Origin of the sequence: Streptomyces sp. AC602_WCS936 (assembly GCF_019049125.1) — a bacterium.
GTDB lineage: Bacteria > Actinomycetota > Actinomycetes > Streptomycetales > Streptomycetaceae > Streptomyces.
Map to the genome: position 1 here is coordinate 390,599 of NZ_JAGMUF010000054.1, position 108,661 is coordinate 499,259.

Below are 108,661 nucleotides of genomic sequence, written 5' to 3' on the forward strand. Positions count from 1 at the left end.
ACCACCCCGGCGAGGGTCATGGCCAGGACTGTCCCGGCCACCGCGGTGCGTCTGAGCATCATGGCTCCTTGTGAGAGTGGGGAGGCCCTTGCGGGCCGGCCCGGCCATGGCCATGCCGAACGCGCCGCCTCGGGGTGGTGGTGACGCGCCCGTCGACCGAATGACGGTTGCATGTCATGTCGCGAGCTGGGCGGAACCCTCACACCACCGGGCGCCGGAAGCAACGGATCCGCGGGCGCGGTCGCGTCCTGTCAAATTCCGGCAAGTTCCGGCCCGGTCGGGGCAACGAGAACCGCCCGCTCACTCCCCCGCGTCCAGCAGCCGCTCCCGGTACTCCCTGACCTCCGGCAGGTCGCCCCACCTTCCGGTGAGCCGGCTGTGCAGTCCGCGCAGTTCGGCGGTGACCATGGACTCGCGTGAGCGCACCGCCTCCACCAGCACCGGCGAGGCGAGGGCGACGGCCGCGCCGGGGTCGCCGGCACATGCCCAGCAGTCCGCCAGGCGCAGCGTGAGCAGCAGCCGGGCGCCGCGCATCCGCTCCGGCACCTGCGCACGGGACCGCGCGGTGGCGTCGACCGCGCGCCGCGCGGCCCGCCGGTCCCCGGTCTCCACGGCGAGATCGCGCAGGGCGCCCCCGATCGCGGAGTCGACCCGCATCGCGCCCTCGGCTCCGGCCAGCCAGGGCGCCTCCAGATGGTCGCGCCGGTCGAGCCGGGCGAACCCGCGCCGGGCCAGGGCGATGTGACGGCGGCACTGGGCGGCGTCACCGGCCAGGGCGTACCCGCGGGCCTGGTAGAGGTCCGAGAGGGTGGCCGCCCACCGACGCCGCGCCTCCCCGGCGCCGATGCCCTCCGCGTATCCGAGCATCGCCCCGGCGTCCCCGTCGAGCCGGACCAGGGTGCACATGTCGCTGAGCAGCGTCGCGCGGGCCGGGGCGTCCCCGACGGCGTCCGCCCAGCGCAGGCCGTGGCCGAACCAGCCCATCGCCACGGCGTTCTGGCCGCGCTCCATCCGCAGTCGTCCGGCGACCTGGGCGTACTGCGCGGCGAGCCGCAGCTGCCCGTACGGCAGCCGGCCGGTGGAATTGACCGCGTCCGCCCAGCGCGCCAGGGCCCGCAGCAGTCCCTCGACGGCGGCCACCCGGCCCCCGTGCCGGAACGCCTCGCGGATCAGGCACGCGAGTACGGCGGTGAGCGCGTGCAGCAGTTCGGCGTCCGCCGCCCGGCCGGTCCCGCCCAACGCCCCCGGCCCGCCCCATGGCCCCGACGCGCCCGACGGTCCCGGCCCACCCGGCGATCCCGACCCGCTCCACGGCCCCGGCCCCGTCGGTAGGGCCGATCCGTTCAACACGGCCGATCCGTTCAGCAGGGCCGGCAGGTCGCCCTGGTCGGGCACCGGGCACCCCGCTGTGCCGTGCAGCGGGCACATCAGCCCCTCGGCGGGCAGCCGGGCGGGCCACAACCGGGGCTCGGCCACCCACGGCCCCGCGGCGGTGTCCGCTCCGGGCAGCGGCGTGAACAGCGCCGGGTCGGCCGGGAGCCGGCCCGGCCGGTGCGGTGCCTCGCGCGGCGCGGCGACGATCGCGGCCAGCTCCCCGCCGGTGTCCAGGACGGCGTCGAGGCGGCGCACCAGACCGGCGGGCGGCTCCCGCAGACCGGCCTCCAGTCTGCTGACGGCGGAGTGGTGGTAGCCCACCCGCAGGCCGAGTTGCAGTTGGGTGAGTCCGGCCGCCCTGCGCCGGGAACGCAACCGCCGCCCGAACTCCGCCCAAGTCCCAGCCGATTCACCGGACATGTGCTGCCCTCCCCCGGTCGCTACCGGTCAGCACAGAGCAGGGGACGCGCCACGTCAATCGGGTTGACCGAAGCGCGGCCGGACCGTTCCCGGCCGTACGTTCCCGGTCCGGCCGGCGCGGTCCGGGCTACGATCGATCACCGGACGCGGACGTCCGGCGCGGGGCCGTGCCGTGGCTGCCGTCAGTGGCCGTGCCTACCGGGAGAGTGGGAGACACACCGTGTTCTACTACGTGCTCAAGTACGTGCTGCTGGGCCCGCTGCTGAAAGTCGTCTTCCGCCCCCGGATCGAGGGCCTGGACCACGTCCCCGCGTCGGGGGCGGCGATCGTCGCGGGAAACCACCTCTCCTTCTCGGACCACTTCCTGATGCCCGCGGTACTCAGGCGCCGCATCACCTTCCTCGCCAAGGCCGAGTACTTCACCGGTCCGGGCCTCAAGGGCCGGCTGACCGCGTTCTTCTTCCGCAGCGCCGGGCAGATCCCCGTCGACCGCTCCGGCAAGGAGGCGGGACAGGCCGCGATCCGCGAGGGCCTCGGCGTCCTGGGCAGGGACGAACTGCTCGGGATCTATCCGGAGGGCACCCGCTCGCACGACGGCCGGCTCTACAAGGGCAAGGTCGGGGTGGCGGTGATGGCGCTCAGGGCCGGGGTGCCGGTCGTGCCCTGCGCGATGATCGGCACGTTCGAGGCGCAGCCCCCGGGCCGCAGGATCCCCAGGCTGCACCCCGTGGTGATCCGGTTCGGCGAGCCGCTGGACTTCTCCCGCTACGCCGGCATGGAGGGCGAGAAGGCCGTGCTGCGCGCCGTCACCGACGAGATCCTGTACGCGATCATGTCGCTGTCCGGCCAGGAGTACGTCGACCGGTACGCGGCCGACGTCAAGGCCGAGGAAGCCGAGAGGGCGGCGAAAGGACCCAGGTTCCCGCGGCGGCCGCTCCGTTAGGACCTCGCGGGAACCCGCTGTCTGCCGTCGGCAGAAGCGCGTGGCCGAGCGGCCGGGTATGCGCCTACGGTCGCCGTATGACACGTGCTGTGGTGCTCGGAGCGACGGGACAGATCGGACGGGTGGCCGTGGGGGCGCTGGCCCGGGACGGCTGGGAAGTGACGGCCGTCTCGCGGGGCGGCGGACGGGACGCGGGCTGGCCCGAGGACGTGCGCGTGGCGCGGGCCGACCGGGAGGACGACGCGGCCCTGTCGGCGGCGGTCGGCGACGGCTGTGACGTACTGGTGGACATGGTGGCCTTCGGGGAGGGCCACGCGCGGCAGCTGGTGTCGCTCGCGGGACGGGTCGGTTCGGCGGTGGTGATCTCCAGCGTGTCGGTCTACGAGGACGACAAGGGCCGGAACTTCGACACGCAGGCCGAACCGGACGGCTTCCCGGAGTACCCGGTGCCGGTGACCGAGGAGCAGCGCACGGTCCGTCCGGGCGACACCTCGTACAGCACCCGCAAGGCGGCGCTGGAGCGGGAGCTCCTCGCGGCGGGCGACCGGCTGCCGGTCACGCTGCTGCGCGCGGGCGCGATCCACGGGCCGTACTGCCGCACCCCGCGCGAGCTGTACTTCGTGAAGCGCAACCTCGACGGACGGCGGCAGCGCGTCATCTCCCACGGCGGTGCGAGCCGCTTCCACCCGGCGAGCGTGCACAACATCGCCGAGCTGATCCGGCTGGCCGCACCGCGACCCGGCACCCGCGTCCTGAACGCGGTGGACCCCGAGGCGCCGTCGGTGACCGGGATCGCGGCGGCGATCGACGCGGTGATGGGCGTGGAGACCGAGGACATCCTGCTGGACGGCCCGCCAGCGGCGGACGGTGTGGGCGACACGCCGTGGTCGGTGCCCGCGCCGGTCGTGTGCGACATGACCGAGGCGCGGCGGCAGCTGGGCTACCGCCCGGTGGTCCGGTACGCCGAGACCCTGCCGGAGACGGTCGCCTTCATCGAGGAGCAACTGGCCGGGCGGGACTGGCGCAAGGCGTTCCCGAAGATGTTCGGGAACTACGGCGACATCTTCGACTACGCGGCGGAGGACACCTGGCTGGCGGCGCGGCAGGGCTGACGAGAAGGGGAGGGGCGGCCGGATCGGACCGGCCGCCCCTCCCCCGTCCCGCCTCGCGGTCGTTACGGCTTGGGCGTGGCGTGCGGGGCGCAGGTCACGTCTTTGGCGTCCACCTTCCCGGTGAGCAGGTAGGTGTCCACCCGGTCGTTGATACACGGGTTGACGATGCCGGTGACGCCGTGCGAACCGGCGTCCCGCTCGGTGATCAGGCGCGAACCCTCGAACCGCTTGTGCAGTTCGACGGCGCCCGCGTACGGGGTGGCCGCGTCCCGCTCGGACTGGACGATCAGCACCGGCGGGAGTCCCTTGCCGGTCTTGACGTTCACCGGGGTGTGCTGCTTGACCGGCCAGGTGGCGCACGGCAGGTTCATCCAGGCGTTGGCCCAGGTCATGAACGGGTGGTCGCGGTGCAGCCGGGTGTTGTCCCGGTCCCACTTGCGCCAGTTGGTGGGCCACTTGGCGTCGGCGCACTCGACGGCGGTGTAGACGGCGTTGCCGTTCTCCGCGGAGGCGTTGCCCGCGGTGTCGGACGGGTCGGGGGCGGCGGCGTCGACGAGGGCCTGGGTGTCACCCGCGACGTACTTGCTGAAGATCGTCGCGACCGGCACCCACGCCGAGTCGTAGTACGGGGCGCTCTGGAAGAAGGAGATCAGCTCGGCCGGGCCGACGACCCCGCCGAGGGGCTCCTTCTCGGCGGTGGCGCGCAGCTTCAGCCACTGCTCCTGGACCTCGGCGCGGGTGTCGCCGAGGTGGAAGGCCGCGTCGTGCTCGGCGACCCAGTCCTGCCAGTCCTTCCAGCGCTTCTCGAAGGCGACGTCCTGGTCGAGGTTGGCCTGGTACCAGATCTTGTCGCGGGACGGGTTGACGACGCTGTCGACGACCATGCGGCGCACGTGGTCCGGGAAGAGCGTGCCGTAGACCGCGCCGAGGTAGGTGCCGTAGGAGACACCGAGGTAGTTGAGCTTCTTCTCGCCGAGCGCGGCGCGGACGACGTCGAGGTCGCGCGCGGTGTTCGGGGTGGTCATGTGCGGCAGCATCCAGCCGCTGCGCTCGTAGCAGCCCTCGGCGTACTCGCGGGCCAGCTTGCGTTGGGCACGCTTGTCGGCCTCGGAGTCGGGCACCGGGTCCATCTTGGGCGCCTTGACGAACTCCTGCGGGTCGACGCAGGAGATGGGCGTGGACTTGCCGACGCCGCGCGGGTCGAAGCCGACGAAGTCGTATGCCTCGGCCGTCTTCGCCCACACCTTGCTCTTGCCGGTCACGCGGGCCGGGAAGCGCAACCCGGAGCCGCCGGGGCCGCCGGGGTTGTAAATGAGCGCGCCCTGCCGCTCGGCCTTCGTGCCGGTGTTGCCGATGCGGTCGACGGCGATCTCGATCTGCCTGCCGAACGGCTTGGCGTAGTCGAGCGGCACCGTGACGTACCCGCACTGGATCGGCTTCGGCAGGTTCCAGTCGGCCGGGCAGTCCTGCCAGTCGACACCTGCCCGCGCGGCGCGGGCCGCGGCGACGGCGGTGCCCCAGGCCTCGCGGTCCCAGCCCTTCGCGTGCCGGCCCTTCCCGTGTCCCTGGCCGGTGGACGGGGCGGCGCTCGCGGCGGGCGCCGCGAGGGCGCCGGCTATCAGCGTGGCGGTGACGAGCGCTCCGGCCGAGCCGAGCGCCGCCGTCCTCCGCCCCAGTCTGCTCTTCCTCAAGTGGGCCTCCCCGTACGTGTTCGCGACAAGTACGGGGATCTTCGCGGCTGTGCGTTCCCTGAGAACAGGGGCAGTACTACTTCTTTGCCAATCCGATAAACGGATATGAATGTTCGGTCGCCGGGCCTCAGCCCAGCGAGGCCAGCCCTTCCTCCAGCAGCCGCCTGAGCCGCAGCCCGTCCGGCGCCACGGCCGTCACCAGCGCCGCGGGCCCGGCGAGCGGCATCACCGCCGCGCCCTCCGCGAAGGCGCGCGCCCGCGCCGGCGCGGCGGCGAACTCCGGCCGTACGACGACCAGCTGACCGACGGCACGGCGTCCCGCCAGCCCGGCCGGACCGTCCCAGCCGCCCGGGGCACCGGGCCCGCAGGCCAGCTCCTGGTCGAGGACGCACCGGCCGGCGACCCGTACGGTGAGACGGCTGCTGAGCCTTCCGGGTTCCTCGCCGGACCGCCCGAGCACCTGTTCCTCACGCAGCAGCAGCCGTCCGCCGGCGGCGAGGTCCGCCCTGGTGACGACGGCCAGCTCACTGCCGCACGCGGAGATCAACTGCTCCGGCAGCCAGCGCAGTTCGGCGTCGTCGTCGACGGTGAGCCGGACGTCGTAGCGGGCCCCGGCCTTGTCCTGGCCCGGAAGCGCGAGGGTGGCGGCGGCCGAGCCCACCCGCAGCCTGGCGCCCTGGACGGCCTCGGCGGTCACCGTGAAGTGGTCGCCGCCGAGCGGCCCGCTCATCGCGCCGACCAGCATGACGTGGGCCTCGGCACCGCTCCCCCGGGTCCGCCGCACCGCGAGCGGCCCCTCGCCCTCCAGGACGGGCAGGACGGTGCCGCCCCGCCCGTCGCCCCGGGCGAGGACGCGTGCCCGCGCCCGGACGCCGCCCGGGGTGGTCACGCGGTCCACGCGGCGATCCGCCCCCGCACCCAGTCGGCGACGTCGCGCACCCCGCCCTCGCTCCGCAGCGACTGCAGCACCACCGGCAGTTCACCGCGCTGCGCCTTGGCGTCGGCCGCCATCCGCGCGAGGTCGGAGCCGACGTACGGCGCGAGGTCGGTCTTGTTGACGATCAGCAGGTCGGCGGTGCTGACGCCGGGCCCGCCCTTGCGCGGGATGTCGTCGCCCCCGGCCACGTCGATCACGAAGATCTGGGCGTCGACCAGGCCCTTGGAGAAGGTGGCCGTGAGATTGTCGCCCCCGGACTCGACCAGGACGAGGTCCAGCGGGCCGACCTCCTCCTCCAGGTCCTCCACCGCTTCGAGGTTGGCGGAGATGTCGTCCCGGATCGCGGTGTGCGGGCAGGCGCCGGTCTCCACGGCGCTGATCCGCTCCGGCGGCAGCACCGCCTCGCGGAGCAGGAACTCGGCGTCCTCGCGGGTGTAGATGTCGTTGGTGACGACGGCGAGGGACAACTCCTCGCGCAGCGCCCGGCAGAGCGCGGCGACGGTCGCGGTCTTACCCGACCCGACGGGCCCACCGAGCCCGATCCGCAGGGCACGGCGGGTGCCGTCGGGCCGGTGGGCGTCGGCGGAGACGGCGGGGGTGGCGTGATGATCACCAAGATGCACGATACGACTCCTGTCAAAGTAGGGGGCCGGCCCTCCCAGCCCGTCCGGCGTTTGAGGACGAGGCCGTTCAGGCCGACGGGGGTCCAGGGGGCAGAGCCCCCTGGCGGGGTCGAAGGGGCAGCGCCCCTGGGGGTCGGGAAGGGAAGGGGCGGCGGGGGCGAAAACAACGCCTCTACGAGGCGAACAACCGCACAGCCCAAGCGGCATGCGCCTCCGCCCCGATCTCCAGCAACGGCGCCGACCGCGCGGGCAGCACGTCGACCCCCTCGGTCACGGCCGCCCGCCCCGCCTCCACCGCGTCCCGCGCCACCCGGTCGAGGTCGGGCGCGAGCCGCGCGAGTACGCCGGTCGCGTCGAACGGGTCGAGCGAGAGCAGCCGCACGACGGCCGTCGCCGGCCCGCTCACCCCCTCGTAGGCGGAGCAGTACGCCGCGTCCAGCGGCCCGAGCCCGGCCGCGCGGGCGGTCAGCCCGAGGACGACGGGCTGGTGGGCGCCCTTGGGGAACCCTCGCGCCAGCGCGTCGAGTTCCGGATGCGGCCAGGTGGTGCGAGCGGCCCGCATCAGCTGCCGCCCGAGTCTGCGCGCCGCCACCCGCAGGGCGGGCGACGGTGTGCGGGCGTCCGCGGCGAGGTCGAGTTCGCCGGGGTCGACACCGAGGGACGCGGCCGCCGCGAGCGATGCCGCGACGGCCCCGCTCGTGTGCAGCCGCCCCCGGCAGAACTCCTCCAGGCTCGCGGCGTCGGTGATGTGTCCCGCCCGGACGGCGGCCTCCGCCCCGCCGGAGTGGGCGTGCCCTCCGGCGGGGAAGCGGCCGTCCGCGAGGACGAGCAGTGCTGCGCGGCTCATGTCGCCGCTCAGAAGAGGAAGTACCGCTGCGCGAGCGGCAGTTCAGCGACGGGCGCGGGTTCGACGAGCTCGCCGTCGATGGTCACCGCGAAGGAGTCCGCGGCGACCTCGACACGCGGCAGGGCGTCGTTCTGCCGCATGTCCGCCTTGGTACGGCCCCGGGTCGACCGGATGGGCACCAGCTCCCGTCCGGTGCCCAGGCGCTCCGGCAGTCCGTCCTCGATGGCCGCCTCGGCCACGAAGGCCACCGAGTTGGCGGCCGGCGCCGTGCCCTGCGCCCCGAACATGGGGCGCGGCAGGACCGGCTGCGGGGTCGGGATGGAGGCGTTGGCGTCTCCCATCTGCGCGTACGCGATCTGTCCGCCCTTGAGCACCAGTTGCGGCTTCGCACCGAAGAACCTGGGCTCCCACAGCACCAGGTCGGCCAGCTTGCCGGTCTCCACGGAGCCGACCTCGTGCTCGATGCCCTGGGCCACGGCGGGGTTGATGGTGTACTTGGCCACATATCGACGCGCGCGCAGGTTGTCGGCGCGGCTGTCACCTGGCAGGAAGCCTCGCCGCCGCTTCATCACGTGCGCCGTCTGCCAGGTGCGCAGGATCACCTCGCCGATGCGGCCCATGGCCTGGGCGTCCGACGACATGATGGAGATCGCCCCCATGTCGTGCAGGACGTCCTCGGCCGCGATGGTGGTGGGCCGGATGCGGGACTCGGCGAAGGCCAGGTCCTCGGGGACCGCCGGGTTCAGGTGGTGGCAGACCATCAGCATGTCGAGGTGTTCCTCGACGGTGTTGACGGTGTGCGGCCGGGTCGGATTGGTGGACGCCGGCAGCATGTTGGGCAGCGACACCGCCGTGATCATGTCGGGTGCGTGGCCGCCGCCCGCCCCCTCGACGTGGAAGGCGTGCAGGGTGCGGCCCGCGACCGCGTCGAAGGTGTCGCCGACGAAGCCCGCCTCGTTCAGGGTGTCGGTGTGGACGGCGAGCTGGACGCCGGACTCCTCGCACACGTCCAGGCAAGCGGAGATCACCGCCGGTGTCGCACCCCAGTCCTCGTGGATCTTGAAGCCGAGGATGCCGGCGCGCAGTTGGTCGCGCATGGACTCCTTGGACATGGTGCTGCCCTTGCCCAGGAAGCCGATGTTGACGGGGCTGGACTCCAGGGCGGCGAACATCCGCGCCAGGTGCCAGGAACCGGGGGTGACGGTCGTCGCCTTGCTGCCCTCGGCGGGGCCGGTGCCGCCGCCGATGAGGGTGGTGATGCCGGACGCGAGCGCCTCGTCGACGGCGACCGGCGAGATGAAGTGGACGTGCGTGTCGATGCCTCCCGCGGTGACGATCTTGCCGTTGCCCGCAATGACCTCCGTCTCGGGGCCGATGACGAGGTCGGGGTGGACGCCGTCCATGGTCTCGGGGTTGCCGGCCTTGCCGATGCCGGTGATCCGGCCGTCGCGGATGCCGATGTCGGCCTTGACGACGCCCCAGTGGTCGATGATCACGGCGCCGGTGACAACGGTGTCGGGGGCGCCGTCGGCGCGGGTGGCACGGGACTGGCCCATGGACTCGCGCAGCACCTTGCCGCCGCCGAAGACGGCCTCGTCGCCGGAGTGGCCGGGCCCACCGGAGCGGTCCTCCTCGATCTCGACGAGGAGGTCGGTGTCGGCGAGGCGGACGCGGTCGCCGGTGGTCGGGCCGAACAGGTCGGCGTAGGCGGTACGGGAAAGCTCAGGCATCGAGGGCACCTCCGGTCTCGCCGCGCAGCCCCAGGACGACGCGGGCGCCGGCGAGCGGCACGAGCTCCACGTCGACCGGGATGCCGGGCTCGAAGCGGACGGCGGTGCCGGCGGCGATGTTCAGCCGCTTGCCGCGGGCCGCGGCGCGGTCGAAGTCGAGACCGGGGTTGGCCTCGGCGAAGTGGTAGTGGGAGCCGACCTGGACGGGCCGGTCGGCGGTGTTGAGCACGGTCAGGCGGACGCTCGGGCGTCCCTCGTTGAAGGCGACCGGCTCGTCGGCGAAGAGGATCTCTCCGGGAATCATGGCTGCCGTCCCCGTCAGATGATCGGATCGTGGACGGTGACCAGCTTGGTGCCGTCGGGGAAGGTGGCCTCGACCTGCACGTCGTGGATCATCTCGGGGATGCCCTCCATGACCTCGTCGCGCTGGATCAGTTTGCGTCCGGAGGCCATGAGTTCACCGACCGTACGGCCGTCCCGGGCACCTTCGAGGATGTGCGAGGTGATCAGGGCGACCACCTCGGGATGGTTGAGCTTCACGCCTCGTGCGCGGCGCTTCTCGGCCACGTCCGCGGCCACATGGATGAGCAGTCTCTCCTGCTCGTGCGGGGTCAGTTGCATTTACCACCTCACAGGGCATGACGCCAGGACCGGACGTCCGGCTGCCGCGTCCACCGCGACGGCTCTAGATGTAACACACATGAATGCGCCGGAAATGCACGCGCCGGTGTTCGAAAACCGCAGGTGGATCGGGGTGGAGAGTAGGGCTAGAGTGTTTCCGCCGCGTCACGCTTTCTTGACCGACTGATTACCGGTGCCGTCGGTGGCCTCTCGCATGCTCAAGAGCCCGCGCACGCCCGCCTGGAGAGCCTCCGGGGAGAAGCTGCCGAAGAGCGCGTACTGGGCCCCGAAGCCCTGTACCGTCGCCATCAGCGTCCGGGCCACGGCGTCCGGGTCGACGTCGTCGCGCATCATGCCCGCTTCCTGGTAACGGACGACGACCTTCGCCCAGGACGCGAGGACCTTGGCGAAGCCCTCGTCGAGGAGGGCGGACAGCGTCTCGTTGCGCAGCGTCTCGGTCCAGGCCTGGATCATGAGCCGCGGGAACAGCCACCGGCCGTCCTCCGTCAGCGCCGGCCGCTCCCGCGCCATGTGCGCCAGGGTGCGGGCGATGAGCTCGTCGGGCATGGCCGGCGGGTCCTCCTGCGCCGCCCGCTCGTACACGTCCCGGATGGCGCCCAGCACCTCGGCGACGATGGCCTCGATCAACTCCTCCTTGCCGCTGAAGTAGCGGTAGACGGCCCCCGCCGAGAGGTCGACCTCCTTCAGCACGTCCTGCATCGACGTGGCGTGGAAGCCGTTGCGGGCGAAGCAGAGCGCGGCGCCGTCGAGGATCTGCCGGCGGCGGGCGTCGAGGTGTTCCTGGGATACGCGGGCCATGACACCCAACTTAAAACGAACGTTCCTTCTTGACAAGGAGGCCCGACGGTCGCACGGTGGAGACACAGCTAAAACGAACGATCCTTCTTTTTGAGGAGTTCTCATGGACACGCGTCGCGTGATCGCCGTGATCGTCCTGGTCCCCGTGCTGGTCTCCCTGGCCCTGTGGGCCTTCGCGTGGCCGGCCTCCCGTACGGCGCCCCGCGATCTGCCGCTCGGCGTGGCGGGGCCGCCCACCGCGGTCACGCAGGTCGAGCAGCGACTCTCCCAGCGCGAGGGCGCCTTCGAACTCCACCGCTACGCCGACGAGGCCGCGGCCCGCGACGCCGTCGAGGACCGGACCGTGTACGGCGCCGTGGTGGCCGGTGGCGACGGCATGAAGCTGCTCACGGCGTCCGCCGCGAGCCCGGCCGTCGCGCAGTCGCTGCGGCAGGCGGTGACCGAGCAGGCGTCCGCCACGGGGACCGCCGTCCAGGTCGTCGACGTAGTGCCCGCACCCGGTGCGGATCCGCGCGGCGCGGCGCTGAGCGCGAGTGTGCTGCCGCTGGCGCTGGCCGGGATCGCGACGGGCGCGGTGGCGACCCTGCTGGGGCTGCGGGGCCTGCGCGCGGCCCTCGCACTGGTCGGCGCCGCGGCGCTGACCGGACTGGTCGCGGCGGGGATCGCGCACAGCTGGCTCGGGGCGCTCACCGGCGACTGGTGGACCGTGGCCGGGGTGTTCGCGCTGTCGACCCTGGCCGTGGGCGCGGGCGTCGCCGGGCTGGCGGCACTGCTCGGCCGCGCGGGACTCGCGCTGGGCGGAGCGGTGATGATGCTGCTGGGCAACCCCTTCTCGGCGGCTTCCTCGGCGCCGGAGATGCTGCCGGAGCCGGCCGGGGCGATCGGGCAGTGGCTGCCGCCGGGTGCGGGCGCCTCGCTGCTGCGCTCGGTGTCGTTCTTCGACGGTGCGGCGGCCACCGGCCCCGCGCTGACCCTCGCCTGGTGGGCGCTGCTGGGCCTGGGGGCGGTCCTGGTGGGCGGTACCCTGCGACGGCGCACGCGCGGTACGACCCCGTCACCGGACCGGGCACCGGAGCCGGCCACGGCCGCCTGAGGCGTCGGGGCACCCGCGAGCGCGCACGTCCCGGCCGACAGTGCCCCGGGACCACGAGCGCCACACCCTGCCCCGCCGACCACCACCCCGACGTCCAGACCGCCCCCCCCGGCCGGGACACCGCAGTCCCGCCTCGCGGAAGACCGCCGCGGACCGCGGTACCCCGTACCGGGCGATGCCCTGAGCTTCGCCTAGGACGAGTTCGGCCCCCCCCCGGTGTTCCGCCGCGATGCCGAAGCGGCGGGGCTCCGCGGGCGCGGCGGTCGTGTCGCGGACGCGGGAGACCGAGCTGGCCGCCTGCTCCCCGGTCGGCTCCTGAAGAGCCTCGAGGCGCTCGAGGTCGGCGGCGGAGACCAGGGCGACGAGAGGCTTGCCGTGGCGGGTCACGACGACCCGCTCGCCGCCGACACCTACCGCGGACTGCGCGCCGCCCAGGCGCTGGTGGGCCAGGCGAGCGCCCTCGCGGTCATGCACCGGCGGGGCGAGACGGAGCGGCACGCCACCACGCTCGCCCGGGCGCTGCGCGTGCTGGACGGTGAACGGCGTACGGCCCGGGCCAGCCTTCCGCCGGCTCCCGGCAGTTGAGGAACGCGGCCTCGAAACGGACCAAACGGCGTACCCCCTTTCGGCGTAGGAACACCTCGGATTTCCGGGCGTCCGGGGTTGCGCGGGCCGCCCGTCCCGACGCCGGGACGACTCACTCCGCCGCTGGTCCCGGCTTCGTCACCACGCTGGACGGGGACCGAACGGAGAGCCGCCCACCCGAACGGATGAGTGGTGAGTAACAACACAAAGGGCACGTTCCGTTGGGATTTTCCCACCGGGCGGGACAAGATCCGTGACTGACGACAAGCCCCCGCCGCAGCGGCGGGGCGGTCCGGGCGGACGCCGAGTCCTGCCGCCGTCCGGACGACCGGTCGACAGGAGTGGATCGGCAGGAGTGGAGGACCCGAGCACGACGGGTCGCCGGTACGGCCGTCTCCGGGAGGAGGACGCCGCGCCGAGCAGCCCTTGGGGTGAAGCCGCACCCGTGCGGCCGGGCAACTTCGCCAGCCCGAATCCGACAGGTCATCCTTCACAGGCGGCTGACGAAGGGTTGCGCATGTCTGCGCTCAATCGAGTCCCGTCGCTGATGGCCCGTGCCGGTACGGCCTCCGCTCTCACCCTCGCCGCCGTGGGCGGCTCCGTCGTGGTTCCCGGTGTCGCCTCCGAGGCGGCCGCGGCGAGCCACGCCACCAAGGCGCTCAAGATCGCGGCTTCCAAGAAGGGTTCACCGTACAAATGGGGTGCCGTCGGCCCGAGCAGGTTCGACTGCTCCGGGCTGACGCTGTACTCGTTCAAGAAGGCCGGCAAGAAGCTGCCGCGCACCGCGGCCCAGCAGTACAACAAGACCCGGCACGTCTCGGCCAAGAACCGCAAGGCCGGTGACCTGGTCTTCTTCCACTCGGGCCGCAGTGTCTACCACGTCGGCATCTACGCCGGGAAGGGCAAGATCTGGCACGCGCCGAAGACCGGGGACGTGGTGCGCCTGCAGAAGATCTGGACCGGAAGCGTCTGGTACGGCCGGGTCAAGTAGCCCGCCCGGGACGGGTGACGGTGTCCTGATCCGCCGTCACCCTTCCCGGGTGCCGGACGCGCGCGTGCCGCGCGTCCGCGTCACCGCCGGGGCTGCTCCTGGGTACCCGCGGCCTGTCCCGCGACCGCGGCCGGTTCGGGCGGGACCGCGCGGTCCGGCGGCGTCCAGGGAAGTTCGATGGAGACGGTCTTGCCCCCCTCCCGCGTGGGGCGCACTCTCAGCTTGCCGCCGCACTCCGCCGTCAGCCAGCGAATGATCACCATGCCCCGGCCGTTGTCCTGCTGGACGGCGGCCGGCAGGCGTTTGGGGAAGCGCGGATGGCTGTCGGTGACGCCGATGCGCAGCCGCTCGTCACGGTCGAGCGCCAGGTCCACCGTGAAGGTGGGCGACTGGCCGAAGGTGTGCTGGACCGCGTTGGTCGCCAGCTCCGAGACGATGAGCCGGACGGTCTCTGACACCTCCGCCTCCGCCGGCAGACCCCACTCCGCCAGTGTGCCGACCACGTAGGTCCGCGCGGCGGCCACCGAGGCCGGATCGCTCGGCAGAGTGACGGATGCTTCCAGATGGTCTGCCATGGCGACGTCGTCCCTTTCCCACGGGACCGCAGCCCGACACGGAGCGGATGGTTCGAGTACGGTCCCGGACTGGTGCTTCGCCGTCAGACTGCCATCACCGGGGCGGTGATGGGCGGCGATCCACCAAGATATGCATATATCTGTCGCTCGATGCGGTGAACTCTGCGACGGCAGAGCGTATTCGGGCGGCTCATAAGGAGTAGAGGAGTGGCCCATGCAGCACGGTCCCGTGGTGCGCCGTCGGAAGCTGGGCGCCGAACTGCGCGCCCTGCGCACGTCGGCGGGGATCACCAGCGGTGAGGCGGCCCGCCTGGTGGGCTGGCACCAGTCGAAGGTCAGCCGGATCGAGACCGGCACGAGCGGGGCGAAACCGGCCGACGTGCGGTTACTGCTGGACGCCTACGGCGTGGACGACGCCCAGTTGCGGGAACTGCTGGTGGTGCTGGCCGGCACCGACGGGCCGGGCGGCGGCCGGAGCGACTGGTGGCACGCCTATCGCGGGGTGCTCCCGCCGACCTACCGGGACTTCATCAGCCTGGAGTCCCAGGCGAGCGCGATGCGCACCCTGGAGACCACGGTGGTCCCCGGCCTCCTGCAGACACCGGAGTACGCCCGCGCGGTGACGCGCGCCGCGGCGGACGGGCTGCCGGAGGAACGGCTGGACACGTTGGTGGAGGTCCGGCTGGCCCGGCAGGACGTGCTGCGGGCCGAGCCGCCGCTCCGGCTGAGCGCGGTCCTGGACGAGGCGGTGCTGCGCCGTGAGGTCGGCGGGCCCGGTGTCATGGCCCGTCAGCTGGAGCGGCTGGTCGAGGCCGCACGCCTGCCCCATGTCGCGCTCCGGGTCCTGCCGTTCGCCGCCGGGGCGCACATCGGCGTCACCGGCCCTTTCGTAATCTTCTCTTTTTCGAGCACTTCTGATCTCGACGTGGTTGTTCTCGACCACTTGACGAGTAGCCTGCATCTCGAACGGAAAGAAGACCTAGAGGCCTACACCGAGGCCTTCAACGCCCTTCTGGTTCATGCCCTTTCGCCCGAGGACTCGTTGGACTTCATCGCCGCGACCGCGGCGGGCGCGTAAGGAGGCACCATGTCAGGCACCACGTCAGGAACCGCGACGGCACGTGTGCGGAACATCCCCGTCAGTACCGAGCTGCCCGGCGTGCGCTGGCTGCGCAGCAGCTACAGCACCGGAGCGAACAACTGTGTGGAGACGGCCCGGCCGTCGGCCGGCCCCTGGGCCGGACTGCTCGCCGTGCGCGACTCCAAGGACCCGGCCGGACCCGCGCTGCTCTTCTCCCCCGGGAGCTGGGCGTCGTTCACCGCCTCGGTCCACCGCCACTGATCCGGTCGGTCATCGGGCGGCGCACGGCCGTGTCACGCCGACTCATGGTCGCGTTTCGCCGATGACCCCTACAGCGCGTTCGATCTGTTCCCCGGAGAGGTCCGCACGAGCGGTCAGCCTGAGCCGTGAGACGCCGTCGGGCACGGAAGGAGGTCGGAAGCAGCCCACGGCCAGGCCGGCCGCACGGCAGTCGGCCGCCCACCGTACGGCCCCCTCCGGGGAGGGGGCGCGCACCGAGACGACCGCGGCGTCCGGACGTACCGCGGAAAGGCCCGCGGCGGTCAGGCGTGCGTGCAGTTCGGCCGCCACCGCCCGTGCCCGCGCCGCCCGTTCGGGCTCGCGGCGCAGCAGCGTCAGCGCCGCCAGCGCCCCGCCCGCCGCCGCGGGGGCGAGACCGGTGTCGAAGATGAACGTCCTGGCCGCGTTGACCAGATGCTCGATCACCCGGGCGGGCCCGAGCACGGCACCGCCCTGACTGCCGAGCGACTTGGACAGCGTCACCGTCACGACGACGTCGTCGGCGCCCGCGAGGCCCGCCGCCTGCGCGGCGCCCCGACCGCCCTCGCCGAGGACACCCAGACCGTGCGCGTCGTCGACGACCAGCCCCGCCCCGTGCTCCCGGCACACCCCGGCGAGCGCGGCCAGCGGCGCCGCGTCGCCGTCGACCGAGAAGACCGTGTCGGAGACGGTGACGGCGGGCCCGTCGTGCGTCGCCAGCGCCTTGCGCACGGCGTCCGGGTCGGCATGCCCCACGACCTGGGTCGTGCCGCGCGCCAGCCGGCAGCCGTCGATGAGCGAGGCGTGGTTGCCCGCGTCGGAGACGACGAGGGAGCCGTGCGGGGCCAGCGCGGTGACCGCGGCGAGGTTGGCCGCGTAGCCGGAGGAGAAGACGAGGGCGGCCTCGAAGCCGCAGAAGTCTGCCAGTTCGTGTTCGAGTTCGGCGTGCAGCTCGGTCGTGCCGGTCACCAGCCGGGAGCCGGTCGCGCCGGCGCCCCAGCTCCGCGCGGCCCGCGCCGCCCCCTCGGTGACCTCCGGGTGCCGGGCCAGTCCGAGGTAGTCGTTGCTCGCCAGGTCCAGCAGCGGCGAGTCGGCCGGACGGGGGCGCAGAATCCGGACGAGGCCCGCCCGGCGGCGCGCCCGGGCCTGCTCGTCGATCCAGCCGAACGCCATGGGTGAGTCCTCCGGGGTTTTGTAGGCAATGGACAGACGATAGCGGTACCGCCACCCCCGCGAGGTGTGGCAATACCCACACGGTGATCTGTCAGTGTTGTGCAAACTCTCCTTGGCCCCGGACGGCCCCTTAGGACAGGATCGGCTCTCATGGACCTGCTGAACACGCTGGTGGACAAGGGGCTTCGGCGCGAGACGCCGACCCGCGAGGAGGCCCTTGCCGTCCTCGCCACTTCCGACGACGACCTGCTCGATGTGGTGGCCGCGGCCGGCAAGGTGCGCCGGCACTGGTTCGGGCGGCGGGTGAAACTCAACTACCTCGTCAACCTCAAGTCGGGCCTGTGCCCCGAGGACTGCTCCTACTGCTCGCAGCGGCTCGGCTCCAAGGCCGAGATCCTCAAGTACACCTGGCTCAAGCCCGACCAGGCCTCGCAGGCCGCCGCGGCGGGCGTGGCCGGGGGCGCCAAGCGGGTGTGCCTGGTGGCCAGCGGACGCGGGCCGACCGACCGGGACGTGGACCGGGTCTCGGACACCATCAAGGCCATCAAGGAGCAGAACGAGGCCGTCGAGGTGTGCGCCTGCCTCGGCCTGCTCTCGGACGGCCAGGCGGAGCGGCTGCGCGAGGCCGGCGCCGACGCCTACAACCACAACCTCAACACGTCCGAGGCGACGTACGGGGACATCACGACCACGCACACGTACGCCGACCGGGTGGACACGGTCAACAAGGCGCACGCGGCCGGGCTGTCCGCCTGCTCGGGTCTCATCGCGGGCATGGGCGAGAGCGACGAGGACCTGGTCGACGTGGTCTTCTCGCTGCGCGAACTCGACCCCGACTCGGTGCCGGTCAACTTCCTGATCCCGATGGAGGGCACGCCGCTCGCCAAGGAGTGGCACCTCACCCCGCAGCGGTGCCTGCGCATCCTGGCGATGACGCGGTTCGTCTGCCCGGACGTCGAGGTGCGCATCGCGGGCGGGCGCGAGGTCCACCTGCGCACGATGCAGCCGCTGGCCCTGAACCTGGCCAACTCCATCTTCCTCGGCGACTACCTCACCAGCGAGGGGCAGGCCGGCCACGCCGACCTGGAGATGATCGCGGACGCCGGGTTCGAGGTGGAGGGCGCCGGCGAGGTGACGCTGCCGGGACACCGGGTCGCGGACCGGGGCGGGTGCGGGTCGCACGGGGAGGGCGGGGGCTGCGGGTCGCACGGGGAAGGCGGGGGCTGCGGGCCCTCGCACGAGGGCGACGGTGTCTGCGGGTCCGTCCCGGCCGAGGGAGCAGGCGGGTGCGACTCCGCCGTGCCCGCCGAACCGGCCGTCGCCGGCGAACCCCGTACGGACCTGGTCGCCGTACGCCGTCGTGGTGCCGGAACGGACCTCGCGCCCAATGCCTGAGCCCGCACTGACCGTGGACGAGCTGCTGGCGCTCGACCGGCGGCACGTCTGGCATCCGTACGGCCCCATGCCCGGCCGGCAGGACCCGCTCGTCGTGGAGTCGGCGAGCGGGGTGCGGCTGCGGCCGGCCGACGGCTCGGGCGAGCTGGTCGACGGGATGTCGTCCTGGTGGTCGGCGATCCACGGCTACAACCACCCGGTCCTGAACGAGGCCGCGCGCGAGCAGCTGGAGCGGATGAGCCACGTGATGTTCGGCGGGCTCACCCACGAGCCCGCCGTGCGGCTGGCGAAACTCCTTGTCGACATGTCGCCCGAAGGTCTGGAGCACGTCTTCCTCGCCGACTCCGGATCGGTGTCGGTCGAGGTGGCCGTCAAGATGTGCCTGCAGTACTGGCGCTCGCTGGGCCGCCCGGCCAAGCGCCGCCTGCTGACCTGGCGCGGCGGCTATCACGGCGACACCTGGCAGCCCATGTCGGTGTGCGACCCCGAAGGGGGCATGCACGAGCTGTGGCAGGGCGTCCTGCCGCGCCAGGTCTTCGCGGACGCGCCGCCGGCGGAGTACGAGGAGACGTACGCGGATCACCTGCGCGCGTTGATCGAGCGGCACGCCGACGAGCTGGCCGCGGTGATCGTGGAGCCGGTGGTGCAGGGCGCGGGCGGGATGCGCTTCCACTCCCCCGCGTACCTGCGGGTGCTGCGCGAGGCGTGCGACGCGCACGGTGTGCTGCTGGTCTTCGACGAGATCGCGACCGGGTTCGGGCGTACGGGCGCGTTGTTCGCGGCGGAGCACGCGGCGGTGACGCCGGACGTGATGTGCGTGGGCAAGGCGCTGACCGGCGGCTACCTGACGATGGCGGCCACGCTGTGCACGTCGCGGGTGGCCGACGGGATCTCGCGGGGCGAGGTGCCGGTGCTGGCCCACGGGCCGACGTTCATGGGCAATCCGCTGGCGGCGGCCGTGGCGTGCGCGTCGATCGGGCTGCTGCTCGGCCAGGACTGGCTCGCGGAGGTCAAGCGGATCGAGGCGGGACTGCGCGACGGTCTGGCGCCGGCCGCCGGGCTGCCCGGTGTGACGGACGTACGCGTCCTCGGGGCGATCGGAGTCGTCCAGCTCGACCACGCCGTCGACATGCGGGCGGCGACGGCGGCGGCGGTGCGCGAGGGCGTGTGGCTGCGGCCGTTCCGCGACCTGATCTACACCATGCCGCCGTACGTCACGGGCGACGCGGACGTGGCACGGATCGCCCGCGCGGTGTGCGCGGCGGCACGGGAGGGATGACATGCCGGTACTGGTGATCACGGGAACGGGCACGGAGATCGGCAAGACGGTCGTGACCGCGGCCGTCGCCGCGACGGCGCTGGCGGCCGGGCGGTCGGTGGCCGTGCTGAAAGCCGCGCAGACGGGCGTACGGCCGGACGAGCCCGGGGACGCCCAGGAGGTCGCGCGGCTCGCGGGCGCCGTGACGACGGCGGAGGTCGCCCGCTATCCGGAGCCGCTGGCCCCGGCCACGGCGGCGCGCCGGGCCGGCCGGGCGCCCGTGCGCCCGCACGAGGTGGCCGAGGCGGCGGGCAAGCTGGCCACCGAGCACGACCTGGTCCTGGTCGAGGGTGCGGGCGGGCTGCTCGTACGCTTCGACGCGGCCGGCGGGACGCTGGCGGACGTCGCCGGTCTGCTGGACGCGCCGGTGCTGCTGGTGGCCTCGGCCGGGCTCGGCACGCTGAACACCACGGAGCTGACCGCGCGTGAGCTGCGCTCCCGCGGCCTGGAGCTGCCGGGCGTGGTGATCGGCAGCTGGCCCGGGTCGCCGGACCTGGCCGCACGCTGCAACCTCGCGGACCTTCCCGACGTGGCCGGCGCGCCGCTCCTGGGCGCCGTTCCCGCCGGCGCGGCGACCCTCCCACCGCCCGCCTTCCGCTCGGCGGCACCCCACTGGCTGGCACCACGGCTGCAGGGCACGTGGGACGCGGAGGCGTTCGGACGCCGGGAGGCGCCCTGACCCGCGAGGCCGCTGCGCCTGGTGCGGCGCACCGGCGGGGCTCGCCAGGTGGCGGCCGCGACGGCAAGCTCGCGCTGCTCCGTGCGGACGGGGCCGCCGTGGCGGGCGACGGCGGAACCGGCCGTCCGCGCGGCGGCGCACGAAAGCGAAACCCGCACGGCTCAGCGCGAGCACACCCCGCACCGACCGACTCGGCAAGCGCGAACCGAGCCCACCGCTCCCGAGACGCGGCACACGAAGACAGAACCGCACTGTGGTGACGCCCAGGCCCCCAACGGCAGAAGCCTCGCCGCCCCCGGACGGAACCCGCCACCCGCGCGGCGGCGCACGAAAGCGAAACCCGCACGGCTCAGCGCGAGCACACCCCGCACCGACCGACTCGGCAAGCGCGAGCGGAACCCACCGCTCCCGAGACGCGGCACGCGAAGGCGGAACCTGCACGGTGACGCCCAGGCGCCGCCACGGCGGAGGCGCTCGGCACGCCCGGATGAGACCCGGCACCCTCGCGGCGGCGCGTGGAGTGGCACCCGCGCGGTGACGCCCAGGCCCCCAACGGCAGAAGACTCGCCGCCCCCGGGCAGAACCCGCCCCCCGCGCGGTGGGTGCGGGGCGTGGGTGCGGGGGACAATCGCGGTAAGGCACCACCTCGTGAGGGAGGTCCCATGCCATTGCGATCCGCCCGTTCCCGCGCGGTGCCGCGGGACGCCGTGCACCATCCGCTGTTCGCCCGCTACTACGCCCGGTTCAGTGTGAGCGCCGAGACCCGGATGGGCATGGGCCGCGTGCGCGAGCGGCTGCTCGCCGGACTGTCCGGGCGGGTGATCGAGGTCGGCGCGGGCAACGGGCTGAACTTCTCCCACTACCCGGGCACCGTCTCCGAGGTAGTCGCCGTCGAACCGGAGCGCGTGCTGCGGCAGTTGGCCGTGGAGGCGGCGCTGCGCGCCCAGGTACCGGTGGACGTGGCGCCGGGCGCCGCGGAGGCGCTGCCGGTCAAGAGCGAGGCGTTCGACGCGGCCGTGGTGTCGCTGGTGCTGTGCAGCGTCCGCGACGTGCCACGCGCGCTGAGCGAACTGAGGCGGGTGCTGCGGCCCGGCGGCGAGGTGCGGTTCTTCGAGCACGGCCGGGGCGGCGGCCGGGTGATGACCTTCACCCAGCGCGCGCTGGACCGGACGCTGTGGCCCCCGCTCAGCGGCGGCTGTCACCTGTCCCGCGAGCCGATTGCCGCGCTGCGGGAGGCCGGTTTCACGCTGGGGCCCTACCGGCGGACGATGATGCCGGAGAACGGGCCGGCGCTGCCGAGTTCGTACTGCGTGCTCGGCACGGCGTGGCGTCCGCCCGGCGACGGGGCGTAGTCACGCACTCCACCGGCGCAGCTCGTCGGCGATGTCGTCGACCGACGCGTCGCCGTTCTTGACCAGCAGGGCGAGGTCCCGGACCTGCTCGGCCGTGGTGACGATCCGGACCCCGCTGGCGACCAGGTAGGCGTAGGCGACCGCGGAGGCGAACAGGGCGTTGGAGCGTTCCAGGGCGGGGACGTGGATCAGCAGCTGGAGCAGCGCGGCCGCGCGGGCGTGCGGACCGTCGTAGACGGGGGTGTCGAATATCTCGGCCCGGTGGCGGGCGACCGCCGCGACGAGGGCGCCCCAGTCGGTGACCTGGGGGTCTCCGGGGGTGCGCTGTTCGGCGAGCATCAGCAGCCAGGCGAGGTCGATCGTGAGGTCGTTCATCCGGTTCCGGGTTCGTACGACGGATCAGCGGCGGCCCTGGCCCTCGCCGACCTCTTCGGCGAACACCTTCTCGTACTGCCGCATGAAGTCGGCGGCCGCGTCCACGAAGGTGCGGCCGGCCTCGCCGGTGTCCTGCCGGACCAGTTCCTCGATGTAGCGGTTGACGCTCATCCCCCGTGCCACAGCCCGTTCCCGGGCGGCTTGGGCGGTGCCCTCGTCCACCCGCACGTTCAGCTGGGCCTTCCTGGTCTTCGCCATACCCCGAAGCTAGCGCCGAAACGCTAGCAGGGGCAAGGGCGGCGCGGTACCACCCGCGTCGCGTTCGCGCGCGCTGGCGCCCCTCACCCTCGGGTGATTGACTGCCGGTGCCCCGAACCGCCGTCCGTGCGAGGAGAGTTCATGTCGCGTCCGTACCGCTTCGGTGTCAACCTGACGGTCCCCGCACCGGCCGAGGAGTGGAGCGCGAAGTGCCGGCGGGCCGAGGAACTGGGGTACGACGTCATCCAGGTCCCGGACCACCTCGGCATGGTGGCCCCGTTCCCGGCGCTCGTCGCTGCGGCCCGCGCCACCGACCGCCCCAGGCTGGGGACCTTCGTGCTCAACGCCGGCTTCTGGAACCCCGCCCTGCTGGCGCGGGAGGTGGCCACCACGGACGCCCTGACGGGCGGACGCCTGGAGCTCGGGCTGGGCACCGGCTACGTGCGGGCGGAGCACGACACGGCCGGGCTGCCGTTCGGCTCGCCGGGCGAGCGGGTGGACCACCTGCGGCGCACCGTCGAGGAGCTGGAGCGGCTGCTCGGCGACGAGGAGCACCTGCCGCGCCCGGCGCAGCGGTCCGGGGTGCCGCTGCTGATCGGTGGCAACGGTGACCGGATGCTGGAGCTGACGGCCCGGCACGCCGACATCGCGGCGTTCACGGGCGGGCGTACGGTGCGGGGCAGCACGACGGGGCAGCTGGCGCCCGTCACCGCCGACGAGCTCGACGAGCGCGTCGCCCGGTACCTGGACTTCGCGGCGGACCGCAAGGAACCGGCCGAGCTGAACCTGCTGATCCAGATGGTCGTCGTGACCGAGGACCGCGAGGCCGCCGTCCGCCCCTTCCTCGAGTACCTGCCGGACCTGACCACGGACCAGGTGCTGGAGCTGCCCATCTTCCTGGCGGGCACCGTGGGGGAGATCACCGCGCGGGTGCGGGCACAGCGGGAGCGGTACGGGTTCACGTACCTGACGGTGCTGGAGCCGTACATGGAGGCCTTCGCCCCGGTGATGCGGGCGCTGCGCGGCGACTGACGCTCCCGGCGACCCAGGCAGCCCCCGGCACAGGCGGTCCCGGCCGTCCGCATGCCGGAATTCGCGCGTGGGCGCGCGCCGTGCGTGGTGGGATCGCGGAATGACCGACCTGCGCGTACGGGCCGCCGGGCCCGAGGACCTGGACGTCGTGCTGGCCTTCTGGAAGACGGCCGCCGAGGGTACGAGCATCAGCGACGACCGGGAAGGAGTGGAGCGGCTCGTCGCCCGCGATCCCGAGGCGCTGATCCTGGCCGAGCGGGACGGGGAGCTGGTGGGCACGGTGATCGCCGGCTTCGACGGCTGGCGCTGTCATCTGTACCGGCTGGCCGTGCACCCCGGCCACCGGCGTCAGGGGATCGGCTCCGCCCTGCTGGCGGCCGCGGAGGAAAGGTTCGTACGGCTCGGCGGGCGCCGCGGGGACGCGATGGTGCTGCGGCGCAACGAGCGGGCGCAGCATGCCTGGCGGGCCGCCGGGTACGCGCCCGAGGAACAGTGGCGACGCTGGGTGAAGCCCCTCACCGACTCACTCACCGACTCACTCACCGACTGAAAGGCTGTGAGCGACGGCGCATGAGCGAACCCTCATCGGCGACACCCCGGCCGGTGCCTCCGTCGGCGCACGACATCGCGCGGACCCCGGCGGCCTGGCCGATCATGGATCCGAGGTGACCCGATGACGGAAGTGCTCCTGCTGCTGGTGGCGGTCCTGCTCTCGCTCATGTGCGGCGCCTTCGTCGCGGCCGAGTTCTCGCTGACCACCGTGGAGCGCGGTGAACTGGAGCGGGCCGCCCGGCGGGGCGAGCGGGGCGCGACGAGCGCGCTGAAGGCCGTACGGAACCTGACGTTCCAGCTGTCGGGGGCCCAGCTCGGCATCACCGTGACCAACCTGGTGGTCGGCATGCTCGCCGAGCCCTCGGTCGCCGCGCTGATCTCGGGTCCGCTGCAGAGCGCGGGGATGTCGGACTCGGCGGCCTCCTCGCTGGCGCTGGTGCTGGGCACCGGCCTGTCGACGGTCTTCCTGATGATCGTCGGAGAGCTGGTGCCGAAGAACTGGGCGATCTCCTCCCCGCTGGCGGTCGCGAGGCGGGTGGGCGGCCCGCAGCGCTGGTTCAGCGCGGCCTTCCGGCCCTTCATCACCCACCTGAACAACACGGCCAACCGGCTGGTGCGCCGGTTCGGCGTCGAGCCCGCCGAGGAGCTGGCGTCCGCCCGCGGGCCGCAGGAACTGGCGGCGCTCGCCCGGCACTCGGCCAAGGAGGGCGCGCTGGAGGCCGACACCGCCGAGTTGTTCGTACGGACGCTGAACCTGGCCGACCTGACGGCACAGAACGTGATGACCCCGCGCGTCCAGGTCGTCGCCCTCGACGCCCGGGCGACGTGCGAGGACGTGGCGAACGCGACGCGGGCGACCGGGCTGTCCCGGTTCCCCGTGTTCCGGGACACCCTCGACGCCGTGGTGGGGACCGCCCACGTCAAGGACGTACTGGCGGTGCCCGCCGACCGGCGGGCGGGGCTGCCGGTCGCCGAGCTGATGCGCGAGCCGCTGCTGGTCCCGGAGTCGCTGACCGTCGACCGGCTGCTGGACCGGCTCTCCGGGCGGCGCACGATGGCCGTCGTGATCGACGAGTACGGCGGGACGGCGGGCGTGGCGACGCTGGAGGACATCGTCGAGGAGGTCGTCGGCGAGGTGCGGGACGAGCACGATCCGCACGAGACGCCCGAGCTGGACCCGGCCGGCACGGACGAGCAGGGCCGCGCGCTGTACCGGGCCGACGGCGCGGCACGCGTGGACCGGCTCGCGCGCCTGGGGCTCAAGGTGCCCGAGGGGCCGTACGAGACGGTCGCCGGGCTGGTCGCGGCCGGGCTGGGCCGCATCCCGGCCGTCGGCGACAGCCTGGAGGTCGCGGGCTGGCGGCTGGACGTCGTGGACGCCACGGGACGCAGGGCGGCCCGAGTGCTGCTGCACGCGCCGCTCGCAGACGCGCGCGCCGCCGACGACGAGAGCGCCGACGAAGGGGAGGCGGGGCGGTGACGGCCGTACAGCTGCTGATCGGTCTGGCGACGCTCGTCGTCAACGCGTTCTTCGTCGGCGCCGAGTTCGCCCTGATCTCCGTGCGCCGCAGCCAGGTCGAGCCGTACGCCGAGGAGGGCGACCGGCGGGCGAGGAGCGTGCTGTGGGGTCTGGAGCACGTGTCGGCGCTGATGGCGGCGGCCCAGCTCGGCATCACCCTGTGCACGCTCGTCCTCGGCGTGGTCGCCGAACCGGCGATCGCGCACCTGCTGGAACCGGTGTTCCACGCGGTGGGCGTGCCCTCCGGCGCGGGGCACGCGGTGTCGTTCGTGATCGCCCTCGCGCTGGCGACGTACCTGCACATGCTGCTCGGCGAGATGGTCCCGAAGAACATCGCCCTGGCCGAGCCGGTGCGCAGCGCGCTGCTGCTCGGCCCTCCGCTGGTGGCACTGTCCCGGGCGCTGCGCCCGGTGATCTTCACGATCAACGCCTTCGCGAACGCGCTGCTCAAGCTGCTCAGGGTGGAGACGAAGGACGAGGTCTCGGCGACCTTCACGGACGCGGAACTGGCCGAGATCGTCAAGGACGCCAGTGAGGCCGGGTTGATCGACGACCGGGCCCAGGAGCGGCTGCACGACGCGCTGGAGCTGGGCCGGCGTCCGGTGCGGGACGTGGTGCTGCCGCTGGAGCGGGTCGTCCACGCGCGCGTGGGCATCACTCCGGAGCAGTTGGAGCGGCTGTCGGCGCAGTCCGGGTTCTCCCGCTTCCCCGTCGTCGACGACGGGCGGCGCATCGTCGGCTACCTGCACGTGAAGGACGCCCTGGACGCCTCGCCGCGGGACCTGCCGTTCCGGCTCGGCGACATGCGGCCCATCGCGCGGGTACGGGAGAGCACCCCGCTGGACGACGTGCTCACCGCGATGCGCCGCAGCCGCACCCATCTGGCGGCCGTCCTCGGGTCCGACGGGCGGCTGGCGGGGCTGGTGACGATGGAGGACGTACTGAGGGAGCTGTTCGGGCAGCGGCCCTGAAGCCGGTGGGGAGCGGGCTCGCGACCGGGCCGCGACGAGGCCCGGGGCGGGACACCCGGAGCCGACTGCCACCGGACCAGCGGACGGCACTCGCCCCGGACCGGCCAGGACGGCTGCCACCGGAGACCAGCAGAAGACCTCGCGGCAGGACCAGCGGAGACGGACCGCTGCCTGACCAGCGGACGGCACTCGCCTCGGACCGGCCAGGACGGCTGCCACCGGAGACCAGCAGAAGACCCCGCGGCAGGACCAGCGGAGACGGACCGCTGCCTGACCAGCGGACGGCACTCGCCTCGGACCGGCCAGGACGGCTGCCACCGGGGACCAGCAGAAGACCTCGCGGCAGGACCGGCGGAGACGGACCGCTGCCTGACCGGCGGGCAGGGGAGGCCGCCGCCGGAGCGGCGGAAAGGCCCGCCGGACCACGGGCCGCGATCGGACCGGCGGAACGCCGACCGGGCCGGGCGCCTGCGGCAGGACCGGTGGAACGGGCGCGCCCTGTCCGGTGGGGCGGGCCCGCGGCCGTACCCGTCACCCGCCCGGCGGCGGAGCAGGTCGTCGGAGAGCGACGGCAGCGGCGTCCGAGGGCGGCAGGAGCGGCTTCTTCCGAGGGTGACCGACCGTCGGGTATGTGCGTGGGGCTACCATTTCTGTCGCCATGCAGACGAACCCCACCCACACCAGTCTCGTCGCCGTCGGTGACTCCTTCACCGAGGGCATGTCGGACCTGCTCCCGGACGGCTCCTACCGGGGCTGGGCCGACCTCCTCGCCGCACGGATGGCGGCCCGCTCCCCCGGCTTCCGGTACGCGAACCTCGCCGTGCGCGGCAAGCTCATCGGGCAGATCGTCGACGAGCAGGTCGACGTGGCGGCGGCCATGGGGGCCGACGTGATCACTCTGGTCGGCGGCCTCAACGACACCCTGCGGCCCAAGTGCGACATGGCCCGGGTACGGGACCTGCTGACGCAGGCCGTGGAGGGGCTCGCCCCGAACTGCAAGCAGCTGGTGCTGATGCGCAGCCCGGGCCGCCAGGGCCCCGTGCTGGAGCGGTTCCGGCCGCGTATGGAGGCGCTCTTCGCGATCATCGACGACCTGTCCGCGCGCCACGGCGCCGTGGTCGTCGACCTGTACGGCGCCCAGTCGCTGGCCGACCCGCGGCTGTGGGACGTGGACCGGCTGCATCTGACCGCCGAGGGGCACCGACGGGTCGCCGAGGCCGTGTGGCAGTCGCTCGGTTACGAGCCCGAGGACCCCGACTGGCACGCGCCGGTCCCGCCGACGCCGCCGCCCGGCTGGGTCATGCGCCGGACCGCGGACGTCCGGTTCGCCCGGCAGTACCTGCTGCCCTGGATCGGCCGCAGGCTGACCGGCCGCTCGTCCGGTGACGGGCGCCCAGCGAAGCGTCCCGAACTGCTGCCGTACGAGGACCTGACACCGTGATCGTCCAGGTCACGGCGCTCTCGTAGGTTCCGACGAGGAACCCCGTGGCGTCGGCCTGCAGGAATCGCCAGTAAACTTTCGCTACGTGACTTCCGCTCCCGCCAAGCCCCGCATCCCGAACGTCCTCGCCGGACGCTACGCCTCCGCCGAGCTCGCCACGCTCTGGTCGCCCGAGCAGAAGGTGAAGCTGGAGCGGCAGCTCTGGCTCGCCGTGCTGCGGGCCCAGAAGGACCTCGGCATCGAGGTGCCCGACACCGCGATCGCCGACTACGAGCGCGTCCTCGACCAGGTCGACCTCGCCTCGATCGCCGAGCGCGAGAAGGTCACCCGGCACGACGTGAAGGCGCGGATCGAGGAGTTCAACGACCTCGCCGGGCACGAACACGTGCACAAGGGCATGACCTCCCGGGACCTGACGGAGAACGTCGAGCAGCTGCAGGTCCGGCTGTCGCTGGAGCTGGTCCGCGACCGCTCGGTGGCCGTCCTGGCCCGCCTCGGCAAGCTGTCCGGCGAGTACGCCGAGCTGGTCATGGCCGGCCGCTCCCACAACGTCGCCGCGCAGGCCACGACGCTGGGCAAGCGGTTCGCCACCGCCGCCGACGAGCTGCTGGTCGCGTACGGCCGGGTGGAGGAGCTGCTGGGCCGCTACCCGCTGCGCGGCATCAAGGGCCCGGTCGGCACCGCGCAGGACATGCTGGACCTGCTCGGCGGGGACGCGGACAAGCTCGCGGAGCTGGAGCGGCGGATCGCCGGTCACCTGGGCTTCTCCGAGGCGTTCACCTCGGTCGGCCAGGTCTACCCGCGCTCCCTGGACTACGAGGTCGTCACCGCGCTGGTGCAGCTCGCGGCGGCGCCGTCGTCGCTGGCGAAGACGATCCGGCTGATGGCCGGGCACGAGCTGGTCACCGAGGGCTTCAAGCCCGGCCAGGTCGGCTCCTCGGCGATGCCGCACAAGATGAACACCCGCTCCTGCGAGCGCGTCAACGGCCTGATGGTCATCCTGCGCGGCTACGCGTCGATGACCGGCGAGCTGGCGGGCGACCAGTGGAACGAGGGCGACGTGTCCTGCTCGGTGGTCCGCCGGGTGGCCCTGCCCGACGCGTTCTTCGCGCTGGACGGGCTGCTGGAGACGTTCCTGACCGTGCTCGACGAGTTCGGTGCCTTCCCGGCCGTCGTGGCCCGGGAGCTGGACCGCTACCTGCCGTTCCTGGCCACCACCAAGGTGCTGATGGGCGCGGTGCGGGCCGGGGTGGGCCGCGAGGTCGCCCACGAGGCGATCAAGGAGAACGCCGTCGCCTCCGCGCTGGCGATGCGCGAGCAGGGCGCCGAGCGCAACGAGCTGCTCGACAAGCTGGCCGCCGACGAGCGCATCCCGCTGGACCGCGCCGGTCTGGAGGCGCTGATGGCCGACAAGCTGTCCTTCACGGGCGCGGCGGCCGCCCAGGTCGGCGTCGTCGTCGGCCGGATCGAGGAGATCGTCAAGCAGCGCCCGGAGGCCGCGGGATACACGCCCGGAGCGATCCTCTGACGCGCTTCACCCCGGCGGAGCTGGAGGCCGCCCGCGACCGTCTCGTCCCGGACGTCGTCGCGGACGGCCTGCGCGTGCTGTTCTGCGGCATCAACCCCGGTCTGATGACGGCGGCGACCGGCCACCACTTCGCCCGCCCGGGCAACCGCTTCTGGCCGGTGCTGCATCTGTCCGGGTTCACCCCGCGGCTGCTGAAGCCGTCGGAGCAGGGAGAGCTGCTGTCGTACGGGCTCGGGATCACGAACGTCGTCCAGCGGGCCAGCGCGCGGGCGGACGAGCTGACCGCCGAGGAGTACCGGGAGGGCGGCCGGCTGCTGGCGCTGAAGGTGGCGCGGCTGCGGCCCCGCTGGCTGGCCGTCGTCGGTGTCACCGCGTACCGCGCGGCGTTCGACGACAAGAAGGCCCAGGTGGGACCGCAGGAGCGGATGATCGGGGACACGCGGATCTGGGTGCTGCCCAACCCCAGCGGTCTCAACGCGCACTGGACCGCGCAGACCATGGCGGAGGAATTCGCCCGGCTGCGGACCGCGGCGGACACGGAGGGGTAGTCCGGGGTCACGGGGGCGCCTCCTGCGTCACGAGGGCCAGCAACTGCACCTCGTCGGTCTCGTCCAGGTCGGCGACGGCGAGCGCGACCCAGCGGCCGGTCCCCTCGGCCTCCCACAGGGACGCCAGGCGCGCCCGGGCGCTGAGGGCGGCCCACGGCTCGGGTATCTCCTCCCGCTCGGTCCGCAGGAGGACCGTCTGGAGGTTCCAGGGCTCCGTCTCCCCCCAGCGCGTGGCGAGGCGCTCGTGGAGGGCGTCGCGGTACTTCTCGTACTGCTCCACGGTCGCCGCCCGCTCCCCCTGGTCACCGTCGCGCAGGCCGTGGCTGCTCTCCAGCACCGCCACGAAGTGGCCGTGCTCCGCCGGGAAGGGGCGGAAGCACAGCTCGTCGATGAGGGCGATGCGCCGCGCGATGTCCATGCCGTCCAGTAAACCGGCCGCCACTGACAATTGGCGGGGCGTCAGGCGGCCCTCGGTGTCACGCGTCCCGGCCGCGCAGCCGCCAGGCGCCGGCGACGAGGGCGGCCGCCGCCCAGACCGCTGTCACGGCGAGCCCCGTCCAGGGCCCCAGGATCCCGTCGTGCGTCTGGTGGATGACCACCTGTCCGGCCTGGTCCGGCAGGAATTCCGTGGCGCCGCCCGCCGCGTCGCCGATCACGAAGGCGATGATGAGGATGAACGGGATCAGGGTGGACAGGGTGGCCACGCCACTGCGGAAGAGGGCGGTCAGGCCCGCCGCGAGCAGGGCCATCAGCATGAAGTAGATCCCGCATCCCACGACACCGCGCACCTGCTCGCCCATGGTGAGCCCGTCCGCAGCCGCGCCGAGGCCCGCCCGGGCGGCGACGAGGGCGGTGAACGAGGTGAGCAGGCCGACCACGAGGGCCGGTACGGCGACGACGACCAGCTTCGCCGCGAACCACCGCCCGCGCTGTGGCACGGCGGCCAGGGACAGGCGGATTCCGTTGCCCTGGTACTCGGCCGACACGACCATGGCGCCGAACGCGATGGCGGCGATCTGACCGGGCATAACGCCGGAGAGGGCCATGAACAGCGGATCGAAGTCCGGGTCCGAGGTGTCGGAGACCCCCGCCAGCGCGGAGAAGGCGGTGGTGCAGGCGAACACGGCCAGCAGCGTGCCGCACAGCGAGCGCAGGGTGAGCACCTTGAGCGCCTCGGAGCGGAGTACGGGTGCGAAGTGCATGGTCAGGCCTCCTGGGGCTGTGCGGTGAACTCGGTCTCGGCGGCCGTCAGGTCGAGGTAGGCCTGTTCCAAGGTGCCTTCCGTCGAGCTCAGTTCGAGGATCGGGACGCCGGCACCGGACATGGCGCGGCCGATGTCGTCCACGCGTGCGTGCGGCACGGTCCAGTACCCGTCGCCGTCTTCCACCGCCTCGTGCCCGTGCCGGGCGAGAGCGGCCTTGAGCGCGGTGGCGTCCGAGGTCCGGACGCGGACACTGGGCTGCACGCGCGCGTCGATGAACTCCCGCATCGGGGTGTCGGCGAGCAGGCGGCCCCGGCCGAGGACGACCAGGTGGTCGGCGAAGGACGCGGTCTCGTTCATCAGGTGGCTGGAGACCAGGACGGTGCGTCCCTCGGCCGCGAGCCGGCGCAGCAGTTCGCGGATCCAGATGATGCCCTCGGGGTCCAGTCCATTGGAGGGCTCGTCCAGCATCACCACCTCCGGGTCGCCCAGCAGCGCGGCGGCGATGCCGAGCCGCTGGCGCATGCCCAGGGAGTACGTCCTCACCCGGCGGCGCGCCACCGACGCGATGCCGGTCTCCTCCAGCACCTCGTCGACCCGGCGTGCGGGAAGGCGGTTGCTCGCGGCGAGGACGCGCAGGTGGTCACGGCCGGTGCGGGAGCCGTGGGCGGCATCAGCGTCGAGCAGGGCGCCCACGTGCCGCAGCGGCTCGTCGAGGGCGGCGTAGGAACGTCCGCCGACGGTCGCGGTGCCGGAGGTCGGCCGGTCGAGGCCGAGGACCAAGCGCATGGTGGTGGACTTCCCGGCGCCGTTGGGGCCGAGGAAGCCGGTGACGCGGCCGGGGCGGACGGTGAAGGTGAGGTCGTCGACGGCTCGTCGGGTGCCGTACTCCTTGGTGAGGTTCTGGACGTCGATGCTGGTCATGGCTTCAGCGTGCCGGTCCGTACGGGGGCGGGTCCTCCCCCGCCGGTGGAGATCGTCTCCCCCGTGCGGGGGAGCCGGGTGTCAGTGGCGGCTGGCACGATGTGCGAATGGTCCGCTTCCTGCGCCCGCTGTTCCGGGGGGCTACTTACACACGGCTCGTGTACCTGTGGGTGCCGATGCTGATCGTGAGCGTGTGGGCGCTCATCGACGACACCAACATGTGGGTGCCGGCGGCCCTTCTGGTCCCGGTCGGTCTCATTCCGGCGGTGCGTACCGGCGAAGGCGTGCAGGCACGGTGGCTCCTCACGCCGGGTCAAGAGGACGGCGGCTTCTCTGTGGCCCCGTCGGCGACCTGGCGGGACCGGCTGCGCACGGTGGTGTGGCTGCAAGGCCGCCTCGTCCTCGGGCTGTTGACCGCGGGCGCCTGCGTCTGGCTGCCGATCCTCAGCGTGGAACTGGTCAGGCACGCCGCGGGGCACCGGGTCGACGACATACCGGTGCTGCGGGACGCGGCGCCGCACTGGGCCTACGCGCTCCTCGCGCCGCTTCCCCTCCTCGCCCTGTACGGCGCCGTGGTCGGCCTCGGCCTCCTGGCGACGGCGGGGGCCCGTGCGCTGCTCGGTCCCTCCGCCGCCGAGCGGCTCACCGCCCTGGAGGAGCGCACCGAACAGCTCCTGGAACGCAACCGCATCGCCCGCGAGCTGCACGACTCCATCGGCCACGCGCTGACCGTCGCCGTCGTCCAGGCGGGGGCCGCCCGCGCGGCGAACAGTCCCGAGTTCACCGACCGCGCGCTGACCGCGATCGAGGAGACCGGCCGGGCCGCGCTGGAGGATCTGGAACGGGTGCTCGGCGTCCTGCGGGAGGCGGAGCGGCCCGTGAGCGCCCGGCCGACGCTCGCGGACGCCGACCGCCTCCTGGAGTCAGCCCGGGCCTCCGGCGCCAAGGTCGACGCCGAGGTCACCGGTCCGCTGGAGACCCTGCCGGGTCCGGTCTCGCGCGAGGGCTACCGCATCCTCCAGGAGGCGCTGACCAATGTGCTGCGGCACGCGGGTGCCGTGCCGACCCGGGTGCGGGTCGAGGTCGCGGACGGCGCGCTCACTCTGGAGGTGCGCAATCCATTGCCGGACGGAAGGGCCGCGCCCGGCCGCGGCAGCGGACTGCGCGGGATACGCGAGCGGGCCGCGCTGCTGGGCGGGCGGGCGCACACGGGCCCGGACGGCGCCGGTGACTGGGAGGTGCGCGTCGAGCTGCCGCCGGGCTGATCTACGCTGGGCGGATGCCGGTCAGAGTGCTCCTCGTCGACGACGAACCCCTGGTACGCGCGGGTCTGCGGGCAGTGCTGGAGGCGCAGCCGGACATCGAGGTGGTCGGGGAGGCGGCCGACGGGGCGGCGGTGATTCCGCTGGTGCGGCAGGTGCGGCCGGACGTGGTCGCCATGGACGTCCGGATGCCGCTGCTGGACGGGATCGAGGCCACGCGGGCGCTGCTGCGGACGATGACCGACCCGCCGAAGATCCTCGTGGTGACGACCTTCGAGAACGACGAGTACGTGTACGAGGCGCTGCGCGCGGGCGCCGACGGGTTCCTGCTGAAGCGGGCCCGCCCGGCCGAGATCGTGCACGCGGTACGGCTGATCGCGGACGGCGAGTCCTTGCTGTTCCCGGCGTCGGTGCGGCGACTGGCCGCCGAGTACGGCGACGGCGGCGGCAACCGCGCCGCCCGCGCGCTGCTGGAGCGGGCGCAGCTGACCGAGCGGGAGGGCGATGTGCTGCGGCTGATGGCGCGCGGGCTGTCGAACGCGGAGATCGCCGCCCGGCTGGTGGTCGGCACGGAGACGGTGAAGTCGCACGTGAGCGCGGTACTGGGGAAGCTGGGGGCGCGGGACCGCACGCAGGCGGTGATCACGGCGTACGAGTCGGGGTTCGTGGCACCCGGCTGAGGTGCCGGTGCCGGTGCCGGACGGGCAGGGGCGGACCGGCACTCGCCGGGGCGGAGCGGGCCGAGTACCATCCGCCCAACACGCGCACGAGCTGGGAGGACGGAGTTGGGCGGGCTGACCGGCGGGGACCCGTCGCTGCTGCGGAGGATCAACTCCGCTGTGGTGCTGCACGCGTTGCGGGCCACGGACTGCGCGACGCTGACCGAGATCACTCGGGTGACGGGACTGTCCCGGCCCACCGTCGAGGGCGTCGTCGAGGGGCTGATCGAGGCGGGCCTGGTCGTCGAGGCCGCCGCCGACGAGCGTACGGCCCGCAGGCAGGGGCGGCCCGCGCGGCGGTTCCGGTTCCGGGCGGAGGCCGGGCACCTGCTGGGGCTGGAGATCGGTCCGCACCGCGTGGCCGCGCTCCTGTCCGACCTGGACGGCCGGGTGATCGGCGCCCAGGCCAAGGACGTAGACGTGAGCGCGCCGGCCGACGAGCGGCTGGAGCGGGTGCGCACCGCGGTCGCCGAACTGCTGCGCCGGGCCGGTGTGGCGCGTGGCTCGCTGCGGGCGGTGGGCGCCGCCTCGCCCGGGATCGTGGAGGCGGACGGCACGGTGCGGCTGAGCACCGCGCTGCCCGAGTGGACGGGGCTGCGCCTGGGCGAGCGGCTGAGCCGTTCCTTCAAGTGTCCGGTGCTGGTGGAGAACGACGCGAACGCGGCGGCGGTCGCCGAGCACTGGAAGGGCGCCGCCACCGAGTCCGACGACATCGTGTTCGTGCTGGCCGGGCTGAGCCCCGGGGCCGGGTCGCTGATCGGCGGGCGGCTGCACCGGGGGTACGGCGGGGCGGCGGGCGAGACCGGCGCGCTGCACCTGCTGGGCCGGGACGTGACGCCGGAGACCCTGCTGTCCACCACGGACGAGCCGCTGCATCCGCTGGACGAGCAGGCGGTCGCCGAGGTGTTCGCCGAGGCCCGGCGGGGCGACCAGCGGGCCCGCGCGGCCGTCGAACGGTACATCCACCGGCTGGTGCACGACGTGGCGGCGATGGTGCTGGCCCTCGATCCGGAGCTGGTCGTCATCGGAGGCTGGGCGGCCGGGCTGGACGACGTGCTGGAACCGTTGCGGCGCGAGCTGGCCCGCTACTGCCTGCGTCCGCCGAAGGTCGCCCTGTCCCTCCTTGGTGAGGCCGCCGTGGCGACGGGCGCGCTGCGCCTCGCCCTCGATCACGTCGAGGAGCAGTTGTTCGCCGTGGAGGGCGCCACGGCACGCCGCTGAGCCGCGGGGGTCCGGGCCGGCCGCTCAGGAGGCCCGGGTCTGGGGGCCGTGGTGGATCTCCACGTCGCCGGAGTCCCCGAAGGTCAGCCGGCAGGTGTCGGCGCGGTAGGTGGCGACGGAGAGCGCGGCGGTGCGGCCCTCGGCGAGGTAGCGGGTGGTGACGACGAGGACGGGCGCTCCCGGGAGGCGGTCCAGCTCCTTCGCGTCCTCGGCGCCGGCCGATCCCAGCTCCACGGCGCTGTCCCGGCGCTCCAGTTCGCCGCGCTGCAGTTCGCGCAGGACGGCACGCGCGCGTGCGGCCGCGGCGGGCGTGTCGATGGCGGTGAGGTCGGGCACCGAGGACGGCGGGACGTAGAGCAGTTCGGCGGCGACGGGCTGGCCGTGCGTCACGCGGGAGCGGCGGACGGTGTGGACGGGCTCGTCGCGGGCGGTGCCCAGGGCGTCGGCGACCGCCGCGGGCGGCGTCGCGAGCTCGCAGCCGGTGGCTTCCCAGGCGTCGTCGGCCGTTCCCGGCCAGGCGTGCTGCGCGGTGCCCACGGCCACGCCGACGCGCGGCGGGGCGACGGTCGTGCCGACGCCGCGGCGGCGCTGGAGGCGGCCTTCCAGTTCGAGCTGCTCCAGGGCCTGGCGGAGCGTGGCGCGGGCGACGCCGAAGCGGGCGGCGAGGTCGCGCTCGTTGGGGAGGATCTCGCCCACCGAGAACTCCGAGTCCAGGGCCTCGCTCAGTACGGTCCTGAGGTGCCAGTACTTCGGTTCCGGTACCGATTCCAACTGCGTGGTCCCCACCCTGTCCTCCGCAATCGCCGTGGTCCGGCGGCGTTTTGGCGCCCTTGTTTATTAAAGGTTGTTGCAGTTCTCTGCGACGATAAGGCGGCCCACCCCCTTGGTCAAGACCAATCCGGCGACCGGACGGCGAAAGCCCCCGTCGTGGGACGGGGGCTTTCGGGGCTCGCGGCCGGTGGGCGGGGTGCCGCGGTGTGGTGCGGCTAGCCGAGGTCGGCCAGGTGACGCAGCTTGTCGGGGTTGCGGATGACGTAGATCGACTGGACCCGCCCGTCGACGACGTCGAGCTGGAAGACGGAGTCCGGCTTGTCCCCGGACAGGACCAGCAGGGCCGGTCCGCCGTTGAGCTCCAGGAAGCGGAAGGAGGCGTCCGGAATGCCCTTGCGTGCGGCGCCGAGCAGGAAGCGGCCCACCTTGTCGGCGCTGTGCAGCACCCGCAGCGGCGCCTTTGACTTGCCGCCGCTGTCGCCGACCAGCCGGACGTCCGGTGCGAGCAGGGCCATCAGCCCGTCCAGGTCACCGTCGGTCGCGGCGGCGAGGAAGCGTTCGGTCAGGTCCCGGCGCTGGGCCGGGTCGACGTCGTAGCGCGGCCGGCGCTCCTCGACGTGCTTGCGGGCGCGCCCGGCGAGCTGGCGCACCGCGGCCTCCCCGCGCTCCAGCACGGCGGCGATGTCGGCGTAGGGGTAGCCGAACGCCTCCCGCAGGACGAACACCGCACGTTCCAGCGGGGACAGCGATTCCAGCACCACGAGGACGGCGAGGGACACCGAGTCGGCGAGGACGGCGCGCTCGGCGGTGTCCGGCACGGTCTGCCCGAAGTCCGTGGCGCAGGGCTCGGGCAGCCACGGTCCGACGTACGTCTCGCCCCGCGACTTGATCTGGCGCAGCCGGTCGATGGCCAGGCGGGTGGTGGTCCGCACCAGGTAGCCGCGCGGCTCGCGGACGGCGGAGCGGTCGGCGCCGGACCAGCGCAGCCAGGCCTCCTGGACCACGTCCTCCGCGTCGGCGAGGCGGCCCAGCATGCGGTAGGCGACGCCCAGGAGGACGGGGCGGTGCTCTTCGAAGATGTCGGTGGCGGTTTCGGTGGTCACCGTTCCATCCCAGCGGACGCGTTCGGCCGTGTCCAGGCGGAATCGCCCCCATCCGAGGCCGGCCGACGACCGGGGGCTACCCGTCGGTAGCTCTTACTGACAAGGTGTCTACGCAACGTCGTCGTTCATCCGTTCCCGACGACATGTGTTCCCACAACACATGTTCCCGGCAAGGAGCAACAAGGAGCCCCATGTCCGCAACGCTCTCCTTCACGGCCCCCACCGAGCACGGTCCGCAGGACCTCGCCCTCGCCTACGCGCGCGTGGGTGAGGGCGAGCCGCTGCTACTGCTGCACGGCATAGGTCATCACCGGCAGGCCTGGGACCCGGTGGTCGACATCCTCGCGACCGAGCGCGAGGTGATAGCCGTGGACCTGCCGGGGTTCGGGCAGTCGCCCGCGCTGCCGCACGGCCTGCCGCACGATCTGCCGACGACGAGCGCGGTACTCGGCGCCTTCTGCGCGGCGCTGGGGTTCGACCGGCCGCACGTGGCCGGGAACTCGCTGGGTGGTCTGCTGGCCCTGGAGCTCGGCCGCGAGAACCTGGTGCGGTCGGTGACGGCCCTGTCCCCGGCCGGCTTCTGGACGCAGGCCGAGCGGCGCTACGCCTTCGGCGTACTGATGGGGATGCGCCGGACCGCCCGGAGCCTGCCCCTTCCGCTGGTCGAGCGGCTGTCCCGCACCGCGGTCGGCCGCACCGCGCTGACGAGTACGATCTACGCCCGTCCCGGCCGCCGCTCCCCCGAGGCGGTCGTCGCCGAGACGCTGGCGCTCGCACACGCGCAGGGGTTCTCCGAGACGCTCCGGGCCGGACGGAGCGTGCTGTTCACCGACGACGTGCCCGGCGTCCCCGTCACCGTGGCGTGGGGCAACCGGGACCGGCTGCTCCTGCCCCGGCAGGGCATACGCGCCAAGCACGCCATTCCGCGGGCCCGCCTGGTGCGGCTGCCCGGCTGCGGCCACGTCCCGATGAACGACGACCCTGCGCTGGTCGCCCGCGTTCTCCTGGACGGCAGCAGGGCTCAGTCGGCCAGGGCTGTGAGGACCTCGTTCAGCACGGTCGCGTTGTAGGGCATGCTCACGTGCGGGGTGTGGTCGTCCGGGTCGATGTCCTGCAGGACGATGTTGTTGACGTAGCGACCCTCGGTCTTCGCGAGGGCGCACGACGTGTACGGAGTGACCACGTCGTCGTACTGGGTGGCGATGACGGTGTGGCGGACGCCCTCCGTCGTCTCGCCGAGTTCGGCCAGCTCGCGCTGGAAGGGGTGGTCGTGCTGGAGTTGCGGCCAGGCGGGCACGACCTCCCCGACGGCGCCCTGTTCGAGGATTTCCACCGCGCCGGCAATCTGGCGGGCGAGGTTCATCAGCCCCTGGGCCGTGACTCCGTGGTTGCTGGGCGCGATGCCGACGAAGTTGCGCACCTTGGGCCCTCCGCCGAGGGCGTTCAGGTAGTAGCGCGGCATCATGCCGCCCTGCGAGAAGCCGACCACGTCGACCTCCCGGGCGCCGGTCCGCCGCAGCACCTCGTCCACGAAGTCCGCGAGCTGCCGGGCGGAGTGCTTGATGTCGCCGAGGCCGAAGATCACGGGGTTGCCGTGCTGGCCGTAGTCGAGCCGGAAGACCCGGTGACCGTGCTGCCGTAGCAGCGGTGTCGCCGTGTTCCAGGTGTAGCCCCGGTTGCCGAAGGTGCCGTGCACGAGCACCACCGGACGCGGATGCTCCTCGGTAGGCGGGGCGTTCCAGTCATCCTCTCCCGCCTGTACGTCGACGGTCGCGATGACCTGCGCCCCGCCGGCCTGGGCCACCGCACCCAGGCGGTGCGGGGCCTCGGCGATGTCCGTGACGATGTCGTCCGAGTTGCCACCGGGGATGCGGGGATTGAGGAAACTCACGGTGTTCTCCCTTTCACGGCAGCTGTAGATGCGGCTGCGTTGTGTGTTGAGGCTGGTCAGCGAGATGGCGGGGGGGGTCTGCGGCTGTGCGCCCAGGCGCAGCCCGCGCCCTGTTCGCGAAGGCTCTCGCTGCCCTCGGGTGAATCCGTGCGGATCGGTCGGCTCCGGAAGGCAGCGGGGATGGGGTACGACAGCACCACGGTCGCCGACTGCGACACCTTGCTCGGGATGTACCGGACCGGCGGCGGCCGGCGGAGAGGTCGTTCGGATGGCCGCTGCCGCCGCCTGGAGATGGTCACGGTGCAGGAGCGGCTGGCTCCCGGGCCGGTTCCGTGGGGCAGCTTCTGAAGGCGAGTACGGCGTTGTGGCCGCCGAAGCCGAAGGAATGGCTCAGGGCGAGGTCGACGGGCTGCGCCCGGCTGGTGCCGGTGACGGCGTTGATCTCGGCGTCTCCTTCCTGTTTCTCGAGGTTGGCCACGGGAGGCACCCGGCCGTGGGCCACGGACAGGGCGGTGATCGCCGCTTCGACCGCTCCGGCCGCGCCGAGCAGGTGGCCGAGGGTGCCCTTGACGGAGGTCACGGAGGGCTGATGAGGGAAGAGGCGACGGATCAGACGGGCCTCGGCGGCGTCGTTGAGCGGCGTGCTGGTGCCGTGCGCGTTGATGTGCTGCACGTCCGCGGGGCGGGCGCCGGCGTCGTCGAGGGCCCGCCGCACGGCGAGGGCGGCGCCCTTGCCCTCGGGGTCGGGTGCCACGGGGTGGTGGGCGTCGGACGATGCTCCGTAGCCCGCCAGCAGTGCGTAGCCGGGGCGTCCGCGGGCCCTGGCCGCGCTCGCCGGCTCCAGGACCAGTGCCGCCCCGCCCTCCGCCATGACGAAGCCGTCCCGGGCGGTGTCGAAGGGCCGGGAGGCGGCCGGCGGGTCGTCGCCGCGCCGGGACAGCGCGCCCATCCGGTCGAAGCCGGTGACCCAGAGGGGCTGTACGACCGCGTCGGAGGCGCCCGCGACGGCGATGTCGCAGGCCCCGGAGCGCAGGAGTTGCAGGGCGGTGCCGATGGCGGTGGCGCCGGAGGCGCAGGCGGTGACCGTGCACAGCGCCGGGCCCCGGGCCCGCAGGTGGATGGTGAGCTGTCCGGTGGCCATGTTGGGCAGGAACATCGGCAGCAGCAGCGGTGAGACGCGCGCCGTGCCCACCTCGAGCAGTTTGCGGTGCTGGTCCAGCATGGTGCCGGTGCCGCCGGCCGAGCTGCCGAAGACCACCGCGACGCGGTCCGCGTCCCAGTCGGCCGGGTCCAGGCCGGCGTCGGAGACCGCCTCCAGGGCGGCGTAGAGGGCGAACTGGGTGAAGCGGTCGTACTGCCAGGGGCGTGAGCCGGGGACGTGAGCGCGGGGGGAGAAGTCCGGTACGAGGCAGGCGAAGTCGACCGGGAGGCCCTTGAGTTCGGGGACTTGCCGGGCGGTGGGGCGGCCCGCGCACACGCCGTCCCAGGTGGCCTCGCGGCCGGTGCCGGCCGGAGTGACCAGGCCGATCCCGGTGACGGCGACGTCGGGCCGGGCGCCGGTCACGGCTTGACGGCCTGGGCGATGAGGTCGGCCACGCCGGCCAGGGTGAGGTCCGGGTCGGCCTCGCCGTCCTGTACTTCGATGCCGAGTTCCTCGGTGAGTACGACGAAGAGCTCCACCACGGCCAGCGAGTCGAGGTCCAGCTGTTCGAAGGTCGCGGTGGGGACGATGGCCTCGGGGGGCACTTCGAACTTCTCGCTGAGAACCGAGGCGAGCAGGTTGTAGGCGCGGCTGTGGGGGGTGGTGTCGGTAGTCATGTCAGGGGGTGTCCTTTCCGGTCCGACGGGCGGTACCCCGGGGTGGTGGGGTTCCGTGTGGTGGGGTTGCGTGGTGGCAGGTCGGCGGTCAGCCGAGCGCGGCCGGTGCCTCCAGCTCCGCCTTGACGTCCTCAAGCAGGGCCATCGCGTCCCTGCCGTTGACCACCCGGTGGTCGTATACCAGGCCGAGGTGGACGAACCGGTGGGTGCGAGGGGTGCCCTGCGCGTCCAGGAGCACCTGGTCGTCGACGGCGCCGATGGAGATCACGCAGGTCTGGCCGGGGAAGACGATGGGGGTGGCCAGAACCATGCCCTCCGTGGTGTGCGGGGCGACCATGATGTTGGCCCCGGCGAGTTCGGCGGCCTGGAACGTGCCCCGGAACGCCTTGCTCCTGAAGCCGGTCAGCAGGTCGGCGATCCGGTCGCTGCTCAGCTCGGCGGCGTCGTGCACCACCGGGGTGTACAGACCACGGCCCGCGTCCATGGTGACGCCCACATGGGCCCGTTCGCTCTCGCGCACCGCGCCGTCGTCGGTGAGCGCGGCGAACATCAGGGGGTGTGCCGCGTGCCGGCGCGCCACCGCCTTGATCAGCAGGACGGGCAGGGAGACGAAACTGCCGGTGCGCTCGGACAGCTGCCGGGCCAGTTCCTCCGCCTGTCCGACGTCGACCTTGGCGTAGGCGGCCGCGGCCGGAACGGTCCGCATCGACTCGGTCACCACCGCCCCCACCGTCCGCTGTCGCTTCGACAGTTGGCGCTGGGGAGAGGGGGGCGCCGACACGGCCCGCCGCACCAGGGCCTCGACATCGGCCGTACGGACGACCGCGCGCCCGAGACCGCGCAGCTCGGCCTCGGACACGCCGTGGCGGTCGGCGAGCTCACGGGCCGCGTTGGTGATGCTCAGCTCCGCGCCGGAGGGTGCGGATGTCGCCGCCGGGGCGGCGGCCGACGCCCGGTAGGAGTCGCGCTCCTCGGCCGACTCGAAGAGGTAGGCGATGGTCTGCCCCGGCCTGCAGTCCTGGCCGCCGCCGACGAGGACGTGCAGGATTCCGGGGCCGGTGCTCTCGATCTCCTCACTGGCCTTGGAGGTCTCCACGACCGCCAGCGGTTCCTCGCCCTCGATGCTGCTGCCGTCGGGGACGAGCCACTCGACCAGGGTGTAGCTGGAGTCGTTCGTGTTGAGCGTGGGCAGCTCGATGCCGATCACTTCGTCGCCTCCATGATCGCGCGGTGGATGGTGGACGGCTGGAGCAGTACGTCGTGCTCCAGGTGCGCCGCGGTCGGTACGATGCTCGGCTCGGCACTCAGCGGCAGCACCGGCCGGACAAGTCGGCTCCACAGCTGCTCGTGGAGTTGCTGTGCGAGCAGTTCGCCCCAGGTCCCGTCGGCCGTGGAGTCCTCCATGACACAGATGCGGTCGGCACGGGACAGCACCGGGAGCAGCGCCTTGCTGTCGAAGGGGTAGAGCTGGGAGGGCACCAGCAGTTCACACGTGATCTCCTCTTCGAGGAGCAGGGAGCGCAGGGCGGTGACGGCCCGTTCGGTGAGCCCGCCCGGGGCCAGGACGATCCAGTCGGGGGGCCCGCAGTCCGGCGCGAACACCCGGGCGGTCTCGCTGGGATCGGCCAGCACCTCGTAGCGGAAGAGGTCGTCCACGACCCCCGCCTGATACATGGCGCGGGTGTAGAGCACCTTGTCCTCGAAGAGCACACCGGGCTCCTCGCGGTCGAGCATCGCGGTCAGTACGCGCTGGTTGTCGTGGAACGGGGAGACTTCCCGCAGGTGCAGCGAGGGAATGCCGAGGAAGTGCTTCTGCAGGCTCTGGCTGTGCGTCGGGCCGTACCCCCGGTTGCCGCCGGTGGGGCAGCGGACGACCATGCTCATCGGGACCCTGCGGCCGTACATCGACACGGACTTGGCGGCGAAGTTCAGCAGCGGGTCGAAGGCCAGCGCGGCGAAGTCGGAGAACATCATCTCGACCACGGACCGGTTGCCGGCCAGGGCCAGGCCCGCGCCCACGCCGGCGATGCCGCCTTCGCTCAGCGGTGAGGAGAGCACCTGGTCCGGGAAGCGGTCGGAGAGCCCCCGGGTCACTTTGAACGCACCACCGTAGGGGTCGGCGACGTCCTCGCCGATCAGATACGTGCCGGGGTGGGCGCCTAGGAGGTGGTGCAGTGCGCTGTTGAGGTTCTCGGCCACGCGTTGGCGCCTGGTCATCGGGCCTCCCATCGGGACGCCGGACGCGCGCCGACCTCTCGTACGACGGCGGCGACGGCCTCCGCCTGTGCCTGGTCGGCGGCGGCGAACTGTGCGGGATGGTCCTGTCGGTAGCGGCGGTACCAGTCGTGCCGGGCCGCTCGCTCACGGACCTCGGCCGCGCGGGTGTCGTCCCCCTTGCTGTGCGGGCCCACGCGGTGGGTGACGCACTCGACCACGTACGGCCGGTGCCGGTCGCGGACCTGTTCGACCACGGGGGCGAGGGCGGCGCGTACGTCGGTCACGTCCACGGAGTCGATCCGCAGGTGGCCGACGCCGAAGGCCGCCGCCCGGGCCGCCACGGTGCCGGACATCTGCCGCTCGGTCGGTGTCGACTGGGCGATCCCGTTGTGCTCCACCACGACGAGCACCGGGACCTGCCACAGCTGCGCCATGTTGAGCGCCTCGTACACGGCGCCCTCGCCCCAGGTGCCGTCGCCGATGTGGACCACCGCGATCCGGCCCGGCTCGGCCCGCTTCAGGTGCAGGCCGACTCCCACGGCGACGGGCAGGCTCTGGCCCTGTACGCCGGTCGACAGGTAGCGGTCGCGGTAGATGTGCTGGCTGCCGCCCACACCGTGGCAGACGGCACCGGCCCGCCCCATGATCTCCGCGAGCAGACCGTGCGGGTCGTGGAAGCGGGCCAGGTAGTGGCCGTGCCCGCGGTGGTTGCTGAAGACGTGGTCGCCCTCGTCCAGCAGCGGGTAGAGCGCGACGGGGATGTACTCCTGGCCGAGGCAGGTGTGCGTGGTGCCGTGCAGCCGGCCCTGGGAGAACAGCTCCAGCACGGCCAGTTCGAAGTGGCGGATCATCAGCAGGGTGCCGAGATCGGCGTCGGACAGACGGGACAGGGGACGGGCCACGACACCGGCTTCGGGTTCGCCGGCGGGCCCGAGGTCGACCGCGGGGGACGCGGACGTGACGTTCATGAGGTGCTCCTTACGGAAGTTCGACCACCTGGGCGCACCAGGTCAGCCCGGCGCCGAAGCCCAGGAGCAGCGCCTTGTCGCCGGGCCGTACGGTGGCCGAGGCGAGCAGCGACTCCAGAGCCAGCGGGATGGACGCCGAACTGGTGTTGCCGTCGGTGACGATGCTGCGGGCGATCGCCACGTGCGCGGGTGGGCGCAGTCGGCGCACCATCGCGTCGATCAGCCGCCCGTTGCACTGGTGCGGCACGAAGGCCGCGATGTCGTCCCAGGTGAGCCCGGCCGCGTCGAGTGCGTCCCGGGCCACTTGCGGCATGTGCGAACCGAACCAGCGGACCACCCGGGTGCCGTCCATGTGCATGTACGGGCGGGCGGCATCGGGTTTGGGCGGGGCGCTGGTCATCCAGGGCTCACCAGGGCCGTGGGTTCCCCACACCGCCGGTCCGATCCCGCCGTGCTCCGCGGCGCTGACCACCGCGGCCCCGGCGGCATCGCCGAAGACCATGACGGTCCCGCAGTCGTCGGGGTCGGTGATGTCGCTCAGCCGCTCGGCGGCGACGACCAGGATCTGGCGCGCCTGCTGTGCGGCGATGAGTCCGGAGGCCAGGGTCAGCCCGTAACTGAACCCAGCGCACCCGCCGTTGACGTCGAACCCGCCGGCCCGGCCGGCTCCGATGCGGTGGGTGAGACTGGCCGCCCGGCACGATGCCTGGCCGACGCTGCTGGCGGAGGAGAACACGACACAGTCCAGGTCCTCCGCGAGCACGCCCGCGTGGGCCAGGGCCTTGTCCGCCGCCTGCGCGGCCATCTCGACGAAGGTGTCGTCGGGGTCGGCCTTCAGCCTGGTCCGGATTCCGGTGATCTGCTCGATCCAGCCTTCCTCATGGCCGAACCTGGTGTCGAGTTCGGCGCTGGTGAGCAGACCACCGGGGCGGTAGACGCCGATGCCGGTCAGCCGTCCCGCGCCCCGGGCCATCAGCGGGCTCCGTCCGACGCGGCGACGGCTGCCCGGCCGTTCACGTAGTCGAGGGTCCGCCGGACGGTGCGCAGGTCGTGCACCGCCTCGTCCGGGATGGGAACGCCGTAGCGCTCCTGGATCCGCTCGGCCAGTTCGATGACGGCCATCGAGTCGAACCCCAACGACGTGAAGGGCGCGTCGGCCGGCTGCTCCGAGAGCGCCCGGGCCGCTTCGGCGCCGGCGATCTCGGCCACCATCGCCGCCAGGTCTTCCAGAGTGAAAGGGGACATGCGGAAACTCCAGCTGATGAGATGCGGGGAGGGGTGCACGGAAGGGACGGGAGGAGGGGACCGCGCGTGGGTCACTGGGCGGGGAGCAGGGCGTCGCGGCTCAGGAAGGCGAGCACCCTGCGGAAGTAGTCGGAGTCGAGCACGGGCGGGGCGCGGTGCGCGGACGCCGCGGTGGGGCCGGCGGTGTCCTGCCCCGGGGCCGGGATCATCTGCCGGAGGGTCTCGCCGGCCAGCCGCATGGTGCTGCGGGGGACCTCGTCGCCCAGGTCGCGAAGCCGCTCCAGCCAGGTGTCGAACGGAACGAGCGGAAGGTCGACACCCGCGTCCGCGAAGCCCTGGAAGTACGACCGGAAGGGCAGCGGTTCGGGATCGATCACGTGGAACACCTGTCCTCGGGCACGCCGGCTCAGGGACAGGTCGACGATGGCGCGGCTGGTGAAGTCGACCGTGCCCACCGGCAGGAGACCGGGGTGGTCGGGGGCGCAGCCGGCGCGGATGCTCGCCGTCGTCAGGTGGACGAACCAGTCCGACTTCCCCACCAGGCCGGTGCGCGAGTCCGCCAGGATCACACCGGGCCGGTGCACCATCGTGGGCGATCCGCGGTCCGCGGCCTGCGCGACCAACTGCTCGGCGACCCATTTGGTGGCGCAGTAACCGGAGACACCGGTCCCGGCCTCTCGGGCCGCCGGGACCACCCCCATCGTCGAAATATAATGCACGGGAATTCGACGGGTCCGGGTCGCCAGTCTCAGGATTTCCAGGGTCCCCGACACATTGCAACCGCGCAGGATCGGGTAACTCGCCAGAAGATTGACCCAAGCACCGCAGTGGTAAATGACGTCGATGTCGCGCGAGAGGCCGGAGAACTCCTCGTCGGTCAAGCCGAACCGCGGCTTCGCCAGGCTACCCGGCACGACGTCGATCCGGGACATGTGGTGCTCCGGCACATCCCGGGCGCGTAACTGACCGGCGAGCCGTTCCCGGGCCTGAGCGGCCGACTCCGCTCTCACCAGGCAATGGATTCGAGCGTCGGTGGCATCCAACAGGTCGGCGAGCAGGAAACCGCCGAGGAATCCCGTGGCTCCCGTCAGCAGGATTCTCTCGGGCGGCCCTTCGGGAACATCCGGCAGAGCCGACGCATCGATGTCCGCCGGAAGTCGCAAATCGTCGGTGATCGGGAAACTGACCATACCAACACCGCATTTCAGCACAGGCGAGATTCGGTCCTGCCCTCAACACTCCCCGCACCTCACGAGGTTTACTACAGAAATCTTCCACCAGTGGGAGCGCAGGGCGCATCCTCCCGGCCGTCACCCGCACCCGCACCACCACCACGGGTGAGTAGGGCTCATTCATTCGAACAGGCCACGCCTCCGAATGGACGGCCGGAACGTACGCCCGGAGCGCGTTACCGGTACCGCGCGCCGTCCGTTGCGCGCCAACGCGCTTACACGAACGGAGCGTTGCAAAACGGGGGGCGGGGGGCGGGAGCGGCCCGAGCGTAATGACAGATGAGACGGACACACCCAATAGGTCGCGAGGCAAGGGGGGTTGAGCCATGGCCGCAGGGCCTGAGACGCCGGAGGTCCCCGACCCCGTTGGGGGCGGGGCGAGTTCACACTCCGATCCACCGGACATGTTGCCCGAGGCATGGCAGCCTCTGCTCGGCCGCCCGGCCCTCGCGGAGCTGCTCGGGCACCCCCTCGCGGGCGCCGCGCTGAAGGAGATGTGCCGGCTCCTGCCACCCCACCTCGCCGTGCACTCTCTGCGGACGTTCCTGCTGGCCGACGCCTGTGCGCGGACCCACGGGACCGCCTACGACCGGGTCGGCCTGCTGGCCGCCGCGGCGTTCCACGACGCCGGGCTGGTAGGGCGCACTCCGCTCGGTCGCGGTGGATTCCCTTGCCGGTCCGCCCAGTTGCTCGATCACTTCCTGGCCCGGCACCAGGTGGGCGTGGGACGCCGCACGACCCTCACCCGTGCGGTGCGGGGGCACATGCGGCCGTTCCCCGCGCGTGCTGCCGGGCCCGAGGCTCGGCTGCTGCACTTCGGCGTGTGGCTGGACGTCACCGGGCGCGGCGAGCGACAAGTGCCGGGCGAGCGGCGGCGGTTGGCCGGGCTGGCACCGACCCCTTGGTTCGCCGTGTCCTTCTCCGCCCGGGTGGTGGCCTGCGGGCTGCGCCGGGTGCTGCCGGGCTCCCCGGTCACCCACCGGTGACCGGGGAGCCCGGCGACTCGCCCTTCCCGTCGCGAAAGGAACCGCAGACATGCAAGAAGACCAGCGTGTTTTCGATGTCGCCATCGTCGGAGGCGGCATCGGCGGGACGATGCTGGGGACCGTACTCGCACGTCACGGCGTGCGCGTGCTGCTGCTCGAAGGCAGCGGCCACCCCCGGTTCGCCATCGGAGAGTCCACCGTCCCCGAGACCACGTTCGGGCTCCGGGTCCTGGCCCGCCGCTACGACGTCCCTGAGCTCGATCACCTGGCGACCAACGCGGCACTGCGCCGCCACGTGTCGTCCAACAGCGGGGTCAAGCGAAACTTCAGCTTCATCTACCACCGGGAAGGTGAGCCCACCCGGCCCGACGAGTGCACCCAGTACCCCACCTGGGGGCCTCCGCTCGGTCCCGACTCGCACTACTTCCGGCAGGACGTGGACGCGTACATGTTCCACGTCGCCGTGTCCTACGGCGTGACCGCGTACACCCACACCATGGTCGACGACGTGAAGTTCGAGGAGGACGGCGCGACTCTCGTCACCCGGGACCGGGGCACCTTCCGGGCTTCGTACGTGGTCGACGCCGGCGGCATGCGGGCGGTCCTGCCCGAGCGCCTCGGGCTGCGGCAGGAACCGCCCTACCGCACGAGGTCGCGCACGATCTTCACGCACATGGTGGACGTGCGCCCCTTCGACGCCGTGGCGCCTTCGCGTGAACAGCACGGCATGCCCAGCCCGTTCAGTCAGGGAACGCTCCACCACATGTTCCCGGGCGGCTGGTTCTGGGTCATCCCGTTCGACAACCAGACGGCCAGCACGAACCAGTTGTGCAGTGTCGGCGTCAACCTCGATCTCGACCAGCACCCCCGGCCGGAGGACGTCTCGGCGGAGGAGGAGTTCTGGCAGTACGTGCGCCGGTTCCCCAGTGTGGCCCGGCAGTTCGAGCGGGCGCGGGCGGTCCGGCCGTACGTGTCCACCGACCGTACCCAGTTCGCCTCGCAGAAGGTGGTCGGCGACCGGTGGTGCCTGCTGCCGCACGCCAGTGACTTCATCGACCCGCTCTTCTCCAGCGGTCTCGCCGTCACCGTGATGGCACTGAACGCCCTGGGCCACCGGCTGATCGACGCGGTGCGCCAGAACGACTTCGACACCGCCCGGTTCGCGTACCTGGACCACTGGACCAAGCGCATGTTCCGGTTCTACGACGACCTGGTGTCCTGCAGCTACATCGCGTTCGACGACTTCGACCTGTGGAACGCCTGGAACCGCGTGTGGACCATCACCACGCTGTACGGCACGAACGCCCAGAACCAGGTCGCCGTGACGTTCGAGAAGACGCACGACCCGGCCTGTTTCGACATGCTGGAGCAGCCGCCGTACCGAGGTCTCCAGGGTATGGACAACCCCTGGGTGGAGCGGATGTTCGATCAGTCACGGGACGCCGTACTCGCCGTCCGTGCGGGAGAGTTGACGAAGGAGCAGGCGATCGCGCGCATCTACGAGGTGCTGGGCGAGAGCGGCCTCGTCCCGGCGGTGTGGGGGACCCTGGATCCCAACGACCGCTGTCCGTCCGGGGTGTTCACCCTCTGGCCGCTGATGAAGATCCTGCTGTGGGGAAAGTTCCGCTCACCGCAGCACGTCCGGGGCTGCTACTTCACCGGCGGAGCGCGGCTGGTGGGCAAGGAAGCGGTCCAGGCGTACACCACCGAGCTGCGCGCCGGCAGCTCCCAAGTGCACCAGACCGTACGGGACATGTGGCGCAACTGGAACCGCGACTGGACGCGGCGGCCCGCTCCTCGGAAATGAGTACGGAAAAACATTCCTGCCGACTGACGGAGGCGCATATTCCGGTTTGCCGCTCCAGGGCCTCGGGTAGGAAATCCACATGGCCGAACAAATGGAAAGTCGGCCGCGGTTCTCCCCGCTCAATCCGAGAGACAACGGGCTGCAATCCACGATGGTGCGACATTCCACCTGCCAATCGCCCGCTGAATGCTCCTGGGAAGAAATCTTCCAGCATCAGGACCGCCTCATGCGGCTGGTTCGGCGAAGACTACCGAGTTTTCAGGACGCCGAGGACTGCGTTCAGGAAACCATGGCCCGCGCAGCCGCCCACGCCGCGTTGGACAGGAATCGACTCGGTGCCTTTCTGACGTCAGTGGCGCTTCGCCTCTGCATCGACTTCTACCGTGACCAGGAGCGTCGCAGGAGACTCCTCCAGCGTGCGGCGCTCGCGGACACCCCCGGTACGACCGAGGAGGACGTCTGCGACGAGGACTTCGGCAGATGGCTGCTCGGCCAGGTACAACACCTGCGGGGGCGTGAGCAGGAGGTCATACTCGCCCGCGCCAAGGGTATTTCCACTGCGGAATTCGCCCGCATACACAACATCTCCGTCAAGGCGGCCGAAGCCGCCTTCACCAGGGGCCGCGCGCGATTGAAGAACGTCTGCGCGAAAGCCTTGGAAGGCTGCGCCCGATAACACCCGAAAACCGCACCTCTCCCATCGCAGAGAAACGGAAAGGGACTCCACTCATGGGCAATAGCAAGAACGTCCAAGACATCTTCAAGGATTTGGTCGGTGATATGACCGACAGCTGGAAGGAGGCTTTCGACGACCTCCTGAACCGAGACGACGACTCAGGATCGTCGCGCGGCTCCGGCAACGCCGCCAACACGCTGGCCGGGCTGCCCCCGAACGCCCTCGCCGCACTGGCCGGGGCCGTCAACCCGGCGACCGCGCTCGCGGGTGTCACCAATCCGCTGGCCGCCCTCGGCGGGATCGGCGCGGCCGGCAACCCGCTCGCCGGCCTCGCCTCGGGGGCCGCGGGCCCGCTGGGGAACGTCGCGGGCGCGGCGCAGAACCCCCTGGCCGCGCTCACCGGTGCCGCGGGCGGCGGCAACCCGCTCGCGGCCGCGCTGGGCGGGGCGGGCAACCCCCTGGCCGCGCTGGGCGGGGCGGCCAATCCGCTCGCCGCGGTCGGCGGCGCGGCCGGCGCGCTCGGCGGGCTCGGTCAGCTGGCCGGAGGCCTCGGACACGCGGCGAGCGGGGCGGGCGACCTGATGGCGCTCCCGGCCCAGCTCGCCCAGCTCACCCAGGTGCTCCCCAAGCTCCTGGAGGCGGTCCAGGGCCTGCAGAACCTGACCAACCTGCCGGCCCAGGCCGGTCAGCAGGGCCTCGGCGCGCTGCAGGGCCTGATGGGGCAGCAGGGGGGTGACAGTCCCAAGGGCGGTCAGTCCTCGACCTCCAGCTGACCGGTCGTACCGCTGTCCCGCCCGGTCGGCTCCCGCGGTACGCCGGCCGGCCGACGTCCCGTACGCACAACCCACCTGAGGAGCACACACGATGACGTCTGTCGTCGGCGATCGGCTGCGTCTCGTGGTCAGGGTCCTGGGCAGCCTCGTGGCCGACGAGGTGGGACAGGCGACCCGGCTGCGGAGGCGTACGAAGCGGGACACGCGGTCCCCGGCGGAGGACACCGATGTCTCCGCCGGGTCCGCGGCCGAGGCCACCGCCGGGGCGGAGCAGCGCCGCGCCAAGGCGGTACGGCATGCCCTGGAGAGCCTCGGCCCCTTCTATGTGAAACTCGGCCAGGTCCTCTCCACTCGGCCCGACATGGTCCCCGAGTCCATCCGGGACGAACTGCAGAACCTGCACGACGAGGTCGACGTCCAGCCGTTCTCGGAGTTCGAGCCGGTACTGGCCCGGGACCTCGGGCCGAACTGGAAGCTGCGCTTCGACGACATCGAGACCGTCGCCCCGCTGGGGGCGGCGTCCCTCGCCCAGGTCTACCGCGTGACGCTGCCCGGCGGGCGCGCGGCCGTGGTGAAGATCCAGCGACCCGGCATCCGCGAGGGCGTACTCGCGGACATGGCCCTGATGCGCCGGGCGTCGAAGATCGTGGCACGCGTCGCTCCCCGGTTCAACGAGGTCATCGACATCGAGGCGATGCTCGGCTCGGTCTTCGACGCCATGGAGCCGGAGCTGGACTTCACCGGCGAGGCCCGCAACATGGACGAGGCCCGCGAGCACGTCCGGTCGTTCCGTTCGCTGGAGGTGCCCCGGGTCCTGCACGCCAGCCCCCGGGTCCTGGTCCAGTCGCTGGCCGACGGGAAGTCGGTGCGGCACGTCGACCGCGCCCACTTCACGGACGACGAGCGCGTGGAGATCGGCAAGGACCTGCTGCGGTTCATGTACCACGGGTACTTCGTCCATCGCTTTTTCCACGCCGACCCGCACGCCGGCAACGTCTTCGCCGCTCCCGGCGGACCCGCGACACTGATCGACTGGGGCATGGTCGGCCGCCTGGACCGCAGGACCAGTCTTCAGCTGCTGCCGCTGTTCATGACCATGGCGCAGAACGACGGGGCCGGGCTGGCGCAGCACTGGGCGGAGATGGGCCGGCTGACGCCGTGGGCCAACATGCCCGCGTTCGCCGCCGACATGGCCGCGTTCGTGCCCACGGTCTCCCATCTCTCACTGGAGGACATGAACTTCGGCGTCGCGCTCACCACTGTGCTGGCCAAGGCGACCAAACGCGGAATCGGTTCGCCGCCGGCCGTCTCGCTGCTGGGCAAGTCCTTCGCGAACCTCGACGGTTCGGTGCGGTGCCTGGCTCCCGAGATCACGCTGCCCGATGTGTTCCAGGCGGAGGTGCCGAAGATCCTTTTCGCACTGGGCCGCGAGTTCCTCGGCCGCAACCAGTTCGCCCGGAACTCCATGGAGCTTCTGCTGGCCGCCGTCACCAGTCCCGAACAGGTCCGGGGCGTCCTCTCCGACGTGGCCAACCGTCAGTTCGCACTGAACATCCACGAGCCGCGCACCCCCGCCGCGATGGGCGGCCAGCGGCCCACCCGCCCCTCCGGAAGCCTGCTCGCGCTGGGCGCCGCGGCCTTCCTGCTGGGCCGACGCCGCTCGGGATGATCCGGGTCCGCACAGCCACCCCGCCCCGCCTCAAGGAGATCCCATGCCGGAATCCACACGTCAGCAGTCACCGTTCGCGCCGGCCGCCGCGACCCCGCACGGCATTTCCCGCGCGGCGCTCTGGACGGCCGCCGCACACGCGGCGGAGAACCTCCGGCCCGCGCCGATCGTCCGCGACCCGTGGGCCGCCGACTTCCTCCACGCGGCCGGGTTCGACGGGGGCCCGCCCGGTGACGGACCGATGCAGCGCCTGCTGCCCGACTATCAGGTGGTACGCACCCGCTTCTTCGACGACTACGCTCTCGCCGCGGCCCGTTCGGGCTGCCGCCAGGTGGTGCTGCTCGGCGCCGGGCTGGACGCCCGTGCCTTCCGGCTCGACTGGCCGACCGGGGTGCACGTCTTCGAGGTGGAGGACGCGGCCGTACTGGCCTTCAAGGAACGCGTACTGGACTTGAGCCGGCTCTCCTGCGGACGCCGCACCGTCGTCGAAGCCGACGGCACGGCATCCTGGCAAGAGGAACTCAGGGCCGCGGGATTCGATCCCGGCAGGCCCACCGCATGGCTCTGCGAGGCACCCCTGTACTTCCTTCGGCCCCCGGAGGTGGCGGCCGTCGTCGCCGCGATGACCGAACTCTCCGCCCCCGGCAGCATGTTCGGCGCCGAGTGCGTGAACTCCGCGACCATCTCCTCCTCGTTCGTCGCGCCCTTCATGGACGCCCTGTCGACGATCGGACTGGCCTGGAACTGGCAGATTGCCGATCCGGAGCGCTGGTGGGCGGAGCACGGCTGGGACGCGGCGGCCGCCGACCTGTACACGCTGCCGTACGCGGTCGAGCGCCTCACCCCGTATCTGCCGCTGATCGGCACGGCCGCCGCGGAGAGCGTCTTCCTCACCACCGGGACGCTGCGCGTGGTGCCGTGGCTACGGCCGCTCCAGCTCCAGCAGCGCCGCGAGCCACAGGTCGGGGAGTTCGTCCGCGGTCGCCAGGGCCTCATCGTGGACGACGGTCAGGCACGCGGTGTCGTGCTGGCTCGTCAGCGTCGTCACACACCGGATGCCTGACGCGACGCCGGCGAAGGCGGCCGCGCGACGGGCCGCGACCCCCTGGTGGACCAGGGCCGTGCCGAAGTTCACGCTGCTCACCGGGCCGGCCACGAACGCCCCGCGGACCAGGCGGGTGCCGACGGTGGCACCGAGCGTCCGCGGGGAGGCGGACAGCAGCAGGCGCATGGCGTCGCGCCGCCGGCTCTCCCGCAGCCGGCCCGTGCGGGCGACGACCCGGGCCAGGGCCCGCCGGGGTGACTCCTCGTCGCAGGGCAGCAGGAGCCGGGCGGTGACCATGCGGTTGCCCGGGGCGTACTCCTCCCCCGGGGCCCGGACCGACATCGGGATCGACACGGGCAGCGGTGGATGGGCCGAGCCGGTGTCCTTCAGGTACCAGGTGCGGACGGCGTGGGACAGGGCCGCGAGGTAGACGTCCGTGACCGTGCCGCCGTGGGCGCGGGCGATGGCGCGCAGCCGGGCCAGCGGGGTGTCGGCGTGGCAGACGTCGACGCGGCCCGTGGATTCTCCGTCGAACGCGGGTTTCGGGGTGGGCGCGCGGAAGGCGGCCCCCACCTCGCGCAGGGCGTCCGCGAGGCCGTGTGCGGTGGGCCGGGCGGGATGCTGTGGGGCCGGTCCGCCTTCGGGGTCGTCTCCGAGGAGAGCGCGGGCGGTGTAGGCGGCGCCCATGCCGTCCTGGAAGGTGTGGTCGGTTCGGTAGACCAGGGTGTGGCGGCCCGCCGGGCCGTGGACCAGCCACACGTCCCAGGGCGGCCGGTCGTCCGTGCTCATCGGCCGGGACAGCATCAGGCGGCTGGTCGCCGACCCGTCGGTGTCCTCGGGCAGCCACGCCTCGTGCACATGCCGGTCCACCGCGATCCGGTCCACTCGCCGGAATCTCCTGCGGTCCCGTGCGATGCGATAGCGCAACGTCGGGACGTGGTGGACGCGTTCGGCGACCCGCGCGCGTACGGAGTCCAGGGTGGGGGCACGGCCTTCGAACCCGAACGTGAACGCGAGGGGCACAGGGTTGCCGCCCGTCGCCAGGTGGAAGGCGACATCCACGGTTCCCATGGACAGGGCCGACGGCAGGCGGCCGTCCGTACCGAAGTCGGGTCGCATGGTGGAACCTCCTGGTCGGGTTCTGAGGATCTGTGGGGCTGCGAGGCTGGGGTCCGCGGAGCTGGAGTCCGCAGTCCGCGGAGCCGGGGTGCGGATGCGGGCCGCGCCCGCCGTCAGCATGTATGCCGCGCGATGCGCCCCAGTGCGTCCACGTACGCCCGCAGCAAGGGCCGCGCGGGTCCGCGTGCGGGCAGGCGCGGGGCCCGGGAACGGTGCCACGGGAGCGGTTCGCCGGGTTCCGGCTCACCCAGCAGGGCCGCGGCCACGTGCGCGCCGTGCGCCACGGACAGGGCGAGTCCGTGCCCGCAGCAGCCGCCGATGTACCAGACGTCGTCGAAGCCCGGCACCGGCCCCACCACCGGCAGGTCGTCGCCCGTCATGCCGATGCGGCCGGACCAGCGGTGGGTGACCCGTACCCGGGCGAGGTCCGGATGCAGGGACCGCAGCCACCTCTCCAGCCAGGCCCAGGCACGCTCCCTGACGGCCTGGAGACGGGGAGCGCCGATACCCGCCGGGGCCGTGGCGGTACCGCCGCCCGCCACCAGGCCCCGGTCCGGGAGCAGCCGGAAGTACGGCGCCATCGGGACGGCGTCCACGACGGAGTGTCCGGCGCGCCCGCCCAGAGCCTCGTAGGCCGGGGCGCTCAGCGGTTCGGTGGCGACGGCGTACACCTCGAGCGGCAGGACGGTGCCGACCGGCAGGTCCAGTGCCTGCGCGGCGGAGTTGACGGCCAGCACCGCCTGACCGGCGTAGAGCCTGCCGTGCGGGAGGACCAGTTCGGGGCCCACCAGGTCGCCTGGACGGAGGGCCAGCAGCGGGCTGCGGCCGTAGAATCGCACGCCCTTGTCGGCGCAGGCACGGGCGAGGGCGCAGGTCAGGGCGGCCGGGTCGAGGGTCGCGGCGGGGCGGTGCAGAAGTGCCGCCCGGTAGGGCACACCGACCCGGTCACGGATGCCGGCCGGGGAGAGGACGGGGACGTCCAGACCTAGTTCGCGGCAGGCGCGGGCCTGGCGGGCGAGTGCCACCAGGCCCGCGGACGAACGCGTGGCCACCAGCTGCTCACCGGGCCGCAGCCCGCAGGGCACGTCGAGCCGGGCGCACAGGGCGAGGACGTCCCGCACCGCCCGCTCGCTGGCCCGGTGCATCCTGCGCGCCGTCTGCGGGCCGAAGCGGCGCACCGCTCGGTCGACGGCGGGGCCGGCCCGGGGGCCCAGCAGACCGGTGCCCCGGCCGCTGGCGCCGGCGGCCGGGTGCTCGGCGTCCACCACCGCGATGTCGAGCCCGGGGGCGCGTTCCGCCAGGTGGTAGGCGCAGGACAACCCGGCCAGGCCGGCCCCGACGACGGCCACGTCGGCGGTGACCACGCCGTGCAGCTGGGGCTGTGCCGGCAGTTCCGCGGGGTCCCAGTACGGCGTCCCGGCCGATGGCCTGGTCATCCGGCGGCGTCCGGCACCGGCTCGGTCAGCGCACCGAAGCGGCGGTCGTGCCACAGCAGCGGGCGTCCGCCGCCCACGTGCACGGCGGCGACCCGGCCGACGACGAGGTGGTGGTCGCCGTAGCGGCGTACGTCCTCGGTCAGGCACACCGACCAGGCGAGCGCGCCGGCCAGCACGGGAACGCCCAGTACCTGCCGGGTGTCGGTCCCCGCGAACCGCTCCGCCGCGGTCGCGGTGGGGGACGCGAACCGGCCCGCGAGCGCCTGCTGTTCCTCGCGCAGCAGGTGCACGGCGAAGGCCCGGCGGGCGCGGACGGCGGCGAGGGTGCGGGAGCCGTCGCGCAGACAGGCAAGGAGCAACGGCGGGCGGGCGGAGAGCGAGGTGACGGCGGACACCGTCATGCCCAGCGGGCCGTCCTCGCCGCGGGCGGTCACGACGGTCACGCCGGCGGCCAACTTGGCGTACAGGCCGAGACAGCGGGCAGCGCCGGGCCCCGGTTCCTCGTGCAGCGGTTCCGCGCGCGGCGGGTCGGCGGCCGACGGCGGGGCGCCCGCGACGGCCGCCCGGTCAGTCACCAGCCGCAGCCGCGCGCTCATCGATCACCTCCGCGCCCGCAAGGCCCCGCAGCACGCGGGCGATGTTGGTCCGCAGGGTCGACTCGGCCACCGGGTCGAGGATCTCGGCCATGGACGGGATGCCGAGGTCGAAGGCCGCGGTGTAGACGACGAGCGTGCCGCCGCTGCTCGCTTCGCAGCGCCAGCTCCCCTCGAAGGCCTGGAAGTCGCCGCTGACCTGTTCGAAGGCAAGGGAGTACGTCTCGGGCGAGTAGGTGTCGCGTTCCCGCCACCGCATCAGGCCGCCCCGGAACTCGACGGTCCAGTCCGAGACCGTGGAGCCGTCGGGCAGCGGAGGCTCGACGTGCACCTCGCGGAAGGTGTCGCTGTGCTCGGGATAGCGGCGGAAGTCGCTGATGCGGGCGTAGACGTCGGCGGGTGCCAGTTCGTCGGCGAGGGCGTGCAGGACCACGTGGCGCATGGGTCGTTCGGTTCCTTCCCTGTGGGTGTCAGCTGGTCATACGGTCGGCCGTGCCGCGCAGGGCCGCGCCTAGGGTGGTGAGGAACAGGTCGAGCGCGGAGTCCTCGACCACGGCCGGCGGGGTCAGCCGCAGCACCCGGGTGGAGTTGAGGGAGTTGTTGACGAGCACACCGCGGGAGATCAGTTCCAGCAGGAGTTCGCCGACCGCCTGTTCTTCGGCGAACTCGATGCCGATCAGCAGACCCCGGCCGCGCACTTCGCGGACCAGTCCGCCCTGGTACGGCGCGCACACCTCCCGTACGGCGGTGAGGATGCGCGGGCCGAGCGCGGCGGCCCGGGCCACGGTGTCCTCCTCCTCCATCGCCCGTACGGTGGCGAGGGCGGCGGCGCAGGCGATCGGCGAGGCGCCGAAGGTGGAGGTGTGCAGGTAGGGGTCGCGGCTGAAGGGTGCGTAGGCCTCCGCGGTGGCGACCATCGCGGCGACCGGTACGACACCGCCGCTGAGTCCCTTGCCGACGAGCAGCACGTCCGGACGCACACCCTCGGCGTCGACGCCCCACCAGGTGCCCAGCCGTCCCATGCCGGTCTGGATCTCGTCGACGACCAGCAGAGCGCCGTACGCCTGGCACAGCGCCCGCACCTGGCTGAGGTAGCCGGGGCGGGGGATGCGTACGCCGCCCTCGCCCTGGACGGGTTCGACGATGACGCAGGCCCGGTCGCGGCGGGCGGCCAGCGCCTGTTCGAGGTCGGCCGGGTCGTCGTAGGCCACCTGGGTGACGTCCGGGAGCAGGGGCTGGAAGGGCGTCTGGTACGTGGCGTTGGCGGTGACGCTCAGCGCGCCGAGGGTCTTGCCGTGGAAGCCGCCGCGGGTGGTGATCACCGAGGTGAGTCCGTGGGCGCGGGCCAGTTTCAGGGCCGCCTCGGTGGCCTCGGCGCCGGAGTTGACGAAGTGGACGTAGTCGAGGCCGGGCGGGGTGTGGGCGGCCAGGGCCTGGGCGGCCCGGGCGGCGACGGGTTCGAGGAAGACGCGGCTGGCCAGCGGGTGGGTGTCGATCTGTCGGTGCACCGCTTCGACGACGGCCGGGTGGCGGTGGCCCATGATGAAGACGCCGTATCCGCCGAAGTCCAGGAAACGGCGGCCGTCGTCGGCGTGGATCCAGGTTCCCTCGGAGCGGACTTCGGCCATGCCGCCCATGACACGGCCCATCACGGCCCGGCCGGAGCCGATGTGCTTCAGGTAGAGGTCCACGATGTCGGATCGGTCGGTCGGCGCGGCGGTTCCGGCGCGCGGGGTGGAGGGCTCGGAGGACGGGGCGGAAGGCTCGCAGGACGAGGCGGCCAACCCGGCGGACGGCCCAGTGGTGCCGGTGGTCCCGGTGGTCGGGGGTGACACGGTCATGACGCCACCTCCATGGGGGCGGTCGCGGCGGATCGGTTCCGGCCGAGCAGGCCGGCTCTGTCCCCGGCCCAGCACTCCGCGTTGCGTACGAGCGCGGCCCTGATGTCGGTCCGGGTCAGGCGGGTGCCGCAGTCGGGTTCGCCGAGGGAGGTGTCGAACGGCAGCTCCCGCTGGAACACCAGCAGCAGTTCCGCGTAGTACTCCAGCCGCCGCCTCAGGGACGCGGGCAGCGAGGTGCCCTCCAGCATCGGCAGGAGCAGCCGGTGCACGGCATCGACGGGGATGAGCCGGGGCCGCTGCGGCCGGGGCAGGCCGTGGCGTACGGCGACGTCCGCGCAGACGTCGGCGAACTCCCGCAGGGCGATGGCCTCCTTGCCGGCCGTCAGCCAGTACTCGCCGTCGGCCACACCACCCCGGACCAGGTCGCCGATGGCCCGCGAGACGTAGTCCTGGGGCACCATGTCGATCCGGGCCTCGGGGGCTCCGGGCAGCACCGGGGCCTGCCCCAGGACCATCGAGCCGATCGTCTTGGTCAGCCCCTGCTGACCGGCGATCCGCCCGGTGACGGAGTCACCCATGACGACCGAGGGCCGGACGATGGCGCCGGGCACGCCCGCCTCGCGTGTCATCTGTTCGGCCCCGGCCTTGGAGTCGAGGTAGGCGGCCGCACCCGGGAAGCGCCGGCGCTCCTCCTCGGTGGGGGTGTGGGCCACGAACGCGGTACTCACCAGGTACAGCGGGGCGTCGGCCCGGGCCGCCAGGTCGAGCATGGTGTCGGCACCGCGCAGATTGGTGCGCGTGATGTCCTGTGGCGGGGTCCGCCAGTTGGTCTCGGCGGCGCAGTGCAGCACCACGTCCACCTCGAGGGCCAGTTCGTGCCAGGCCAGTGGGCTCAGGCCGAGTCGGGGAGCGACCAGGTCGCCCTGGAGCTCGCGCACCCGCGGATCGCGCAGCGGCGTGTTGCGGCGCAGGCACAGCAGGTCGAAGTCGGGTGACAGCTCGTCGATCAGGGCACGTCCGAGCACTCCGGAACCGCCGGTGAGCAGCAGGGAGGGGCGGTCGCGCCGTCCCGTACGGCCGACGGGCAGGAGGGCGAGACGCTGGTTGTCTGACGACATGGGGGTGTGTGTTCTCCCAACGGGTCTCGGCCCACCGATGGACGGTGGGGGCGCGGTCAGGCGATGGCGAGTGGCCGGTCGGCCAGGTACGCGGAGAACGGGGCGGTCATCCGGGAGCGCGACGGCGGGTGCAGGGAGAGTCCGTTGGCGCAGGCGGCCAGGTGGCCCACCTCGTCGGACGTCATGAAGTTGAGGCCGCCTAGGAGTTCGACCGCGCGCGGGACGACTCGGGCGATGGCGTCCTGGACGCCGTAGCGCACGTACAACGCCTGGGCGAGCGCCGACTCGTCGAGGTCACCGGCGTCGATACGCCGGGCGACGCCCTCGGCGGTGGCCATGGCGGCCTCGGTCTCGACGAAGAGGCGTACCCGCTCGTGCTCGGGGATGCGGTCGTTCAGCAGCACCCGCTCCACCAGCGCGCTCGCGGCGCCAAGGTAGCTGCCCGTCATCAGCGTCTGGAACCAGATCAGACCGGCCGTCTGCAGTTCGTCGAGCTGTTCACCGGAGGTCGTCCCGGTGCGCAGCAGGAGTTCCGGCGGTACGAGGACGTCGGTGAGCGTGACCTGTTCGCTCTCGGCCCCGGCGAGGAAGGCGCTGGACCAGAAGCCGCTGACGCTCATCCCCTCGCTCTCCGCGGGCACGACGGCTACGGCGAGTTCGTCGCCCTGCCCGTCCTCGCGCGGGATCAGCACGCTGGCGGTGAGCACGTCCATGGAGTGGGCCAGGCTGCACGGCCGTTTGACGCCGTTGATCCGGACGCCGTCCGCGGTCACCGCGGCGGTCATCGACGGGTCGAGGATGCCCGCGCCGCTGCGGCCCTCGGCGAAGCCGGAGGCGATCAAACGGTTGGACGAGGCCACGCCCTCGATCAGCATCCACTCCAGGCCGTCGCCGAGGCCGCCGATCCCGACCAGGGTGGCCATGGAGAAGTGATGCATGGTGGTGGCCGCGGCCAGGGACGGCGAGCGGCTGCCGATGGCCCGCTGCACGCGCAGGGCGTCGAGCGCGGTGGCGCCCCGGCCCTGGTGGGCCTCGGGGACGAGCAGTCCTGGACCGCCGCTGTCCCGGAAGTGCCGGATGCCCGGGCTGCCCGGCCGCTCCAGTTCCATCAGCGGGGCCTCGCGCAGGGCGGGGTCCAGTTCGGGCAGCAGCTTCGCGAGGGTGGCGCGTTCGCGCTCCAGGAATCTCATGGGCGTGCGGTCCTCCAGGGTGGGACGAATGCGGAATCGGCGCGGCACTCGCGCGGCCGTGGACGCGGTGGCTCAGAGGGCGTTGGTGGCGCGCAGCAACTGCCAGACCGCGCCGGGGCGGGGCCTGCCGCGGAAGGCGATGTACTCCGGCAGGACCACGTGCGGGGCCCACTTCTGCTTGTACTCGAGCTGGGAGGCCGCCGGGTAGATCACGTCGCCGCGCTCGGCCAGGAGACGGGTGAAGCGGGTGAACATACGGCTGGCACCGGGTAGTTCGTGCTCCGGGTCGAGCCCGGTGAACGGGGTGAACCCGAAGTGCAGCCAGCCCGCTCCCTCGGCGGTCAGCCGTTCCATCACGGTGGCGTTGAGCGCCTCCATCACGCCGGGCGGAGCGTCGGGGCGGCGCCGGCTGAGGTCGTGCAGCCAGCCGGAGCGGCTGCCGTAGACCGGCGAGTAGTTGATGTAGCCGGCCGTCTCGCCGTCGATCCGGCCGACGAACAGACGGCGGTGCCTTTGCAGGCTCCCCTTGCGCTGGCCGACGAGGAAGCGCAGCTCCTTGGCGTGCCGGCCCTTGTCCCGCAGCCAGCCTTGGTCGATCCGGTCCAGTTCGGCGCAGTCGTCGCCGGCCATGACCTCGGCGACCTCCAGGCCCGCCCGCCGGGCGCGCGAGATCTTGTTCCGCAGCCGGACGAACCGTGAGCCGCGCAGCGTGAAACGGCTCAGGTCGACCGCGTACGACGCCCCGAGCTGGTTGACCGTGAAGCCGTGCGCCGCGTACAGCTCTGCGTCCGCCCGCTGCAGTTGCACGGCGACCAGACGGCGGCCGGCGTGGGCGGCGAACGCGTCCAGCAGGCGTGCGCGGTGTTCCGGCGCGGTGAACGGGCCGCCGAATTGCAGTACGTAGCGTCCCGAGGTGCGATAGGCGCAGGCGCCGTCGAACCCGCCGTCGTGGAAGTACGCGTTCCCGCTGTTGAGGGCGAGAAAGGAACTGGGGTTGTCGCTGTGCGCGGCGAGTGTGTCAAGCACGGACGGCATCGGCGTCCTCCACGGAAGTCCGCACGGCGGCGCTTTCACCGGAATGCGCCGCCGAGTGGTACCGCTGCTCGAACCTGCGGAACTCCGGGGTGGTTTCCGGCTCGAAGGCGACACCGAAGGGTTTGAGGGAGTTCCCGAAGAGGGCCCGGTCGCCCATGAGGTGGATCGGGAGGGCCAGCAGTGCCCATTCCGGCCGGACGAACAGCGCCCACGCCCCGGCCAGGACACCCGCCGTGACCAGGCTGTGCATCGTGTTGTAGGCGACGTAGTAACCTCGCGGAACACGTCCGTCCGGGCTGCGCCGGAAGGCGATCGCGCCGGGCAGGTAACCGACGACGTCGATCACCGCGAACAGCAGCACGAAGACGCCCCAGCGGATTTCGGAATGGTGCTGGACCGCGAGCACGAGCGAAACGGTGAGAAATCCCAGCCATTCGAGTCGGGCGAGAGCGAAGGTGGTCTTCGTCTCGAAACGGTTCTTGGCATCCACGTCGGCCTGCCCCCTCGCTGTGGTCTGTCACTCCGGTTTACGCACCCGCGGCTGCGACCCCTCGGCACCAACCCCTCGTAAAGTGGGGGGCGTTTGGGGAGCGAGGCACCGGGGGGGACCGCATCATGACGTCAGCACCGACAGGCCCGGAGGGCCGCACCGCGGCATGGGAGTTGCTGCTGCCCGCCGCCTCGGCACCGGCGCGGTCGCGCGGTCGCGCCCTGCAGGCGGCGCTGCGGGACGCGGTCCGCGCGGGCCGGCTCACGCCGGGCACCCGCCTGCCGTCGAGCCGCGACCTCGCGGCCGACCTCGGGGTGTCGCGGGGACTGGTCACGGAGACGTACGAACAGCTGACGGCGGAGGGGTACCTGCGCAGCGGGCGGGGCGCGGGAACCTGGGTCGGTGATGCCGTACGGGCCGCACGCCCGCGCGCGCGTGATCTCGCCCCGCGCCCCGGCGGTGACCGCGCGGACTTCGTGCCGGGGACACCGGATCTGTCGCTGTTCCCGCGCGCGGCGTGGGGCGCCGCGCAGCGGAGTGTGCTGGCCCAGCTGCCGCACGAGGCCCTCGGCTACCCGGACCCGCGCGGGCTGCCCCGGCTGCGGACCGCGCTGGCCGGGCTGCTCACCCGGCGCCGGGGTGTGGTGGCGGACCCGGAGCGGCTCGTGGTCGTCTCCGGGGTGGCGCAGGCGACGGCGCTGCTCGCGAGCGTGCTCCACGCGCGCGGGGTGCGTACCGCCGGCGTCGAGGACCCCGGCAGCCCGCAGCACGACGACCTGTACGCGTCGGCGGGCGTCGCCACCGTGCCGTTGCCCCTCGACGACGAGGGACTCGCCCTGGGCCCGCTGCACGACTCGGGCGTCCGGGCCGTCGTGACGACGCCGGCCCACCAGTTCCCCACCGGGATCGCCTACTCCGCGCGGCGCCGCGCCGCGCTGCTGGACTGGGCGCGGTCGGTGGACGGGCTCGTCCTGGAGGACGATTACGACGGCGACTTCCGCTACGACCGGGCTCCCGTGGGCGCGCTCCAGGGGCTCGATCCCGAACGGGTCGCCTACACGGGTTCGGTCAGCAAGTCCCTCGCCCCGGGGCTGCGACTCGGCTGGCTGCTGGTGCCGGAGTGGCTGGCGGACGACGTCGTCGAACGCAAACGCACCACCGACCTCGGGCATCCGTCCCTCGACCAGGCGCTCTTCGCCCACTTCGTGGAGCGTGGCGAGTACGACCGCCAGCTGCGCCTGTGCCAGCGTGCCTACCGGGAGCGGCGCGACGTGCTGGTCGCCGCCCTGGCGGAGCACTTCCCCGGCTCACGGGTCTCCGGCATCGCCGCCGGCCTCCACGCCATCGCCACGCTCCCCGGCCGGTACGGCCCCGAGCAGCGTTTTCTCGCACGCGTGGGGCGGGCCGGGATCGCGGTGCGCTCGCTGGCGGAGTACGGGCACGGGCTGGACAGCGAGGAAGAGTCGGGGAAGGCGGTGCGGCTGGTGCTGGGGTACGCGCATCTGACGCCGGGACGGATCCGGGCAGGGGTGGAGTCGATGGCGAGGGCCGTGTGACGTGCGTACGGGGTGCCGCACACGCGCGCGGGCGGCCGGTTGTTCACGCGGAGTTTCCGTGACCGCCGCGCCGCACCAGTAGGTCTGGCTGTGCACACTGGCCTCGACACTGGCCGGATCCCGTCCCTGGACGTCCCTGGAGGCGCATCCATGTCACACCGTCCGTTGCCCGGTCGCCGCAGCGTGCTGCGCGGCTCCCTCGCCGCGTCGGCGGCCCTGACCCTGCCCGCGGCCCTCGGCGCCGCGCCGGCGTTCGCGCGTTCCGGGCGGCCGGGTGCGGGCTGGGGCGTGCAGACGGGAGACGTGACCTCCCACTCGGGTCTGGTGTGGGTGCGGTCCGACCGGCCGGCCCGGATGATCGTCGAGACGTCCGCGACCGAGTCGTTCCGCAACCCGCGCAGATGGCGCGGCCCGCTGCTCGGGGCGGACACGGACTTCACCGGCACGACCCGGCTGCGCGGCCTGCCGCCCGGCGAGCAGATCCACTACCGTGTGCTCCTCGCCGACCCGGACGATCCGCGCCGCACCGGCGAGCCGGTGCCCGGCACCTTCCGCACGGTGCCGGTCCGCCGGCGCGAGTCGGTGCGTTTCGTGTGGTCCGGCGACCTGGCGGGCCAGGGCTGGGGCATCAACCCGGACATCGGCGGCTACCGCATCTACGACGCGATGGGCGCCCTGGACCCGGACTTCTTCCTGTGCAGCGGCGACAACGTCTACGCCGACGGACCCATCGCCGCGACGGCCGAGCTGCCCGACGGACGTACCTGGCGGAACATCACCACCGAGGAGAAGTCCAAGGTCGCCGAGACCCTGGCCGAGTTCCGCGGCAACTTCCGCTACAACCTGCTCGACGAGAACCTGCGCCGCTTCAACGCGCGGGTGCCGTCGGTCGTCCAGTGGGACGACCACGAGGTCCGCAACAACTGGTACCCGGGTCAGACGATCGCGGAGACGGACGGCCGCTACACGGAGAAGAGCGTGGACGTGCTGGCCGCCCGCGCCCGGCGCGCGTTCGCCGAGTACTTCCCGATCTCCACCCTGCGCCCCGGCGCGCGGGAGGGCCGCGTGCACCGGGTGCTGCGCCAGGGGCCGCTGCTGGACGTGTTCGTGCTGGACATGCGGACGTACCGCAACGCCAACTCCGCCGGCGACCAGAGCGTCGACCCGCAGGGCATCCTGGGCCGCGAGCAGCTGGAGTGGCTCAAGCGGGAGCTGTCGCGCTCGCGCGCGGTGTGGAAGGTCATCGCCGCCGACATGCCGATCGGTCTGGTCGTGCCCGACGGCGGCGAGGGGCGGGCGAACATCGAGGCGATCGCGCAGGGCGACCCCGGCGCGCCCCTGGGGCGTGAACTGCAGATCGCCGAGCTGCTGCGCTTCGTCAAGCACCGGCGGATCACCGGCACGGTGTGGCTGACGGCCGACGTGCACCACACCTCCGCCCAGCACTACCAGCCCTCGCGTGCCGCCTTCACCGACTTCGAGCCGTTCTGGGAGTTCGTGTCCGGGCCGCTCAACGCGGGTGCTTTCCCGGCCAGCGCCCTGGACGGCACCTTCGGCCCCCAGCGGGTGTTCGTGAAGGCACCGACCGCCTCCAACGTCTCGCCCGCGGACGGCTACCAGTTCTTCGGCGAGGTGCAGATCGACGGTGACAGTGCCGAGATGACGGTGCGTCTGCGCGAGCAGGACGGCACGGTGCTGTTCACGAAGGTGCTCCAGCCGGGCCGGGTCGGCCAGTAGGTGCCGTAGCCGGCAAGTCCCGTAGCCTGTCGGTGGTGTCGCGCACCGGCGTCATCCCCCGGTGCGCGACCCGACCGGCCTCATGGGTGAATTGCGAAGAATATCCCCGGACGCCTTCTTTACCCATCCGTCACAGGGCGTTCGTGATCACGCAACACCGTTCCTTCACAGTGGCCGCATGAGTCGAGACATGTCCGATGTGACGGATGCCGTGGCCCGCCTCGTCGAGCACGGCCCCGGGGTGCCCGTGATGCTGCTGGCCTCGGTGGCGGCCCTGATGACCGTGGCGGGCTTCCGCAGTTGGTGGTCACGGCGCCACGGGCACGCACCGCCGACGGACGATACCGGCTCCCGGCCGCCGTCCGCGGTGGTGGCCGGGAGCCGGGGCGACGCCGAGCCCGGCGACGACGGGTCGACCCGTGCCGCGACCGGAGACGGCACCCCCGACACCGCACTGTGGCGGATGCGGACGACGGTGCGCGACGCGCCCGGGTCGCTGGCCGCGCTCTGCGCCGCGCTCGCCGAACGGCGGGTCGACATCCTGAGCCTGCAGACGCACCCGCTCGCCGAGGGCACGGTGGACGAGTTCCTGCTCCGCGCCCCCGGCGAACTCACGGCGTCCGGGCTGACGGATGTGGTGTCGGCGGCGGGCGGTGCCGACACGTGGACCGAGCGGGCGGACGCCCACGACCTGGTGGACGCCCCGACCCGGGTGCTCGCCCTGGCCGCCCGTACGGCCCAGGACACTGCGGAACTTCCCTTGGCCCTGCGGCAGTTGCTGGGCCGCTGCACCATCCGGTCGCTGCCCGCGACGGCCGTGGGACGTACGGTCGGGGACGTGCCGCCGGAGGGTTCGCTGGAGGACACCGTGCTGCGGCTGCGCGCCCCGGAGGGCGGGGTGATCAGTGTTGAGCGGCCGTATCTGCCGTTCACCCCGGCCGAGTTCGCCCGGGCGCGGGCCCTGGTCGAGCTGGACGCCCGGCTCGGTCCGCGCGTCCCGCGCGGCCGTGACGTGCTGACGCTGCCCGAGGGGAGCGACATCACCGTCCGCCGGGCCGACACGCGTGACGTCGCGGCGGCGAAGGCGATGCACGAACGGTGCTCCGCGCGGACGCTCGGCATGCGGTACCACGGCCCGGTCGGGGACGCCGACCGGTATCTCGACCATCTGCTCAGCCCGCGTTTCGGGCGCACCCTCGCCGTGCAGACGGCGTCGGGCCGGATCGTCGGGCTCGGTCACCTGCTGTGGGACGGGGACGAGACGGAGGTCGCGCTGCTGGTGGAGGACGCGTGGCAGCACCGGGGCATCGGTGGCGAACTCCTCGGCCGGCTCGTGGCCATGGCCGCCGAGACGGACTGCGCGAGCGTGTACGCGGTGACGCAGGCGTCGAACACCGGCATGGTCGCCGCGATGCGCGGCCTGGGCCTCCCCCTCGACTACCAGATCGAGGAGGGGACCCTGGTCATCACGGCGCGCCTGGACCCGGCGGCCCGGGCCGCGGCGCGGCTGCCGCGCGGGGAGCGGATCGGCAAGGACTGAGCCGCCCCCGGGGGCAGGCGTCAGTCGGCCCGCGCGAGCGCCTCCCGCAGCGGGATCGCCTCGGCGGCCCGCTCCCCCAGCGCCTGGTCCAGGTCGGCCCACAGGTCGTCGACGTCCTCCAGGCCGACCGACAGCCGCAGCAGCCGGTCGCCGACCCCGGCGTCCCGGCGGTCGTCGGCGTCCACGATGCGGTGGCTGATGGACGCCGGGTGCTGGATGAGCGTGTCGACGCTGCCGAGGCTGACGGCGGGGGTGATCAGGCGGACGCGGCCGATGACCTCGTGCGGGTCGCCGTGGACCTCGAAGGAGACCATCGCGCCGCCGATGCGCGGATAGTGCACGCGGGCCACTCGCGGGTCGGCGGCGAGCCGCTCGACGAGCGCGGCGGCGTTCGCGGAAGCGGCCCGTACCCGTACGGGCAGGGTGGACAGCCCGCGCAGCAGCAGGTAGCCGGCCAGCGGGTGCAGCACGCCGCCGGTGGCGAAGCGGACCTGCCGCAGCCGCCCCGCGAACTCCTCGTCGCAGGCCACCACGCCGGCCAGCACGTCCCCGTGCCCGCCGAGGTACTTGGTGGCGCTGTGCAGCACCAGCCGCGCGCCGTCATCGGCGGGCCGCTGGAGCACGGGGGTGGCGAAGGTGTTGTCCACGAGCAGCGGCACCGACCCGCAGGCGTGGGCGACGGCCTTCAGGTCGACCTCGGCCAGCGTGGGGTTGGCCGGCGACTCCACGAGCACCAGGCCGGTGTCCGGGCGCAGCGCGTCGGCGATGCCGGCCGGGTCGGTCCAGGTGACCTCGGACCCGAGCAGCCCGGCGGTCAGCAGGTGGTCGCTGCAGCCGTACAGGGGCCGTACGGCGACCACGTGGCGCAGTCCCATCGAGGCGCGGACCAGCAGGACGGCGCTCAGGGCGGCCATGCCGCTGGCGAAGGCGACGGCGGCCTCGGTGCCCTCCAGCCGGGCCAGGGCCGTCTCGAAGCGGGCGACGGTCGGGTTGCCGAGGCGTCCGTAGACCGGCGGGCCGTCCGGGTCGGCGCCGGTGGTGGCGAACGCGTCGATGCGGGCGGCCTCGCCGCGGCTGTCGTACGACGGGTAGGTCGTCGACAGGTCGATGGGCGGGGCGTGCAGTCCCTGGGCCGCGAGATCGTCGCGGCCGGCGTGCACGGCCTCGGTGGCCAGTGCCCTGCCCGTGGGTGCGGTGGAGCGTACGTCGTCGGGTGGTGACGTGTGCGTGCGCGCGGAATCCATGGACCGAAGGGTGAACACCGACCGGGCCATCGGGACCGGAACCCGTGCTACGTTCGGCCGATGGCGGAATCTGTCGTACTCGATCCGGTCGATCTCCATCTGCTGCGGCTGCTGCAGAACGACGCCCGGACCACCTACCGCGATCTCGCCGCCCAGGTCGGGGTCGCCCCGTCGACCTGCCTGGACCGGGTGGCCCGGCTGCGGCGGGCCGGGGTGATCCTGGGGCACCGGCTGGAACTGGACCCCGCCCGGCTGGGGCGCGGCCTCCAGGCGCTGCTGTCGGTGCAGGTGCGCCCGCACCGGCGGGAGCTGGTCGGGCCGTTCGTGGACCGCATTCGGGCGCTCCCGGAGTCGCGCACCGTCTTCCACCTCACCGGCCCGGACGACTACCTGGTCCACGTCGCGGTCGCGGACATGGCGGACCTGCAGCGGCTGGTCCTGGACGGGTTCACCTCCCGGCGCGAGGTCGCGCGCGTCGAGACGCGGCTGATCTTCCAGCAGTGGGAGTGCGGCCCGCTGCTGCCGCCCTCCGCGCCCGACGGCACGCCCTGAGCGAAATCCGGCCGCCCGCGGCGGCGGCCCCGGGAAAGCGGGCTGACGCGGCACCGGGATCCGTACGAGGATGTCCGCATGTCAGAGACCAAGAGCCCGCTGCCCCGCGAGGTCGCCGACGCCTACGTCGACGAGCTCATCGCCCTCGACCCGGTCACCGGTACGTTCCTCGGCGTCCAGGAGAGTTCCAGTCGCCTGCCCGACCTCTCACCCGCGGGTCAGGAGGCCCTCGCGGAGCTGGCGCGGGCCACGCTGGCCCGGCTGGACGAGGCGGAGCGCCGGCCCGGCGGGGACAGTGACGTCGAGCGGCGCTGCGCCCGGCTGTTGCGCGAGCGCCTGAGGGCCGAACTCGCCGTGCACGAGGCGGAGGAGGGCCTGCGTTCGGTCGGCAACCTGGGCACCGTCGCCCATTCGGTGCGCGAGGTCTTCACGGTGACGCCGACGGCGAGCGACGAGGACTGGGCGCGGATCGCCGAGCGGCTGCGCGCGGTGCCGGCGGCGCTCGGCGGCTACCGCGAGTCCCTGGCCCTGGGTCTGGAGCGCAAGCTGTACGCGTCGCCGCGCCCGACCGCCGCCTTCGTCGACCAGCTCGGCGAGTGGGCGGACACGGGCGAGGGCCGGGGCTGGTTCGAGGACTTCGCGTCCGCCGGTCCCGACGCGCTGCGGGCGGAGCTGGACGAGGCGGCCCGGGGCGCCACCGCGGCCGTGGTGGAGCTGCGCGACTGGATGCGCGACGTGTACGCGCCGACGATCGAGGGTGCCCCGGACACGGTGGGCCGCGAGCGCTACGCCCGCTGGTCGCGCTACTACAACGGCACGGACCTGGACCTCGACGAGGCGTACGCGTACGGCTGGGCCGAGTACCACCGTCTGCTCGCCGAGATGAAGCAGGAGGCCGAGAAGATCCTGCCCGGCGCCGAGACCCCGTGGGTGGCGCTGGCGCACCTGGACGAGCACGGCAAGCACATCGAGGGCGTCGACGAGGTCTGCGACTGGCTGCAGGGCCTGATGGACCAGGCGATCGAGGCGCTGGACGGCACCCACTTCGAACTCGCCGAGCGGGTGCGGAAGGTGGAGTCGCGGATCGCCCCGCCCGGCAGCGCGGCGGCCCCGTACTACACGCAGCCGTCGGAGGACTTCTCCCGCCCCGGCCGCACCTGGCTGCCGACGATGGGCCTGACCCGCTTCCCGGTCTACGACCTGGTCTCCACCTGGTACCACGAGGGCGTCCCCGGCCACCACCTCCAGCTCGCCCAGTGGACGCACGTCGCCGAGGACCTGTCCCGCTACCAGGCCTCGGTCGGCATGGTCAGCGCCAACGCCGAGGGCTGGGCGTTGTACGCGGAGCGGCTCATGGACGAGCTGGGCTTCCTCACGGACGCCGAGCAGCGGCTCGGCTACCTGGACGCGCAGATGATGCGGGCCGCGCGGGTCATCGTGGACATCGGCATGCACCTGGAGCTGGAGATCCCGGCGGACTCGCCGTTCCACCCGGGCGAGCGCTGGACGCCGGAGCTGGCGCAGGAGTTCTTCGGCGCGCACAGCAGCCGCCCGGCGGACTTCGTGGAGAGCGAGCTGACCCGGTACCTGACGATCCCGGGCCAGGCGATCGGCTACAAGCTCGGGGAGCGGGCGTGGCTGCTGGGCCGGGAGAAGGCCCGCGAGCGGCACGGTGACGCCTTCGACGCGAAGGCCTGGCACATGGCGGCGCTCTCCCAGGGTTCGCTGGGCCTGGACGACCTGGTGGACGAGCTGTCCCGGCTCTGAGCCGGGCCGCTCAGCGCCGGAATCCGCCCTCCGAGTCGACGACCTGACCGGTGACCCACTCCGCCTCGTCCGTGGCGAGCCACGCGACGAGGCGGGCCGGGTCGTCGGGCATCCCCCACCGCCCGGCGGGGAAGAGCGCGGCGATGGCGTCGTAGTCCTCGCCGGTCATGTAGTCGGTGTCCACGGGCCCGGGGTTGACCGCGTTGACGGTGACCGCGTGTTCGGCGAGGGCCGTGGACAGGGAGCGGGTGATCGAGGCGAGGGCGCCCTTCTGCAGCGCGTAGGCGATCTCGCCGGGCATGCCGCCCGCGATGTCCTGGCCGGAGGTCATCATCACGACGCGTCCGCCGGGCGTGCGGGGCGGCAGCGCGGCGCGGTGCCGGGCGTAGGCCTGGACGAGGAGCAGCACCGAGCGGGCGTCGACCTGCCAGTGGGCGTCGAGCATCGCGGCGTCGATCGTGTCGAGGGTGCCGTCGGAGCCGCTGAGGGCGTGGTTGGCGACCAGGACGTCCAGCCGCCCGCCGAGCGCTTCGGCGGCCGTGGCGAGGAGTTCGCCCGGTGCGGCGGGGTCGGTGAGGTCGCCGGGGCCGGCCACCACGGTGGCGTCCGGGTCGCCGAGCGCGGCGCGCACGGATGCGGCGACGTCCTCGGGGCGGTCGGCGCCCCAGGGCATGGCGGCGTCGTGCGGGACGTGGTGGTGCAGGTAGACACTGGCCCCGTAGGCGGCGAGCCGCCGGGCCACGGCGTGGCCGATGCCGCCGCGCCGGCTGGCGCCGGTGACGAGGGCGGTGCGGCCGCGCAGGGGCAGCGGGTCGCGGCGCAGTTCTTCGGGGGTGGGGTGCGGAAGTCGTGGCATGGGCACCCATGATGGGCAGCGTGCCGCCGGCGCACAATCCAATATCACCGCGGCGGTACGCGGCGTGGCGGGCGGCTACCCGTCCGAGAGCCGCCGCAGTCGCACGACGTTCAGCCAGGGCTCCCGGCCGGGGCGCACCTCGGCGGCCCGCACCGCGTAGCGGCCGGGGTCGAGGGCGACCCGCACGTGGTCGGCGCGGTCGCAGGCGGTGCCGGGCCGGGCCGCGTCGAAGAGGAGCACGGGCCAGGACACTTCGGGCTCCCAGCCGGCCGTGTCGAGAGCCTCGGGGACACCGGCGGTGTCGCCGCCGTCGGCGCCGGTCCACAACGGCCGGACCGCCTCCGGGAGGCGAAATCCGCACGCCCGTCAGCAGCCGCAGTCGGCCGCGGCCACGGGGGCGGTCAGGGGGTCGGCGGCGCGGCGCGCGGCGCCCTCCCGCGTCTTGTGGGCGAAGCCCTCGCGCACCCAGTACTCGAAGCCGCCGAGCATCTCCTTGACCCGGTAGCCGAGTTCGGCGAGGGCGAGGGCGGCGCGGGTCGCGCCGTTGCAGCCGGGGCCCCAGCAGTACGTCACGACCGGCACGTCGCGGTCGAGGAGCAGGCCGGCCTGTTCGGTGACGAGCGCCGTGGGCAGGTGGACGGCGCCGGGGATGTGGCCCTGGTCCCAGGACTCGGTGGAGCGGATGTCCACGAGGACGAATCCCGGGTCGCCGCCGGCCGCGAGCGCGGCGGCGACGTCCGAGACGTCGGTGTGGAAGGCGAGGCTCGCGCGGAAGTACGCGGCGGCTTCGGCGGGGGGCGCGGGGGCGACGCGCAGGACGGGGTTCGTGGTGGTGGCGGTCATGGTCTTCCGGCCTTTCCTCGGTGGATCTCCTGGCCGCAAACCTATGGTCGGCGAGCAGGTCACCAGAAGAGAGATTCCCCGGCCCACTCTTGTCTCCGCCGGGGATTCACTGGTACTTCTCCCGGATGACCACGCATACCCCGGACGCCACCGACTGGCTCATCCTCGACGCCCTCCAGCGCAACGGGCGGGCGGGCTACGCGGAGTTGGCGCGTGCCGTCTCGATGTCCGCCAGCGCGGTGACCGAGCGGGTGCGCCGGATGGAGGAGGCGGGGATCATCCAGGGGTACGCGGCGGTCGTCGATCCGGAGCGGCTGGGGCTGCCGATCCTGGCCTTCGTGCGGCTGCGCTACCCGGTCGCCAACTACAAGCCGTTCCACGACCTGGTGGCGGTCACTCCCGAGATCCTGGAGGCGCACCATGTGACGGGGGACGACTGCTTCGTCATCAAGGTCGCGGCCCGTTCGATGCGGCACCTGGAGGAGGTGTCCGGCCGGATCAGCGCGCTGGGGTCGGTCACCACGAGCGTCGTCTACTCCTCGCCGCTCCCCCGCCGGCCGCTGGGCCGCTGAGTACGGCCCGGGTGTCCAGACTCCTCAGCCGGTGCCCCGCTGCCGCAGCACCGACCCCGACCGTCCCTTCACGACCTCCAGCTGGGCGTGGATGCGCCGACGGAGGTCGGCTACGTGGCTGACGATTCCGACGCTGCGGTCCCGCTCGCGCAGCGCGTCGAGGACGTCGAGGACCTCGTCGAGGGTCTGGTCGTCGAGGCTGCCGAAGCCCTCGTCGATGAAGAGGGTGTCCAGGCGCACCCCGCCGGCCTCGTCCGTGACGACGTCGGCGAGGCCGAGCGCGAGGGCGAGGGAGGCGAAGAACGTCTCGCCGCCGGAGAGCGTGGCCGTGTCGCGCTCGCGGCCGGTCCAGGCGTCGACGACGTGCAGCCCGAGGCCGCTGCGTGCGCGCCCGGTCCGGTCGTCGGAGTGGACGAGGGTGTAGCGGCCGGAGGACATGCGCCGCAGACGGGCGGTGGCGGCGGCGGCGACCTGTTCGAGGCGGGCCGCCAGCACGTACGACTCCAGGCGCATCCGGCGTTCGTTCTCCGCCGAGGTGCCCGCGGTCAGGGTGGCGAGGCGGGCGACGCGGTCGTGTTCCTGCCGCAGCGGGGCGAGGCGGTGCACGGAGGTGGTGGCACGGTCGGAGAGCCGGTCCAGTTCGGCGCAGCGCCGGGCGGCGGCGTCGCGGGCCGAGGCGGCGTCGCGCAGGCGGCGGCCGGCGTCGGCGGCGGCGCGTTCGGCCGCGGCCGGGTCGGCGGGCGGGCGCTGGGCCGCGGCGGCGGTGTCGGCCTCGGTGAGGACGGCGCGGACGGCGGCCTCCTCCGCGTCCCAGGCGTCGAACCGGCGCTGCAGTTCGCGGTGGGCGTCGTCGTCGAGCAGCGCGGCGGCGGCTTCGCGCGGGGTGTCGAAGCCCGCGCGGAAGGCGGCGTCGGCCAGCCGGGCGTCGGCGTCCTTGAGCCGCTGCGCCGTGTCCTCGGCGGCCCGGGAGGTGTCGGCGGCCTCGGTGAGCAGCTCGGCCCGCCGTTCGAGCTGCGCGGCCCGGGCCGCCACGCTGCCGGCGGTGCCGCGGGCCCGCACCAACTCCTCCTCCAGTGCCGCCCGTTCCGTCTCCAGCCGTTCCCGGTTGGCGACCCGGGAGGCGGTCCGTACGGCCGCCTGCTGCTGGGCCGCGATCCGCCGCTCGCGCTCCTGCTCCGCCCGGCGCAGCTCCTCCTGCGCGGCGTGCAGTCCGGAGGCGACCGCCCGCGCGCCCGAGTACAGCCGCTCCAGTTCCTCGGCCTCCTCGGCCAGCCGTGCGGTGGTGGCGTCCCCGGCCTCCGCCGTGGCGGCGGCCAGTGCCTCCCGTACGGTGCCCAGGCGCTGTTCGGCCTCCGCGCGGCGCTCCTCGGCCTTCTGGTGGACGGCGAGCGCGCGCTCCTCGGCCTCGCGGTCGACGTGCCCGGCGTCCTTCCGGGCAGGGGCGGGGTGTTCGGTGGCTCCGCACACCGCGCACGGCGCGCCGTCGGTGAGGTCGGCGGCGAGTTCGGCGGCGATGCCGGCCAGCCGCTGTTCCTTGAGGTCGAGCCAGTGGGCACGGGCTTCGACGGCACGCTCGGCCGACACCAGCGCCTGCCGCCCCGCCTCTTCCGTGTCCAGGGCGAACCGGTCCCGCTGCCGGGCGGCCTTCAGCCGGCGCTGGGCCGGGTCGCGCTGTACGGCGAGCTGTTCGGCGCGGGTCGCGGCCTCCTGGGCGTCCTTGACGCGTGTCTGGAGCCGGTCGCGGGCCGGCTCCCAGCCGGCCAGCCAGGCCTCCGCCTCCCGCAGGGCTTCGTCGTCGGCGCGTTCCTGGCGGTCCAGTCCGGCCCGCTCCTCGGTCAGCCCGGCCAGGCGCTGTTCGGCCCGCCGGGCGGAGTCGAGGCCGCCCAGCTCCTGGGCGGCCCGGCGCGCGGCGGCGGCGAGCCCGGCGGCACCGGCGTCCACGAGGTCGTCGGGGAGCAGGGCACGCGCGCGGGCCTCCGCGTCCGCCGCCCGCCGGTGTTCGGCGTCGGCGGCGTCCCGCAGCTCCAGGGCCGGGGCCACCGCTTCGGCCTTCCGGCTCCGCCGCATGCGCTCCTGCGCCGCGCGGTGGGCGTCGGCCCGCTCGGCCAGCCGCCCCGCCCGCTCCCTCGCCTCGGCGAACCGCCGCTGCAGCCGGTCCAGTTCCCGTACGTCGCCCAGGTTCCGCTCTGCGGCGGCCTGGGCGGACTCGGCGGCGGCGAGCCGGCTGTCGGCGACGGCCAGCAGTTCCCTGGCGGTGGAGCGGGCGACGGCGGCGGCGCCCAGTACTGCCTCGGCCAGGCCGGGCTCGCCCGGGGCCAGCTCCGGCAGTTCCATGGCGGCGCCGGCGGCCTGCTGCATCCGGTGGGCGTCGGCCAGCAGTGCGGCGTCGCCCTCGCGCACCCGCGCCTCGGTCGCGCGGCGCCGCTCGGCGAGGCGCTTCTCGACCTCGGCGAAGCGCCGGGTGTCGAAGAGCCGGCCGAGCAGCTTGCCGCGGGCCTCCGCGTCGGCGCGCAGGAAGCGCGCGAAGTCGCCCTGCGGCAACAGCACGACCTGGCAGAACTGCTCGCGGCTCATGCCGAGCAGCTGGGTGATCTCCTCGCCGATCTCCTGGTGGGAGCGGCTGAGGTCCTTCCAGCTCCCGGTGCCCGCGTCGTACTCCCGCAGCCAGGTCTGGGCCTTGTCGACGGTGGTGCCCTTGCCGCGCAGCTTGGGCCGCTCCCAGGGCGGCTGCCGGGTGACCTCCAGCCGCCGTCCGGCGACGGTGAGTTCAAGGCGCACCTCGGTGCGGGTACCGACGGCCGCGTGGTCGCTGCGCAGGGTCATGCCCTGGCCGCTCTGCCGGGCGCCGGGCACCGAGCCGTACAGCGCGTAGCAGACGGCGTCGAGGACGGAGGTCTTGCCCGCGCCGGTCGGCCCGTGGAGCAGGAAGAGTCCGGCGGCCGACAGGTCGTCGAAGTCGACGCTCTGCGATCCGCCGAAGGGCCCGAAGGCGGTGAGGTCCAGCCGGTGCAGTCTCACCGGGCCACCTCCCGCAGGGTGTCGTCGGCGCGCACCGCGTCGAAGGTATCCCGCAGCACGGTCTGTTCGTGGTCGTCGGGTCCGGCGCCGCGCACGTGACTCACGAAGTCCTCGGCGATCTGCTGGTCGCTGCGGCCGGCGAGGCGCCGCGCGTAGGACACCGCCGGGTCGTCCGGGGCGCGCTCGGGATCGAAGACGAGGCTCAGGGTGTGCGGGAAGCGTTCGGTGAGCCGGGCCATGGGGTCGGCCGGGCGGACCGGGTCGGTGAGGGTCGCCTCGACCCACGCCTCCTCGTGCGCGGTCAGCTCCGGGTCGGCGAGCAGCTCCTCCAGGGTGCCGCGCAGGCGGGCCAGCGCGCGCGGCACCGGGCAGTCGACGCGTTCGGCGGTGACCGCGCCGCCGGCGTCCAGGTCGACGAGCCACATGCTCTTGCGGTGCGCGGCCTCGGAGAAGGAGTACGGCAGGGGGGAGCCGGAGTAGCGGACGCGCCCGGTGAGGGTCTGGCAGCCGTGGAGGTGGCCGAGCGCCACGTAGTCGACGCCGTCGAAGACGCCGGAGGGCACGGCGGCGACTCCGCCGACGGTGATGTCCCGCTCGCTGTCGCTCTGCTCGCCGCCGGTGACGAAGGCGTGCGCGAGGACGACCGAACGGGTGCCCCGCGCGCGCGTGGCGAGGTCGGCCCGGACCCGGTCCATCGCGGCGGCGAGCACGGCCTCGTGGCCGGCCTTCTCCACCCCGAACTCGGCCTTCACGAGGGCCGGTTCCAGGTACGGCAGCCCGTAGAACGCCACGTCGCCGTACGCGTCGTGCAGCACCACCGGGGACCCGCACCCCGCCGGGTCGGTGCGCAGGTGGATGCCGGCGCGGTCGATGAGCCCGGCACCGACTCCGAGGCGGCGGGCCGAGTCGTGGTTCCCGGAGATCATCACCGTGGGCACGCCGAGGCCGGCGAGGCGGTGCAGGGCGTCGTCGAACAGCTCGACCGCGGCGAGCGGCGGGACCGCCCGGTCGTACACGTCTCCCGACACGACCACGGCCTCGACGCCGTGCTCGCGCACGGTCTCGACGAGGTGGTCGACGAACCCGGCCTGGGCGCCGAGCATGTTCACCCGGTGGAACGCCCGGCCGAGGTGCCAGTCGGAAGTGTGCAGCAGTCGCATGATCCCCGAGACTAACGGCAGGGTCCGACAGTCCGGGTGGTTACTCCTGATTCGCCCTCGACCCCCCGCCCCACAATGCCCGTTAAGCCCTTATTGCCCACATCGTCTCAGGCGTCCCCGTACGCCTCTCCGCCCAGCTCGAACCCGGCCGATCCCGCGGTGGCGTCCGCGAGCCAGGCCCGGAAGGTGTCCACGTCGGCCTCCGGCAGACCGATCTCGATGGTGACCGCCTCGGCGTACCGGACGTCGCGCACCGCGCGTCCCGCCGTGCGCAGGTCGTTCTGGAGCTTGCCGGCGCGCTGGTGGTCGACGGTCACGGTGGCCAGGCGGAACCGGCGGCGGGTGAGGGTGCCCAGGTCGTCCAGGGCCTCGCCGACCGCGCCGCCGTAGGCGCGGATGAGTCCGCCCGCGCCGAGCTTGACCCCGCCGTAGTAGCGGGTGACGACGGCGACGACGTAGCGCATGTCGCGGCGGAGCAGCATCTGGAGCATGGGGACGCCGGCGGTGCCGCCGGGTTCGCCGTCGTCACTGGCCTTCTGGACGGCGGCGTCGGCTCCGACGACGTACGCCCAGCAGTTGTGGGAGGCGTCCGCGTGCTCCTTGCGCACGCCCGCGATGAAGTCCTGGGCCTCCTGCTCGGTGGCGGCCGGGGCGAGGGCGCACAGGAAGCGGGAGCGGTTGATCTCGGTCTCGTGCACACCCGCGCGGGCGACCGTGCGGTACTCGTCCTGCATCCGCCCAGCCTATGCGCTCGCCGGACCCCGCCCCTCGGCGCGGTCGTCCCGGCCGGGGACGGCGAGCGCCGCGGTCACTGCGGGGCCCCGATGTCCCGGGCGAGGTGGAGGCCGAGGAACCGGTCGGCGTAGGCGTAGGTCTCGAACCGGGCTCCGTCGGACAGGTCCGGGTCCGTCTCCACCTGGCGCAGTACCCGCAGCACCCCGGGCGCGTCCACGTCGTCCTCCCAGGCGGCCCGCAGCCGGTCGCGCACCTCGCCGGGCACCGGGCGCGACGGCTGCCGTGCCCAGGCGGCGACCGCGCGGCGCCGGCGGGCCAGGGTTTCGCGGGCGTCGTCCAGCGTGGTCGCGTCGACCTTCACGCGCGCGTGGTGGCTGCGTGCCAGCAGGGCGAGACGCAGGGCGTCGGGGTCGGAGAGGTCGGGTGCGGGCGGGTCCGCGGCGGCCACCGCGACCGTCGTGCCCTCGGGGGCGGCGCCGCCCTCGCGCACCACGTGCACGGTCTGGCCGGCGCCCGGGCCGAAGGCGCCGGCGTCCTCGAAGGGGCGGATGCCGAGGGCGGCCGCCGCCTCGCGCAGCCGGCCCCTGTCCTCCCCGTCGCTCAGCAGCGCCCACGCGGGCGTGCCGTCGAGTTCCAGGGCGCGGATCAGCAGGTCGGCGACGAGCAGCACACGCAGGCCGGCCGTCCCTGGGCCCGGCGCGTGGACCTGGACGCGGGTCGGGCCCCGGCGGGCGGGGGCGGCGGGGACGGGCTGTCCGGTTCGGGCGTCGATGATGCGCAGCACGGGGTGAGCGTAGGCGTGGTGGGGTCGCGCCGCACCGGGGCGCGCTCGCCGACCCTCCCCCGTCGCCCGGGAATCCCGGGCATGGCCCGTCCGTTGTCCCACCGGAAGGCCCGACACGCGAGTCGTCCAGGAGTCCAAGGAGGCCGCCGGTGTACGGCGACGAGGCAACCGTCCGCAAGATCCTCACCGAGCTCGGCGACACCTGGGCCGTGGTCGGCCTGTCGTCCAACCGGCAGCGCGCGGCGTACGGGGTCGCCGAGGTGCTCCAGCGCTTCGGCAAGCGCGTCGTACCCGTGCATCCCAAGGCGGAGACGGTGCACGGGGAGCAGGGTTACGCCTCCCTCGCGGACATCCCCTTCGAGGTGGACGTCGTGGACGTGTTCGTCAACGGCGAGCTGGCCGGCGCGGTCGCCGACGAGGCGGTCTCGAAGGGCGCCGCGGCCGTCTGGTTCCAGCTCGGTGTGATCGACGAGGCCGCGTACGAGCGGACCCGGGCCGCGGGTCTGGACATGGTGATGGACCGCTGCCCCGCGATCGAGATCCCGCGGCTCGGCTGAACCCGGCGCCGCGTTCACCTCGCCGGCCGCTCGCGCCCGGTCAGTCGTGCAGCGGCCGGTCGCGGAGTCGGTGGTCGGCCACGTTCAGCGCCTCGTCGACCAGGCGGCGCAGATGCCCGTCGCGCAGGGCGTACACGACCCGGCGGCCCTCCTTGCGGGTGCTCACGAGTCCCGCGAGCCGCAGCCGGGCCAGATGCTGACTGACCGCGGGCCGCGCCGCCCCGCACACCTCGGTGAGGGTGGTGACGTCGGCCTCCCCCTCCATCAGGGCGTGCAGCAGGGTGAGGCGGGTGCGGTCCCCGAGCAGGGCGAGGACCTCGGCGGCGAGCGCGAACTGCTCCTCGCCCGGTGTGCGCGGGTGCGCATCGTCCGCAGGTGACAGGTGCATGCGTGCGCTCATACGCACATAATGGCGTCGTGGACGCCCCGCGTCCACCCACCGCACCGGCACACCGGAAGGGGCACCCCGTGAGCGACCCGCACCGGCACCACCACGGCCACGGCCACGGCCACGGCCACGACGAGCAGACGCGGGTCCACGGCCGGTGGCGCCGCCTCGCGCACCGCCTCACCCCGCACTCCCACGAGAGCGCCGACAAGCTGGACCCTGCGCTCGAGTCCTCGGCCCGCGGGCTGCGCGCGCTGTGGGTGTCGCTGGCGGTGCTCGGCGCGACGGCGGTGGCGCAAGCGGCCGTGGTGGCGGTCTCCGGGTCGGTGGCGTTGCTGGGCGACACGGTGCACAACACCGCGGACGCGCTGACGGCCGTGCCGCTGGGCATCGCCTTCGTGCTCGGACGGCGCGCGGCCACCCGGCGGTTCACGTACGGCTACGGGCGCGCGGAGGACCTGGCGGGCATCGTCATCGTGCTGACTATCGCCGCGTCCGCGGTCCTCGCGGGGTGGACGGCGGTGGACCGGCTGCTCGATCCGCGCCCGGTGGCGCACCTCCCGGCGGTGGCCGTGGCCGCCCTGGCCGGTTTCGCCGGCAACGAGTGGGTGGCCCGGTACCGGATCCGCGTGGGCCGGGAGATCGGCTCCGCCGCACTGGTCGCCGACGGGCTGCACGCCCGTACCGACGGCTTCACCTCACTGGCCGTGCTGTTGAGCGCGGGCGGGGCGGCACTGGGGTGGCGGCTCGCCGACCCGGTCGTGGGGCTGGCGATCACGGCCGCGATCGCGCTGGTGCTGCGGGACGCGGCACGCGAGGTGTTCCGGCGGCTGATGGACGCCGTCGATCCGGCGCTGGTGGACCGTGCCGAGCGGGTACTGGGCGGGGTCCCCGGCGTGCGCGGGGTGGGTGAGCTGCGGCTGCGCTGGATCGGGCACCGGCTGCGCGCCGAGGTGGCCCTGGTGGTGGACGGCGAGGTGACGGTCCGCCAGGCCCACCGCATCGCCGTCGAGGCCGAGCACGCCCTGCTGCACGCCGTGCCGCGCCTCACCGCGGCCCTGGTCCACGCCGATCCGGCACCGGTGCCCGGCGAGCAGGACCCGCACCTCGCGCTGGCCCACCACGCCACCGCGTGAGCGTCAGGCGACGCCCAGCCCTTCGAGTACCACGGCCCCCGGCAACTCGGCGAAGGCCTTGCCCGGCACCAGGAGCTTGCCGCGCCGGCGTCCGCTGCCGACGAGGACGTACGGCAGGTCGACGACGGCCGAGTCCACCAGCACGGGCCAGTCGCCGGGCAGGCCGACCGGGGTGATGCCGCCGTACTCCATGCCGGTCTCGCCGGTCGCCGTGTCCATGGACGCGAAGGAGGCCTTTCGGGCGCCCAGGTGACGGCGTACGACACCGTTGACGTCGACCCGGGTGGTGGAGAGCACCACGCAGGCGGCGAGGGTCGTGCCGCCGCCCCGCTTGCCGGTGACCACGACGCAGTTGGCGGACTGTTCGAGCAGTTCACGGCCGTAGTGCTCGACGAAGGTGGCGGTGTCGGCCCACTCCGGTTCGGTGTCGACGTAGACGATCTGGTCGGCGGGGACGCTGCCGCGCCAGTGGCGTACGGCGTCGGCGACCGGGCGGGTCAGTTCGTCGAGGGCGTCCGGGGCGGGCTTGGCGCTGTCGAAGTCGCCGATGGGTGCGTGCATGGCGGCACGCTAGCAACGGCGGGCGACGGCGCGGACGGCCGTCTCAGCGGACGGGCGGCACCGAGACCGCCAGGATCATCTCCATCGGTGCGTCGCCCTCGTTGCCGTAGGTGTGGGGGGTGTCGGACTCGAAGGAGGCGCTCGCCCCCGCCGGGACTCGGTGCGCCACGCCGTCGACGGTGAGCGTGAGGTCCCCGGCGGTGACGTGCACCAGCTCGACCGTGCCGGTGGGGTGCGGGTCGGACGGGCTGCTCTCGCCCGGCATCAGCCGCCACTCCCACATCTCCAGCGGGCCGGGCGCTTCCCTTCCGGCGAGCAGCCGGCTGAAGCTGCCCGCGTCGGTGTGCCAGAGCCGTACCGCCTGCTCGGCGGGGACGACGCGGACCGTGGGCCCCTGCTCGAAGTCGAGGAGGGTGGTGATGCTGACGCCGAGGGCGTCGCCGATCTTCACGACCGTGCCGAGGCTGGGGTTGGTGCGGGCCTGCTCGATCTGGATGAGCATGCCGCGGCTGACACCGGCCCGCGCGGCGAGCGTCTCCAGGGTGAAGCCGCGCTCGGCGCGCCAGCGCCTGACGTTGCGCGCCAGGGACTGGGTCAGCAGGTCGAGGTCCGCCACATTCCGTCCATGCGTTGGTTCACTGTTCCGGGCGACGCGGTGCAGTGCCCCGGACGGCCGTCGGCCGCACCCGAACGTTCACCGAACTGTACTGCGGGGCGCCCGAACGCTCAGCTCTCGCCCGCCGGTTCCGCCAGTTTCCCCGCCGTCGCCGGCCGGTCGTCCAACTCGGCGAGCCGGGCCACCGCCTCGTCGTCCAGCTCCGACAGCGCCCGGAGCTGTCCGGGCGTGATCCCGTCGGGTATCGGCACGGGGGCCGGCGTCCGCAGGGGCGGCTGCCAGCCGTCGTCGGGCGTCCAGCGCCGTACGACCCGTGCGGGGGCGCCCGCCACCACGGCGTGGTCGGGGACCGTGCCCCGGACCACCGCGCCGGCGGCCACCACCACGTTCCGGCCGACGCGGGCGCCGGGCAGGATCACCGCGCCGGTGCCGATCCAGCAGCCGGGGCCGATCTCCACCGGGTCCATCCGGGGCCACTGCTTGCCGATGGGCTGGTGCGGGTCGTCGTAGGAGTGGTTGGTGGAGGTGACGTAGACGTACGGGCCGAAGTAGCAGTCGCTGCCGATGGTGACCGTGGTGTCCGCGATGACGTGGCTGCCGCGGCCCAGGACGACTCCGTCGCCGATGCGCAGGATCGGCTCGGGGCCGAGGTCCAGGTCGGGCATGAGCCCGGCGGTGAGGGTGACCTGCTCGCCGATGATGCAGTGGGCGCCGACGTGGATCCAGGGCTCGCCGAAGACCGTGCCGAGGGGGAAGGCGAGGCGGGTACCCGTGCCGAGGGCGCCGAAGCGGAAGCGTCCGGGGTGTGCGGCGGTGACGGAGCCGGTGCGCTGCACCCAGGCCCAGCCCGCGTGGACGGCCCGCTGCGCGAGGCGGGTCCGCCAGGAGGAGAACGTGTTCTTGCGCTTCGGCACCCGCTCACGGTAGTCCGCGTGGCCTGCGGCCATGACGCGGGAGGGCTGTGATCTTCACCCCACCGGGTGGCGTACGGTGCCGTACATCGACCGGGGCATCACCCGAGCAGGAGGCGAAGATGACGCAGCAGGCGCTGATCACGGGCATCGGCGGCAAGGAACCGAAGGTGGACGCGGAGGCCTTCGTGGCACCGACGTCCTCGGTCGTCGGCGACGTGACGCTGCACGCCGGGGCGAGCGTCTGGTACGGGGCGGTGCTGCGCGGCGACGTCGAGCGGATCACCGTCGGAGCGGACAGCAACGTCCAGGACAACTGCACGCTCCACGCGGACCCCGGTTTCCCCGTCACGGTCGGCGAGCGGGTCTCCATCGGGCACAACGCCGTGGTGCACGGAGCCGTCGTCGGTGACGACTGCCTCATCGGCATGGGAGCCACGGTCCTCAACGGCGCGGTGATCGGCGCCGGGTCGCTGGTCGCCGCGCAGGCGTTGGTGCCGCAGGGCATGGAGGTGCCGCCGGGATCGCTGGTGGCGGGGGTGCCGGCGAAGGTGAAGCGGGAGCTGACGGAGGAGGAGCGTCAGGGGGTCACGCTGAACGGCACGATGTACGCGGCGCTGGCCTCGCAGCATCGGGAAGCGTTTACTGAGTGACGGCGAGAGGCCGTCCGCGGGTTGTTCGTGGTTGCTCGCGCCGTTCCCCGCGCCCCTTTCGGGGCGCCTCAGTCCCCGGCGGTCAGTGGCTGGGCCTTGGCCGCCTTGCGCTTGAGGACCAGCATCGAGGCGATGCCGATGCACACGGCCAGTACCAGACCCAGCCACGAGAAGCGCTTCAGCCAGGACTCGGCGACGACGCCGACGTAGTAGATGACGGCGGTGGTGCCGCCCGCCCAGACGATGCCGCCGAGGACGTTGGCGACCAGGAACTTCCAGTACGGCATCCGCAGCACACCGGCGAGCGGACCCGCGAAGATGCGCAGCAGGGCGACGAAGCGGCCGAAGAACACGGCCCACATGCCCCACTTCTGGAAGGACCGTTCGGCGGTGGCGATGTGCCCCTCGCTGAAGTGCTTGGGGAATTTCCTCCCCAGCCGGGCCAGCAGTGGCCGGCCGCCCTTGCGGCCGATGGCGTACCCGATGGAGTCGCCGATCACCGCGCCGGCGCTGGCGCAGGCGCCCAGGACGAGCGGGTCGATGCCGCCGTGCTGGGAGGACAGCAGGGCCGCCGAGACCAGGATGATCTCGCCCGGCAACGGGATGCCCAGGCTCTCCAGTCCGATGACGAGTCCCACCACGGCGTAGACGGCCACCGCGGGCACCGTGTCGAGCCACTCCTGGACGTGCAACGCCACACCCTCCGAATTCGCGCCCCCGCTGCTGGGTCCGGGTGGGCCTGGCCGCTTCCCGGGTCGCCTCGACGAGGCGACCCGGGAAGCCTACCTGTTCAGCGGGTGTCAGCCGTTGGGGCGCAGGGTCCAGGTGACGGTCATCTCACCGGTCACGGCGCCGTCCTCGCGCTGGATGGCGACGGTGACCGGGAATTCGGGGCGGCTGCCCGCGTCCAGCTCCGCGACGACCTCGGCGATCGGGCGGCCGAGCGTGGCCGTGGCCGTGACCGGGCCGAGCGCGATCTTCTTGAAGGCGATCTCCGCGGTGACCGGCAGCGGCACCGCCCGGGAGAGCTGGTCGCCGAAGGCCGCCAGCACGATCGCGCCGCTGGCCGACTCGCCCAGCGTGAACATGGCTCCGGCGTGCGGTCCGCCGACGTGGTTGCGGTACTCGCTCTGGTCCGGGAGGGCCAGTACGGCCTTCTCCGGAGTGGTCTCCAGGTACTCCAGGTTCAGGGTCCTGACCATCGGCACCGTGGCGGCGAGCAACTCGCCTATCGACATCTGGTCTGCGCTCATGGACGACAGGTTACCCACGAGTAGCATCCGAGGGCCAGGACCATGTGATGATCGCCGTATGCTTGCGGGCCATGTGGCCAGGAGAGCAGCCGCCCGCCGGCGGACCCCACCCCCAGCAGCCCAACCCGTACCAGCAACCTGGCCACCAGCAGCACCAGCCGTACGCCGGGCAGCCCCCGTACGCGGGCATGCAGCCGCCCGCCGCCTGGCACGCCCCCGCGGTCACGGGCCCCCCGCCGCCCGGCCGGCGACCGGGCGGCGGCCGTACGAAGGTGGTGGCGATCGTGGCCGCCGCGGCCGTCGTGGCCGCCGCCGCCGTCACGGGGACGGTCCTGCTGGGCGGCGGTGACGACCGGGCCGAGCCCGGCCCCACCGCCTCCTCGGCGCCCGCGTCGGCCGCCGGTGGCCCGGCGAACGGTGCGGACGGACCGCGGGCGACCGTCGAGGGCTGGCGGGTCGTCACCAACCCCGACCTTGGCATCGCCTTCGACGTGCCGGCCTCCTGGGTACCGAAGGCCCCCACCTGGGTCACCTACGTGGCGGAGAACGACGACCCCGAGGACAAGCCCCTGGTCGCCATGAGGGCCCCGGCCGTCCTCGAGGAGAAGTGGTGCGCGGCGGACAGCGACCGGGACGGCTGGGTCGACCACGTCCCCCTGGCCAGTGCGGGCACCCGGGGCAACGACGGGGCGCGCGGCACCGAGGAGATCGCCCGGAAGGACTCGGCGGCCTGGGTCTACGGGGCCTTCGCCCAGCCGGCGCACGACAAGGTGACGACGGGACCGGTGACCTCCTTCACCACGTCCTCCGGCATCGCGGGCAGCGTCGCCACCTCCCGGTCGTCCGGGGTCGAGAAGCGGGACAAGTGCGACGTGGACGGCAAGGCGACGACGTTCGCCTTCGAGACCGGCGACGGCGACCTCGTCTCCTGGTCGTTCTACGGTGCGGCGGACGTCGCCGACGAGGTGCCGGACGGCACCGTCCGGAAGATCCTCGCCACCGTTCGGTACGTCCCTGACAAAGGGCAGTGACCGAATCGTGTCCTCGGCGGCATTAGGGTGACTGCTCATGTGGCCAGGACAGCAGCCGCCCGGGGGCGAGCAGAACCCGCAGAACAATCCACCGAACAATCCGCAGGGCAACCCGTACCAGCAGCCGGGGTACCAGCAGCCCAATCCTTACCAGCAGCCCGGCTACCAGCAGCAGCCCGGCGCGTACGGGCAGCAGCAGTGGAGCACGCCGCAGCCCGTCACCACTCCGATGGCGGCCACCGGCGGCAGCGGTGGCGGTGGCGGCAACCGGACCAAGGTGGTCGCGATCGTCGCGGCGCTCGCGGTCGTGGTGGCCGCCGGGGTCACCGGGTTCCTGGTGCTGGGCGGTGACAAGGACGACCAGGCCGACGACGGCAAGGACAAGAAGCCGACCGCGACCGCCTCCACGGAGAAGTCGCAGTCCCCGACCGCCGATCCCAGCGCGTCCGGCTCCGACGACAACCCGCGCGGCGGCGGCGAGCTGAAGCCGACCGTCGAGGGCTGGCAGGTCGTCGCCAACCCGCGCTTCGGCACCATGTTCGACGTGCCCGCCGACTGGGAGCTCGACAGCACCGACACCAGCGTCGGTTTCGAGTGGGAGAAGGAGGACGGCAAGCTCGACCGGACCACGGTCACCGCCCCGGCCTACCTCAAGTCCGAGTGGTGCACGACGGACGAGAACAAGGACGGCCGCAAGGAGAGCACCGCCCTCGCCACCGCCGGTACGCGCGGGGAGAACGGCGCCAAGGACACGAACATGGCGGCCGAGACCCGGGTGCCGTGGTGGATCTTCGGCGGTTACACCCAGCCGGACAAGAAGAGCGTCAAGTACGGCAAGCCGAAGGCGTACACGACCACCTCCGGCCTGGAGGGCAGCGTCATCACGGCGCACTCCGAGGGCACGCCCCAGAAGGGGAAGTGCGACTCCGAGGGCAAGGCGATCACCTTCGCCTTCAAGAACGGCGCCGGGGACTTCGTCACCTGGAACCTGTACGGCGCCAAGGGCGTCAAGGAAGAGGTGCCGGAGGCGACGATCCAGAAGATCCTGAGCACCGTCCGCCTCACCGAGGAGCCTCCGACCGAGTCGTAGGAACCCGGTACTCAGCCGATGCCGAACGCCCCCGCGGGAGGCACGGGCGAGGGCACCGCGTCCTCCTCCCGCACCGGCCGCGCGTCGCCGGTGAAGTCCCGCAGGGCGGGCCCGTGCTCGACCCTGGCCGGGAAGGCGTCGGCGGCGGTGCGCCTGGCCAGCGCCGCCGTGTCGAGGGGCCGGTGCGCGGCGACGAGGACGATGTTGCCGAAGCGGCGTCCGCGCAGCACACCCGGTTCGGCGATGATCGCGAGCTGTGCGAAGAGCGTGGCGAACGTCGCCAGTTGGGAGCGCAGGAAACCGAACGGCGCCGTGTCGGCCAGGTTGGCCACGTACACGCCGTCGGCGCGCAGGACGCGGGCCGCCGCACGGGCGTAGCCGACGGAGGTCAGGTGCGCGGGCACCCGTGAGCCCCCGAAGACGTCGGCGACCAGGACGTCGGCCGAGTCCTCGGGGGCGGCTTCCAGCCAGGCGCGGGCATCGGCGCCGTGGGCGGTGACGCCCGTGCCGTCCGGCAGGGGCAGGTGCTCGGCGACCAGGTCCAGCAGTCCCCGGTCGGCCTCCACGACGTCCTGCCGGGAACCGGGCCGGGTCGCGGCCAGGTACCGGGGCAGGGTGAACGCGCCACCGCCCAGGTGCAGCACGTCCAGTGCGCGCGCCGGCTCGGCGACCGTGTCCAGGACGTGGCCGAGCCGGCGCGTGTACTCGAACTCCAGGTGCGCCGGCTCGTCCAGGTCGACGTAGGACTGCGGAGCCCCGTCGACGGTGAGCAGCCAGGCCCGTTCCCGGTCGACGTCGGGCATGAGCTTGGCGGTGCCGTGGTCGGTGACACGGGTGACGGGTATGGCTTCGTTCACCTGCCCATTGTGCCAACCGACGGCCGTCTCAGCCGACGGCCGTCACGGTCCCCGCGCCCACGGTCCGCCCGCCCTCACGGACGGCGAACCCGAGCCCGGTCTCCAGTGGCACGTCCCGCCCCAGTTCCACGGTCATCGTGACCGTGTCCCCGGGCCGGGCGACGGCCGCCTCACCGAGGTCGACGTCCCCGACCACGTCGGCGGTCCGGATGTAGAACTGCGGCCGGTATCCCGTGGCGACGGGCGTCGAGCGCCCGCCCTCGCGCGCGGACAGCACGTACACCCGCGCCGTGAACCGCCGTGCCGGTACGACGCTGCCGGGCGCGGCGACCACGTGTCCCCGGCGCACCGTGTCACGGGCGACGCCGCGCAGCAGCAGCGCCACGTTGTCCCCGGCCTGGGCCTCCTCCATCGGCTTGCCGAAGGTCTCCAGGCCGGTGACGACCGTCTCCACGGACGCGCCGAGCACCTCGACGCGGTCGCCGACGTGGACCGTGCCGCGCTCGACGGCTCCGGTGACGACCGTGCCGCGGCCGGTGATGGTGAGCACGTTCTCCACCGACAGCAGGAACGGCGCGTCCAGGTACCGCTCGGGCATGGGCACGTACGTGTCCACGGCGTCGAGCAGCGCCTCCACGGAGGCCGTCCACCGCGGGTCGCCCTCCAGCGCCCTCAGCCCCGAGACCCGTACGACGGGCACGGCGTCCCCGCCGTAACCGTGCGCGGTGAGCAGCTCCCGGACCTCCAGCTCCACCAGGTCGGTGAGTTCCTCGTCGCCCGCGTCGGCCTTGTTGAGGGCGACGACGATGTGGTCGACGCCCACCTGCCGGGCCAGCAGGACGTGTTCGGCGGTCTGCGGCATGATCCCGTCCAGCGCGGAGACGACCAGGATCGCCCCGTCGAGCTGGGCGGCGCCGGTGACCATGTTCTTGACGTAGTCGGCGTGACCGGGCATGTCGACGTGCGCGTAGTGCCGGGTGTCGGTCTCGTACTCGACGTGCGCGATGTTGATGGTGATGCCGCGCGCCGCCTCCTCGGGGGCGCGGTCGATGCGGTCGAAGGGCACGAACGTGCCGGCGCCGCGCTCGGCGAGGACCTTGGTGATGGCGGCGGTCAGGGTGGTCTTGCCGTGGTCGACGTGGCCCATGGTGCCGATGTTGAGGTGCGGTTTGGTGCGGACGTACGCCGTCTTGGACATGGCGGTTCCTCGAAGCCTCGTGGCGGTGGTGGGACCCCAGGGGGGACTGGCCGACCCTCCCCCTGCGGGGTCCGCCGGACGATCCGGGGAGGGTCAGCTTCGGGCGCCGTCGACGGCTGCCGGGAAGAGGATGACGGCAGCCTTCGGGGCATCCGCGACCGCGGATGCTGCGAGGTGGAAGGCGTGCCGGAACATGACGCCGATCATCGCCGACGCGCTGCCCGGGGTCGAATGGTTTTTGACGGCACGAAGGTCCGGAGCGGGCCGCCCCCGTCCGCTACGGACCGATGTTCCGCAGCGCCTCCCGCACGGACAGCGGCGCGAGGCTCGATGCGTGTTCGGCCACGAAGGCACGTACGGCGTCCGGGTCGGTCTTGGCGTACTCGCGCAGGCTCCAGCCGATGGCCTTGCGGACGAAGAAGTCGCCGTGGCCGCGCTGGCGCAGGCAGTAGCCGAAGAGCCGGTCGGTGTCGGTGCGTTCCTTGTACCGCAGCTGGTGGAGCAGCGCCGTGCGGACCAGCCACATGTCGTCGTCCGCGCTCCAGGCGTCCATGTCGGCGGTCAGGCCGCGGTCGGCCGCGACCAGCCCGCCGACCACGTGCGCCGCGAGCAGGTCGACGGTGTCCCACCACGGCACCGTGGTGAGCAGCTGCCGCACCACGGGCAGCAATCCGGAAGAGCAATGCGTCACATGACGGCGCAGGAGGTCGACGGCGAAGTACTGGTACTCGCGCTCGGGCAACCGCCAGCAGCGGAGCGCCACGGCGATGAGGTCCGCCTGAGCGGGACGGGGTGCTCCCTCCAGAACGGTGCGGGTCAGGGCGCGGCGAACGGGCGAGGTCAGACCCAGGAAGGGAGCGACGTCCTTCATGTACGCCCGCATGCCGGCGGCCCGTTCCGGTTCGGCCGCGGCGCCGTACACGGCGGTGAGCCGCTCCATTACGGTGTCCGCGTAGGGGCTGCGCGGCACGTCCCGAATTTCCTTGGCTGTGACGCTCATGAGACGCACCATACGGCGATCACACACATTTGTCGGTTAGTGTCACCGGATGTTCGATGCCACCACCCGCTCTGGGGGCACCGCCACGGTCTCTCCCCGGACCGCCGCGACAGAGCTCGCCGTCGCCACGGCCGCCGGGCCGGTCCCACCGGCCGGTTTCGCCGCCCGCGTGACGAGAGTCCTGCTCTCCCCGTGGTCCCGGCTCTCCCTGCTCGTCCTGCTGCTGGCCTCCGCCGCCACGGCGGTCCTGCTGTTCCAGCCGCAGCAGTTGCTGACCGACGGCTGGCCCCCGCAGCTCGGCGGACTCGCGGCGGCGGTCGCGTACGCGGTGGCGTACGGGCTGTGCACCGTCGCGTTCGTACCGCGTCCGCTGCTGAACCTGGCCGCCGGCGCCCTGTTCGGCTCCCAGCTCGGCCTCGCCTCGGCGCTGGCGGGGACGGTACTCGGCGCGGGCATCGCCTTCTGCCTGGGCCGGATGCTGGGCCAGGAGGCGCTGCGCCCGCTGCTGCGGGGCAAGTGGCTGAAGGCCGCGGACGGGCAGCTGAGCGGGCACGGTTTCCGCTCGGTGCTGGCGGCACGGCTGTTCCCGGGGGTGCCCTTCGCCGCCGTCAACTACTGCGCGGCCGTCTCCCGCATGGGGCTGCTGCCCTTCCTGCTGGCGACGGGGCTCGGCTCGATCCCCAACACCGCCGCCTACGCCGTGGCCGGCGCCCGTGCCTCGACACCGACCTCGCCGGCCTTCCTGATCGCGCTGGCCTGCATCGCGCTGCCGGGGCTGGCCGGCGCGGTGGTGGCCTGGCGCAAGCGGCACCGGCTGCGGGGGCACTGACGGGAGGCTCCCGGAGGCCCTTCAACTCCCTGTGGGCTGATCTTCACTTTGGGGCGCTACGCTGCCCCTCGGCACGCCTGATCCTGATCACCGCACGGCGGTTCGGTGTGTCCATGCCCGTTTTCGATCGGCACTTGGACTCCGTAACTTCATGTCTTGGTTTGAATCACTCATCCTCGGACTCGTCCAGGGGCTGACCGAGTTCCTTCCCGTGTCCTCCAGCGCGCACCTGCGGCTGACCGCGGCGTTCGCCGGCTGGCACGACCCGGGCGCGGCCTTCACCGCGATCACGCAGATCGGCACCGAGGTCGCCGTCCTCATCTACTTCCGCAAGGACATCGGGCGGATCCTCTCCGCCTGGACGCGGTCGCTGACGAACAAGGAGATGCGCCACGACCCCGACGCCCGCATGGGCTGGCTGGTGATCGTCGGCTCGATCCCGATCGGTGTGCTGGGGCTGACGCTGAAGGACCAGATCGAGGGTCCGTTCCGCGACCTGCGGATCACCGCGACCATGCTGATCGTCGTCGGCGTGATCATCGGCATCGCGGACCGGATGGCCGCGCGGGACGAGAAGGGCGGCCGGCACCGCGCGCCGCAGCAGCGCAAGGAACTGACGGACCTGAGTGTCCGGGACGGTCTGATCTACGGCCTCTGCCAGGCCGCGGCCCTTGTCCCCGGCGTCTCCCGCTCCGGGGCGACCATCAGCGGCGGCCTCTTCATGGGCTACCGGCGCGAGGCCGCGGCCCGGTACTCGTTCCTGCTCGCCGTCCCGGCGGTGCTGGCGTCCGGCTTGTTCGAGCTCACCGACGCGATGGAGAGCGACCACATCTCCTGGGGCCCGACGCTCTTCGCGACGGTCATCGCCTTCGCCGTCGGGTACGCGGTGATCGCGTGGTTCATGCGCTTTATTTCCACCAAGAGCTTCATGCCGTTCGTCTGGTACCGGATCGCGCTCGGCATCGTCATCATCGTCCTGGTCTTCGCGGGTGTCCTGAGCCCGCACGCCGCGGAGTCGGCCCACTGACCGGACCGCTTGTGTAGCCGTCCGGTAGCGCACTGTCAGTGCGTGCCCCTAGGCTTGTCCGCATGTCCCCCGATTCCGTGACTCCTGGTTCCGTGCGGTCCGCGGCGGAGCTGAACGACCAGATCCGTGCCCTGTGGCGGCGAGCGGGCGGGACCCTGTCGGCGCAGGAGCGCGTGGAGTACGAGCTGCTGGTGGTCGAATGGGCCACCGCGATCCGCGGCGAGGTCATCGAGGCGGCCTGAGCGGCCCGGGCCGGACGTCAGCGTCCGCCGGCCACCCGCAGCACCGCCCCCGTCGTGTACGAGGCGTCCGGCGACATCAGCCAGGAGATCGCCGCGGCGATCTCCTCCGCCCGGCCGGGGCGGCCCATCGGGACGGCCGCGCCCATCCGCCGGGCGCGCTCCGGTTCACCCATGGCCGCGTGCATCTCGGTGTCGACGACCCCCGGCGCGACGGCGTTGACGCGGATTCCGTCCGGGCCGAGTTCCTTGGCCAGGCCCAGGGTGAGGGCGTCGACGCCCGCCTTGCTGGCCGCGTAGTGGACGTACTCCCCCGGGCTGCCGATGGTCGCGGCGCCCGACGACACGTTCACGATCGCGCCGCCGCCCCGCGCCGTCATCAGCTGCGCGGCGCGGCGGGAGCACAGCAGTACGCCCAGCAGGTTGACGTCGAGGACCCGGCGCAGGGTCGCGGTGTCGCTGTCGGCGAGCCGGCCGAGCGGTCCGGTCACCGCCGCGTTGTTCACCAGGCCCGTCACCGGGCCGAGCCGCTCCTCCGCCACTTCGAAGAGCCGCTCGACGTCGGACTCGGCCGAGGTGTCCGCCCGCACCGCGAGGCCGCGGCCACCCGCCTCGCGCACCCCGGCCACGACCGCCTCGGCGGCCGAGGCGTCCCGCATGTAGCCCACGACGACATCGTGTCCGTCGGCCGCGAGCCGCAGGCAGGTGGCGGCACCGATGCCCCGGCTGCCACCGGTGACCACCGTGATGGGACGTGCCATGAGTACCTCCGGTGAGCGAGGGCCGGGAGTCCGAAGAACCCGGGAGTCTTTGATCGATCATCGATCATCCTAGGGCGAGGTCGCGCTTCACGGGGCGCGGACATCCGATGTGATCAACTGAATCCGCCCTCGTCGAGAGCGCACACTGAAGGGACCACGGGGTAGGGAGGCGCCCATGAAGATCCTCGGTCACTGGCTCGCCTCCCCGTGGCGCCGCTCGGCCACCGCCGTACTCGCCGGCGCGCTGCCCGTGCTCGCCTTTCCGGGCCCGGCCCTGTGGTGGTGGGCCTGGATCGCCCTGGTGCCCTGGCTGCTGCTGGCCCGCAGCGCGCCGGGCGGGAAGCGCGCCGTGTACGACGGGTGGTGCGGCGGCTTCGGGTTCATGCTGGCCATGCACCACTGGCTGCTGCCCAACCTGCACGTGTTCACGTTCGTGGTCGCGGCGCTGCTCGGCGCGCTGTGGGCGCCCTGGGGCTGGCTGGTGCGCCGGATGCTGGGCGGGGCGCCCTCGGCCGGCCGGGTGGCGGCGGCGCTCCTGGTGCTGCCGTCGGGCTGGCTGGCGGTGGAACTCGTCCGCTCCTGGGAAGGGCTCGGCGGCCCCTGGGGCGTGCTCGGCGCGAGTCAGTGGCAGGTGGCGCCGGCGCTGCGCCTCGCCTCGGTGGGCGGGGTGTGGCTGCTGAGCTTCCTGGTGGTGGCCGTCAACGTCGCCGTGGCGGTCCTCGTCGCCGTCCGCCGGGCCCGGGTGCCCGCCCTCGCGGGGCTCCTGGCCACCGCCGCCGCGACCTCCGCCGCCTGGGTCTGGTCCCCGCGCCCCGAAGGCGGTGAGCGGGTGGCGATCGGGGTGGTGCAGCCGGGCGTCGTCGCCGGGGCGGACAGCGCCGACCGGCGTTTCGACCGCGAGGAGGAGCTGACCCGCGGGCTCGCCGGCCGGGACCTCGACCTGATCGTCTGGGGCGAGAGCAGCGTCGGCTTCGACCTGGACGACCGGCCCGACCTGTCCCGGCGGCTCGCGGCGCTGTCGCGGGAGACCGGCGCGGACATCCTGGTCAACGTGGACGCGCGGCGCTCGGACAAGCCGGGCATCTACAAGAGCTCGGTGCTCGTCGGCGCCGACGGTCCGACCGGCGACCGGTACGACAAGATGCGGCTCGTCCCCTTCGGGGAGTACATTCCGGCGCGCTCCCTGCTGGGCTGGGCCACGTCGGTGGGCGAGGCGGCGGGCGAGGACCGCCGGCGGGGCAGTGAGCAGGTGGTGATGGACGTCGGGGACGGGCTGCGGGTCGGGCCGATGGTGTGCTTCGAGAGCGCGTTCCCCGACATGAGCCGACGGCTCGCCGCCGACGGCGCCGAGGTGCTGCTCGCCCAGTCGTCGACGTCGACCTTCCAGCACACCTGGGCGCCGGAGCAGCACGCCTCGCTCGCCGCGCTGCGCGCCGCCGAGACCGGCCGGCCGATGGTGCACTCCACGCTGACCGGCGTCTCGGCCGTCTACGACGCGAACGGCGCGCGGATCGGTTCGTGGCTGGGTACGGACGCGAGCGAGTCGCGGGTGTACGAGGTCCCGGTGACGCACGGGACGACGCCGTACGTCCGCTTCGGCGACTGGACGCTGCACGCGTCGCTGCTGATCCTCGCGGCCTGGGGCGTCGGCGAGGGCGTACGGGCGGTGCGGCTCAGGCGGAACGCTCGTGCACCGCGCGTACCACCCGCTCACACAGCTCATGGGTCTCCAGCGCGTCCCGGGCACTGAGCACCTTGCCGGCGCGCACCGCGTCCAGGAAGACCAGCACCGCCTGCTCGATGCCGCGCTGCCGGGCCACGGGGACCCAGTCGCCGCGCCGCCGCACGGTCGGCTGGCCCTTGTGGTCGATCACCTCGGCGAGGTTGACCACCTGGCGTTTGGTGTCCTGGCCGGAGACCTCGAGGATCTCCTCCGCCGAGCCGCTGAGCCGGTTCATGACGCCGAGGGCGGTGAAGCCGTCGCCGGCGAGCTGGAGGACGACGTGGTGGAGCAGGCCGTCCTGGACGCGGGCGCGCACGGTGACGTCGTCGACCGGGCCCGGCACCAGGAAGCGGAGCGTGTCGACGACGTGGATGAAGTCGTCGAGGATCATCGTGCGGGGGTCCTCGGGCAGGCCCGTGCGGTTCTTCTGCATGAGGATCAACTCGCGCGGGTGCTCGGCGCACTGCGCGTAGCCGGGGGCGTGGCGCCGGTTGAAGCCGACGGCGAGGCTGGTGCCGCGCTCCTCGGCGAGGGTCACCAGGCGTTCGGAGTCGGCGAGTTCGTAGGCGAGCGGCTTGTCGACGTAGGTCGGGACGCCGGCTTCGAGCAGTCGGGTCACGATCTCGGGGTGGACGGCGGTCGGCGCGTGCACGAAGGCCGCGTCGAGGCCGGCGGCCAGGAGTGCGTCGAGGTCCGCGTGGAGCCGCTCCGACGGGAGGCGCAGCTTCTCGCCGACCCGGGTGAGCGTGGCGGGGGTGCGGGTCTGCAGGTGCAGTTCCACCCCCGGCAGCACGGCGAGCACCGGCAGGTAGGCCTTCTGCGCGATGTCGCCGAGTCCGATGACGCCGACCTTCACGGGGTGTGCTCCTCTAACGCTCGCCTGCCTGGGTCTGCCGGGAAGCATACGGGGACTGCGGGGGCCGCCAGTCGGCGATGCCGTCGAAGCTCCGCAGGAAGAGGGCGGGTCCGGCCTTGGAGAGCGCGGCGATCGCGGTGTCGCGTACGGCGGTCCCGGCGCGGCCGGTCATCAGGTTGAGGCGGGCGACCCTCACGGCCTGGCGGGCGACGGCGGTGGTGCGGGGCAGGCGCGCGGCCGTGTAAACGGCCAGGTCGTCGCAGTGGTGGGCGAGGACGATCGCGTCCTCGATCGCCTGGTTGCCGCCCTGGCCGAGGGTCGGTGGCATGGCGTGCGCGGCGTCGCCGACGAGGGCGACCCTGCCCCGGTGGTAGGCGGGCAGCGGCTCGGCGATGTGGTGCACGTCGTGGCGCAGGACGTCCTCGGGGCGGGCGGCGGCGAGGACGGCGGGGACGGGGTCGTGCCAGTCGCCGTACCGGTGCAGCAGCTCGGCCCTCTCGTCGGACGCGTGCCCGCCCGCCGGGGCGAGGGCGGCGGCGTAGGCGTAGACCCGGCCGTCCTTGAGCGGATGCGTGCCCCAGATGCGGCCCCGGCCCCACGTCTCGTGCGAGGCGAAGTCGGCGCCCGGGACCGGGATCACCACCCGCCAGGTGGTGAAACCTGAGTAGACGGGCCCCGGGTGGCGCGGGAACAGCGTGCCGCGTACGCCGGAGTGGATGCCGTCGGCCGCGACGACCAGGTCGGCCTCCAGCTCGCCGTCCGGGGTGCGCACGCGTGCCGGCCGGTCGCGGTCGCCGGGGTCGGCGAGCCGCGTGTCGGCGGCGATGCGGACGGCGTCCGCCGGCAGCAGAGCGGCCAGGCGGTCGATGAGCGTGGCCCGGTGCAGCAGCACCAGCGGACCGCCGAACCGTGCCGCGGCGGCCTCGGCGTTCGAGCGGGAGAGCCAGCGTCCGCCCGGTGTGCGCAGTCCCCCGTCGCCCTGCCAGGCGGCGAGGTCGCGGATCTCGTCCCCGAGGCCGATGACGTCCAGGGCGCGCAGCGCGTTGGGCGACAGGGAGATCGCCGCGCCGATCGGCTGGAGCGAGGCGGCCCGCTCCAGGACGGTGACGCGCAGACCACGCCGGTGCAGGGCCGCGGCCGCGGTCAGACCGCCGATTCCGCCACCGATCACGACCGCCCGTTTCGTGCCTGACATGACTCTGTCCCTTCTCCGGCCCACCACGTTCACTACAGATGTAGTGAAGCCCTCGACTCGACTGTACTACAGCCGTAGTGAGGAAGGTAGGTTGACCTTCATGCCCGCACGCACCGCATCCCCCGCGCCCAGCACGGGCGCCTCCCGCGCCGACCTCGTCGCCGACACCGCTCTCGCCCTGCTCGCCGAGCGCGGCATGCGCGGACTCACGCACCGCGCGGTCGACGAGGCGGCCGCGCTCCCCCAGGGCTCCACCTCCAACGTCGCGCGGACCCGGCAGGCGCTCCTGGAGCTGGCGGTGCGCCGCCTGGCCGACCGGGAGGCGCGGGTGCTGGCGCTGCACGAGATGCCGGACCCGCGGGCCGGTCTCGACGCCCTGGTGGACGCGCTGGCGCTGGCCACGCACCGGGCGCTGACCCGGAACCGCGAACTGACCCTGGCCCGCTACGAACTGGCCCTGGAAGCCACGCGCCGCCCGGAACTGCGGGCCCACTTCGACGCGGCGGGCGCCCGCTTCCGGGACCAACTGGGCGCGCTCGTCACCGCCATGGGCTCGGCCCACCCCTCCCGGCACGTGCTGTCGCTGGTCGCCTGGGCGGACGGACTGATGTTCAGCTGCGTGGCCGGGTCCTTCCACGCCGAGGTTCCGGAGCTGGCGGAGGTGCGGACGGGCCTGCGCGAGCTGCTGGGCGGCATGATCAAGGACTGAAACCCCTGGTGGGGCGAGATCGCGTGGGCGAGGATGCCTGTCATGACGACCGAACGCCGCGAACCCGTTCCCGACCTCGACGAACGCGCCATGCTGGAGGGCTGGCTGGAGTACCACCGGCAGACCCTCGCGTGGAAGTGCGAGGGTCTGACCGACGCCCAGCTGAGGAGCGCCGCCGTCGCGCCCTCCACGTTGTCGCTGATGGGCCTGGTGCGGCACATGGCCGAGGTGGAGCGGAGCTGGTACCGCAGGGTACTGGCGGACGAGGACGCCGACCCGATCTACTACACGGACGAGGACCCGGACGGCGACTTCCGTGCGACCGAGTCGGACACCTACGCGGAGGTCCACGCCACCTGGCAGGCCGAGATCGAGGCGGCCCGGCGCAACGCGGCCGGCGTTCCCCTCGACGCGGCTACCCGGGGCAAGCACCGGCGCACCGGTGAGCGCTACACCCTGCGCTGGATCCACACCCACATGATCGAGGAGTACGCGCGCCACAACGGGCACGCCGACCTGCTCCGCGAACGCGTCGACGGCGTCACGGGCGACTGACGTCACCCCGGGCGGCGCACGGCCCTCCGTACGGGGCCGGAGATCACCCGTGCGGGGCAACCTCCGCCTGTCCGCCGTCGCGGCAGGGGCCCGACCCGCCAGAGTGGCGCGGGTGCATCGAACGACGACCACCGCAGCTCTCCTGGTGACCGTGGCCGCGGCCCTGACCGGCTGTACGACGGTCCAGGGCCCGACCGCGGCCGACCCGTCGGCACCCGGCGCCCGCTCGTCCGCGCCGCGTCCGGACGGTCCGGCCGAACCACGGGTCGTGCAGGCGCCCGCCCGCGAGGCACTGGAGATGATCGGCCCCTCCCGGGCCCCGGACCACGCGCCCGACGAGCCGCGCCGCACGACATCCCCGGCGGACCCGCCGGAACACGAGCCGCCGGCCGCCCGGGCCCGCCCGGAACAACAGCCGCCCCCGGCCCGCCCCGCGCCGCCGGAGCGGACCCGCGCGCCCGAGCGTCCCCGTGCTGTGGTCCCCGACGTCCCGCGGTCGCCCGACGGCGACACCGGCAAGAACGCGGACATCTGCTCCCTGGGCAAGAAATACGGCGGCTGGCGTCCCGGCAGTCCCGAGGCAGTCATCTGCGACCGGACGTACGGCCGTTGAGTCCGGGGCGAGCCCTGCGGCAGCGGCCGGGCTACGGCCGCTGCCGCGGCGGCCCCCACCACCCGTCGGGGCGCTCGGGCCCGTCCGTGGGCGGCCCGGCCTCGCCCGTCGGCCCGGCGTCGGCCAGGCGACGGGCCAGCCGGTCGATCGCCGCGCGCACACCTTCGCCGTAACGGTCGAAGGCCAGTGCGCCGGCGGCCGTGCGGGCGCGCCGCAGGTGCAGACGGGCGGCCTCGCGGTGGCCGAGGCGGTCGTAGTCGGCGGCCAGGTTCAGATGCAGCGAGGGGTAGAGGGCCCGCGCGGCGAGCCGGCCGCCCTCGCCCCCGTCCCCGGCTCCGTCGGCCCACCCGCCGTCCGCCAGTTCCTCGGCGGCCGACAGGGCCCGCAGGTCCCAGGCCAGTTCGTCACCCGGGTCGTCCTGGGTGTCGGCCAGGTAGTGGGCGAGGGTGCAGCGGTGCAGCGGGTCGCCGTGCTCGCCGATCTCCGCCCACAGGTTCAGGAACCGGAGCCGGGCCTCCTCGCGGTCACCCGCGTGGTGCAGCATGGCGACCTGCCCGATCCGCGTCAGGACGGCGTCCGGCGCTGCCTGCTCCTGTCCCTTGGCCACCGCGTCCTCCGTGCCCGTCGTCGGCTGTCCCCGACGACGCTAACGGCACATACCGGTAATCCCGGTCAGGCGGCCCGTAACGCGCGGGTCAGCCCAGGTTCGGGACGGTCCAGTCGATCGCCTCGTGGCCCTGCGCCGCGACCGCCTCGTTGATCTGCGTGAACGGGCGGGAGCCGAAGAACTTCTTCGCCGACAGCGGCGAGGGGTGGGCGCCCTTGACCACCGCGTGCCGCGTCTCGTCGATCAGCGGCAGCTTCTTCTGCGCGTAGTTGCCCCACAGGACGAACACCGCCGGGTCGGGCCGGTTCGCCACCGCGCGGATCACCGCGTCGGTGAACAGCTCCCAGCCGCGGGCCTTGTGCGAGTTAGCCTCGCCGGCCCGGACCGTGAGCACCGCGTTGAGCAGCAGGACGCCCTGCTCCGCCCACGGCATCAGGTAGCCGTTGTCCGGGATCGGGGTGTCCAGCTCCGCGTGCATCTCCTTGTAGATGTTGCGCAGGGACGGCGGGACCTTCACGCCCGGCCGGACCGAGAAGCACAGCCCGTGGCCCTGGCCCTCGCCGTGGTACGGGTCCTGCCCGAGGACCAGCACCTTCGCCCGGTCGTACGGCGTGGCCTCCAGCGCGGCGAAGACCTCCTCGCGCGGCGGGTAGACGGGGCCGTTCGCCCGCTCCTCCTCGACGAACTCCATCAGCTCCTTGAAGTAGGGCTCCTGCAGTTCGCCGCCCAGCACCTCGCGCCAGGACTCGGGCAGCATGGCGATGTCGGTCACGTCAACTTCCTTACGCTGTGCGGTCGCTTCCAGTCCTGAAGAACCTACCGGCGACCACTGACAACGGACGCACCCACCGGGAGACGGCAGCGCCTACCAGCTGGTCTTGCGGTACAGCTGCCACATCATCATGATCGTCGACGGGTCCATGGCCCGCTCCGCACCCGAGATGTCGGTGCTGGTGGCCACGTACTGCTTGCCCTGCCACAGCGGCAGCAGCCGCACGTCGTCCACGAGGATCTGCTGCGCGCGCTCGAAGTCCTTCTCCACGTTGGCCCGGTCGCTCTTCTGGCGTGAGCGCGGCAGCAGCTCGCCGGTGATCTCCGGTGCCAGATAGGGAGTACCGAGCGCGTTCTGCTCACCGACGAAGGGCGCGATGAAGTTCTCCGCGTCCGGGAAGTCGGGCGACCAGCCGCGTCCGAACACCGGGTACTCGCCCTTCTGGTAGCCGGTGACGTACGTCTTCCAGGGGCGGCTCTTCAGCGTGATGTCGAACAGACCCGAGGCGTCGAGCTGGCGCTTGATCTCCTTGAACTCCAGCGCCGTCTCGGAGCCGTAGCGGTCGCTCGTGTACCAGAGGGTGAGCGGGACGGGCTCGGTGATGCCGGCGTCGGTGAGGATCTCGCGGGCCTTGTCGACGCTGGGGTCGCCGTAGTCGTCGAAGAAGCCCGTGGTGTGACCGGTCAGGCCCTTGGGGACCATCGAGTACAGCGGGTCGACGGTGTCCTGGTAGATCTTGTGGGCGATCGCGTTCCGGTCGATCACCTGGGCGACGGCCTGGCGCACTTCCTTGCGGCCCGCCCACGGGTCCTCGGGGTTGAAGACGAGGTAGCGGATCTCCGTGCCGCTGCCCTCGACCAGCTGGAGGTCCTCGTCCTTGCTGGTCCTGCCCTGCAGCGTGATGATGTCGTCGGCCGCGAGACCGCGGTAGGTGACGTGGATGTCCCCGTCGCGCAGGGCCTTCACCATGCCGGCGGAGTCCTTGAAGTAGCGGATGGTGACCGCGTCGTTGTGGCGCTCGGCGAAGCCCTTGTAGCGGTCGTTGCGGACGAGTTCGGCCCGCTCCCCCTCCTCGTACGACTGGAGCGTGTACGGGCCCGAGCCGACGATCTCGCCGTCCTCGCGCAGGGCGCCCGCCGGGTAGCTGCCCGGTTCGACGATCGACATGGCGGGTGTGGCGAGCACGAAGGGGAAGGTGGCGTCGGGCTTGTCGAGGTGGAAGACCACCTCCCGCTCGCTCGGCGCCTGGACCCTCTCGAGGGTGCCCAGCAGTCCCGCGGGGCCGCCGTTGACGTTGATGTCCTTGATCCGGTCGATCGAGTGCTTGACCGCCTGGGCGTCCAGCGGCTCCCCGTTGGAGAAGGTGAGGCCCTCGCGCAGCTCGCAGCGGTACACCTGGTTGGTGGAGTCGGTGAACGCGCAGTTCTCGGCGGCGTCGGGCTCGGGCGCGGTCGCACCGTTGGGGTAGCTGAGGAGCGTCTGGTAGACGTTGCGGAACAGCTCCCAGGAGCCGTCCCAGGAGGCGGCCGGGTCGAGGGTGCTGGGGGCGCTGGTCGTGCCCACCACGATCGGCCCCTCGTCCTGCGAACTGTCGGACGACAGGATGCCGCACCCGGTGACCAGCGTCGATATGGACACGATGGCCGCGATCCGCCGCAGGCCTCGGTTCCGGTTGAACACGTGCACGCTCCTCGATCCGCCGTGCCAAGGGTCGGCAGACCATACCGCAGCCCCACGCCACCTGAACCCCCTTCTGAACAGGGGTTTTGATCATTTGGCGATGACTACGTTGTCATCGCCCCGCGGTCTCGAAAGGCGGACACGGGCGCCGTCGTCGTCGACGGCGCCCGTGTCCGGGTGTGTCCCGGCGAGCGGGAGAGAGGCGAGATCAGGCCACGCCGGCGTTGAGGAAGATCCCGCCGTCGACCACGAGCGTCTGACCGGTGACCCAGGCGGACTGCTCCGAGGTGAGGAAAGCGGCGGCGCCGCCGATGTCGGACGGCACGCCGAGCCTGCCCAGCGGGTAGCCCGCCGCGGCCTCCTCCTCGCGGCCCTCGTACAGGGCGGCGGCGAACTTGGTCTTCACGACCGCCGGGGCGATCGCGTTGACCCGCACCCCCGGCGCGAACTCGTGCGCCAGCTGTGCCGTGAGGTTGATCAGCGCGGCCTTGCTGACGCCGTAGGCGGCGATGAAGGGCGAGGGCGACAGGCCCGCGACGGAGGCGATGTTGACGATCGCGCCGCCGTTGTCCTTCTGCCAGGCGTGCCAGGTGCGCTGCGCGAAGCCGAGCGCCGAGATCACGTTGGTCTCGAAGACCTTGCGCGCGACGTTCAGGTCGAGGTCGGCGATCGGCCCGAAGACCGGGTTGGTGCCGGCGTTGTTGACCAGGAAGTCGACGCGGCCGAAGGCCTCCATCGTGCGCTCGACGGCGACGGCCTGGTGGGCCTCGTCGTGCGCCTTGCCGGCGACGCCGATGACCCGGTCGGCGCCGAGCTTGTCGACGGCCTCCTTCAGCGTGTCCTCGTTGCGGCCGGTGATGCAGACGCGGTCGCCACGTGCGACGAGCGCCTCGGCGACGCCGTAGCCGATGCCTCGGCTGGCGCCGGTGACGAGCGCGACCTTCCCGGAGAGGGCGGGGAGTTCAGTCATGTCAGTGGTCCCTAATCCCGGTGTTCCCTGGTCTCCGCGTGCCCTAGTCGAGCGGTCCGCCGGCGACGTACAGCACCTGGCCGGAGACGAATCCGGCCGCCTCGCCGGTGAAGAAGGCGATGGCGTTGGCGATGTCGTCGGGCTCGCCGACGCGGGCGACCGGGATCTGGGTGGCGGCGGCGGCCTTGAAGTCGTCGAAGCCCATGCCGACGCGGTCGGCGGTGGCCTTGGTCATCTCGGTGGCGATGAAGCCGGGGGCGACGGCGTTGGCGGTGACGCCGAACTTGCCGAGCTCCTTGGCCAGGGTCTTGGTGAAGCCCTGCAGACCGGCCTTGGCGGCGGAGTAGTTGACCTGGCCGCGGTTGCCGAGCGCGGAGGACGAGGACAGGTTGACGATGCGGCCGAAGCCGGCGTCCACCATGTGCTTCTGGCACGCCTTCGACATCAGGAAGGCACCGCGCAGGTGCACGTTCATGACGGTGTCCCAGTCGGAGACGCTCATCTTGAACAGCAGGTTGTCGCGCAGCACGCCCGCGTTGTTGACGAGGATGGTCGGCGCGCCCAGTTCCTCGGCGATCCGGGCGACGGCCGCCTCGACCTGCGCCTCGTCGGAGACGTCGCAGCCGACCGCGACAGCCTTGCCGCCGGCCGCGGTGATCTTCTCGACGGTGTCCTTGCAGGCGGCCTCGTCGAGGTCGATGACGGCGACGGCGCGGCCTTCGGCGGCCAGTCGTACGGCCGTGGCGGCACCGATGCCGCGCGCGGCTCCGGTGACGACGGCGACCCGCTGCTCAGTGGTGGACATTGCTGCTTCTCCTCGTCCTGGGGATGCGGCCCGTGCGGGATTCCACGGTCCCACCTTGGGTGAGCGACCGCTTAGTACCTTCCGCAGACGTGACGCTAGAAGCCCTGGCACCCGGTGTCAACGGGACACCGGCGCGGTGTGATCCATTCCCCGGCGGCCGAGAGCCGGGACCAGCGCCGTGCTCGCCCGATCGGCCCAGCGCTGCGGGCCGCCGCGTCGCCGCGCGCCTAGCGTCGGAGCGGAGCCATTCGTGGCCGGAAAGGAGGCGTCCATGCGCCGTCGTACCGGTGCCGCAGGCATAGCCGTCGCGATCGCCGCGATCGTGCCGCTGGCCGACCCCGCACACGCCCAGGACCCGGATTCCTGGACCCTCACCCACCAGAAGGCGGTCCAGACCGTCTCCGACAGCGACCCGGGCGGCACCGACCCGTGGTCGCCCGACGCACTCTCGCCCGACGCGCTCTCGCCCGACGCGCTCTCGCCCGACGCGCTCTCGCCCGACGCACTCGGCGACGGACCGCCGAGCGACGGAGGGACCGGCGAAGCCGGAGCCGACACGGGCCGGCCCGGCGAGGGCGGGCTCGAGGAGTATCGCCCCGACGAGACCGGATTGGAGGAGTACCGCCCGGACCAGGGCGGGAGCGGTGAGGGCGGATTCGGCCAGGACCGCCCCGAAGAGGGCGGGACCGACCAGGCCGGCACCGGTCACATGGGCATCGAACAGGTCGGGTTCGGCCAAGTGGGCAACGACCAGACCGGGATCGGCCAGGGCCGGATCGACCAGGGACGGATCGACCAGGCCGGGTTCGACGCCGCCCGGGAGGCGGACGGCGGCGCGGCCGGTGGGGCGCTGCCGCGTCGGGACGCGCCCCCGACGATCTCCGCGACCTCCAAGCCGCGTCCCACCCCCACCACCCCGGCCCCGGTCGCCACGTCCGCACCGACCACGGCCGTGCCGGGTCCCGCGACCTCGCCAGCGGTCACGCCGACGCTCGGCACCCAGGGCGGACTGGGCGGGGCCTCGGGCACGGGCCCGAGCGGCAGGGACATCGGCATCGGCCTGACCGGCGTGGCGAGCGTCGCGATCGCCGCCGCCTTCGTCATCAGGCGCCGCCGTCGCGTCTGACCCCGGGGCGGGCGGGCCGCCTACCCCGCCGCCTACCGCACCAGCAGTTCGATGAGCCGTTCGGTCTCGGCCGCCGGGTCGCCGGTGAGGCCGGTGTGGACGGGGCCGGGCTGGACGATCGTGGAGCGGGGCGCGATCAGCCAGCGGAAGCGGCGCCCCGGGTCGTCGCCGGCCGCCTGCCCCGCCGCGTCCCCACCGGCGCAGACGCCCTCGACGGCGCGGAGCGCGGCACGGACGCCGGGCAGGTCCACGTGCGGATCGAGGGCCAGCAGCCGGTTCTCGTCGAGGTGGGTGCGGACACCGACGTAGGACCTGGCCCGGCAGTACACGAGCACTCCGGCGTTGACGCACTCCCCGCGCTCGACGCGGGGGACGACGCGCAGCAGCGCGTACTCGTAGACGTGGCGGTCGCTCACCGGTCCCCCTCGGTCCTGATGCGCTCGTGGATGGTCGCGGCCCGCTCGAACAGGGGTCGCGCGTAGGCGCGGCGCAGGTCGACGGGGGTCGCGAAACCGGGTTCGTCCAGCAGCCAGACGTCCGGGATCTCAGCGGTGACCTCGGCGAGGAGTTCCTCGGTGACCAGGGGTGCGAGCGCGGCGGCGGCCGAGCGGATGTCCGGGGCGAAGCGGGCGAGGGCGTGGTCCGAGGCGTCGTAGGGCCGGGCGGCGGAGGCCTCGGCGCCGGGCCAGTTGTGGTGCCAGATCATGGTCGCGCCGTGGTCGACCAGCCAGGTCTCGCCCCGCCGGCGCAGGAGGTTGGGGTTGCGCCAGGACCGGTCGACGTTGTTCACCAGCGCGTCGAACCACACGATCCGCCCGGCCTCCTCGGAGCCGACGTCGAAGGCGAGCGGGTCGAAGCCCAGGGCGCCGGAGAGGAAGTCCATGCCGAGGTTGGTGCCGCCGCTCGACTTGAGCAGTTCCTGCACCTGCTGCTCGGGTTCGCCGAGCCCGAGCACCGGATCGAGCTCGACCGTCACCAGCCGCGGCACCCGGAAGCCCAGCCTGCGGGCGAGTTCCCCGCAGACCACCTCGGCGACGAGCGTCTTGCGCCCCTGCCCGGCGCCGGTGAACTTCAGGACGTACGTCCCGAGGTCGTCGGCCTCGACCAGTCCCGGGAGCGAGCCGCCCTCACGCAGGGGCGTGATGTAGCGGGTGGCGGTGACGTTTCTCAGCATTTCCGAAGCCAACCTGTCCCTGTGGACGTGCTTTCCATGGCCGTCCGCCTGCGCTTCCGGCTTCTGGCATGAAGTGTGCATAGTAGCCGCAGGTGATCGGGAAACTGCGGGCCCTCGCTCAGATGAGCAGTTGCGGACCTCGCCGAGGGCCGGCGGACGAGCACCTCTCCGACGTACGCCCCCGCCACAGGCGGCGGCACGCCGGGCGAAGGCCGCTGAAGCGGCTCGCACCGCCCGTGCACAAGGCACGCGTTCACCCACGTCACCCATGAGGCCGCTCCCCCTCCGCCCCTGCACACGTCCACGGCTGCCTCTCAGCGCAGCTTGACGGCCCCGCCGTCCGCCATCACCGTCTGCCCCGTCATGTACCGCGCGTCGTCGCTCGCGAGGAAGCCCACGATGGGAGCGACGTCCCGGTCGGGGTCGCCGAAACGGCCCAGCGGCACCGAGGCGGCGGACTGGGCGTACTGCTCGGGACGGGCCTCGGCCCATGCGGCGACGCCTGCGGTCAGGGCCATCGGGCAGACCACGTTGACCCGGATGTTGTGCTGGGCCCATTCGTTGGCGGCGACCCGGCTCAGACCACGGATCGCCTCCTTCGCCGCGGCGTAGGAGGCCTGGTTCGGCTGGCCGTTCAGACCGGCGCCGGAGCCGAAGTTGACGACGCTGGCGTTGCCGGTCTTCTTCAGCTCCGGCAGCGCGGCCAGCATGAAGTTGCGGGTCGCGTACAGGCCGGTGTCCATCGCGAGGTTCCAGTCGTCGTCCGTCTGGTCCTCGAACGGCTTCTGCCGCGACACGCTCGCGTTGTTCACCAGTACGTCCAGGGAGCCGAACCGGTCGACGGCGGTGGCGACGGCGGTGTCGGCGACCTTCCGGTCGGACACGTCCCCCTTCAGGAAGACCACGGCGTCGCCCAGCTCCTCGGCGATCGCCTGCCCTGCCTGCTCCTGGAGGTCGACGACGACGACCCGGGCACCGCGCGCGACGAACAGCCTCGTGATGGCACCGCCGATACCGGACGCGCCCCCGGTGACGATGGCCGACTTGCCCTGCAAGGTACGAGAACCCATGGCTGGTTTCCTTTCGTGAGAGCCCGGGACCCGGGCGATGTGTATGGTACATACACATCGTACCTCGGTCCCGTGCGGCGACTCCGGACCCGGCGCCGGAGGGGCGGAGCCCGACGGTGGACACTGGTGGAGCGGAATCTGAGGAAGGGACAACGGCACGGATGACGGAGCAGAATGAGCAGGAACGCCGCCTGGGCGCCCTGGAGCGGGAACTGACCCTGTTGTCCCGGCATTTCATCGCCTCGCGCGGACCGCGTATCGGCCAGAGTCTCGACCGCTCGGCCTACGTTCTGCTCACCCGGCTGGAAACCGGTGAACCGCTCACGCTCAAGGAGCTGGCGCACACCTTCCAGGCCGACGTGTCGACCATCAACCGGCAGGTCGCCGCCATGCTCCGGCAGGGCCTGGTCGAGCGTCTGGAGGCGACCGGCCCAGGGGGCGCGCGCACGTTCCGGCCCACCCCGCTCGGCCTGGAACGGCTGGCGGCGGACCGGGCCATCAGCCGGGCGGGAACCGCCCAGCTGATCGAGGCGGCGGGCTGGAGCGCCGAACGGACCCAGGAGTTCCTCACGCTGATGGTCGAGCTCAACCACGGCATCGAGCAGCTGGAGGGGCGCGCGTGGGTCCGTTCCGGCGGGACGGACGCCCGGCCGCCGGACACCGGCACGTCGCGGTGACGGACGGGCCGACAGCGAAACGACAGCCGTGTTTTACGCCCGTCCGACCGCCGGCGCGACAGCATCTCGGCACGGTCTGAACAGCATGTGTCCCGGGGCCGTACCTCTCGGCAGATCATCACGCATCCACCCCGGAAGGAACCCCAGCATGACCAGCGCACCGTTCCACCCCGCAGGACCGGCCCGTCGTACCGTCGTGGCGGCGGCCGGAGCGGCGGGGCTCGCCGTCGCGCTGACCGCGTGCTCGGGCTCCGGCGACGACGCGTCGGACGACAGCGGCTCCGCGGCCGCGCCGCCCGCTTCCGAGGGCGCGGGCGGCGAGGCCGCCGGGGCCGCGCTGGCGGCCACCGCGGACATCCCGGAGGGCGGCGGGAAGGTCTTCGCCGACCAGAAGGTGGTGGTCACGCAGCCGACGGCGGGCGAGTTCAAGGCGTTCTCCGCCACCTGCACGCACCAGGGGTGCGCCGTGAAGAGCGTGTCCGACGGCGTCATCAACTGCCCCTGCCACAACAGCAACTTCTCGATCACCGACGGCAGTGTGCAGGGCGGTCCGGCGCCCAAACCGTTGCCGGCCGTGCAGATCACGGTCAGCGGGGACTCGATCCGGCTGGCCGGATGACCGTCACCCAGCGCCGGGGCCGGAAGATCATGATGACGCCCGGCGAGCTGGACGCCTTCCTCACCACCCAGCGCACCTGCCGCGTCGCCACGGTGTCGGCCGACGGCGCCCCGCACGTGAGCACGCTCTGGTTCGTCTGGGACGGCTCCTCCATGTGGCTGTACTCGGTGGTGCGCAGCCGCCGCTGGGCGGACCTGCGGCGCGACCCCAGGGTGGCGATCGTGGTCGACACCGGCGAGGAGTACGACGAGTTGCGGGGCGCGGAGCTGTCCGGCGGGGTGGAGTTCGTGGGCGAGGCGCCGCGCACCGGCGAGCTGTGCGCCGAACTCGACTTCCCGGAGACGCTGTTCGCCCGCAAGAACTTCCGTCTGGAGGAGATGCCGCACGACGGCCGTCACGCCTGGCTGCGGCTGACGCCCGAGAAGGTCGTCTCCTGGGACTTCCGCAAGCTGGCGTCCCGGTAGCCCCGCCCCGCGGGGCCCGTCAGCCGAGCCGTCCCGCCGCCGCCCGCAGCGCCTGGACCGCCGCCCGGATCGACGGGCGGCGGTCGGCGTCCGCGCGCCAGACGACGTACACGTGCCGGCGCACCCGCTGTTTGAGCGGCACGGTGAGGACTCCCTGAGGCATCGGGTGGCGGCCGAGCAGCGGGGCGATGCACACGCCGAGTCCCGCGGCGACCAGGCCGAGCTGGGTGTGGGTCTCGGCGGCGCGGTGGCCGATGATCGGCTCGATGCCCTTGGAGCGCAGCGTGAACATCAGCCACTCGTGGCAGAACTCGCCCTCCCCCCACGTGATCCACTCGTCCTCGGCGAACTCGGCGAGGTCCACCTCGTCCCGGCCCGCGAGCC

General features: G+C 73.0%; 116 protein-coding genes, 1 pseudogene and 1 riboswitch (2 of these 118 cut by a window edge). Of the genes and pseudogenes, 50 read left to right on the forward strand and 67 right to left on the reverse strand.

Annotated features, from left to right (window positions below; translation table 11 throughout):
- Together KUM03_RS19125 and KUM03_RS19130 are read right to left on the reverse strand one after the other, a co-directional pair.
- Positions 1-59, reverse strand: partial view of a M20/M25/M40 family metallo-hydrolase gene (locus KUM03_RS19125; RefSeq protein WP_217250611.1) — the 5' portion only. 3,154 nt of this gene lie to the left of the window's left edge; the window shows 59 of its 3,213 coding nt (coding positions 1-59); the start codon lies at positions 57-59; its stop codon lies beyond the left edge, outside the window.
- Between the two features lie 241 nt (positions 60-300).
- Entirely contained in the window at positions 301-1,794 is a 1,494-nt protein-coding gene (locus tag KUM03_RS19130) for a helix-turn-helix transcriptional regulator (protein ID WP_217250427.1), read from the reverse strand.
- Positions 1,795-2,014: 220 nt separating this feature from the next.
- Here KUM03_RS19130 and KUM03_RS19135 point away from each other — a divergent pair, with 220 nt between their 5' ends.
- Positions 2,015-2,737 (forward strand): 1-acyl-sn-glycerol-3-phosphate acyltransferase, encoded by a 723-nt coding sequence (locus KUM03_RS19135; RefSeq protein WP_217250429.1) that lies wholly within the window; start codon positions 2,015-2,017, stop codon positions 2,735-2,737.
- Positions 2,738-2,814: 77 nt separating this feature from the next.
- Positions 2,815-3,849, forward strand: coding sequence for an NAD(P)-dependent oxidoreductase (locus KUM03_RS19140; RefSeq protein WP_217250431.1), 1,035 nt, complete (start codon positions 2,815-2,817; stop codon positions 3,847-3,849).
- A gap of 62 nt (positions 3,850-3,911) precedes the next feature.
- Here KUM03_RS19140 and KUM03_RS19145 read toward each other — a convergent pair whose 3' ends face one another.
- The 8 genes from KUM03_RS19145 to KUM03_RS19180 all read right to left on the reverse strand — a co-directional run bounded on the left by KUM03_RS19145 (position 3,912) and on the right by KUM03_RS19180 (position 11,117).
- Positions 3,912-5,540 carry an alpha/beta hydrolase gene (locus KUM03_RS19145; RefSeq protein ID WP_217250433.1) on the reverse strand — a complete coding sequence of 543 codons (1,629 nt, stop codon included), beginning with the start codon at positions 5,538-5,540 and terminating at the stop codon, positions 3,912-3,914.
- Between the two features lie 127 nt (positions 5,541-5,667).
- A complete protein-coding gene (locus KUM03_RS19150; RefSeq protein WP_217250435.1) occupies positions 5,668-6,438 on the reverse strand; it encodes an urease accessory protein UreD in 771 nt (256 codons plus the stop codon).
- On the reverse strand, positions 6,426-7,100 hold the full coding sequence (ureG, locus tag KUM03_RS19155) for an urease accessory protein UreG (RefSeq protein WP_217250438.1): 675 nt from the start codon (positions 7,098-7,100) through the stop codon (positions 6,426-6,428). The genes KUM03_RS19150 and ureG overlap by 13 nt, the downstream gene beginning before the upstream one ends.
- Before the next feature lie 172 nt (positions 7,101-7,272).
- Positions 7,273-7,947, reverse strand: a complete 675-nt coding sequence (locus KUM03_RS19160; protein ID WP_217250440.1) for an urease accessory protein UreF — start codon at positions 7,945-7,947, stop codon at positions 7,273-7,275.
- Between the two features lie 8 nt (positions 7,948-7,955).
- Positions 7,956-9,677 carry an urease subunit alpha gene (locus tag KUM03_RS19165; protein WP_217250443.1) on the reverse strand — a complete coding sequence of 574 codons (1,722 nt, stop codon included), beginning with the start codon at positions 9,675-9,677 and terminating at the stop codon, positions 7,956-7,958.
- Positions 9,670-9,981, reverse strand: a complete 312-nt coding sequence (locus tag KUM03_RS19170; RefSeq protein WP_217250446.1) for an urease subunit beta — start codon at positions 9,979-9,981, stop codon at positions 9,670-9,672. Before KUM03_RS19170 ends, KUM03_RS19165 begins: the two co-directional genes overlap by 8 nt.
- A 14-nt stretch (positions 9,982-9,995) precedes the next feature.
- The gene (locus tag KUM03_RS19175) at positions 9,996-10,298 is read right to left on the reverse strand and encodes an urease subunit gamma (RefSeq protein ID WP_100048517.1); all 303 of its coding nucleotides are present in this window, start codon (positions 10,296-10,298) and stop codon (positions 9,996-9,998) included.
- A 165-nt stretch (positions 10,299-10,463) separates the two neighbouring features.
- Positions 10,464-11,117: a TetR/AcrR family transcriptional regulator gene (locus KUM03_RS19180; RefSeq protein ID WP_217250448.1), complete on the reverse strand. Its 654-nt coding sequence runs from the start codon at positions 11,115-11,117 to the stop codon at positions 10,464-10,466.
- Between the two features lie 103 nt (positions 11,118-11,220).
- Between KUM03_RS19180 and KUM03_RS19185 the strand changes: the two genes are divergently transcribed.
- Positions 11,221-12,210: an ABC transporter permease gene (locus KUM03_RS19185; protein WP_217250451.1), complete on the forward strand. Its 990-nt coding sequence runs from the start codon at positions 11,221-11,223 to the stop codon at positions 12,208-12,210.
- Here KUM03_RS19185 and KUM03_RS39255 read toward each other — a convergent pair.
- Positions 12,172-12,597 (reverse strand): hypothetical protein, encoded by a 426-nt coding sequence (locus KUM03_RS39255; protein WP_374225346.1) that lies wholly within the window; start codon positions 12,595-12,597, stop codon positions 12,172-12,174. The genes KUM03_RS19185 and KUM03_RS39255 overlap by 39 nt on opposite strands.
- On the opposite strand from KUM03_RS39255, the gene KUM03_RS39260 reads away from it, so the two are divergent.
- Positions 12,508-12,795, forward strand: a complete 288-nt coding sequence (locus tag KUM03_RS39260) for a hypothetical protein (RefSeq protein ID WP_374225347.1) — start codon at positions 12,508-12,510, stop codon at positions 12,793-12,795. The two genes, KUM03_RS39255 and KUM03_RS39260, sit on opposite strands and share 90 nt — an antisense overlap.
- Before the next feature lie 369 nt (positions 12,796-13,164).
- Positions 13,165-13,309: riboswitch (cyclic di-AMP (ydaO/yuaA leader) on the forward strand.
- A gap of 3 nt (positions 13,310-13,312) precedes the next feature.
- Complete coding sequence (locus KUM03_RS19200; protein ID WP_217250453.1) at positions 13,313-13,786, forward strand: C40 family peptidase; 474 nt, start codon at positions 13,313-13,315, stop codon at positions 13,784-13,786.
- A gap of 80 nt (positions 13,787-13,866) precedes the next feature.
- Here KUM03_RS19200 and KUM03_RS19205 read toward each other — a convergent pair whose 3' ends face one another.
- Positions 13,867-14,361, reverse strand: coding sequence for an ATP-binding protein (locus KUM03_RS19205; RefSeq protein WP_217250455.1), 495 nt, complete (start codon positions 14,359-14,361; stop codon positions 13,867-13,869).
- A 214-nt stretch (positions 14,362-14,575) separates the two neighbouring features.
- Here KUM03_RS19205 and KUM03_RS19210 point away from each other — a divergent pair, with 214 nt between their 5' ends.
- Together KUM03_RS19210 and KUM03_RS19215 are read left to right on the forward strand one after the other, a co-directional pair.
- Complete coding sequence (locus KUM03_RS19210; RefSeq protein WP_217250457.1) at positions 14,576-15,439, forward strand: helix-turn-helix transcriptional regulator; 864 nt, start codon at positions 14,576-14,578, stop codon at positions 15,437-15,439.
- Between the two features lie 9 nt (positions 15,440-15,448).
- Positions 15,449-15,703 carry a DUF397 domain-containing protein gene (locus tag KUM03_RS19215; RefSeq protein WP_217250459.1) on the forward strand — a complete coding sequence of 85 codons (255 nt, stop codon included), beginning with the start codon at positions 15,449-15,451 and terminating at the stop codon, positions 15,701-15,703.
- Between the two features lie 42 nt (positions 15,704-15,745).
- On the opposite strand, the gene KUM03_RS19220 is transcribed toward KUM03_RS19215, so the two are convergent.
- Positions 15,746-16,873 carry an 8-amino-7-oxononanoate synthase gene (locus KUM03_RS19220; RefSeq protein ID WP_217250462.1) on the reverse strand — a complete coding sequence of 376 codons (1,128 nt, stop codon included), beginning with the start codon at positions 16,871-16,873 and terminating at the stop codon, positions 15,746-15,748.
- Positions 16,874-17,023: 150 nt separating this feature from the next.
- On the opposite strand from KUM03_RS19220, the gene bioB reads away from it, so the two are divergent.
- The 4 genes from bioB to KUM03_RS19240 all read left to right on the forward strand — a co-directional run bounded on the left by bioB (position 17,024) and on the right by KUM03_RS19240 (position 21,617).
- Positions 17,024-18,268, forward strand: coding sequence for a biotin synthase BioB (bioB, locus tag KUM03_RS19225; RefSeq protein ID WP_217250464.1), 1,245 nt, complete (start codon positions 17,024-17,026; stop codon positions 18,266-18,268).
- Complete coding sequence (locus KUM03_RS19230) at positions 18,261-19,547, forward strand: adenosylmethionine--8-amino-7-oxononanoate transaminase (RefSeq protein WP_217250466.1); 1,287 nt, start codon at positions 18,261-18,263, stop codon at positions 19,545-19,547. Before bioB ends, KUM03_RS19230 begins: the two co-directional genes overlap by 8 nt.
- A gap of 1 nt (position 19,548) precedes the next feature.
- Positions 19,549-20,265, forward strand: a complete 717-nt coding sequence (bioD, locus tag KUM03_RS19235; protein ID WP_217250468.1) for a dethiobiotin synthase — start codon at positions 19,549-19,551, stop codon at positions 20,263-20,265.
- Positions 20,266-20,927: 662 nt separating this feature from the next.
- Positions 20,928-21,617: a class I SAM-dependent methyltransferase gene (locus KUM03_RS19240; RefSeq protein WP_217250470.1), complete on the forward strand. Its 690-nt coding sequence runs from the start codon at positions 20,928-20,930 to the stop codon at positions 21,615-21,617.
- On the opposite strand, the gene KUM03_RS19245 is transcribed toward KUM03_RS19240, so the two are convergent.
- On the reverse strand, positions 21,618-21,992 hold the full coding sequence (locus KUM03_RS19245) for a hypothetical protein (protein ID WP_043375502.1): 375 nt from the start codon (positions 21,990-21,992) through the stop codon (positions 21,618-21,620).
- Between the two features lie 24 nt (positions 21,993-22,016).
- Complete coding sequence (locus KUM03_RS19250; protein ID WP_217250471.1) at positions 22,017-22,250, reverse strand: toxin-antitoxin system HicB family antitoxin; 234 nt, start codon at positions 22,248-22,250, stop codon at positions 22,017-22,019.
- Positions 22,251-22,391: 141 nt separating this feature from the next.
- Between KUM03_RS19250 and KUM03_RS19255 the strand changes: the two genes are divergently transcribed.
- The 7 genes from KUM03_RS19255 to mug all read left to right on the forward strand — a co-directional run bounded on the left by KUM03_RS19255 (position 22,392) and on the right by mug (position 29,841).
- Positions 22,392-23,282: an LLM class F420-dependent oxidoreductase gene (locus KUM03_RS19255; protein ID WP_217250474.1), complete on the forward strand. Its 891-nt coding sequence runs from the start codon at positions 22,392-22,394 to the stop codon at positions 23,280-23,282.
- Positions 23,283-23,382: 100 nt separating this feature from the next.
- On the forward strand, positions 23,383-23,832 hold the full coding sequence (locus tag KUM03_RS19260; RefSeq protein ID WP_217250476.1) for a GNAT family N-acetyltransferase: 450 nt from the start codon (positions 23,383-23,385) through the stop codon (positions 23,830-23,832).
- Positions 23,833-23,955: 123 nt separating this feature from the next.
- A complete protein-coding gene (locus KUM03_RS19265) occupies positions 23,956-25,314 on the forward strand; it encodes a hemolysin family protein (RefSeq protein ID WP_217250477.1) in 1,359 nt (452 codons plus the stop codon).
- Complete coding sequence (locus KUM03_RS19270; protein ID WP_217250479.1) at positions 25,311-26,324, forward strand: hemolysin family protein; 1,014 nt, start codon at positions 25,311-25,313, stop codon at positions 26,322-26,324. The genes KUM03_RS19265 and KUM03_RS19270 overlap by 4 nt, the downstream gene beginning before the upstream one ends.
- A 658-nt stretch (positions 26,325-26,982) precedes the next feature.
- On the forward strand, positions 26,983-27,765 hold the full coding sequence (locus tag KUM03_RS19275; RefSeq protein ID WP_217250481.1) for an SGNH/GDSL hydrolase family protein: 783 nt from the start codon (positions 26,983-26,985) through the stop codon (positions 27,763-27,765).
- 85 nt (positions 27,766-27,850) lie between these two features.
- Positions 27,851-29,293, forward strand: coding sequence for an adenylosuccinate lyase (purB, locus tag KUM03_RS19280; RefSeq protein WP_217250482.1), 1,443 nt, complete (start codon positions 27,851-27,853; stop codon positions 29,291-29,293).
- Positions 29,290-29,841 (forward strand): G/U mismatch-specific DNA glycosylase, encoded by a 552-nt coding sequence (mug, locus tag KUM03_RS19285; RefSeq protein WP_217250612.1) that lies wholly within the window; start codon positions 29,290-29,292, stop codon positions 29,839-29,841. Before purB ends, mug begins: the two co-directional genes overlap by 4 nt.
- 7 nt (positions 29,842-29,848) lie before the next feature.
- On the opposite strand, the gene KUM03_RS19290 is transcribed toward mug, so the two are convergent.
- The 3 genes from KUM03_RS19290 to KUM03_RS19300 are packed head-to-tail and all read right to left on the reverse strand — an operon-like array spanning position 29,849 to position 31,966.
- Entirely contained in the window at positions 29,849-30,259 is a 411-nt protein-coding gene (locus KUM03_RS19290) for a hypothetical protein (RefSeq protein WP_217250484.1), read from the reverse strand.
- 58 nt (positions 30,260-30,317) lie between these two features.
- Positions 30,318-31,043: an ABC transporter permease gene (locus KUM03_RS19295; RefSeq protein WP_217250486.1), complete on the reverse strand. Its 726-nt coding sequence runs from the start codon at positions 31,041-31,043 to the stop codon at positions 30,318-30,320.
- A gap of 2 nt (positions 31,044-31,045) precedes the next feature.
- Positions 31,046-31,966 carry an ABC transporter ATP-binding protein gene (locus tag KUM03_RS19300; protein ID WP_217250487.1) on the reverse strand — a complete coding sequence of 307 codons (921 nt, stop codon included), beginning with the start codon at positions 31,964-31,966 and terminating at the stop codon, positions 31,046-31,048.
- 107 nt (positions 31,967-32,073) lie between these two features.
- Between KUM03_RS19300 and KUM03_RS19305 the strand changes: the two genes are divergently transcribed.
- The 3 genes from KUM03_RS19305 to KUM03_RS19315 all read left to right on the forward strand — a co-directional run bounded on the left by KUM03_RS19305 (position 32,074) and on the right by KUM03_RS19315 (position 35,168).
- On the forward strand, positions 32,074-33,231 hold the full coding sequence (locus tag KUM03_RS19305; protein ID WP_217250488.1) for a sensor histidine kinase: 1,158 nt from the start codon (positions 32,074-32,076) through the stop codon (positions 33,229-33,231).
- Between the two features lie 14 nt (positions 33,232-33,245).
- On the forward strand, positions 33,246-33,908 hold the full coding sequence (locus KUM03_RS19310) for a response regulator transcription factor (protein WP_217250489.1): 663 nt from the start codon (positions 33,246-33,248) through the stop codon (positions 33,906-33,908).
- A gap of 105 nt (positions 33,909-34,013) precedes the next feature.
- Positions 34,014-35,168: an ROK family transcriptional regulator gene (locus tag KUM03_RS19315; protein WP_217250490.1), complete on the forward strand. Its 1,155-nt coding sequence runs from the start codon at positions 34,014-34,016 to the stop codon at positions 35,166-35,168.
- Between the two features lie 24 nt (positions 35,169-35,192).
- Here the strand turns inward: KUM03_RS19315 and KUM03_RS19320 are convergent, their stop codons facing one another.
- The gene (locus KUM03_RS19320; protein ID WP_217250491.1) at positions 35,193-35,954 is read right to left on the reverse strand and encodes a GntR family transcriptional regulator; all 762 of its coding nucleotides are present in this window, start codon (positions 35,952-35,954) and stop codon (positions 35,193-35,195) included.
- A 200-nt stretch (positions 35,955-36,154) separates the two neighbouring features.
- The gene (sigJ, locus tag KUM03_RS19325; RefSeq protein WP_217250492.1) at positions 36,155-37,042 is read right to left on the reverse strand and encodes an RNA polymerase sigma factor SigJ; all 888 of its coding nucleotides are present in this window, start codon (positions 37,040-37,042) and stop codon (positions 36,155-36,157) included.
- 191 nt (positions 37,043-37,233) lie between these two features.
- Between sigJ and KUM03_RS19330 the strand changes: the two genes are divergently transcribed.
- Positions 37,234-38,112 (forward strand): alpha/beta fold hydrolase, encoded by an 879-nt coding sequence (locus KUM03_RS19330; protein ID WP_217250493.1) that lies wholly within the window; start codon positions 37,234-37,236, stop codon positions 38,110-38,112.
- Here KUM03_RS19330 and KUM03_RS19335 read toward each other — a convergent pair.
- From KUM03_RS19335 to KUM03_RS19375, 9 genes are all read right to left on the reverse strand, one after another.
- Positions 38,064-38,933 (reverse strand): alpha/beta fold hydrolase, encoded by an 870-nt coding sequence (locus tag KUM03_RS19335; protein ID WP_217250494.1) that lies wholly within the window; start codon positions 38,931-38,933, stop codon positions 38,064-38,066. The genes KUM03_RS19330 and KUM03_RS19335 overlap by 49 nt on opposite strands.
- A gap of 295 nt (positions 38,934-39,228) precedes the next feature.
- A complete protein-coding gene (locus tag KUM03_RS19340) occupies positions 39,229-40,497 on the reverse strand; it encodes a beta-ketoacyl synthase (RefSeq protein ID WP_217250495.1) in 1,269 nt (422 codons plus the stop codon).
- The gene (locus KUM03_RS19345) at positions 40,494-40,751 is read right to left on the reverse strand and encodes an acyl carrier protein (protein ID WP_217250496.1); all 258 of its coding nucleotides are present in this window, start codon (positions 40,749-40,751) and stop codon (positions 40,494-40,496) included. The genes KUM03_RS19340 and KUM03_RS19345 overlap by 4 nt, the downstream gene beginning before the upstream one ends.
- Before the next feature lie 88 nt (positions 40,752-40,839).
- Positions 40,840-41,958, reverse strand: coding sequence for a 2-oxo acid dehydrogenase subunit E2 (locus KUM03_RS19350; RefSeq protein ID WP_217250497.1), 1,119 nt, complete (start codon positions 41,956-41,958; stop codon positions 40,840-40,842).
- The gene (locus KUM03_RS19355; RefSeq protein ID WP_217250498.1) at positions 41,955-42,968 is read right to left on the reverse strand and encodes an alpha-ketoacid dehydrogenase subunit beta; all 1,014 of its coding nucleotides are present in this window, start codon (positions 42,966-42,968) and stop codon (positions 41,955-41,957) included. Before KUM03_RS19355 ends, KUM03_RS19350 begins: the two co-directional genes overlap by 4 nt.
- Positions 42,965-43,936 (reverse strand): thiamine pyrophosphate-dependent dehydrogenase E1 component subunit alpha, encoded by a 972-nt coding sequence (locus KUM03_RS19360; RefSeq protein WP_217250499.1) that lies wholly within the window; start codon positions 43,934-43,936, stop codon positions 42,965-42,967. Before KUM03_RS19360 ends, KUM03_RS19355 begins: the two co-directional genes overlap by 4 nt.
- A gap of 10 nt (positions 43,937-43,946) precedes the next feature.
- Entirely contained in the window at positions 43,947-44,909 is a 963-nt protein-coding gene (locus KUM03_RS19365) for a ketoacyl-ACP synthase III (protein ID WP_217250500.1), read from the reverse strand.
- Positions 44,909-45,181, reverse strand: coding sequence for an acyl carrier protein (locus KUM03_RS19370; RefSeq protein WP_217250501.1), 273 nt, complete (start codon positions 45,179-45,181; stop codon positions 44,909-44,911). The genes KUM03_RS19365 and KUM03_RS19370 overlap by 1 nt, the downstream gene beginning before the upstream one ends.
- A gap of 71 nt (positions 45,182-45,252) precedes the next feature.
- Positions 45,253-46,371 (reverse strand): thioester reductase domain-containing protein, encoded by a 1,119-nt coding sequence (locus KUM03_RS19375; protein WP_217250502.1) that lies wholly within the window; start codon positions 46,369-46,371, stop codon positions 45,253-45,255.
- A gap of 446 nt (positions 46,372-46,817) precedes the next feature.
- Between KUM03_RS19375 and KUM03_RS19380 the strand changes: the two genes are divergently transcribed.
- From KUM03_RS19380 to KUM03_RS19405, 6 genes and pseudogenes are all read left to right on the forward strand, one after another.
- The gene (locus KUM03_RS19380; RefSeq protein WP_254399499.1) at positions 46,818-47,399 is read left to right on the forward strand and encodes a hypothetical protein; all 582 of its coding nucleotides are present in this window, start codon (positions 46,818-46,820) and stop codon (positions 47,397-47,399) included.
- Positions 47,400-47,448: 49 nt separating this feature from the next.
- Complete coding sequence (locus tag KUM03_RS19385) at positions 47,449-49,206, forward strand: NAD(P)/FAD-dependent oxidoreductase (protein WP_217250504.1); 1,758 nt, start codon at positions 47,449-47,451, stop codon at positions 49,204-49,206.
- A gap of 79 nt (positions 49,207-49,285) precedes the next feature.
- Positions 49,286-49,882, forward strand: a complete 597-nt coding sequence (locus tag KUM03_RS19390) for an RNA polymerase sigma factor (protein WP_217250505.1) — start codon at positions 49,286-49,288, stop codon at positions 49,880-49,882.
- Between the two features lie 104 nt (positions 49,883-49,986).
- Positions 49,987-50,655: a hypothetical protein gene (locus KUM03_RS19395; RefSeq protein ID WP_254399605.1), complete on the forward strand. Its 669-nt coding sequence runs from the start codon at positions 49,987-49,989 to the stop codon at positions 50,653-50,655.
- A gap of 91 nt (positions 50,656-50,746) precedes the next feature.
- Entirely contained in the window at positions 50,747-52,324 is a 1,578-nt protein-coding gene (locus KUM03_RS19400) for an AarF/ABC1/UbiB kinase family protein (protein ID WP_217250507.1), read from the forward strand.
- 43 nt (positions 52,325-52,367) lie between these two features.
- Positions 52,368-53,150: pseudogene (locus KUM03_RS19405) on the forward strand (SAM-dependent methyltransferase); the annotation flags it as partial.
- Positions 53,151-53,246: 96 nt separating this feature from the next.
- Here KUM03_RS19405 and KUM03_RS19410 read toward each other — a convergent pair.
- From KUM03_RS19410 to KUM03_RS19450, 9 genes are all read right to left on the reverse strand, one after another.
- Positions 53,247-54,488, reverse strand: coding sequence for a wax ester/triacylglycerol synthase family O-acyltransferase (locus KUM03_RS19410; protein ID WP_217250508.1), 1,242 nt, complete (start codon positions 54,486-54,488; stop codon positions 53,247-53,249).
- A gap of 113 nt (positions 54,489-54,601) precedes the next feature.
- The gene (locus KUM03_RS19415) at positions 54,602-55,924 is read right to left on the reverse strand and encodes an FAD-binding oxidoreductase (protein WP_217250509.1); all 1,323 of its coding nucleotides are present in this window, start codon (positions 55,922-55,924) and stop codon (positions 54,602-54,604) included.
- Positions 55,921-56,520: a flavin reductase family protein gene (locus KUM03_RS19420; RefSeq protein ID WP_217250510.1), complete on the reverse strand. Its 600-nt coding sequence runs from the start codon at positions 56,518-56,520 to the stop codon at positions 55,921-55,923. Before KUM03_RS19420 ends, KUM03_RS19415 begins: the two co-directional genes overlap by 4 nt.
- Positions 56,492-56,959 (reverse strand): aromatase/cyclase, encoded by a 468-nt coding sequence (locus KUM03_RS19425; RefSeq protein ID WP_217250511.1) that lies wholly within the window; start codon positions 56,957-56,959, stop codon positions 56,492-56,494. The genes KUM03_RS19420 and KUM03_RS19425 overlap by 29 nt, the downstream gene beginning before the upstream one ends.
- Positions 56,960-56,987: 28 nt before the next feature.
- Positions 56,988-58,358 carry an aspartate aminotransferase family protein gene (locus KUM03_RS19430; protein WP_217250512.1) on the reverse strand — a complete coding sequence of 457 codons (1,371 nt, stop codon included), beginning with the start codon at positions 58,356-58,358 and terminating at the stop codon, positions 56,988-56,990.
- A complete protein-coding gene (locus KUM03_RS19435) occupies positions 58,355-59,476 on the reverse strand; it encodes an SDR family oxidoreductase (protein ID WP_217250513.1) in 1,122 nt (373 codons plus the stop codon). The genes KUM03_RS19430 and KUM03_RS19435 overlap by 4 nt, the downstream gene beginning before the upstream one ends.
- Before the next feature lie 56 nt (positions 59,477-59,532).
- Positions 59,533-60,666, reverse strand: coding sequence for an acyl-CoA dehydrogenase family protein (locus KUM03_RS19440; RefSeq protein ID WP_217250514.1), 1,134 nt, complete (start codon positions 60,664-60,666; stop codon positions 59,533-59,535).
- A gap of 72 nt (positions 60,667-60,738) precedes the next feature.
- Positions 60,739-61,701 (reverse strand): bifunctional lysylphosphatidylglycerol flippase/synthetase MprF, encoded by a 963-nt coding sequence (locus tag KUM03_RS19445; protein ID WP_217250515.1) that lies wholly within the window; start codon positions 61,699-61,701, stop codon positions 60,739-60,741.
- Entirely contained in the window at positions 61,685-62,191 is a 507-nt protein-coding gene (locus tag KUM03_RS19450) for a hypothetical protein (RefSeq protein WP_217250516.1), read from the reverse strand. Before KUM03_RS19450 ends, KUM03_RS19445 begins: the two co-directional genes overlap by 17 nt.
- A gap of 125 nt (positions 62,192-62,316) precedes the next feature.
- Between KUM03_RS19450 and KUM03_RS19455 the strand changes: the two genes are divergently transcribed.
- From KUM03_RS19455 to KUM03_RS19465, 3 genes are all read left to right on the forward strand, one after another.
- The gene (locus KUM03_RS19455) at positions 62,317-63,747 is read left to right on the forward strand and encodes a PLP-dependent aminotransferase family protein (protein WP_217250517.1); all 1,431 of its coding nucleotides are present in this window, start codon (positions 62,317-62,319) and stop codon (positions 63,745-63,747) included.
- Between the two features lie 150 nt (positions 63,748-63,897).
- Complete coding sequence (locus KUM03_RS19460) at positions 63,898-65,484, forward strand: alkaline phosphatase (RefSeq protein ID WP_217250518.1); 1,587 nt, start codon at positions 63,898-63,900, stop codon at positions 65,482-65,484.
- 190 nt (positions 65,485-65,674) lie between these two features.
- Positions 65,675-67,024, forward strand: coding sequence for a GNAT family N-acetyltransferase (locus KUM03_RS19465; protein WP_217250519.1), 1,350 nt, complete (start codon positions 65,675-65,677; stop codon positions 67,022-67,024).
- A gap of 20 nt (positions 67,025-67,044) precedes the next feature.
- Here KUM03_RS19465 and KUM03_RS19470 read toward each other — a convergent pair whose 3' ends face one another.
- Entirely contained in the window at positions 67,045-68,268 is a 1,224-nt protein-coding gene (locus KUM03_RS19470; protein WP_217250520.1) for a PLP-dependent aspartate aminotransferase family protein, read from the reverse strand.
- 60 nt (positions 68,269-68,328) lie between these two features.
- On the opposite strand from KUM03_RS19470, the gene KUM03_RS19475 reads away from it, so the two are divergent.
- Together KUM03_RS19475 and KUM03_RS19480 are read left to right on the forward strand one after the other, a co-directional pair.
- Positions 68,329-68,820 (forward strand): Lrp/AsnC family transcriptional regulator, encoded by a 492-nt coding sequence (locus tag KUM03_RS19475; protein WP_217250521.1) that lies wholly within the window; start codon positions 68,329-68,331, stop codon positions 68,818-68,820.
- Between the two features lie 78 nt (positions 68,821-68,898).
- Entirely contained in the window at positions 68,899-70,587 is a 1,689-nt protein-coding gene (locus tag KUM03_RS19480) for a DUF885 domain-containing protein (protein WP_217250522.1), read from the forward strand.
- Positions 70,588-70,597: 10 nt separating this feature from the next.
- Here KUM03_RS19480 and KUM03_RS19485 read toward each other — a convergent pair whose 3' ends face one another.
- The 3 genes from KUM03_RS19485 to KUM03_RS19495 all read right to left on the reverse strand — a co-directional run bounded on the left by KUM03_RS19485 (position 70,598) and on the right by KUM03_RS19495 (position 72,286).
- Positions 70,598-71,443: an SDR family oxidoreductase gene (locus KUM03_RS19485; protein WP_217250523.1), complete on the reverse strand. Its 846-nt coding sequence runs from the start codon at positions 71,441-71,443 to the stop codon at positions 70,598-70,600.
- A 75-nt stretch (positions 71,444-71,518) separates the two neighbouring features.
- On the reverse strand, positions 71,519-71,770 hold the full coding sequence (locus KUM03_RS19490; RefSeq protein ID WP_217250524.1) for an Imm21 family immunity protein: 252 nt from the start codon (positions 71,768-71,770) through the stop codon (positions 71,519-71,521).
- A gap of 39 nt (positions 71,771-71,809) precedes the next feature.
- A complete protein-coding gene (locus KUM03_RS19495; RefSeq protein WP_217250525.1) occupies positions 71,810-72,286 on the reverse strand; it encodes a rhodanese-like domain-containing protein in 477 nt (158 codons plus the stop codon).
- A 125-nt stretch (positions 72,287-72,411) separates the two neighbouring features.
- On the opposite strand from KUM03_RS19495, the gene KUM03_RS19500 reads away from it, so the two are divergent.
- Positions 72,412-72,858, forward strand: a complete 447-nt coding sequence (locus KUM03_RS19500) for an Lrp/AsnC family transcriptional regulator (RefSeq protein WP_217250526.1) — start codon at positions 72,412-72,414, stop codon at positions 72,856-72,858.
- 24 nt (positions 72,859-72,882) lie between these two features.
- Here KUM03_RS19500 and KUM03_RS19505 read toward each other — a convergent pair whose 3' ends face one another.
- From KUM03_RS19505 to KUM03_RS19520, 4 genes are all read right to left on the reverse strand, one after another.
- Positions 72,883-75,876 carry an AAA family ATPase gene (locus KUM03_RS19505; RefSeq protein ID WP_217250527.1) on the reverse strand — a complete coding sequence of 998 codons (2,994 nt, stop codon included), beginning with the start codon at positions 75,874-75,876 and terminating at the stop codon, positions 72,883-72,885.
- The gene (locus KUM03_RS19510; RefSeq protein WP_217250528.1) at positions 75,873-77,036 is read right to left on the reverse strand and encodes an exonuclease SbcCD subunit D; all 1,164 of its coding nucleotides are present in this window, start codon (positions 77,034-77,036) and stop codon (positions 75,873-75,875) included. The genes KUM03_RS19505 and KUM03_RS19510 overlap by 4 nt, the downstream gene beginning before the upstream one ends.
- Before the next feature lie 107 nt (positions 77,037-77,143).
- Positions 77,144-77,770 carry a YigZ family protein gene (locus KUM03_RS19515; protein WP_217250529.1) on the reverse strand — a complete coding sequence of 209 codons (627 nt, stop codon included), beginning with the start codon at positions 77,768-77,770 and terminating at the stop codon, positions 77,144-77,146.
- Positions 77,771-77,844: 74 nt separating this feature from the next.
- Positions 77,845-78,555 carry a hypothetical protein gene (locus KUM03_RS19520; RefSeq protein WP_217250530.1) on the reverse strand — a complete coding sequence of 237 codons (711 nt, stop codon included), beginning with the start codon at positions 78,553-78,555 and terminating at the stop codon, positions 77,845-77,847.
- Between the two features lie 149 nt (positions 78,556-78,704).
- Here KUM03_RS19520 and KUM03_RS19525 point away from each other — a divergent pair, with 149 nt between their 5' ends.
- Positions 78,705-79,112 carry a CoA-binding protein gene (locus KUM03_RS19525; protein WP_217250531.1) on the forward strand — a complete coding sequence of 136 codons (408 nt, stop codon included), beginning with the start codon at positions 78,705-78,707 and terminating at the stop codon, positions 79,110-79,112.
- Between the two features lie 40 nt (positions 79,113-79,152).
- Here the strand turns inward: KUM03_RS19525 and KUM03_RS19530 are convergent, their stop codons facing one another.
- Positions 79,153-79,512, reverse strand: a complete 360-nt coding sequence (locus tag KUM03_RS19530) for a metalloregulator ArsR/SmtB family transcription factor (RefSeq protein WP_217250532.1) — start codon at positions 79,510-79,512, stop codon at positions 79,153-79,155.
- 68 nt (positions 79,513-79,580) lie between these two features.
- Here KUM03_RS19530 and KUM03_RS19535 point away from each other — a divergent pair, with 68 nt between their 5' ends.
- Positions 79,581-80,636 (forward strand): cation diffusion facilitator family transporter, encoded by a 1,056-nt coding sequence (locus tag KUM03_RS19535; protein ID WP_217250533.1) that lies wholly within the window; start codon positions 79,581-79,583, stop codon positions 80,634-80,636.
- 3 nt (positions 80,637-80,639) lie between these two features.
- Here KUM03_RS19535 and KUM03_RS19540 read toward each other — a convergent pair whose 3' ends face one another.
- The 3 genes from KUM03_RS19540 to KUM03_RS19550 form a co-directional block, all read right to left on the reverse strand.
- On the reverse strand, positions 80,640-81,197 hold the full coding sequence (locus KUM03_RS19540) for a YbaK/EbsC family protein (RefSeq protein ID WP_217250534.1): 558 nt from the start codon (positions 81,195-81,197) through the stop codon (positions 80,640-80,642).
- 43 nt (positions 81,198-81,240) lie between these two features.
- A complete protein-coding gene (locus KUM03_RS19545) occupies positions 81,241-81,813 on the reverse strand; it encodes a helix-turn-helix domain-containing protein (protein WP_217250535.1) in 573 nt (190 codons plus the stop codon).
- A 110-nt stretch (positions 81,814-81,923) separates the two neighbouring features.
- The gene (locus tag KUM03_RS19550; RefSeq protein WP_217250536.1) at positions 81,924-82,727 is read right to left on the reverse strand and encodes an acyltransferase; all 804 of its coding nucleotides are present in this window, start codon (positions 82,725-82,727) and stop codon (positions 81,924-81,926) included.
- Between the two features lie 119 nt (positions 82,728-82,846).
- On the opposite strand from KUM03_RS19550, the gene KUM03_RS19555 reads away from it, so the two are divergent.
- Entirely contained in the window at positions 82,847-83,377 is a 531-nt protein-coding gene (locus KUM03_RS19555) for a gamma carbonic anhydrase family protein (RefSeq protein ID WP_217250537.1), read from the forward strand.
- A gap of 68 nt (positions 83,378-83,445) precedes the next feature.
- Here the strand turns inward: KUM03_RS19555 and KUM03_RS19560 are convergent, their stop codons facing one another.
- Positions 83,446-84,069 (reverse strand): DedA family protein, encoded by a 624-nt coding sequence (locus KUM03_RS19560; RefSeq protein ID WP_217250613.1) that lies wholly within the window; start codon positions 84,067-84,069, stop codon positions 83,446-83,448.
- 108 nt (positions 84,070-84,177) lie between these two features.
- Positions 84,178-84,615: a DUF4442 domain-containing protein gene (locus KUM03_RS19565; protein ID WP_217250614.1), complete on the reverse strand. Its 438-nt coding sequence runs from the start codon at positions 84,613-84,615 to the stop codon at positions 84,178-84,180.
- 86 nt (positions 84,616-84,701) lie between these two features.
- Here KUM03_RS19565 and KUM03_RS19570 point away from each other — a divergent pair, with 86 nt between their 5' ends.
- Positions 84,702-85,661 carry a hypothetical protein gene (locus KUM03_RS19570; protein ID WP_217250538.1) on the forward strand — a complete coding sequence of 320 codons (960 nt, stop codon included), beginning with the start codon at positions 84,702-84,704 and terminating at the stop codon, positions 85,659-85,661.
- Positions 85,662-85,698: 37 nt separating this feature from the next.
- The gene (locus KUM03_RS19575; RefSeq protein ID WP_217250539.1) at positions 85,699-86,751 is read left to right on the forward strand and encodes a hypothetical protein; all 1,053 of its coding nucleotides are present in this window, start codon (positions 85,699-85,701) and stop codon (positions 86,749-86,751) included.
- 11 nt (positions 86,752-86,762) lie between these two features.
- On the opposite strand, the gene KUM03_RS19580 is transcribed toward KUM03_RS19575, so the two are convergent.
- The 3 genes from KUM03_RS19580 to KUM03_RS19590 form a co-directional block, all read right to left on the reverse strand.
- Entirely contained in the window at positions 86,763-87,608 is an 846-nt protein-coding gene (locus tag KUM03_RS19580; protein WP_217250540.1) for a spermidine synthase, read from the reverse strand.
- A gap of 28 nt (positions 87,609-87,636) precedes the next feature.
- Positions 87,637-88,806 (reverse strand): elongation factor Tu, encoded by a 1,170-nt coding sequence (gene tuf, locus KUM03_RS19585; protein ID WP_217250541.1) that lies wholly within the window; start codon positions 88,804-88,806, stop codon positions 87,637-87,639.
- 277 nt (positions 88,807-89,083) lie between these two features.
- Positions 89,084-89,806: a DNA alkylation repair protein gene (locus KUM03_RS19590; RefSeq protein ID WP_254399501.1), complete on the reverse strand. Its 723-nt coding sequence runs from the start codon at positions 89,804-89,806 to the stop codon at positions 89,084-89,086.
- Between the two features lie 49 nt (positions 89,807-89,855).
- Here KUM03_RS19590 and KUM03_RS19595 point away from each other — a divergent pair, with 49 nt between their 5' ends.
- From KUM03_RS19595 to KUM03_RS19605, 3 genes are all read left to right on the forward strand, one after another.
- Positions 89,856-90,635 (forward strand): TVP38/TMEM64 family protein, encoded by a 780-nt coding sequence (locus KUM03_RS19595; RefSeq protein ID WP_217250543.1) that lies wholly within the window; start codon positions 89,856-89,858, stop codon positions 90,633-90,635.
- Between the two features lie 151 nt (positions 90,636-90,786).
- Positions 90,787-91,662 carry an undecaprenyl-diphosphate phosphatase gene (locus tag KUM03_RS19600; RefSeq protein WP_217250544.1) on the forward strand — a complete coding sequence of 292 codons (876 nt, stop codon included), beginning with the start codon at positions 90,787-90,789 and terminating at the stop codon, positions 91,660-91,662.
- 62 nt (positions 91,663-91,724) lie between these two features.
- Positions 91,725-91,904, forward strand: a complete 180-nt coding sequence (locus KUM03_RS19605) for a hypothetical protein (protein ID WP_073731417.1) — start codon at positions 91,725-91,727, stop codon at positions 91,902-91,904.
- Positions 91,905-91,921: 17 nt separating this feature from the next.
- Here the strand turns inward: KUM03_RS19605 and KUM03_RS19610 are convergent, their stop codons facing one another.
- On the reverse strand, positions 91,922-92,662 hold the full coding sequence (locus KUM03_RS19610; RefSeq protein WP_217250545.1) for an SDR family oxidoreductase: 741 nt from the start codon (positions 92,660-92,662) through the stop codon (positions 91,922-91,924).
- A gap of 175 nt (positions 92,663-92,837) precedes the next feature.
- Here KUM03_RS19610 and lnt point away from each other — a divergent pair, with 175 nt between their 5' ends.
- The gene (gene lnt, locus KUM03_RS19615) at positions 92,838-94,412 is read left to right on the forward strand and encodes an apolipoprotein N-acyltransferase (protein ID WP_217250546.1); all 1,575 of its coding nucleotides are present in this window, start codon (positions 92,838-92,840) and stop codon (positions 94,410-94,412) included.
- Here lnt and KUM03_RS19620 read toward each other — a convergent pair.
- Both KUM03_RS19620 and KUM03_RS19625 read right to left on the reverse strand, forming a co-directional pair.
- Positions 94,336-95,241 carry a Gfo/Idh/MocA family protein gene (locus KUM03_RS19620; RefSeq protein ID WP_217250547.1) on the reverse strand — a complete coding sequence of 302 codons (906 nt, stop codon included), beginning with the start codon at positions 95,239-95,241 and terminating at the stop codon, positions 94,336-94,338. The genes lnt and KUM03_RS19620 overlap by 77 nt on opposite strands.
- Before the next feature lie 13 nt (positions 95,242-95,254).
- Positions 95,255-96,436 (reverse strand): FAD-dependent monooxygenase, encoded by a 1,182-nt coding sequence (locus tag KUM03_RS19625; protein WP_217250548.1) that lies wholly within the window; start codon positions 96,434-96,436, stop codon positions 95,255-95,257.
- Between the two features lie 100 nt (positions 96,437-96,536).
- On the opposite strand from KUM03_RS19625, the gene KUM03_RS19630 reads away from it, so the two are divergent.
- From KUM03_RS19630 to KUM03_RS19640, 3 genes are all read left to right on the forward strand, one after another.
- Positions 96,537-97,145 (forward strand): TetR/AcrR family transcriptional regulator, encoded by a 609-nt coding sequence (locus tag KUM03_RS19630; protein ID WP_217250549.1) that lies wholly within the window; start codon positions 96,537-96,539, stop codon positions 97,143-97,145.
- A 42-nt stretch (positions 97,146-97,187) separates the two neighbouring features.
- Positions 97,188-97,700 carry a DinB family protein gene (locus KUM03_RS19635; RefSeq protein ID WP_217250550.1) on the forward strand — a complete coding sequence of 171 codons (513 nt, stop codon included), beginning with the start codon at positions 97,188-97,190 and terminating at the stop codon, positions 97,698-97,700.
- A 112-nt stretch (positions 97,701-97,812) separates the two neighbouring features.
- Entirely contained in the window at positions 97,813-98,313 is a 501-nt protein-coding gene (locus KUM03_RS19640; protein ID WP_308406358.1) for a hypothetical protein, read from the forward strand.
- 31 nt (positions 98,314-98,344) lie between these two features.
- Here the strand turns inward: KUM03_RS19640 and KUM03_RS19645 are convergent, their stop codons facing one another.
- The 5 genes from KUM03_RS19645 to fabG form a co-directional block, all read right to left on the reverse strand.
- Complete coding sequence (locus tag KUM03_RS19645; RefSeq protein WP_217250551.1) at positions 98,345-98,920, reverse strand: hypothetical protein; 576 nt, start codon at positions 98,918-98,920, stop codon at positions 98,345-98,347.
- Between the two features lie 88 nt (positions 98,921-99,008).
- A complete protein-coding gene (ung, locus tag KUM03_RS19650; protein ID WP_217250552.1) occupies positions 99,009-99,692 on the reverse strand; it encodes a uracil-DNA glycosylase in 684 nt (227 codons plus the stop codon).
- Between the two features lie 93 nt (positions 99,693-99,785).
- The gene (locus KUM03_RS19655; RefSeq protein ID WP_217250553.1) at positions 99,786-101,372 is read right to left on the reverse strand and encodes an ABC transporter substrate-binding protein; all 1,587 of its coding nucleotides are present in this window, start codon (positions 101,370-101,372) and stop codon (positions 99,786-99,788) included.
- A gap of 208 nt (positions 101,373-101,580) precedes the next feature.
- Positions 101,581-102,342 (reverse strand): SDR family oxidoreductase, encoded by a 762-nt coding sequence (locus KUM03_RS19660; protein WP_073731427.1) that lies wholly within the window; start codon positions 102,340-102,342, stop codon positions 101,581-101,583.
- A 43-nt stretch (positions 102,343-102,385) separates the two neighbouring features.
- Positions 102,386-103,147, reverse strand: a complete 762-nt coding sequence (fabG, locus tag KUM03_RS19665; protein ID WP_217250554.1) for a 3-oxoacyl-ACP reductase FabG — start codon at positions 103,145-103,147, stop codon at positions 102,386-102,388.
- 271 nt (positions 103,148-103,418) lie between these two features.
- Between fabG and KUM03_RS19670 the strand changes: the two genes are divergently transcribed.
- Entirely contained in the window at positions 103,419-104,273 is an 855-nt protein-coding gene (locus tag KUM03_RS19670) for a hypothetical protein (RefSeq protein WP_217250555.1), read from the forward strand.
- Between the two features lie 32 nt (positions 104,274-104,305).
- Here KUM03_RS19670 and KUM03_RS19675 read toward each other — a convergent pair whose 3' ends face one another.
- From KUM03_RS19675 to KUM03_RS19685, 3 genes are all read right to left on the reverse strand, one after another.
- The gene (locus KUM03_RS19675; protein ID WP_217250556.1) at positions 104,306-104,689 is read right to left on the reverse strand and encodes a DUF3037 domain-containing protein; all 384 of its coding nucleotides are present in this window, start codon (positions 104,687-104,689) and stop codon (positions 104,306-104,308) included.
- Positions 104,686-105,447, reverse strand: a complete 762-nt coding sequence (locus KUM03_RS19680; protein WP_217250557.1) for a HipA family kinase — start codon at positions 105,445-105,447, stop codon at positions 104,686-104,688. The genes KUM03_RS19675 and KUM03_RS19680 overlap by 4 nt, the downstream gene beginning before the upstream one ends.
- A 314-nt stretch (positions 105,448-105,761) precedes the next feature.
- Entirely contained in the window at positions 105,762-106,517 is a 756-nt protein-coding gene (locus KUM03_RS19685; RefSeq protein ID WP_217250558.1) for an SDR family NAD(P)-dependent oxidoreductase, read from the reverse strand.
- Positions 106,518-106,678: 161 nt separating this feature from the next.
- Here KUM03_RS19685 and KUM03_RS19690 point away from each other — a divergent pair, with 161 nt between their 5' ends.
- The 3 genes from KUM03_RS19690 (at position 106,679) to KUM03_RS19700 (ending at position 108,277) form a co-directional block, all read left to right on the forward strand.
- Positions 106,679-107,194 carry a MarR family winged helix-turn-helix transcriptional regulator gene (locus tag KUM03_RS19690; RefSeq protein ID WP_217250559.1) on the forward strand — a complete coding sequence of 172 codons (516 nt, stop codon included), beginning with the start codon at positions 106,679-106,681 and terminating at the stop codon, positions 107,192-107,194.
- Between the two features lie 148 nt (positions 107,195-107,342).
- The gene (locus KUM03_RS19695; protein WP_217250560.1) at positions 107,343-107,813 is read left to right on the forward strand and encodes a Rieske (2Fe-2S) protein; all 471 of its coding nucleotides are present in this window, start codon (positions 107,343-107,345) and stop codon (positions 107,811-107,813) included.
- Positions 107,810-108,277 carry a pyridoxamine 5'-phosphate oxidase family protein gene (locus KUM03_RS19700; protein ID WP_217250561.1) on the forward strand — a complete coding sequence of 156 codons (468 nt, stop codon included), beginning with the start codon at positions 107,810-107,812 and terminating at the stop codon, positions 108,275-108,277. The genes KUM03_RS19695 and KUM03_RS19700 overlap by 4 nt, the downstream gene beginning before the upstream one ends.
- Before the next feature lie 19 nt (positions 108,278-108,296).
- Here the strand turns inward: KUM03_RS19700 and KUM03_RS19705 are convergent, their stop codons facing one another.
- A protein-coding gene (locus KUM03_RS19705; RefSeq protein ID WP_217250562.1) for a LysR family transcriptional regulator crosses the window boundary here: on the reverse strand, positions 108,297-108,661 show its final stretch. Its footprint extends 538 nt past the window's final position; only the last 365 of its 903 coding nucleotides appear in the window; its start codon lies beyond the right edge, outside the window; the stop codon is at positions 108,297-108,299.

What these genes read in the sequence shown, in the direction of transcription:
- KUM03_RS19175 (WP_100048517.1), bottom strand. Translation starts at nt 10,298, where the DNA reads ATGCAACTGACCCCGCACGAGCAGGAGAGACTGCTCATCCATGTGGCC.
- tuf (WP_217250541.1), bottom strand. Translation starts at nt 88,806, where the DNA reads ATGTCCAAGACGGCGTACGTCCGCACCAAACCGCACCTCAACATCGGC.
- KUM03_RS19160 (WP_217250440.1), bottom strand. Translation starts at nt 7,947, where the DNA reads ATGAGCCGCGCAGCACTGCTCGTCCTCGCGGACGGCCGCTTCCCCGCC.
- KUM03_RS19385 (WP_217250504.1), top strand. Translation starts at nt 47,449, where the DNA reads ATGCAAGAAGACCAGCGTGTTTTCGATGTCGCCATCGTCGGAGGCGGC.
- KUM03_RS19605 (WP_073731417.1), top strand. Translation starts at nt 91,725, where the DNA reads ATGTCCCCCGATTCCGTGACTCCTGGTTCCGTGCGGTCCGCGGCGGAG.
- KUM03_RS19265 (WP_217250477.1), top strand. Translation starts at nt 23,956, where the DNA reads ATGACGGAAGTGCTCCTGCTGCTGGTGGCGGTCCTGCTCTCGCTCATG.
- KUM03_RS19475 (WP_217250521.1), top strand. Translation starts at nt 68,329, where the DNA reads ATGGCGGAATCTGTCGTACTCGATCCGGTCGATCTCCATCTGCTGCGG.
- KUM03_RS19305 (WP_217250488.1), top strand. Translation starts at nt 32,074, where the DNA reads ATGGTCCGCTTCCTGCGCCCGCTGTTCCGGGGGGCTACTTACACACGG.
- KUM03_RS19425 (WP_217250511.1), bottom strand. Translation starts at nt 56,959, where the DNA reads ATGCGCCACGTGGTCCTGCACGCCCTCGCCGACGAACTGGCACCCGCC.
- KUM03_RS19680 (WP_217250557.1), bottom strand. Translation starts at nt 105,447, where the DNA reads ATGCTGAGAAACGTCACCGCCACCCGCTACATCACGCCCCTGCGTGAG.
- KUM03_RS19635 (WP_217250550.1), top strand. Translation starts at nt 97,188, where the DNA reads ATGACGACCGAACGCCGCGAACCCGTTCCCGACCTCGACGAACGCGCC.
- KUM03_RS19130 (WP_217250427.1), bottom strand. Translation starts at nt 1,794, where the DNA reads ATGTCCGGTGAATCGGCTGGGACTTGGGCGGAGTTCGGGCGGCGGTTG.
- KUM03_RS19180 (WP_217250448.1), bottom strand. Translation starts at nt 11,117, where the DNA reads ATGGCCCGCGTATCCCAGGAACACCTCGACGCCCGCCGCCGGCAGATC.
- KUM03_RS19565 (WP_217250614.1), bottom strand. Translation starts at nt 84,615, where the DNA reads ATGTCGATAGGCGAGTTGCTCGCCGCCACGGTGCCGATGGTCAGGACC.
- KUM03_RS19290 (WP_217250484.1), bottom strand. Translation starts at nt 30,259, where the DNA reads ATGGACATCGCGCGGCGCATCGCCCTCATCGACGAGCTGTGCTTCCGC.
- KUM03_RS19275 (WP_217250481.1), top strand. Translation starts at nt 26,983, where the DNA reads ATGCAGACGAACCCCACCCACACCAGTCTCGTCGCCGTCGGTGACTCC.
- KUM03_RS19355 (WP_217250498.1), bottom strand. Translation starts at nt 42,968, where the DNA reads ATGACCAGGCGCCAACGCGTGGCCGAGAACCTCAACAGCGCACTGCAC.
- KUM03_RS19370 (WP_217250501.1), bottom strand. Translation starts at nt 45,181, where the DNA reads ATGTCCCCTTTCACTCTGGAAGACCTGGCGGCGATGGTGGCCGAGATC.
- KUM03_RS19610 (WP_217250545.1), bottom strand. Translation starts at nt 92,662, where the DNA reads ATGGCACGTCCCATCACGGTGGTCACCGGTGGCAGCCGGGGCATCGGT.
- fabG (WP_217250554.1), bottom strand. Translation starts at nt 103,147, where the DNA reads ATGTCCACCACTGAGCAGCGGGTCGCCGTCGTCACCGGAGCCGCGCGC.
- KUM03_RS19205 (WP_217250455.1), bottom strand. Translation starts at nt 14,361, where the DNA reads ATGGCAGACCATCTGGAAGCATCCGTCACTCTGCCGAGCGATCCGGCC.
- KUM03_RS19625 (WP_217250548.1), bottom strand. Translation starts at nt 96,436, where the DNA reads ATGTCAGGCACGAAACGGGCGGTCGTGATCGGTGGCGGAATCGGCGGT.
- KUM03_RS19395 (WP_254399605.1), top strand. Translation starts at nt 49,987, where the DNA reads ATGACCGACAGCTGGAAGGAGGCTTTCGACGACCTCCTGAACCGAGAC.
- KUM03_RS19415 (WP_217250509.1), bottom strand. Translation starts at nt 55,924, where the DNA reads ATGACCAGGCCATCGGCCGGGACGCCGTACTGGGACCCCGCGGAACTG.
- KUM03_RS19390 (WP_217250505.1), top strand. Translation starts at nt 49,286, where the DNA reads ATGGCCGAACAAATGGAAAGTCGGCCGCGGTTCTCCCCGCTCAATCCG.
- KUM03_RS19165 (WP_217250443.1), bottom strand. Translation starts at nt 9,677, where the DNA reads ATGCCTGAGCTTTCCCGTACCGCCTACGCCGACCTGTTCGGCCCGACC.
- KUM03_RS19690 (WP_217250559.1), top strand. Translation starts at nt 106,679, where the DNA reads ATGACGGAGCAGAATGAGCAGGAACGCCGCCTGGGCGCCCTGGAGCGG.
- KUM03_RS19470 (WP_217250520.1), bottom strand. Translation starts at nt 68,268, where the DNA reads ATGGATTCCGCGCGCACGCACACGTCACCACCCGACGACGTACGCTCC.
- KUM03_RS19595 (WP_217250543.1), top strand. Translation starts at nt 89,856, where the DNA reads ATGTTCGATGCCACCACCCGCTCTGGGGGCACCGCCACGGTCTCTCCC.
- KUM03_RS19215 (WP_217250459.1), top strand. Translation starts at nt 15,449, where the DNA reads ATGTCAGGCACCACGTCAGGAACCGCGACGGCACGTGTGCGGAACATC.
- KUM03_RS19345 (WP_217250496.1), bottom strand. Translation starts at nt 40,751, where the DNA reads ATGACTACCGACACCACCCCCCACAGCCGCGCCTACAACCTGCTCGCC.
- KUM03_RS19540 (WP_217250534.1), bottom strand. Translation starts at nt 81,197, where the DNA reads ATGCACGCACCCATCGGCGACTTCGACAGCGCCAAGCCCGCCCCGGAC.
- bioD (WP_217250468.1), top strand. Translation starts at nt 19,549, where the DNA reads ATGCCGGTACTGGTGATCACGGGAACGGGCACGGAGATCGGCAAGACG.
- KUM03_RS19485 (WP_217250523.1), bottom strand. Translation starts at nt 71,443, where the DNA reads ATGCCACGACTTCCGCACCCCACCCCCGAAGAACTGCGCCGCGACCCG.
- KUM03_RS19410 (WP_217250508.1), bottom strand. Translation starts at nt 54,488, where the DNA reads ATGCGACCCGACTTCGGTACGGACGGCCGCCTGCCGTCGGCCCTGTCC.
- KUM03_RS19430 (WP_217250512.1), bottom strand. Translation starts at nt 58,358, where the DNA reads ATGACCGTGTCACCCCCGACCACCGGGACCACCGGCACCACTGGGCCG.
- lnt (WP_217250546.1), top strand. Translation starts at nt 92,838, where the DNA reads ATGAAGATCCTCGGTCACTGGCTCGCCTCCCCGTGGCGCCGCTCGGCC.
- KUM03_RS19455 (WP_217250517.1), top strand. Translation starts at nt 62,317, where the DNA reads ATGACGTCAGCACCGACAGGCCCGGAGGGCCGCACCGCGGCATGGGAG.
- KUM03_RS19140 (WP_217250431.1), top strand. Translation starts at nt 2,815, where the DNA reads ATGACACGTGCTGTGGTGCTCGGAGCGACGGGACAGATCGGACGGGTG.
- KUM03_RS19230 (WP_217250466.1), top strand. Translation starts at nt 18,261, where the DNA reads ATGCCTGAGCCCGCACTGACCGTGGACGAGCTGCTGGCGCTCGACCGG.
- KUM03_RS19365 (WP_217250500.1), bottom strand. Translation starts at nt 44,909, where the DNA reads ATGGCCCGGGGCGCGGGACGGCTGACCGGCATCGGCGTCTACCGCCCC.
- KUM03_RS19220 (WP_217250462.1), bottom strand. Translation starts at nt 16,873, where the DNA reads ATGGCGTTCGGCTGGATCGACGAGCAGGCCCGGGCGCGCCGCCGGGCG.
- KUM03_RS19555 (WP_217250537.1), top strand. Translation starts at nt 82,847, where the DNA reads ATGACGCAGCAGGCGCTGATCACGGGCATCGGCGGCAAGGAACCGAAG.
- KUM03_RS19295 (WP_217250486.1), bottom strand. Translation starts at nt 31,043, where the DNA reads ATGCACTTCGCACCCGTACTCCGCTCCGAGGCGCTCAAGGTGCTCACC.
- KUM03_RS19260 (WP_217250476.1), top strand. Translation starts at nt 23,383, where the DNA reads ATGACCGACCTGCGCGTACGGGCCGCCGGGCCCGAGGACCTGGACGTC.
- KUM03_RS19360 (WP_217250499.1), bottom strand. Translation starts at nt 43,936, where the DNA reads ATGAACGTCACGTCCGCGTCCCCCGCGGTCGACCTCGGGCCCGCCGGC.
- KUM03_RS19465 (WP_217250519.1), top strand. Translation starts at nt 65,675, where the DNA reads ATGTCCGATGTGACGGATGCCGTGGCCCGCCTCGTCGAGCACGGCCCC.
- KUM03_RS19460 (WP_217250518.1), top strand. Translation starts at nt 63,898, where the DNA reads ATGTCACACCGTCCGTTGCCCGGTCGCCGCAGCGTGCTGCGCGGCTCC.
- KUM03_RS19575 (WP_217250539.1), top strand. Translation starts at nt 85,699, where the DNA reads ATGTGGCCAGGACAGCAGCCGCCCGGGGGCGAGCAGAACCCGCAGAAC.
- KUM03_RS19330 (WP_217250493.1), top strand. Translation starts at nt 37,234, where the DNA reads ATGTCCGCAACGCTCTCCTTCACGGCCCCCACCGAGCACGGTCCGCAG.
- bioB (WP_217250464.1), top strand. Translation starts at nt 17,024, where the DNA reads ATGGACCTGCTGAACACGCTGGTGGACAAGGGGCTTCGGCGCGAGACG.
- KUM03_RS19250 (WP_217250471.1), bottom strand. Translation starts at nt 22,250, where the DNA reads ATGGCGAAGACCAGGAAGGCCCAGCTGAACGTGCGGGTGGACGAGGGC.
- KUM03_RS19185 (WP_217250451.1), top strand. Translation starts at nt 11,221, where the DNA reads ATGGACACGCGTCGCGTGATCGCCGTGATCGTCCTGGTCCCCGTGCTG.
- KUM03_RS19695 (WP_217250560.1), top strand. Translation starts at nt 107,343, where the DNA reads ATGACCAGCGCACCGTTCCACCCCGCAGGACCGGCCCGTCGTACCGTC.
- KUM03_RS19375 (WP_217250502.1), bottom strand. Translation starts at nt 46,371, where the DNA reads ATGGTCAGTTTCCCGATCACCGACGATTTGCGACTTCCGGCGGACATC.
- KUM03_RS19630 (WP_217250549.1), top strand. Translation starts at nt 96,537, where the DNA reads ATGCCCGCACGCACCGCATCCCCCGCGCCCAGCACGGGCGCCTCCCGC.
- KUM03_RS19440 (WP_217250514.1), bottom strand. Translation starts at nt 60,666, where the DNA reads ATGAGATTCCTGGAGCGCGAACGCGCCACCCTCGCGAAGCTGCTGCCC.
- KUM03_RS19170 (WP_217250446.1), bottom strand. Translation starts at nt 9,981, where the DNA reads ATGATTCCCGGAGAGATCCTCTTCGCCGACGAGCCGGTCGCCTTCAAC.
- KUM03_RS19495 (WP_217250525.1), bottom strand. Translation starts at nt 72,286, where the DNA reads ATGACCGCCACCACCACGAACCCCGTCCTGCGCGTCGCCCCCGCGCCC.
- KUM03_RS19310 (WP_217250489.1), top strand. Translation starts at nt 33,246, where the DNA reads ATGCCGGTCAGAGTGCTCCTCGTCGACGACGAACCCCTGGTACGCGCG.
- KUM03_RS19600 (WP_217250544.1), top strand. Translation starts at nt 90,787, where the DNA reads ATGTCTTGGTTTGAATCACTCATCCTCGGACTCGTCCAGGGGCTGACC.
- KUM03_RS19500 (WP_217250526.1), top strand. Translation starts at nt 72,412, where the DNA reads ATGACCACGCATACCCCGGACGCCACCGACTGGCTCATCCTCGACGCC.
- KUM03_RS19570 (WP_217250538.1), top strand. Translation starts at nt 84,702, where the DNA reads ATGTGGCCAGGAGAGCAGCCGCCCGCCGGCGGACCCCACCCCCAGCAG.
- KUM03_RS19670 (WP_217250555.1), top strand. Translation starts at nt 103,419, where the DNA reads ATGCGCCGTCGTACCGGTGCCGCAGGCATAGCCGTCGCGATCGCCGCG.
- KUM03_RS19210 (WP_217250457.1), top strand. Translation starts at nt 14,576, where the DNA reads ATGCAGCACGGTCCCGTGGTGCGCCGTCGGAAGCTGGGCGCCGAACTG.
- KUM03_RS19480 (WP_217250522.1), top strand. Translation starts at nt 68,899, where the DNA reads ATGTCAGAGACCAAGAGCCCGCTGCCCCGCGAGGTCGCCGACGCCTAC.
- KUM03_RS19300 (WP_217250487.1), bottom strand. Translation starts at nt 31,966, where the DNA reads ATGACCAGCATCGACGTCCAGAACCTCACCAAGGAGTACGGCACCCGA.
- KUM03_RS19515 (WP_217250529.1), bottom strand. Translation starts at nt 77,770, where the DNA reads ATGCAGGACGAGTACCGCACGGTCGCCCGCGCGGGTGTGCACGAGACC.
- KUM03_RS19200 (WP_217250453.1), top strand. Translation starts at nt 13,313, where the DNA reads ATGTCTGCGCTCAATCGAGTCCCGTCGCTGATGGCCCGTGCCGGTACG.
- KUM03_RS19420 (WP_217250510.1), bottom strand. Translation starts at nt 56,520, where the DNA reads ATGAGCGCGCGGCTGCGGCTGGTGACTGACCGGGCGGCCGTCGCGGGC.
- KUM03_RS19400 (WP_217250507.1), top strand. Translation starts at nt 50,747, where the DNA reads ATGACGTCTGTCGTCGGCGATCGGCTGCGTCTCGTGGTCAGGGTCCTG.
- KUM03_RS19510 (WP_217250528.1), bottom strand. Translation starts at nt 77,036, where the DNA reads ATGCGACTGCTGCACACTTCCGACTGGCACCTCGGCCGGGCGTTCCAC.
- KUM03_RS19435 (WP_217250513.1), bottom strand. Translation starts at nt 59,476, where the DNA reads ATGTCGTCAGACAACCAGCGTCTCGCCCTCCTGCCCGTCGGCCGTACG.
- KUM03_RS19245 (WP_043375502.1), bottom strand. Translation starts at nt 21,992, where the DNA reads ATGAACGACCTCACGATCGACCTCGCCTGGCTGCTGATGCTCGCCGAA.
- KUM03_RS19700 (WP_217250561.1), top strand. Translation starts at nt 107,810, where the DNA reads ATGACCGTCACCCAGCGCCGGGGCCGGAAGATCATGATGACGCCCGGC.
- KUM03_RS19530 (WP_217250532.1), bottom strand. Translation starts at nt 79,512, where the DNA reads ATGAGCGCACGCATGCACCTGTCACCTGCGGACGATGCGCACCCGCGC.
- KUM03_RS19240 (WP_217250470.1), top strand. Translation starts at nt 20,928, where the DNA reads ATGCCATTGCGATCCGCCCGTTCCCGCGCGGTGCCGCGGGACGCCGTG.
- KUM03_RS19445 (WP_217250515.1), bottom strand. Translation starts at nt 61,701, where the DNA reads ATGCCGTCCGTGCTTGACACACTCGCCGCGCACAGCGACAACCCCAGT.
- KUM03_RS19380 (WP_254399499.1), top strand. Translation starts at nt 46,818, where the DNA reads ATGTTGCCCGAGGCATGGCAGCCTCTGCTCGGCCGCCCGGCCCTCGCG.
- KUM03_RS19255 (WP_217250474.1), top strand. Translation starts at nt 22,392, where the DNA reads ATGTCGCGTCCGTACCGCTTCGGTGTCAACCTGACGGTCCCCGCACCG.
- KUM03_RS19590 (WP_254399501.1), bottom strand. Translation starts at nt 89,806, where the DNA reads ATGAGCGTCACAGCCAAGGAAATTCGGGACGTGCCGCGCAGCCCCTAC.
- KUM03_RS19660 (WP_073731427.1), bottom strand. Translation starts at nt 102,342, where the DNA reads ATGACTGAACTCCCCGCCCTCTCCGGGAAGGTCGCGCTCGTCACCGGC.
- KUM03_RS19685 (WP_217250558.1), bottom strand. Translation starts at nt 106,517, where the DNA reads ATGGGTTCTCGTACCTTGCAGGGCAAGTCGGCCATCGTCACCGGGGGC.